Below are 105,748 nucleotides of genomic sequence, written 5' to 3'. Positions count from 1 at the left end.
TCCCGAACACAGCAGTTAAGCCCCTCTGCGCCAATGGTACTTGTCGGGTAACCGGCCGGGAGAGTAGGTCTTCGCCAGGAGCGATTTTTTCAAACGCCCTTTCGGATTTCATTCGAGAGGGCGTTTGCCTTATTTTTACTCTCAAAAAAAGATGTCAATCTGATATGTGGAGGTGACCGGATGTTTTTTACACTGGAGAGGGCAACGAAAATTCTACAAGATCTGCAAGCCGATATCTATGTGAAACGGCAGAGCGTTGATAACCTTACATACCGGGACGGCAGTTTTGCCAATCTTGCCGCAGTTGAACGGAGCGATCAGCCTTGGCAAGAGTTTCCCCCCGGCAGCCGCTGGGGCGGGCGGGATCATCATGGCTGGTTTCGGGCTTTCGTAAAAATACCGCCCGCTTTTGAAGGGAAGACCGTGGCGGTGTGGGTCAATTCTTATATCGGAACCGGATTGGTTGACGATGCGGCCAATCCGCAGTTTATGCTCTATGTGAATAAACAATTTGTTCAGGGATTGGATATCAACCATCAGGAAGTCATCATCTCCCGGGGCGCCCGGGCGGGAGCGGAATACCAACTCGACTTGCACGCCTATAGCGGCATGTTTGACAAAAAAACCGATATCCATGTGGAATTAGTGGTGATCGACGAATTCATTCGGCAGTTCTGTTATGACCTCATGGTTGCGGTCGGAGTAGCCCGCGAATTACCCGATCACAATCAGCGACGGCAGGAATCTTTTCAAAGTTATCAATACCACCGTCAACCTCCTGGACCTTCGTAAGCCGTTTTCCGAATGCTTTTATGCTTCCCTCCGTCAAGCCTCCGACTATCTTCAAAACGAATTTTATATCAAAATGAGCGGTCACGAGGAAACCATCGCCACTTGCATCGGGCATACCCATATCGACATCGCCTGGTTATGGACGATCGAGCAGACCCGGGAAAAGGTCGCCCGCAGTTTTTCCACTGTATTAAGGCTGATGGAGGAATATCCCGAGTACAACTTCATGTCAAGCCAGCCTCAATTGTATCAATACCTCAAGGAAGACTACCCCGAACTTTATGCCCAGGTAAAGGAGAGAATCCGCGAAGGACGCTGGGAAGCGGATGGCGCCATGTGGCTGGAAGCCGATTGCAACTTAACCTCCGGGGAATCGTTGGTGCGGCAGATTCTGTTCGGGACCCGTTTCTTTGAGCGGGAATTCGGCGTGAAAAACAAGGTCTTATGGCTTCCCGATGTCTTCGGCTACAGCGCGGCTTTACCGCAGATCCTGAAGAAATCGGGGATCGATTATTTTGTGACCACGAAAATCAGTTGGAATCAGTTCAACAAGCTGCCCTACGATACCTTTATGTGGCGGGGCCTCGACGGCACGGAGATTCTTTCTTATTTTATCTGCACCATCTATCCGGGCGAGACCCACCATCCTTTCGGAGCCTCCTATAACGGCCTGATCACTCCCAGAATCGTCAATGGAACCTGGGAACGGTATCAGCAAAAAGAGATCAACAACGACATCATGATTGCCTACGGCTATGGTGACGGAGGAGGGGGACCCACTGCCGAAATGCTGGAGAATGCCCGCCGGCTGAGCAAGGGATTGCCGGGGTGCCCCCGGGTCAAGCTGGGGAAGGTCGGCGATTACTTAGAAAAACTGAGCCGTACCGTATCCGGGGAAAATGGGCTGCCGAAATGGGTTGGCGAGCTTTATCTGGAATTTCACCGGGGCACTTATACCTCCATGAGCTGGAATAAACGCTATAACCGGAAGTGCGAATTCCTCTATCAGGACGCCGAGTTTCTGGCGGCTTTGGCAATGCTGTTGGGGGAGAATTATCCGCAAACGGAAATCAACCAGGGTTGGGAAACGATTCTGTTGAACCAGTTTCACGATATCATCCCCGGTTCGTGCATCAAGGAAGTGTACGACCATTCGCGCCAACAATACGAACAACTGTTGCAGGCCGGCAGGCAGATTGCCGGGAAGGCCATGGCGGCTGTTGCGGCGCGGATCGACTTGCCCGAGCCGGCGGTGGTCGTGTATAACACGCTTTCTTTCCGGCGGAATGATTTAGTAACCATGGCATTGCCTGAATCCCTTTCCCTTCCGTCATTGCTGAATCAGGACGGTTCGCCGCTGCCGGTTCAGATCGTCGAGGAAGATGGATGCAAAAAGGCGCTTTTTTATGCGCCGGAGGTTCCAGCCAAAGGGTATCAAGCCTTCACCATCGGCGCGCAATCCGCCGCGGTCCCGACCGCTCTGGCGATCAGCCCGGAGAAATTGGAGAACCGCTTTTTCAGCATTTCCATCGATTCCAAAGGGACCATCAGTTCCTTTTATGACAAGCGGAACCGGCGGGAAGTTCTGCAATCGGGCGAGCGCGGGAACAAGCTGCAGGCCTTCGAAGATAAGCCGATGAACTGGGACAACTGGGATATCGACATTTACTATCAGGAGCAGGAATGGGAGATCGATCAGGTCGAAGCGGTGGAAGTACTCGAAACAGGGCCGGTCCGCGGCGGCGTCTTGATCAAGAAGCGTTTCCAAGACTCGGTCATCATCCAGAAGATTTACATCTATCAAGATATTCCCCGGGTGGATTTCGATACGTTGATCGACTGGAAAGAAGATCAGATTCTATTGAAAGCCGCCTTTCCGGTGGATGTCCATGCCGATAAAGCGACCTATGACATCCAATTCGGCAACGTCGAACGGCCGACCCATTGGAACACCTCCTGGGATTGGGCCCGGTTCGAGGTCTGCGCTCATAAATGGGCTGACCTGTCCGAAAACGGTTTTGGCGTCAGTCTGTTAAACGACTGCAAATACGGCTATGACATTAAAGACGGGAATATGAGGCTGACCTTGCTGAAGTCGGGGAATTACCCGAATCCCGAGGCCGACCGGGAGGAGCACCGTTTCCTGTATTCGCTCTATCCTCACGCCGGGGACTGGCGCGAGGGGAAGACGGTCCCGATGGCCTACAGCTTGAATGTACCTCTCTATGCCAAATTGGAGGGGTCGCATCCGGCCAGTCTGCCGCAGCGGTTCTCCTTCTTGGAGTTGGATCGGGAGAACGTGGTCCTGGAAACGGTCAAAAAAGCGGAAGACGGAAATGAACTGATTATCCGGGCCTTTGAATGCCACAACCAGCGCTCGCGGGTGCGGTTGACGGGCTACGGAGCGCTGCTGGAAGCCTGGGAATGCGATCTGTTGGAGAAGCCGCTGCAACAGCTGGAGTTTTGTGACGGTGCACTGGAATTTGAAATCAAGCCGTATGAGATTAAGACATTGAAGTTACGGTATTGAGGGAGTTTTCGATCAAATGATCTAGGGGCAACCAAGCGCGACGCGGGTTGCCCTTTTTGAGCTTGGGGAGGATTTTCGGGTCGGAATGAGATGGAGTGAAGCGATGGGCTGATCGTTGAGACAGAAACACTTTTCTTTTAAAAGCCATGTGATAAAGTCTTACGAACCGGAAATTGCCTTGCAAAAAGATTTCAAACGACTTTATCACTTGCTTTTCTAAGCTTTTGTGAACACCCCGACCTTCGGACGGGATTTATCACAACGCTTTTAAACCAGGCGTAACGAAAAAGCTTTGAAAAAATGCTATACTTATATAGACTTGGGCTTTTCAGCATTTATGAAGCGACTCTCCCTATTATTCCCAAGGCAGCGAGGCATGGCAATGATACTCAAGACGCTGATCGTTGACTTCCCAGCGGAAATCGCCAATGAACTGAAAACATACCTTGAGAATCTGAAAGAACTCGATTGTAGCGGCGAAATCTGCACCATGGACAAGAGCCTGGAATGGATCACCCTTCGGCACCCGGATATCGTCTTTATTCATCTGGGCGCCAACCGCCACCGGGTCCTGGAGATCACCCGGAAGATCGCCGAGATCGCCGAGGCGGTCCGGGTGGTTTGGCTGGCGGAAAACGCCGAATCGGCCGTGGATGCTTTCGAGCTGAACGTCTACGATTATCTGCTCAAGCCGCTCCGGGCCGAGCGGCTGCTGAAAACCGTCAACCGGCTGGCCGGGGAGTTGCGACCCGCTGCCTTGGAAGCGATCACGGTCTGGGAGAACGATCGTTTCGTCGTCTTAAAGCCGGAACAGATCGTCTACTGTTATACCAGCGGGAATAAAACGCTGATTAAGAGCAAGGACGGCCAGTTTTCCAGCATGAACACGCTCTCCAGCTTCGAACAGAAGCTGGGCCGGTTCTCTTTCTTCCGGACCCACAAAAGCTTCTTGGTCAATTTGAAGGACATCAAGGAGATCATCCCCTGGTTCAACCATACCTACAATCTGGTGATGAACGGTTACGAGAGCGACGAGGTTCCGGTGAGCCGGACCCATCTGAAGGATTTCAAACAGCGGATGGGGATTCATTGACGGCGGATGCCATTCCCGTCTTCATAAAACACCCTCCGGCGGAATGCGCCGGAGGGTGTTCGTTTGCCGGTATGATGAGCCACACTGTTTTTTGTGGCGTCAGGAGACCGATTCCGCCAGGGCCAGATATTCGGCGATAGCCTTGGCCGCTTTTTTGCCCGCGCCCATCGCCGAGATGACGGTGGCCGCGCCGGTGACGGCGTCGCCGCCCGCATAAACCCCATGTTTGGAGGTGGCCATGGTCTCTTTGTTGACCACAATGCCGCCCCAGCGCTGCACGGCCAGCCCCTGGGCACTTTGGCTGATCAAGGGATTGGGGGATTGGCCGATGGCCACGATCACCGTATCGACCTTTGTCACCTGTTCCGACCCGGCTTGCGGAACGGGACTGCGGCGGCCGCTGCTGTCCGGCGGGCCGAGTTCCATCGCTACGCACTCGATCCCGGTGACCCAGCCGTTTTCGCCCAGAATCCGCAGGGGGTTCGTCAAGAGCTGAAAACGGATTCCTTCCTCCCGGGCATGATGAATCTCGGCCTTGCGGGCCGGCAGCTCCGCTTCGCCGCGGCGGTAGATGATCGATACCTCGGCCGCGCCCAGCCGCTTGGCGGTGCGCGCCGCGTCCATCGCCACGTTGCCGCCGCCCACGACGGCGACCTTTTCGCCCACAAAAATGGGAGTGGGGGAGGCGGGGTCGTAGGATTTCATCAGGTTGCTGCGAGTCAGAAACTCATTGGCCGAGTAGACGCCGTTCAGGTTCTCGCCGGGGATGCCCATGAATTTGGGCAGGCCGGCCCCGGAGCCGATGAAGACCGCTTGAAACCCCTGTTCGAACAGCTCGTCGATGGTGATGGATTTGCCGGCGATCACATTCAACTGAAAAGTCACTCCCATCAGACGCAGCTTGTCAAGCTCCTTTTGGACCAGCGCTTTCGGCAGCCGGAATTCGGGGATGCCGTACATCAGGACCCCGCCGGGCTGGTGCAAGGCCTCGAAGATGGTGACGCCATACCCCTGACGCGCCAGCTCTCCGGCGCAGGTGAGGCCGGCCGGCCCGGATCCGACCACGGCCACTTTTTGGGCTTTACGTTCGGGCGCGGGGTTGCCGGCTGGAGACCCCTCCAGGAATTGATCGGCCACAAACCGTTCCAATGCTCCGATGGCTACCGGTTCGCCTTTGAGGCCCCGGACGCAAGCGCCCTCGCACTGGCTCTCCTGGGGACAGACGCGGCCGCAGATCGCCGGCAGCGCATTCTGCTCCGCGATGATCCGGTATGCCGCGCTGAAATCTCCGGCGGCCACCTGTTCAATGAACTGCGGAATGGGGACGTTGACCGGGCAGCCGGCGACACATTTGGCGTTTTTGCAGTTGAGACAGCGTTTGGCCTCCGCCGCCGCCTGCCTTGGCGTGTAACCCAGGGCCACTTCGCTGAAATTTTTATTCCGGAGCTCCGGATCTTGCTCCGGCATCCGCTCTTTGACCAAAGCCGGATTTAGCATGATTTCGTTCCCTCCCATCCGATCCGGCAGGGGTGCTCCTGCTCGAACCGGCGTTCTTGCTGACGGTACATCAACTGCCGGCGGATGCATTCGTCAAAATTTACTTGAAAACCGTCGAAATCGGGGCCGTCGACGCAGGCGAATTTCGTCGCGCCGCCGACCGTCACCCGGCAGCCGCCGCACATTCCGGTACCGTCGATCATGATCGGGTTCAGCGAGACCATGGTGGGAATCTCCAGCCGCTTGGTATGCTCCACCACCGCCCGCATCATCGGCAGCGGGCCAATGGCAATGACCCGGTTATAGTTTTCGTCGCGCACTTTGCGCAGGAGCGCGTCGACGACCGTGCCTTTCAGGCCGAGGCTGCCGTCGTCGGTGGCGATGGTCACCTGCCGCGCGAAGGCGCGGAACTCATTGGCCAGGATGACCAGTTCGGCGCTGCGGCCGCCCAGGATCACATCGACCTGGCTGCCCAGGTCCGCCAGTTTTTTAAGTTGCGGATAGAGCGGGGCGGCGCCTACGCCGCCGCCGATCCCGAGCACTTTGGCGGTTTTGCGCAATTCCGCCGCCTGCCCCAGGGGCCCGGCCACATCCTGCAGTTCGTCCCCGACCGCTTTGGTGCTGAGACGCTTGGTGGAGTAGCCCAGTTCCTGATAGATCAGGGTAATAGTATTCCCGGCGCGGTCAAAGTCGGCGATCGTCAGGGGGATCCGTTCGCCGTCCGGATCCACCCGCACGATCACGAATTGGCCGGGCTCGCACTTGCGGGCCACATACGGCGCTTCGACCTCGATCGAGACGACCGCCGAATTCAACCGTTGCTGCTTTACAATCTTATACACCGTGAGTCCTCCCAATGGAAAAGGGCACTGAATGTGCCCTTTTCCTTAAGTTATAGCTGCTTAGAAATTGACCGGCCTGCCGTCGAAGGCGCATTCGAGAATCTTTTTCAGTTCCACTGGGGTGGCCGGCCGCGGATTGCTGCCAGTGCACGGATCGAGCGCGGCGTTTTCGGCGATGAAGTCGACCGTCGCCTGGAACTGTTCGACGGAGACACCGTGCTCTTTCAAGGTCGGCGCGATATTCAGCTTGGCGTTCAGCGCGGTAATGGCATCAATCAACGAGTTGACCAGTTGCTTGTCGGTCGCGCCGGGCAGGGCGAGCCGCTTGGCGATGGCCGCGTATTCTTTCAGGCAGCTGGCCGAGTTGTACTGGATCACATAGGGCAACAGGATCGCGTTGCAACAGCCGTGCGGGATCTCGTACTGGGCGCCGATCTTATGGGCCAGGCTATGAGTGATGCCCAGCAGCGCATTGCTGAAGGCCATGCCGGCGAGGCACTGGGCGATGTGCATTTCGCCCCGGGCTTCCTCATTGCCGTGGTAGGAGTCCAGCAAATAATCGAAGCACAGCGAGATGGCTTCCAGCGCCAGCGGATCGGAGAACCGGGAACGGGCCGACGCCACATAGGCCTCGATCGCGTGGGTCAGCGCATCCATCCCGGTATGGGCCACCAGTTTCGGCGGCATGGTCACGGGGATGCTGCTGTCCAGGATGGCGATGTCGGGGGTGATCTCGAAATCGGCCAACGGATATTTGATCTTGGTGGAATAATCGGTAATGACCGAGAAGGCGGTGACTTCCGTCGCCGTGCCGCTGGTCGAGGGGATGGCCACAAAGATCGCCTTTTTGCGCAGCTTCGGCATTGAGAAGGGCGTCTTGATATCCTCGAAGGTCAGTTCGGGATACTCGTAAAAGACCCACATCGCTTTGGCGGCGTCAATCGGCGAACCGCCGCCGATCGAGACGATCACGTCCGGCCCGAACTCCTGCATCGCCTTGGCCCCGGCCATCACCGTCTCCACCGAGGGATCGGGCTCCACGCCTTCAAAGATTTTAACCGCCAGTCCGGCCTCTTTCAGAATGTCCTCCAGCCTCTTTAAAAAACCGAATTTCTGCATGGAGGTTCCGCCGGTCACGATCATGGCTTTCTTGTAACCTTTCAGGCACTTCAATTCGGCCATGGCGTTCTTTCCAAAATAGAGGTCGCGGGGGAGTGTAAATCTGGCCATTATGAATCCACCTTTCCTGAATTAAAATTTTGGGTTGTCATCCCTTGATTTATTTTTATTGTACCTTTTGTTATTATAAATTGCAATGTTTGTTATAATAAATTGCAATTACTCCGAAACCAAATACCCTCGCTCGCGTTTAAACGGCATTTATTATACGATTTTAAAGGCTTGCTTAAAGCTTTACAACCGGCGACGGCTGTGTTATTGTATTAATAGTTATTATTTATAACAAACTTTGTTTAATAATATGGCAAATAATCGCTGAGATGGAGAGATTATGATGCTCGTTACGATCTGCATTGGCAGTGGCTGTCACATCAAAGGCTCCCGCCAGATTATCGAGGTTCTGCAAGCCAAAATTCAGAGCCACCGGCTGGAGGCCCAGATTGAATTGGAGGGCTGTTTCTGCCAAGGGCATTGCACCGAAGGGGTCGTCCTCAAGATCGATGGCGTGATGGTCACCGGCGTTTCCAAAGAGAATATCGAAGCTCTGTTCAATCAGCGGATTTTGGAGGTTTTGCGGCCGTGAACACCATTATTACCAGCAAAGCCCGCTGCCGCGATTGTTATAAATGTATCCGGCATTGTCCGGTCAAGGCCATCGGCCTCAATGACGGTCAGGCTTGGGTGGATAAGGGGAAATGCATCCTTTGCGGGCGTTGCATCGGGGACTGTCCCCCAAAGGCCAAAAGCATGGCGGCCCAGCTTCCACAGGTCGAAAGCTTCCTCGCGGCCGAAGCGCCGATCGTCTTCTCCCTGGCTCCTTCCTATTTGGCGGCGACTTCCTACGCCACGCCCTGGAAGATCGTGGCCGCGCTGAAGAAATTGCCCAATGCGCGGGTGGAAGAGACGGCGCTCGGCGCGGAACTGATCGGCCGGGAATATCACCGGATCGTTGCCGAGGAGAGGAAAAACACCGCCATTTCCAGCTGCTGCCCGGTGATCGTCAATCTCATCGAAAAATACTTTCCTAAGCTGGTCCCGGTTCTGGCCGGCCTGATCTCGCCCATGAAGGCCCATGGCCAAATGATCAAACAGGAACGAGGCGAAGCGACCAAGGTGGTATTCATCGGTCCTTGTTTGGCCAAAAAAGCCGAACCGAACTTTGAAGATCCGCACAACCCCATTGATGCCGTGCTGACCTTTGAAGAACTGGAATCCTGGCTACAAGCCAAAGAGATCTTTCCGGAAGTCCTGGCCGATCAGCGGCCGGATCGGGCCTCGGCCCGGGCGGGAGTCTTTCCGTTAAAGCAAGGCATATTGAAAGTGGCCGGGATTGCGGATGGCTTGGAGCAGGAGTTTCTGTCCGTCACCGGCGTCGAGGAATGCATCGACACCTTTCGGGATCTGGAGGACGGTCTGATCGCGCCCCGTTTTATCGAGGCCATGGCTTGCAAGGGCGGATGCATCGGCGGCCCGGCTTTGGGGAATGCGCTGGGCGTGAATGCCCGGCGGCAACGTTTGTTTCAGTTTGTGAAGACAGCGGCGGGAAGCGGTTGCCAAACCGATCTTCCCTACGCCCTGTTGCGCCGGGAACATGTACCGGTGCAGCAGACCGGTTACGTCCCCAACGAGATGGAGATTCGCGAAGTATTGCGGCTGACCGGCAAAAATAAACCGGAAGACGAGACCAACTGCGGCGGCTGCGGCTACTCCAGCTGCCGGGAGAAAGCCATCGCGGTGCTCCAGGGCATGGCCGAGCCGGAGATGTGCATTCCGTATATGAAAGAGAAAGCGGAGTCTTTCGCCAACGCCATCGTGGATACCACCCTCAATGCCATCATTGTGGTGGATAAGGACCTGATCGTCCAGGACATGAACCCCGCGGCTGAGCGCTTGTTCAATCGGAAATACATTCCGAGCAAGGGCAAGCCGCTGAGCGTGTTTATCGATCCGTCCGATTTCGCCAAGGTCTGGGAGACCCAGGACATCTTGGTGGACCATCTGCGCACTTACGAACAGTATGGCCTGGCCACGCGGCAGATCATTTATCCGTTGCCCAAATACGGGGTGATTATCGGGATCATCGCCAACATCACCGCCGAGGAGCAACGCAAGGCCAAGCACGATAACATGCGTCGTGAAGCGCTGGAACGGGCCTCCCGGGTCATCCGGGACCAGATGCGGGTGGTGCAGAATGTCGCCGGACTGCTCGGAGAGAGCACCGCCGAGACCAAAGCCACGCTGCTGGAGTTGATGGAGATTATGGATGAAAGCGAGGCGCCCTGAATGAAATTCGATGTGGGGATCTCGGGCGTCGCCAAATACCGGGAGGAAGTAACCGGAGATACTCCTGAAGTCATTCAGAGCAAAGACGCTATCACCGTCATTCTCTCCGACGGCCTGGGAAGCGGTATCAAGGCTAGCATCCTGTCGATCCTGACGGCCAAGATCGCCGCCGGGCTGCTGCGGCGGAACGTCAGCTTGGAGCAGGTCTTCGCGACCATCGCGGATACCCTGCCCACCTGCAAGGTCAGGAATCTGGCCTATGCGACCCTGACTATTCTCAAGATCATGGATAATGGCGCGGCGCATTTGATCGAATATGACAATCCGGGTCTGCTCCTGCTGAGGGATGGTGCGGTGCAACCGCTGGAGCGCCGGAGCCGCGACATCGCCGGGAAAGCGATTCGCGAAGCCTTCTTTCAGGTGGAAGTCGGCGATTTACTGCTCCTAAATAGCGACGGCGTGATTAACGCCGGAGTAGGCGGAATGTTCAAACTGGGACTGGGCGAGGCCGGACTGGTCGATAACCTGCAGCAGCGCGGCCTGCTCGCGGCGGAAGCGGAGGAACTCGCCGCCAAAATCGCCGACCTGGCGGATTGTTGCTATCTCTGCCAACCCTGCGACGATTCGACCGCCATTGTGATCCGGGCGCGCCACGCCCGAAACGCGGTGGTTTTCACGGGGCCGCCCAAGGCTCAGGAACAGGATCCCCAGGTGGTCGAGAGACTCCTGGAGTTTAAAAACGGTCAAAAGATCGTCTGTGGCGGAGCTTCCGGGAATCTGGTGGCCCGTTTGACCGGCAAAGCCATCAAAACCAGCCTGCAATACGAAGATCCCAGCGTACCGCCGGTCGCGGCGATTGAAGGAATCGATCTGGTCACCGAGGGGGTTCTTACGCTTAACAAATGCCTCGAGAAATTGGCGGAGTATCAGGCCGGAAAGGTCCTTCCCAACGGTTCCGACGGCGCCACCCTACTCTCAAGGGCGCTGCTGAAAGCCGATCATATCGCCTTCCTGGTCGGGACGGCCTTTAATCCGGCCCATGAAGAGATCATGCACTCGTTACAGCTCAAAACGCGGACCGAAGCGGTGAAACAGATCGCGGGGCTCCTGGCCGGCATGGGAAAAGAACTCTCGCTCGAAATATTCTAAAGGGAAGTCCAAAGTGGTTGGTTGGAAAGGCCGATTGTAATGTTTTGCTTCAGGGTTCGCTTTTGAACCTTTTCAATGGTGAAAAGGACTTCCCAGACTCAACATGAGGGGTGTGGAAAGATGGAGCCAAAATTAGCGGTGGAAATTTGCGTTGGCACATCCTGCTGTCTGATGGGCGGAACGCAGATCGTCGAATGTCTGGAAAACATGGCGGAATCGTTGAAAAGCCGCCTCGATATCAGCTACGTGTCCTGTTATAACCAATGTACCCAGGGGCCGCGCGTTCGAGTCGGCGCGGTCATGTTGTACCGGACCACTCCCGACATGGTGTTGAAAGCCATCGCGGAACAGCTGGAAAAGCCGGAAAGGGGTAAGGAATAATGCCCGAGAAGTTGTCGGAGATCACCAAGATCAAGCGAAAAATGTTGACGGAAGTGGCCGCCCTGGCCTTTCAAAATCAATTGCTGGCGGCCGTCGACAGCTTGCCTAAAAAACTGACCCAAGACGGTTTGACCAATTATCGTTGCTGCGAATACAAAGAACGGGCCATTCTGGCGCAACGTATCAAACTGGCACTGGGCGCCGATTTGGCGGCGCACAAGGAGCAACGTCTTTCCGAGGTGGCCCAAGCGATGTTGGCCGCGCCCGTCGAGGCAGCGGAAGCCGGACCGGCGATCGCGGTGATCGAGGAATCCTGCGATCGCTGCCCGATTGAGAAGATCGTAGTGACCAACGCTTGCCGTAATTGCGTGGCGCACCACTGCTTGAATTCCTGCCCCAAAAACGCTATTGAAATCGTGGCCAATCGGGCTTATATTAATAAAGAACGTTGCGTGGAATGCGGAATTTGCGTCAAATCGTGTCGTTTCGGGGCGATTTTGGAGTTGGAACGCCCGTGCAGCCGTTCCTGCGCAGCCGGCGCCATTGTGCCCGGTGAGAGTAGCACGGCCCGGATTAATTACGACAAATGCGTCGAATGCGGCGCTTGCACCGTGGCCTGCCCATTCGGGGCCATCGCGGCGCGTTCCGATCTCTTGAAAGTGATCCGGATGCTGCAAGGCCCGGAACCGGTGGCCGCTCTAGTGGCGCCGTCATTCATCGGCCAGTTCGGCCCGTTGGTGGAATGGGGCGCCTTCAGGGCCGGCTTGGCCAAACTGGGCTTTGCCGCAGTGGTCTCCGTCGCCTGCGGCGCCGCAAAGGTTGCGGCTGAGGAAGGCGCTGAAGTCTTTCACAAGCTGCAGACCGGTGCCGGTTATGTCATGAATTCCTGTTGCCCGTCTTTCAAAAAACTGGTGGAATTGAGATTCCCATCCCTCGACGATAAAGTATCCGGTACCGAATCGCCGATGCTGAAGACTGCCCGGATGGTCCGGGAGGAAGGCGGCTCCCCGGCAATGAAATGCGTCTTCATCGGGCCCTGTCTTGCCAAAAAAGGGGAGGCGGCCCGCGAAGGCCGGGGAGCCATCGCGGCGGTATTAACCTTTGAAGAGCTGGCGGTGATGCTGGTCGCTTCAGGAATCAATCTGGCGGAATTCAGCCGGGAATCCGCCGCGCAGGAGCGCCTTCCGGCCGACGGCGTGAATTTTTGCGCTGCCGGCGGGGTAGGGAACGCCATCAAGGCCGAGCTGTTACGCCAGGGTAAAGTGGCGGAAGGTCAGTTCCGGGTGCGCTCGGCGGCGGGGATCGCCCAATGTATTGAACTTTTGCAGCAGGCGGCCCGGAATGGCCTGGAAGCGGATTTCGTCGAGGGAATGGGTTGCGCCGGAGGCTGCCTGAGCGGACCGGGGACGCTGGTGGAGGCCAAAGCGGCGGGCCGTGCCTTATCCCGCTTTCTTGCGAAATAAGACAAAGTCATCATTTCAAAGCTTCGGGGTTACATTAATTATAGAGGTGCCGCCATGCGGTCGGCAACGAAATAAAGCGGCCGATAATGCGGCATTAGAATACGATTTACGGAAAACATAGGGGGCGGTCTTATGGATTTTAAATCAAATCATCATCACAAGAATTTTATCGATGGGGTGCCCTATGCTACCGTCAAACGGTTGCCCTTTTACCATCGTTTTTTGACGGACCTCTCCAAAAAAGAGGTGGAGCGGATCTCCTCCCGGGAATTGGCTGCCAAAATGGGGATCAATCCTTCGCAACTGCGGCAGGATCTCTGTTATTTCGGTTCATTCGGGCAGCAAGGCTACGGCTACCGCGTCAATGACCTGTTGCGGGAGGTCAACCGGATTCTGGGTCTTAACCAGGAGATAAAAATGGTGCTGGTCGGCGGAGGACATCTGGGAACGGCGCTGGCCAACTACGATAACTTCAGCCGCCGCGGCTTTATCATCAAGGCGATCTTCGACAAAAACCCCGAGGTCATCGGGGGATATATTAAGGGGATACCGGTCCTGGATATCAAGGAGCTTCAGGAATATTTGCGAGTGGAGCCGGTGGAGATCGGAGTCATCACCACACCCGCCGAGGCGGCCCAGGAAACTGCGGACCGGTTGGTCCAGGGAGGAGTCAAGGCCATTTGGAACTTTGCTCCGGTCAGCCTCAAGGTCCCCGAAGAAGTGCTCCTGGAGAATATGCATATCAGCGAGAGTCTTTTGCTCCTCTCGTTCAAATTGAAACAACGGCGCAATCAACCCGATCCGGTGTAAGGGAATCTCTCCACTCCGCCGGACGACGGATGGCCGTGACCGACGCAACGCTCTTTTGACACCGGCAAATAACAGGTCTGTCCCGACGGTAGCAACCTTTCGGGACAGACCTTTTTGTTTGAACCTGTGGAAATTCATCATTCGGAAATACCAATGCCAATAAAGCGTAACCCTCAAAGTCCTTTTCCAACACGGGACCTGATGGTAGAATATAACAAGAATCGGCAGCACTCGCCTGAGAACGGCTTCGTTACTTTCAGGCTAGAGATGGGGAATCGAAAGGTCAGGCGCCTTTTAAAAGGTCCTCCCCGCTCTCCGCACTGACATTGTGAGTACACTCCATACAGCCGAGATATTTGCCGGAGTAATCCCGCAAGGCGTAAAACTCGATTAATACTTTTTGCATTTTGCCGTGATGATCCGGCTTCAAATCGAACCAGAAATGCGCTTTGCTATATTTCCCCTCTTTCATTTCCCGGATGATCAGTTCGGCCTTGGGAAGGGCCTCGTCCGGCTGGTAGTACCGGAAATCAATATTCATCGCCGTCAGCGGCCGTTTAAACAACCGAGTCTCATGCTTATTCCAGCCAATGATCTCGTCATTGGCATCGATGATGCTGATCTCGACCGGCAGTGTTTCATACATTGCCCGAAGAATCTGCTCATCCATTCCATCAATCATTAAAAACCCTCCCATGCTAATCACTGAACTATTGTCAGTTTAAACTTTGTAAAAATTATTAACAATCTTTGTTACTTTAATTGCAAATGTTCGGGATTGAAATGCCATTTGAGGTTGGTGAAAAGCAATTTGGAGGCTCAATTGGCCTGTTTGGCGTATTGTGACAGGGTTGTTCCGGTCGGAGAAAACCGAATGGCTGGCCCAAATGTTAACAAATTCTGAAAAGACCTTGGTAAACGCTCGATTTCAGGAGGATGAATGCGGAGGAGCAATTGTAAACCTGAGTGAGTTTTGAGGTTGCCAGCGGCGAAACAAGGATTTGACGGAAGATTTATTGTAAGTTATAATGACAATGATTGTTATATTAAATAACAAACTATCTTTTGCAAGTTCCCTTCAGCGTTTTCCCATAAATAAGTATAGCTTCAAAGGAACAGTGGAAAATAATCAAGGAGGCTGAAAACGATGGAAAACAACCGACCTGATGCAGTGAAGATTGCCAAGGCAACCGTTGCCAACAAAGAAAAAGATAGCGAGAAAGCGAAAGAGAGTAGTTCGGTCCAAGCCGTCATCGACGATCTGGTAAAAAAGGCCGACCAGGCTCAGTTGAAGTTCATGGAGTTCAACCAGGCCAGGATTGACGCCATTGTCAAGGCGATGACTATGGCCGGAATCGAAAAGCATATGGAATTGGCCAGGATGGCTCATGAAGAGACGGAGATGGGCGTCTATGAAGACAAGGTGACCAAGAACCTCTTCGCCACGGAGTACGTTTACCATGATATCAAGGGCGATAAAACCGTCGGCATCATCGAGGAGAACCCCGAGGAAGGATACGTCAAGATCGCTGAACCGATCGGCATCATCGCCGGAGTGACTCCGGTGACCAACCCGACTTCCACAACCATGTTCAAATGCCTGATTGCGATGAAGACCCGCAACCCGATTATCTTCAGTTTTCATCCCAAGTCGATCCGTTCCAGCATCGCGGCTGCCCGGACTATGCGCGACGCCGCGATTGCCGCCGGGGCGCCCGAGAACTGCATCGCCTGGATCGAGGAGCCCTCGGTGGAGGCGACCAATCTTTTGATGAAACACCCCGGCATCAGCATGATTTTGGCCACCGGCGGCTCGGGAATGGTGGGCGCCGCTTATTCCAGCGGCAAGCCGGCCCTGGGCGTGGGCCCCGGCAATGTCCCTTGCTATATCGAGAAAACTGCCAATCTGCGCCGGGCCGTCTCCGACCTGATTCTCAGCAAAACCTTTGACAACGGCATGATCTGCGCCTCGGAACAGGCGGTGATCATCGACCGCGACGTCGCCGGCGAAGTCAAACAGATCATGACCGAATACGGTTGTTACTTCCTGAAGCCCGATGAGATTGCGGCCCTTTCCAAAGTGGCCATCGATGAGAAACGGGGCAGCATGAGCCCGGACGTGGTCGGCCAGCCGGCGGCCAAGATTGCGGCGATGGCCGGGATCAAGGTCGCTCCGGACACCAAGATTCTAGTGGCCGAACTGCAAGGGGTCGGACCGGAATACCCGCTTTCCCGGGAGAAACTCAGCCCGATCCTGGCCTGCTATGTGGTTGCCGATTACAAGGAAGGCATCCGGCGCTGCCAGGAGATGACCGAATTCGGCGGTCTGGGTCATTCCGCGGTGATCCACTCCACGAATCAAGCGGTGATCGATGAGTTCGCCGCCAAGGTCCGCACCGGCCGGCTCTTGGTCAACTCGCCTTCATCCCAAGGAGCGATCGGTGATTTGTACAACAGCAACACTCCTTCATTGACCCTGGGCTGCGGCTCGATGGGCGGCAATTCCACCACCGACAACGTCAGCGTCGGAAATCTGATCAACGTCAAGCGGGTGGCGCATCGCAAAGACCGGATGAAATGGTTCAAGATCCCGCAAAAGGTTTACTTCGAATACGGTTCGCTGCAATACTTGTCCAAGATGAAAGGGAAAAAAGCCTTTATCGTGACGGACCCGTTCATGGTGAAGCTGGGCTTCGTCGAGAAAGTGATTTATCAGTTGGAAAAGATCCCCATGGAATACCAGATCTTCTCCGACGTCGAGCCGGATCCGTCGGTCGAGACCGTCCATAAAGGCTGCGCCGAGATGAATAAGTTCGGACCGGACATCATCGTAGCCCTGGGCGGCGGATCGGCCATCGATGCCGCCAAGGGAATGTGGCTCTTCTACGAAAACCCGGAGATTGAATTCGAATCGCTCCGCCAGAAGTTCGCCGATATCCGGAAACGGGCCTTCAAATTCCCGCAGTTGGGCAAAAGAGCCACTTTTGTGGCGATTCCGACCACTTCGGGAACGGGTTCGGAGGTCACCGCCTTCGCCGTGATCACTGATAAAGTGAAGAACATCAAATACCCGCTGGCCGATTACGAGCTGACGCCGGACATCGCTATCATCGACCCGGAGCTGGTCCTCAGCGTGCCGCAGTCGGTGACCGCCGACACCGGGATGGATGTATTGACCCACGCCATCGAGGCTTATGTCTCGGTGATGGCTTCGGACTACACCGACGCGCTGGCGGAGAAGGCCATCAAGACCGTCTTCGAGTTCCTGCCGCGCGCTTACCGCGACGGCCAGGATAAACTGGCCCGGGAGAAGATGCACAACGCCTCGTGCATGGCGGGCATGGCCTTCACCAATGCCTTCCTCGGCGTCAATCACAGCATGGCGCATATTCTGGGCGGTAAATTCCATATCCCGCACGGCCGGGCCAATGCGATTCTCTTGCCGTATGTCATTAAGTACAATGCCCAGCGGCCGACCAAATTCCCGGCCTTCCCGCAATACGAATATCCGCAGGCCGGAGAGAGGTACGCCGAGATCGCCCGGTTGTTGGGCCTGCCGGCGGGGACCACCGAAGAGGGCGTGAACAGTCTGGTGAAGGCCATCCAGGAATTGATGGACCAGCTGAATATCCCGAAAACGCTCAGCCAAGCCGGCGTGAGCCACGAGGCTTTCGAGCGGGAGTTGCGGGAGATGTCCGATATCGCCTTCAATGACCAATGCACCGGGACCAATCCCCGGATGCCGCTGGTGAAAGAGATCGAAGCGGTCTACCGTGAAGCCTTTGACGGCGGCGAAGTCAAGCTTCCCGCCAAGAAAGTGAAAGAACCGGCCCTGGTCTAAGTAGGTTCAGCGAACCAATTGTAGCCCCCATCATCGGGGGCTTTTTATTTTAAGAAACCGGCCATTCTTCGCCGGTGATATTGCAATCTTCCCCAATCGGTTATATAATCAAATAGTTAGTAAAACTAACTATTCTTTTTGTGAAATATATTTGGCGATCGGGAGGTGTCTTCAACGAAAAATCCGCAATTATTGACTGTCGCGGAGGATCTATCCGCTTTATTCAGGCTTTTCCATAAGCATCTGATGAACCTGGCAGAACACCATCCCGAATTGCAGATGTCGCGTTCACACTTCGAGGTGCTTTGGGTTTTAAGCGATATGGGAGTATTGCCCATGTCAGTCATTGCCAAAGCGTTATCATTGTCAAAACCTTATATGACCGCGCTGGTGGATAAGTTATTGAGTGAAGGGCTGGTTTCCAGAATTCCCGATCCGCAAGATCGGCGGGTCATCAATATCACCTTGACCGACCATGGCCGGGAGTTTCTCAAGGAACACAAAGCCTTCCAGGAAACGGCGATCGCTGAAAAAATCGCCGAACTATCCGGTCAGGAACTGGAGCGGCTGGCCGGACTGGCGCGAGAGCTGAAACAGCTGATCATCAAATTGGATTCGGAGGTTAAGCAATGAAAGCTAGCGACGTCAGTGGCAAGAAAACTGTTTTAATCATGATCGGGGTGATGCTGAGCGTTTTCCTAAGCGCGCTCGATAATACCATCGCAGGCACGGCGATGCCCAGGATCATCAGCGATTTGAAGGGAATTGAGCTATACGCCTGGCCTTTCACAATTTATATGCTCTGTTCGACCATTTCCATCCCGATCTTCGGGAGAATGGCCGATCTATACGGCCATAAGCTGACGTACTTTAGCGGCATTGCCATCTTTTTGGCGGGGTCGGTTTTATGCGGGTTTTCATCGAACATGCCGCAATTGATCGTTTTTCGCGGTATTCAGGGCGTTGGCGGAGGGACGTTGATTGCCAACTCCTTCATCATTGTCGGGAGTCTTTTCCCTCCGGCCGAGCGGGCCAAATATATGGGGTTCGTGGCGGCTGTGATTGGCTTGGCCAGCATTATCGGACCGATGCTGGGTGGGGTGATTACCGACGGACTTAGCTGGCACTGGGTTTTCTTCATCAATATTCCCGTTGGTTTGGGGGCTTTATCTTTCATCCTGTTCGCCTTGCCCGGTGGGGAGGCACGATCGGTTAAAAGGAAGATCGATCTACCCGGGGCTGTTACTTTCGTCATTGCATTAGTCCCGGCGTTATTGGCATTCACCTGGGCGGGGAGGATTTACGCTTGGTCTTCCCCCCACATTGTCGGGATGTTCGCCTTTTCAGCGGTTATGTTTATCATATTTGGCTTGATTGAAAGAAAGACGGTTGAACCTTTGATTCCGCTTTCGCTCTTCAAAAATCCGATCTTTAATCTTTGTATAGTCGATGTTTTCTTCGTCAGTTGCCTGATGTTCGGGGCTGTCATGCTCGTTCCGCTGTTCGTTCAGAACGTGCTTGGCGCCAATGCCACTACTTCCGGGGCGATGATCATGCCGATGACAGTTAGCTTGGTGATTGGGGGAGCCATCACCGGAGTGCTGATTGCCAAAACCGGAAGATATAAAATATTTGGCCTTGCCGCAATGCTAATCATCGTCGCCGGGGCTTTCATGCTGCAGCAAATCGATGAACAGTCATCCAGCTCCAGGATCATCTTGACGTTGACGATTCTCGGAGCCGGGATTGGAATAACCATGCCGGTCTTTGATCTGGCTTCCCAAAATGCCTTTCCGCAGAGCCAGTTGGGTTTGGTCACGTCGATGATCCAATTTTCCAGAAACATCGGGGGTACGATCGGTTCCGCAATTCTCGGTTCGATCATGCTTTCCCATATGAATGCGGGGATCGCCAGACTATCTGAGACCAATCTCTCCCCAGTTATGAAAGGCTTGGTTGAAAACTCTCAATTTGCGGTTGAAACTCAGTTGCTTAACAGGGCCGGAGTGGGACTTAGCGATGTGCATCAGTTACTGGGACAGCTGAAGACGATCCAGGCAAACTCAATTCACCAGGCTTTTTTGGTATCGTTTTGGGTAGGTGTGGTGGGGTTGGCAGCTATTTTATTCTTGAAAGAGATCCCGTTGCGAAAGACCAATGAAAAAATGGAAGTTCACAGCCGTTCGTGAAATGAGAAATTGAAAATTTCTTAGTCGACATATCTGGGCGAATCACTGCAATTGGATTGTAAAGGACGCAAGATGAAAATTTGCATTCTATCATAAGTAAAAGCTTTGCTATTCTGCTCAGCCCTCCAAAACGGAGGGCTTTTTTATTTGGCACAAATTGCAAGCTGATTCCCGTTTCGAAAGACTTTATCACATGGCTTCCAAAGGATGTAAAACAAACCGGACGAAATCCTCCAATCTTTCTTTTGCTTTTTTTTCAAAATTTTGCTATTGTTAAAAATGGAATTTTGATCCTATCCGTCGATTCCGGGCTGGAAGCGCGAAAATCGCGGGACGAGGTGAAGCGAGTGTATAAAATTTATAGGGTTACCGACTGCCAGCGTGATGCAATGCCGGACCAGTCCGCTCCGGAAGGGGAAGCGCCTTCGCTGATCCTGCTAAAGGAACTTCCCGATCTGGATCAGGCGCTCGCGTTCATCCGGCCATTACAGCCGGACCTGCTGCTTACGGACAGGCGGATCCCTTTCCCGGATTGCCGGGAATTCGGCCGGATCGCCAAAACGAATATGCCCAGGCTGAAGATAATCCTCATTCAAGGGAGTGCGGCCGAAGAACCGTTCCGTCCAGCGGATAAAGCCCATCCGGGTCCGGAAGGGCCGGACGCGGGGGAGATGGCCATCCGGGAAAATGAAGCCGGGAAAAACCTGGAATTGCTGTTGGATAACAGCCGTCGTTTTATGAAGGAACTATGGTTCGGCCGGCAGGACGCTGAAAACGGCCGCCCCGACCGGGGCGAGGGCCCGGGAGTCCTCGATCAAGCCATCCTGCGTTTGAATGAGATGGCGCTCCTGGAAGCATTGCGCTACGGCGATAAGGCCTTCTTCCAAAAGACCGTTCTGGATTGCGTCGCCGGCCTGCGAGAACGGCGAATGGGTGTCTTTCTGCATATTTACCTCTTCATCGGCATTATCCTGGCGATGGTGAAATTCGTCGCAGAACTGGGCGGCAACGTCGCCGAAGTGCTGCCGGACCTGGATGAGCTGGAGGTGGTGCTAAATGGCCCGGCCGACCCACGCAAGCCCTTCGTGTATCTGGAGCGGCTGCTCGACCGGACGTTACAGTTTCGCGAGAGTAAGCGGTTGAGGAAGTATTACGAGGTGATCCATAAAGCCAAGGAATTCATTCAGCAGCATTACGCCGATCCCAACCTCTCCCTGAATACGGTGGCGAGCTTTGTGAATATGAGTCCCAGCCACTTCTGTACCGTCTTCGGGAAGGAGACCGGCGAGACGCTGATTCAGTATCTGACCAATATCCGGATCAAAAAGGCGATGGAGCTTTTGAAGACCACGCATCTTTCCACCGCCGAGATCGCGGCGCGGATCGGCTATAACGATTCCAACTATTTCTGCCATATCTTTAAGAAGACCACCGGCGTGAATGCGCGGGATTTCCGGAATGGCCCGTAAGAGCGGCGCGAGTCCGCCCTGAGCGGGGCGGGAACGACCCGGGTCAAGGCATGCGTTGCCCCCGACCGGGAGAACTCCGCCTTCTCCGGGGTAGTGCCTGCCTCAGTCCGGACCGGCGCTGCCTCGGGCGGGGCCGGGAGTGCCCGGCTTCAAGAAACCGGTGCCCGTGCACGGGTAACGTCCGCCCCGCGGCGGGCGAAAGCCGCCCATTGGCAAAACGGACTCGCCCTGCAGAAGGATAGTGTCAGGTTTGGGTTATCGGAGCTCCGTTTGGGGGAGATTTGAAACATGGATGTCATTTTTATTGTTAAGCTCCCGTTGTGTTGGTTGAAAATATATACAATATAACTAAAATAGTGTAATATATTAGTGAACTATCTAGAAGCGTTGTGATAAACCCTGTCCGAAGGCCAGGGTGAACACAAAAGCTCAGAGAAGCAAGTGATAAAGTCGGTGTTAACATCCTTTTGCAGGTCGAATCGAAGTGAAAGAGACTTTATCACATGGCTTCTAGAAGGGAAAATCAACTTATCCAATCCGAGAGCGCGATTCAAAACTTATAATGATTTGCAACCGAGTCCGGTTTTTGTACGTTCTAGGGCTACAACTTGCAGGAACCCTGCGGCTGTTGTTTTTGTTCCATCATCGTGCGGCAGGTTCGGAGTTGGGGATGATCCCGCTGGTTCTGGATGAAGCGAATTCCAATGACCGGTTTCAATCGGCCTATCGCCAGGATCTCAAAAAGCGATGGCTGATACGGAACCGAATCATCATGGAGGCGTCGCCAGGCCCGGGATAACCATATAAAAAGGGGGAGAAAGAACTATGAAACGAGGATTTGCTTTACTGCTGGCGATGATGATCGTGGCAACCCTTTTCGCCACTGTCGGCGTACAAGGAGCGAACGTCATCAAGATCGGCGTCTTTGAACCGATGACCGGCGCCAACGCTGCCGGCGGGCAACTCGAAGTGGAAGGAATCAAGCTTGCCAACAAACTCTATCCGACCGTGCTCGGCTCCAAGGTTCAACTGGTGATCGCCGACAACAAGTCGGACAAGGTGGAAGCCGCCACCGCCGCGGCCCGTCTGGTGGAGAAGGAGAAAGTGACCGCCATCATCGGCAGCTGGGGCAGCTCCTTGTCAATGGCCGCCGGCGACATCGTCAAGAACGGCAAAGTGCCGACCGTCGGCGCTTCCTGCACCAACCCGCTGGTCACCCAAGGCAACGAATATTACTTCCGGGTATGTTTCATCGATCCCTTCCAGGGAACGGTGATGGCCAATTATGCTTTTAACAAGTTAAAGGCCAAAAAGGCCGCGATCGTCCAGGAAGTTTCCAATGATTACGCGGTGGGACTGGCCAAATTCTTCACCGACAGCTTCAAGAAGCTGACCAAGGATTCCAACTGTATCGTCGAAGTCGCCAACTACAACACCGGCGACCAGGATTTCTCGGCCCAATTGACCAATATCAAGGCTAAGAATCCCGACGTCATCTTCGCCCCGGGGAACTTCACCGAGTCCGCCCTGGTGATCAGCCAGGCCCGCAAGCTTGGCATCAAGACGCCGATCATCGGCGGCGACACCTGGGAGACCCAGGAATTCCTGGATATCGGCAAGGCAGCCGTCGAGGGCGCCGTCTTCTCGACCTTCTTCGCCACCGAGAAGCCGATCACCAAAGAGTCCCAGAAGTTCTTGGCCGCGTACCGCAAAGATTACAAGAAAGAACCGGCCGCTGTATCCGCGCTCGGTTATGACGCTTACATCCTGATTCTGGACGCCATCAAACGGGCCAAGTCCACCAATACCGTCAAAGTCCGCGCCCAGCTCGCCAGGACCAAGAATTTCCCGGGCGCCGCCGGAATGATCACGCTGGATGAGAACCGCAACGCCGTCAAGGACGCCGTCATCAAAGTGGTGAAAGACGGCAAATTCACCTATATGGACACCATCCATCCGTTCTAAAAAGACGACTCTTTCAGGTTGCGCCTTCTTTCCGCAGGGAAGAAGGCGCAACGCCGTAGAAAATAGCTATTGGCGGTGTTATTCATGACGTTTGACATATTCTTGCAGCATCTGACCAACGGGATCTCCCTGGGAAGCCTGTATGCCCTGATCGCCATCGGTTATACCATGGTTTATGGAATTTTACGATTGATCAACTTCGCCCACGGCGATATTTTTATGATGGCGACTTATTTCGGGTTCTTCGGGGTGATGACCTTCGGCATCCCCTGGTATATTGTGTTCCCGTTGGTGCTGGTGTTGACGGCCCTCCTGGGAATGGGCGTGGAGGCCACTGCCTACCGGCCGCTGCGGGACGCGCCGAAGATCTCGATCCTGATCTCGGCCATCGGCGCCTCGTTTTTGCTGGAGAACCTGACCACCGTGCTCTTCGGCGGAGTGCCCAAACCCTTTCCCACTCCGGAAGTCTTTACTGACGTGGTCCAGGTGGGGACGGTCTCCATCCAGAAGCTGACCTTCTATATCCCGGTGGTAACCGGGATCTGCCTGGCCGGCCTGCTGTACCTGATCAACCGGACCAAGACCGGCATGGCCATGCGCGCCGTATCGCGCGATCATGAGACCGCGCGGGTGATGGGGGTCAACGTCGACCGCACCATCTCCCTGACCTTTGGAATCGGCTCGCTTCTGGCGGCGGTGGGCGGAATCATGTGGGGCATGAAGTTCCCGCAGATTGCGCCGCTGATGGGCGTAATGCCCGGCTTGAAATGTTTCATTGCGGCGGTAATCGGCGGCATCGGCAACATCGGCGGTGCGGTGGTCGGCGGTTTTATCCTGGGGATCGGCGAGATTATGCTGGTGGCTTTTCTGCCGACGCTCACCGGCTACCGGGACGCGTTCGCCTTTGTGCTGTTGATTGTGATCCTTTTATACAAGCCCACCGGCATCATGGGCGAAAAAATCGCGGAGAAGGTGTGACCGATGCTGAAGAAACGGATTTTGACCGCCGTCGCTTTGCTGGTTTTATTGCTGTTTCTGATTTACGCCGATCATTTTCTCGACATCTATGTGGTGCGCATCTTGAATGTCTGCGCCATCTACGCCATCCTGGGGCTCAGCATGAACCTGGTGAACGGCTTTACCGGGCTTTTTTCACTGGGCCACGCCGGGTTTATGGCCGTCGGCGCTTATACCACGGCGCTGTTGACCATGCCGGAGGCGACCAAGCAGCAGATCTTTTACATGGCGCCGCTGATCAAACCGCTCGATACCTTGACGCTGCCGTTTCCGCTGGCGTTGGTCCTTGGCGGGATCTTGGCGGCTTTCGCCGGCTATCTGATCGGCGCGCCGGCCCTGCGCTTAAAAGGGGATTACCTGGCTATCGCCACGCTGGGGTTCGGCGAGATTATCCGGGTCATCTTTACCAATACCCAGAGCCTCACCAACGGCGCGTTGGGACTGAAAGGCATCCCGGCCATCACCAATCTGTATTGGAGTTTCGGCACCGGCCTTGTCACCCTGGTAATCCTGCTCTCGCTGATCAATAGCAGCTACGGCCGGGCCTTAAAAGCCATTCGCGAGGATGAGATCGCCGCGGAGAGCATGGGGATCAATCTTGCCAAACACAAGAGCCTCTCCTTTGTGGTCGGCGCGTTCTTTGCCGGAATCGGCGGCGGGCTGCTGGGAAACCTGCTCGGCACCATCGACCCCAAGATGTTCACTTTCATCTTTACGTACAACATCCTGCTGATCATTGTGCTCGGCGGCATGGGCAGCTTTACCGGCACGATCATCTCGGCCTTCATTTTTACCATCGCCAATGAAGTGCTGCGCTTTCTCGACGAACGGATCGACCTGGGTTTCGTGGCCTTCGACGGCAAGGTCGGGCTGAGGGCGGTGGTCTTCTCGGCCCTCTTGATGCTGGTGGTCATCTTTTACCGGCATGGCTTGATGGGCACCAACGAATTCAGTTGGGACGGGTTTTTGAAGCACCCTTGGTGGAAGAAGTGGCTCCCGCGGCCCAAACGGCCGCTGCCCGGGGGAGGTAGCAATTCATGAGTTTACTCCAAGTCGAGCATTTGACCATGCAGTTCGGCGGCTTGACCGCTGTGAAAGATTTCAATCTGAACTTGGAAAAGGGAGAGATCGTCGCCCTGATCGGCCCGAACGGCGCCGGCAAGACCACCGCCTTCAACATGATCACCGGCGTTTACCGGCCGACCCAGGGCCGGGTGATCCTGATGGATAAAGATATCACCGGCTTGCGTCCGGATCTGATCACCGGCCGGGGCATCGCCCGGACTTTTCAGAATATCCGGCTCTTCCGGGATCTAAGCGTGCTGGAGAATGTGCTCATCGCCAACCATCTTCATCTGAAGTCCAATTTTCTGACGGCGATCCTGAAACTTCCGGCTTACCGCGGCGAGGAACGGTTGATGCACCAGAAATCGCTGGCGCTCTTGGAGCGGGTCGGATTGAGCCAATTCAAGGACGAGAAAGCCAGCTCCCTGCCGTATGGTCTGCAGCGCCGGCTGGAGATCGCCCGGGCCTTGGCCACGGGCCCCCGGATCCTGCTCCTGGATGAACCGGCCGCCGGCATGAACCCCAAGGAAGCGGCGGACTTGACGGTATTCATCAAGGAGATCCGGGCCGAATACGATCTGACAATCTTCATGATCGAACACCATATGGACGTGGTCATGGGGATCTCGGAGCGGATTTACGTATTGGATTACGGCGTCACCATCGCCAGCGGTTCCCCGCATGAGATTCAGAACGATCCGCGGGTCATCGAAGCGTATCTGGGGGTGGAAGAGGATGCTTAAAATCGAGAATCTGGTCGTCGCCTACGGGGGGATCGAAGCCTTAAAGGGAATCAACCTGGAGGTGGAAGAGGGCAAGATCGTTACGCTGGTCGGGGCCAACGGCGCCGGCAAGAGCACCACGCTCCGGGCGATCATGGGCCTGGTCAAGCCGCGCGGCGGGTCCATCACCTATCATGGAGCCGATTTATTAAAAGAGAAGACCCAGAACATGGCGAAGAACGGGATCACTCTGGTCCCCGAAGGCCGGCGGGTCTTCGCCAACCTGACGGTACTGGAGAACCTGAGGATCGGCGCCTATTACCGCAGCGATGAAGCGGGGATCAAAGATGACATCGAATGGGTCTACAGTCTCTTCCCGATCCTGAAGCAACGATCCTGGCAGCTGTCGGGAACCCTCTCCGGCGGCGAGCAGCAGATGCTGGCGGTGGGGCGGGCGCTTTTGTCCCGGCCAAAACTGTTGATGATGGATGAACCGTCCCTGGGCCTCGCGCCGATGATCGTGAAGGAGATCTTCCGCATCATCCAGGAGATCCATAAAAAACAAGGTGTCACTATTCTCCTGATCGAGCAGAACGCCAACGCCGCCCTGCACATCGCCGATGTCGGCTATGTCCTGGAGACCGGCAGAATCACCCTGAAAGGGCCGGGCCGGGAACTGCTGGCCAATGAGGAAGTAAAAAAGGCGTATCTGGGACACGGGACGGGGCAATGAAACTTTTTTAGAAAGAAATAAAACATATTAAGATATTAAGGTCAAAATGTTAAAAGGCTGTTGATCGGGAGATCAACAGCCTTTGTTTATGCTTTATCGCAATGGGATCGAATAAGTCATGGCGGCGTATGGACCCAACCCTGGCCCTTTGCGGCGGATGTTCGTCCTTGGAGGGCGTAAACTTATGAATCACGGATCGCTTTGGGTGACTGAAAGAGCTCATTCGGTCGTTCAGCGAGCTCTTTTTGTGGATGAGCAAGCTGGTTTTGTGAATAAGAGAGCTTGCTCAGTCGTTCAGCGAGCTCTTTTTGTGGATGAGCGAGCTTGTTTTGTGAATAAGAGAGCTCGCTCAGTCGTTCAGCGAGCTCTTTTTGTGGATGAGTGAGCTCGTTTTGTGAATAAGAGAGCTCGCTCAGTCGCTCGGCAAGCTCTTTTTGTGGATAAGCAAGCTTGTTTTGTGAAAGGGAGAGCTTGCTCAGTCGTTCAGCAAGCTTTTTTTGTGAATAAGTCATCTGTTTTTGTGGATAAACGGATCCGTTTAACGTGGTTCATGGTTTTGGCTGTGGATAAGTTGGGAAGTACGGCGAAAACCGAGTACAGTCAGAGAGTAAGCGGAGCTAAGTTGATACCAGAATATCCCGGACCGAAATCGGAATGGCATGGAGACAAAAATGAACAGCTTCCCATGGCAATGGTAAACGCCGCCGAAACCGGCGGCGTTGGCACGAGTGTTTGTTTATTCGAATACTTCACCCATTAGCTGATCGATTTCGGCTTCCCGCTTCCGCCGGGCCGCCGGGTCGATCCGGATCTCGATCACGTCGCCTTCTTTGGCCCCGGGCACCAATTGCCTGGAGAGGGCGGCGATCTCGCGATTCTCCAGTTCGACCAGGGCGTACTCTCCTTCAAACCGGTCGATGATAACTTTCATGATCCGCCTGACGCTCCTTTCTCCACCTGATAAAATAACCGCGTTCCATCGGTTTCAATCCGGATAGTGCCACTGCGGTCCGTGCGGTATACGCGCGTCCCTTGGTCTTTCAGGCGTTTTAGCGTGGTCCGGCTGGGATGACGGTACGAATTGCCCTTTCCCACCGAGATCACGGCGGCTTTGGGCGCCACTTGGCTCAAGAAGTGAGCCCCGGTCGAGGAGCTGCTGCCATGGTGGCCGACCTTGAGGACGTCGGCCCGGAGATCATAGCCCCGCTCCAGCATCTCTTCCTCGGAGAGGCTTTCGGCGTCCCCGGTCAGCAGGAAAGAGATTTTTTTGTAAGTGACCTTGGCCACGACGCTGTAGTTATTCAGCTCCTCATAGTGGGCGCTGTTGGGCGCCAGAAACTCCACCCGGGTATCGGCATCCAGCGCAAAGGCGATGCCGGCCTTGGCAGGGGTGACTTTTAAATTCGCCGCCTTAACGGCCAGCAAAAGGTCTTCGAAGGTCCGGGTGTTGGCGGCGGCTTTGGGAAGGCAAAGCCGGCCGATGGCGGAAGATGCGACGATCTGCGCCATGCTGCCGATATGGTCTTCGTGGGGATGGGTGCCGATCACCACATCCAGCTTTGGCCGGCCGGCGGAGTCGCTGGGGACGGACGCCGTTAAATACCGCTCGATCACTTCGAAGTCTTCGCGATTCCCGGCGTCGATCAGCATGGCGTGGCCGGTGGGCGTACGCACCAGGATGGAATCGGCCTGGCCGACATCGATGAAGGTCACGCTGAGCCTGGCGCGGGGACTTGGGCTGGGAAGCGGAGCGCCGGTCTTTTGGAGCGGCTTGACTTGGATCCCGATTATCAGCGCGATAACGGCCAATAAAACCGGCAGGACAGAAAGGGGTTTTCTACGGAACATCTCGGACTCCAATCGTTTTTTTGAAACAAATCAGTACAATTCGTGATGGTTGCGGCCATTCCTGCGCCGGACTGCAATTTGTGAGTCCCGCGCCGAAATTTTTTTAAAAAATGCCCGTCGCACATCCGGAAAAATCCAATCATACAATACGCACTGGGATGAAAAGTCCCGAATCGATGAAGGGGGAATTTTCTGTATGAAGCGGATTTTGGTATTGGTGGCGTTGTTGTGCCTGACCTTTATTCCGGCCATCAGCACCGCGGCGGCTGTCGATGTCTATGTCGACAGCATGGGGAATCAGGGCAACGCTACCGGAGAGGTTTCCGATCTGCCCGCATGGGTTGTAAATCCCAGTATCAAATCGGATGAGGACCTGTCACTCAACTTCGTCGGGGTCGAATTCAAAGGCGACCCATGGAAATTGGCGGCGGAATACGGCAAAGGCGACTATGATCTGAAAGGCAGCGGCCAATATGTCGTATGGCACCATCACCGTCCCCGGGTCCACAATTTTGATTATGCTCAATCGTGCGATTATAGCCTTTATGATGTGAAATTGGGGTACAAAGTTTTGGGGAATGACAAGTATCGAACCGATTTGACCCTCTCGTACACCCATATTGATGACAGCGACAACCCGATGACCGGCAAGACCCATGCCACCTCCATAGGAGTGGACGTTAGCTACAACTTTACTGACAAAATCTCCGCCGAGCTGGATCTGGCTTATGCCGTGGATGGCGCCAGCGACGATTCGATGCTCCCGGGCACCGGTATCGCCCGGAAAGTGGAGGATGTCGACATGAAATCCGCCAAGCTCCGGTTGAATTATATGTTTACCGACCATATCGGAGCTTATCTGGGGTACCGCTACCGTGGCCTCGAGCTGGAGGGCGGCGGCGCCAGACTCTGGAAGAGCGAGACCAGCGGAGCCGTAATTGGTGTGAATTATCGGTTCTAAAAGCGTTGTGATAAACCCTGTCCGAAGGCCAGGGTGAACACAAAAGCTCAGAGAAGCAAGTGATAAAGTCAAATTTTTATCCTTTGAAAGAGTGATTTCCGAATTTGAGGACTTTATCACATGGCTTCTAATAAAGCGGTTGTTCGAAAAATTTATCCAAGGCTTCCAATTCTCTTTGTGAAAAAGCCTGTCTCCGGCCGGAGACAGGCTTGATGATTGCTATGGTCTGAGCAGTAAATGGATGCCGCTAAATGCGCGCCACCTCCCCCCGGGGAACCCATCCCTGACGGCCGTCCCCGCGCCGGATCAGGGTCCAGCCGGATCGGGTGCTCAAGATTTCCAGCCGTGCTCCTTCGGGCAGACGGTAATAGACAGTTCCACCCGGACTGGGTTCGAAACGGGCCTCGCACTGCTCAAGTGCTATCGCCCAGGTACGGTTGCGCTCGACAAGGGTGAGGCCGCTGATGGCCGCTCCCGCCAGGACCAGCATACCGACCAGGATCGCCGCGCCCACCCAGCGGGAGCGAAACGGGCTCGTTTTGGCCCAAAATTGCTCCGGGCGCAGAATAGCCGCGCAGCTGAGTCCGGCCAACAGGAAGAAGCACCCGCTGGTGACGATCAGAAGCCAGTGAAGCGGCGCCAGATGAGTCAGCCAGTCCCGGAAACCCCGCCCCCGGTCGCCCTCGGGGATGCCGGCCGAGGCGTAGTTGAGATTGGCGCGGAGGTCCGAATCTCCCGGCAATAAATGGCGGGCTTTCTCGTAGTAAAGAATGGCCCAGCCCTTCCGGCCGGTTTTGAAGGAAGCGTTCCCCAGATTATAATAGAGATTGCCGCTCTCAAACCCCAGGCTCAAGACCCGGCGGTAAGAAGCAATCGCCTCCCGGTAGGCGCCTTTTTGATAAAATTGGTTGGCGCGATAGAAGAGCGCCGCCGGCTGGCCGGTATCGACAGGCCCGGCCGCCAGGGCCAGAATGGGCTGGAGAACCAGGGTTCCCCAGAGCAACAGGCGGAGCGCCACTCCGAATCCGCGTCGGTTACCCAAGGCCGTCTTCATCGGATCACCTTCTTCAGCGGTTGTTGATGATCGCCGCTACCGGCCCCGGCCGTCAGGTCACCCGTGATCCGCCGCGCCAGATCGAGCAATTGCCGGGCATCCTCCGTAGAAAGCGGAGCGCCGGTGAAACGGAAAAAGTCGTAACGGTCAAAGAATTCCCGAATCCGGTCCGCGGTCTCCGGAGCGACGTTCTGGGCTTGCAAGATTTGGGCCACGCTTCCGGTGATGCCGGCGGCCGGCAGATTGAATTGCGCGCCGATCCATTGGCGCAACGTAGCGCATAAAAGTTCGAGCAGTTGCTCGGTTTGGCCCGTTTCCAGCAGCTTCCCGGCCTGTTTCAGATTGCGCTCCGCCTCGCGCCGGGCCCGGAGGGTCCGGGCTTGCGGCGTGTCCGACTGCAGTCCGTCCCGGTAGCGCCGGAAGACTACCGCTCCGCTCAATCCCAATAACGGCAACAGCTGCAATCCCCAAAACCAGGGTTGCCGCTCGATACCCGTTCCTTGGCGCTGCAACTTTCCCGGAGCCGTCTTGATGTAGATTAAATCTTTGCCCAGAACGGGTTGGTTACCCGACAGGGCGGACGACTGCGGAACCGCCCGGAAATTGGGATTGTCCTTGACGCTGACCGGAATCGTCGTACTCTTCAACTGTTGGTAGCGGCCGGTGACCGGATCGAAATAACGGAAGGTGAAGGGTCCGATCTCCCGGAGCCGCGGGTCGGTCGGGATGAGCACCTGTTCGAAGAGGACGCTGTCGCCGCCGGAAGATGGGGCGGGAGCTTTTCTTTGCGGATCATAGACTTTCAAACCAGCTTTCCCGGCCAGCACCGGCGGAGCGATGGCGTCGAGATTGCCGGCGCCGCTGACCCTGAGCCTGATGGTGATCGGATCGCCCTGGAGGCATTGGGTCGGCGCCGCGTCGACCTTCAATTGGAACCGGCCAATGCCGCCGGAAAAGTCGGCCGGCTGATTGCCGGGCAGACTTTGGACGGTGAAAACGCTTTTTTTGCTTTTGATCTGGATGGCCTGCTTTTCATAGTCATCATCGAAGAAATCGTCGAAAAACGGGTCGCGGCTCCGGCTTTTTACCCGTACCACGGCATCCAAGGTTGCGGGGCCGAGGCTGAAGCTCCCGGTCTTCACCGGCGTGATGGATGAGGTGAATTCGAGCACCTGATAGGTCAGTCCGTGGCGGGTCACCTTTTTTTGAAGCGGTTTCGCGAATTTGGACACCGTCACTTCCGGCTGATTCAATACCGGATACGCGAGATCATCGACCCGGACGTCGCGAATATAGAGACGGATGGTAACGGGGATTCGTTCGCCGAGGTAAGAGCTTTTTTTGGCGGGTTCGAGCTCTAAGAACAGTTGGCCGTCGTCATCCGCTTGAGAAGCGCCGGCGTCATCGCCTTGACTTCCTGGAGCAGGGTTTGCTCCCGAAGCCGATACCTCCAGCGTGATGGCGTTAGTGGTGATCCGTTTGCCGCCGGCGCTGAGCCGGAATGGGCCGAGCGTATATTGGCCGGCCTTGACGGCGCTGAGCATATAGGCATACGTTACCGAGGCGGTGTATTTGCCGTTCACGATCTGAACTTGGGTGGAGGGCCCCAAATACTGAAGGGATAAGCCGTCCGGAGGATCAATCGACGGCCGGGTCGCGGTAGTGGCTCCATCCACGGCGATGGACATCTGGACGCTTTCGCCGACGCGGAATTGTTCGGAATCCACGGTCAGTTGGGCCGTCAGACCCAACGCCGCGCGCTGGGACAGTAACAACAGCCCGAAGGCGATCAGCCAAGAGAGATAGAAGCATTGCCGATAGAATCGTTTCATCCGTTGTCCCTTCCTTTATCACTTGCCGCGACCGGGGGATTTACCAGTCCTTATCGGTCGGCCCGTTGTCGCGCATGACCGGCCCTTGATACAGGGCGCCGTTCTCGGACATCTTCAGGAGTGCCTCCGCCTCCGCTTTGGTCATGGGCCGGGCCGGTGAAGTGGAACCTCCGCCGGTGCGGTGCTCTCCCGGGCGGCCTTGGGGATTGGCCTCGTTCCCGGACTGCCCTTTGGGGGAAGCATCATTTTGAGGCGACGATGGTTGATTAGACTTTCGGCCCTGCGAATCCTGCCGTTTGGGATCGGGCGGTTGCGATTGGCTTTGATTGGGTTTTTGCTGTTCCGCCTCTTGGACCCGGAGGCGGGTCAATTCATAATTGTATTTGGCAGCGGTATCGTTGGGAGCGGCCAGGATGGCCTTTTTAAAGTTCGCCAGCGCTTCCCGGTACAGATTGAGCGGCGCGGGACTTTTCTCGGCTGCTCTGAAGAGCGCATTGCCCAGGTTATAATAAACGTTGGGCGCGATCGCTCTATTATACCGGATGGATTCGGACCGCTCCAGCAACTTGGCTGCCTGCCGCAGGGAATTGGCTGCGCCCTCGACAGCGCCTCGCCGCTCGTCGCATAGCCCCAAGTTGTGCAAGATTCCAGGGGAATCGGGGTTGGCTGCGGCCAGCCGTTGATAATGTTTGCGGGCCTCGTCGATGGCGCCGGAATCCAATAATTGATTGGCCCGCGCCATTCGGAGCGGGTTAAGCCAAACCAACAACGCCACTATCGCCAAGCCGCCCAGGCAGCCGCAGATCCACCAGGTTTTTAGACTGTTTCGTTTCATGCCCGACACCTCAACGCTCCCCGGCATCCGTGGCGCCCTCTACAGCGCCGGGTTGCCGGGTTTTATGCATGCCCCGCCAAGGGGAGCGGTCCCAACTCCCGGAGAATACCAATTCAAGCCCCAGCAAAAGGAGGGCCAGCAACAGCGGCAACTGGTAGCGGTCCACATAACGCTTTTGCCATTTGGCACTGACCTCGCTGCGATCCAAACGGGCTAATTTCCGCGCATACAACTCTTCCAAACCCAACATCAATCCGTCGCCGCGGATGTAGTCGCCATTGCCGGCGCGGGCGATCTCCCGAAGCATCGTTTCATTTAAAGTCGTCTTCACGACATTTCCGGCTCCGTCTTTTAAGTAGGAGGGATTGCCGTTGGCGTCGCGGATCAGGATCAGCTCGCCGGATGGGCTGCCGATGCCCACGGTCTCGATGGTGATTCCTCGGCGGGCCGCCGCTTTGGCGAAGCCGACCGGATCCCCCTCGTGATTCTCGCCGTCCGAGATGATAATCAAGCTTTTACTTCCGCCGGAACCGGACTGAAAGGCCGCCAGCGCCGTTTGAATGGCGGCGCCGATGGCGGTGCCGCCCCGGGGGATGCTCTGAACATTCAATGCGTCCAAGGCAATGGCGAAGGCGTTATAATCCATGGTCAACGGGCATTGCAGAAAACTGGAACCGGAGAAAGCGACCAGGCCGATCTTATCCGATTTCAATTTGGACAGCAGATCCTTGATCGCCAGTTTAGCGCGTTCCAACCGGTTGGGCTTAATATCCGTCGCCAGCATGCTTTTGGAAGTATCCAGGGCGACGATGATCTCCAGCCCGCGGTTGGTCACTTCTTGCCATTGATAGCCCCATTCCGGTCCAACCAACGCCGTGATCAAGCATAACAGGGTCAGGATCCGCAGCAGCCATTGGGTGCGGCGGAACGAGCGTCCCGACTCGTCGCTGATCCGTGACCAGAGTTGAGGTTCGGCCAGACTCTTCAAGGCGCGATCGCTACGCCGCCGGGTCCAATGGAAAAAAACGCCGGCCAGGACGGGAATGATGAGCAACAACAGCATCAGCGGGCGAGCGAAATTCATGGCAATCTCCTGAATAAGGTATTGGCGAGAACGGTCTCCGCCAGCAACAACACCAATGCCAGGCCGGCGAGGTATGGGTAAAGCTCCAGATAGTCCTGGAATTTTGGCATTTCGATGGCAGTTTTGGCCATCCGGTCGATACGGCGGAAGATCTGGCGCAGCGAGGCGGTATCGGTCGCTCGAAAATACCGTCCGCCGGTGGTGGTGGCGATCCGCCGCAATAACGCATCATCCAAGTCCACTTGGAGATTCTGGTAGTGTTTTCGGCCCCACTGATCCCGCACCGGGTAGGGGACCAATCCTTTGGAGCCGGCCCCGATGGGATAAACGGTCACGCCGAGCGCCTTGGCGGCGGCCGCAGCGGTTTCCGGGGCGACTGCGCCGGCGTTGTTATTGCCGTCCGTCAGCAGAATCACCACTTTGCTCCGGGCCTTGGACTCCTGCAGCCGGCTGACCGCGGCGGTTAATGCCGCGCCGATCGCGGTGCCGTCCTCGATCATTCCCGCTTTAATCTCCGAGAGACGCGTTTCACTCCAGTCGTGATCCCAGGTCAGCGGGGAAAGAATATAGGGACGGCCGGAAAAAATGACGATCCCGATCCGGTCATTGGGCCGCCGTCTGATAAAATCCCGGGTGACTTCTTTGACGATGGCCAGCCGGTTGACCCGGCCGGCGGCATTCTGAAAATCCTCCGCCAGCATGCTGGTGGAGACATCCAAAGCCAGGATGATATCGACCCCCTCCTTGCGGACCAAGGAATCCTTCAAGCCGATCTGCGGCCGGGCCAGCGCCACGATGCCAAGCAGCAATGCCCCCCAAGTCAGCCAGGGCAATTGTCTGGACCACCATACCCGCCAATTGGACGTCGCGCCCCGGAAGAGCGCGGCGGTCGGGAAATAAACCGTCCCTTTGGACCGGCGCCGAATGATGGTCCAGGCCAGCGGGGGTAAGAACAATAAAAGAAGCAAAAAAAGCGGATCATGAAAAACCATGAGCATTCTCCCGAATCTTGTTCCGCGTCAACTACCAAATCTAGGTTGGAAAGCTGCCACGCTTCATTTCACGCCAATCACGCCAAATCTTCTTCTAGGCGACGCCGGGGACCGGGTCACTGGCGGCCTCCGCCGTCGGTTCCGGCACGGTCTCGCGCACCAGTTGCCGGATACGCTCCAAGTCCAGGCGGGCCTCGTCGGGCAAAGGAACGGATTGGGCGAATTTGACCAGATCCGAGGAGCGGAGAAACTCCCGGAGCAAGAACTGGTGTTGGATTTTTAGACTGTCCGTGGCCGCAATGAACATCAGAAACTCCTCGCTGGTCATTTCCATTGCTTTGATTTCAAAACGCTCTTCAATATACTGCCGGGCGATTTCACTCAATTCGCCGTAAAAGCTGCGGAATTCCTCGGCGTTGAGACATTGGGCCGCTTCCAGCGCAGCCAAACGCCGTAAAGCGATCTGATGGGCCGCTTCCCGGCGGGGCTCCGGTTGAGGAGTCTCTAGCCCGGGCGCGGCTGTACGCTTTTTAACCAGGCGAATCACGCCATAGATCAAAGCCGCCAAGGCGACCAGGACGGCTGCCCAACCGAGGAGCGCATACCGGGGCGGCAGGCCGACCGGACCCTTCATGGGCTTCAAAGGCAGCTTTAACAGGTCGGCCTTCGAACGCTTCACGGGCAGGACCGAGGTGATGGCGACGTTCAGCGAAGGAACCCGATAGCTGCGCCGTCGCCCATGGGCATCGACATAGGAAAGCTCGGGACCGGGCAGGGTAAAACGCCCGCTCTCCCAGGCGATCACTTGAAGCCGGAGCAGGCGCCGTTCGCCATGGGGCAGCCATTCCCGGCGGAGTTCAGGATGGGCTTGGACTTCGAGGGGAGCTAACCGGAGATCGTTCAGATTGGGCATGCTGTAGCGGACCTTGGGAGCGGATTCGATTTCCAGCGTCAGCAACACGGGGTCGCCGATATGATGGATTTTCGATTCGGTCCGGAGGCGGCCGCGCAATGGCTCACCGGGTTTGAGAGTCAGCGGTTTGATCAAGAGAATTCGCGCCACTCCATAGATGAGGAATAATAAGGCCGCACCGGCGCAGCACCAAAGGATGCGTTTGGCAAGGAGCGATTTTGGCAGGAAAGGGATCTTCATCATAGCCTCCACGAAAGCAAGGAAATATGTTGCACTCCCTTGGACGTTCAAAAAACCTATTGCAACCCATCGATCTTCCCGTTTGTTCAGCGGACTTGCCGTTCGCGTTTCAGGAAGAAACGCTGTAACGGTTCCAGATACGGAACCGCGGTACTCACTTCAATCGAATCCACTTTGCTGCTGCGTAAGATCCGGCTCATGGTCTGATATTGCATTTGGGCATTTTCCTGAAAGATCTGGCGCAGGCGCGGATCGGACGTATCGAATAGGACCTTCCGCCCGGATTCCCGGTCGGTAAATTCCACGAGTCCCACCGCTGGTAATTGCCCTTCCCGGGGATCGCTGATTCGGACGGCGACCAGATCGTGCCGCCGGGCGGTCTGGCGGAGCGAACGTTCGCATTGGGTATCCCAGAAATCAGAGAGGAGAAAGACGATGCTCCGGTGCTTGGTGACTTTATTGATGAAGTCCAACGCCTGTCGAATATCGGTGCCGGTGCTGTCCGGCCGGTAGGCGAGGATCTCCCGGATCACGCGCAGGACGTGGCGGCGGCCTTTTTGGGGCGGGATATACTTTTCCACCCGGTCGGTGAAGATCAGCAGCCCCACCCGGTCATTGTTTTTGATGGCCAGAAAAGCGAGCAAAGCGGAGATCTCCGCCGCCAGTTCGCTCTTGAGCGAGCCGGCGCTTCCGAAATATTGGGAGGCGCTGAGATCGACCGCCAGCATCACGGTGAGTTCCCGTTCTTCCACATAGCGCTTGATGAAGGGCCGGCCGTTCCGGGCCGTGACATTCCAATCGATGGAACGGACATCGTCACCGGGATAATACTCGCGCACCTCGGCGAATTCGATACCCGACCCCTTAAAGGCGCTGGCATAATGGCCGGAAGTGGCTTCATCGCTCAGCCGGTTGATCTTAAACTGGATCTGCTTTATTTTTTTCAGAATTTCCTTGGCGATCATCACAGGCCTCCGGAAAGAATCGCTGGCGCTACCAATGGTTTATGCTTAGGGAACGGGCACTCCGGCGAAGATGGTCTGGATGATGTGCTCCGCGGATATTTCATTGGCTTCGGCCTCATAGGTAATCATGATGCGGTGCCGGAATACATCGGGCCCGATGGTTTTGATATCATTGGGAATCACGTAAGCCCGTCCCTGCATGAAGGCGTAGGCCTTGGCGGCGATCGCCAGGCTGATGGTGGCCCGGGGCGAGGCGCCATATTCGATGTAATCGGCCAGGTCCAGCTGGAATCCTTGCGGGTTTCGCGTGGCCATCACCAGATTGACGATGTAGTCCCTGATCTTGGCGTCCAGATAAATCTGATCGATGACTTTGCGAACCGCCAGGATCTCCGGGGGGGTGATCACCGGTTGGATCGTCATCATGCGGCTGGTTTGAGCCATCCGTTCCATGATCTGGAGTTCTTCCTCCTTGGTAGGATAACCGATCTTCAATTTTAACATGAACCGGTCCAATTGCGCTTCGGGCAAGGGATACGTGCCCTGCTGCTCAATGGGGTTTTGCGTTGCCAGCACCGTGAAGGGTTCGGGCAGCGCATAGGTATGCTCCCCGATCGTAACTTGTTTTTCTTCCATGGCCTCAAGGAGGGCGCTTTGGACCTTGGCCGGAGCCCGGTTAATCTCGTCGGCCAGGATGATGTTGGCAAAGACCGGTCCCCGCTTGGTGGAGAACTGCCCGGATTGAGGGTTGTAAATCAAGGTTCCCACCAGGTCTGCGGGCAACAGGTCCGGGGTGAACTGAATCCTTTGAAAATCGGCTTGAATGGCCGCGGCCAGTGCCTTGACGGATAAGGTTTTGGCCAGTCCGGGAACGCCTTCCAGCAGCACGTGGCCGTTGGCCAGCAACCCGATCAGGAGGCCGTCGATCAGTTTTTCCTGGCCGACGAGGACCTTGCGGATTTGCTCTTTCAGCTTTGGGACGAATTCGCTCTGCGATTTGACGGCTTCGGTGACGACAGTCAGTCCTTCGAACATCTTCCAACCTCCGGCTCCTGAGCTTGACTCAAAATTGGGGATATTTTTTCAACTCCAACACGAATAAACGATCTCGTATGAAATTTGTTCCAAGTATTCTATAAGAAGCGGAAATGGCCGAATCGTAAAGGAAGACCGACAATAATTTACTGATTCTGGTACGAAGTCGGAATTGGCAAAATTTAATGTTACAAAATTGTAAAATGGATAGGAAATCGGAGGGTTTTTACGAAAGTTTTTACAATAGAGAATCGCATAATTCTGAACAAATCATCCTGCGGCCGCAATAATAAATAGACAAACCGGCTATCGTTATCCATTTCCGGACCAGAATGAGGTTCAAGATTATGCAATGCTCTGCCATGCAAAATAAAGGTTTAAGGAGGGAGAACGATGGACGGGAAGGTCATCGCCGGGCTTTTGGTTCTGTTTTTGCTGCTATTCAGCCCGGCACCTGGCATCACCACGGTTGCCCCGAATGGGGGATTGAGCAATACGACCGTAACCGTGACAGTGGAAGGGAAAAACTTCTCCAAGGACACGACCGTAAAGTTAGCCCGGGCTGGAGAGGCCGATATTGACGGCACCGCGATTCAGCTGATCTCCAAAAAACAGCTGCGCTGTCAGTTCGACTTGAAAGGGCGGAAAGCCGGCGCCTGGGACGTCGTCGTGGTGAGAAAGAAGAAATCCGCGACATTGCGCAGTGGTTTCACGATTGAGGATCCGGTGCCGCAGGTAGCGGCGATCACCCCTGGTCAAGCGGTACTGAATTCGGTGGCTGTCATCACTGACCTTGAGGGGAAGAATTTCCGGCCCGGGGCCAGAGTGTTATTGAGCGGCCAGCGGATGGATATTGGCGCGACCAATGTCAAAGTCTTATCCAACTCCCAAATCAGTTGCGAATTTGATCTCAAAAACGCCGCCCCGGGAATGTACTCCGTCAAGGTTGTGAATGAGGACGGTAAATCCGGGAGCCTGGCCGATGCCTTTTTAGTAGAGAACCTGGGACCGACGGTATTGGCCATCGCGCCTGCGCGCGGGACCGCCGGCACCGCCACCGCCTTTGAGCTGACGGGAAAAGGCTTCCGTCCGGGGGCGACGGTGAGCCTGCTCAAGTCCGGGGCGGAGATCCGCGCCACCCAGGTGAACGTGGTTTCCGATAGCCGAATGGTTGGCGAATTGGACCTGGCGGGCAAGGCCACCGGGATCTATGATGTGAAAGTTACCAATGACGATGGAAAATCGGGAACGTTAACCGAGGGCTTCACGCTGGAATACCCCGGCCCGAGGGTCGATTCCGTTCAACCGCGCGGCGGTTCCCGGGGGACAACCATCGAACAGCTTACCCTGGTCGGAAAGGGTTTCCGACCGGGAGCCACGGTCAGCTTGACCGGCAAAGATGGTACGATCCAGGCCACGGAGGTCAAGGTCTCCGGCGATGAGCAGATCCGCTGCCGGCTGGATCTGGCCGACGCGCCGGTCGGCAACTATGATCTGGTGGTCCGCAATGATGACGGCAAATCCGCCACGGTGGACGGGGGCTTCGCAGTGGAGTATCCCGGGCCGGCGCTCCAAGCGGTCCGGCCGCAGAACGGCCAGATCGGTACCACCGTTGATAAAGTCACCTTGGACGGCGCCGGATTCCGTCCGGGCGCCTCCGTCACTTTCGTCGGCAAGGACCGGAAGATCGCCGCGAATGACGTCAAAGTGATCAACGACAATCTGATCGTGTGCCGCTTGAACCTGGAGGGCGCCGCGGCCGGCGGGTATGATGTGCGAGTCGCCAACGATGACGGCAAAGCCGCTGAATTGCGCGGAGCCTTCGTCGCGGAATATCCGGCGCCGACGGTGACGTTGGTGCAGCCGGCAAACGGCGTGGCCGATACCATCGTGGTCAGCGTCGATCTGGCCGGGACCGGATTCCGGCCCGGAGCTACGGTGGTTTTCAGCAATGACCGGACGACGCTGTCGGTGCTCCGGCCGCAAGTGGTATCCCCGACCCGCATCACCGGCATCGTCGATCTCAAAGACGCTTCCGCCGGAACGTATGATGTCAAGGTGACCAATACTGACGGGAAGTCCGGCGTCTTAAAGAACGGCTTCACCGTCAAGTCGCTGGAACCGTCGGTCAAAGGAGTCACGCCGGACCGGGGCTTTAACAATGGCAAGGTTTTGCTGACCATCTCCGGGGCCAACTTTGACAGTGGCTCCACCGCCAAACTGGTGGGAAATAACGGCGGCATCAGCCTGCCCGGACTCAACCTCAAGCTGGAGGGCGCCTCCAAGCTGAGCGGTTATTTTGATATCAAGGACCAGCCGCCAGGCCAGTATGATGTGGTGGTGACCGATTCCCGGGGCCGCAGCGGAGTCCTGAAGGACGGCTTTACGGTGGAGGTCTTCGTTCCGTCCGCCTTGGAGCTGAATGAACGCCTCAAAGCGATTTACTTTGATTTCGATAAGGCGAATCTCCGCGCTGACCAGCTGGCCAGCGCCGAACAGAACCTGGCCATTCTCCAGGCCAACCCGCAGCTTTACATTTTGTTGGGCGGGCATACCGACGAGCGGGGCAGCCAGGAATATAACCTGAATCTTTCCAGACGGCGCAGCGAGGCGGTGCAGGAGTACCTGGTCCGTCAGGGGATCGACCCCAAACGGATCACCATCTACGCTTACGGTAAGGAGCATCCGCTCAAACCGGGACACGACGAGGAAGCCTGGGCGCTCAACCGCCGGGTGGACATCCTGGTCGGAGAGGCGCCGCCCACCCGGGAACAGGGCCTCCAATTCCAGGACCAATAACGTAGTGTAAAGATTGAGATCGTAAGAAGGAAAGCCGGGCCAGATCCATGGACCGGCTTTCTCTATACTTGGTCGAGTGCTTATGGGGCCGGATGGTCGCTCCGGAAGCGGTAGCCCCCTTGATCTCCGAAACTTTCTTTATGTTATGATTTCTCCGCTAGAGCATTCAATCACCTTCAGCCTACTCCTCCGCCTTTCAAGCGTATTTCAAGCTACGAGAATTTGGGGATACCCAAAACTAGCGATTGCCAAAACCCCAAATGGAGTCCGCGTTACGAATGAGCGGTGATTCCGTCAGACTTTTTGTCATTTTTGTGTAATAAATTTGCTTGTATTCAATATACAATCGTTATTATATTGATCATTTAGTAATGTTCATGTTAGAATATTAGCAATTATACTAGATAACATGACATGACGTTTCATTCTTGTTGAGAAGGGGGATGACGGGTCGCGTTAAGATGATTGGCCTGAAATAATCTGACAAATATGGAGGGTGAATATGGAAACGAAAGTGATTCTGGATACTCTTTGGGTTTTAATAACCGCAATGCTGGTGTTCTTCATGAATCTGGGCTTTGCGATGGTCGAATCGGGGTTTAACCGCGCGAAGAACTGCGTGAACATCCTTTCGAAAAACTTTATTGTTTTTGCCGTATCCTCATTGGGCTTTTTAGTTCTGGGGTGGGGACTGATGTTCGGCGATGGCAGTCCGTTCATCGGCCTCAAGGGCCTCTTCTTCCTGAACGGGGCCGACAACTCTCCTGCGGTCGGCGATGCCTATAAAGGGGTTTACTCGGCCATCTCCTGGACCGGAGTGCCGTTGTTGGCCAAATTCTTCTTTCAGCTAGTTTTTTGCGGCACTGCCGCCACGATTGTTTCCGGAGCGGTTGCCGAGCGGATCAAATATAAGTCTTTTATCTTCTTCTCATTTATCTTAGCGGTGTTTATCTACCCGATCGTGGGACACTGGATCTGGGGCGGCGGCTGGTTGTCACAATTGGGCATGTTCGACTTCGCCGGTTCCACCGTAGTGCATTCGGTGGGCGGCTGGGCGGCTTTGGCTGGCATCATAGTGCTGGGTCCCCGTTTTGGCAAGTACACGAAAGACGGCAAGATCAATCCAATCGTCGGTCACAATATGAGTATTGCCACTATCGGCGTCTTCGTCCTATGGCTCGGCTGGTTCGGGTTTAATCCCGGCTCGACCATGGCCGCCGACCCGATGGCAATCTCCCACGTATTGATGACGACCAATACGGCGGCAATTGCAGCCACGTTGAGCTCAACGATTATTTCCTGGATCATCTTGGGTAAACCGGACCTGGGGATGACTTTGAATGGTTGTTTGGCCGGTTTGGTTGCGGTTACCGCGCCGTGCGCCTTTGTCAGCGTAGGCAGTTCATTGATAATTGGGGCAATTGGCGGAATCTTGGTGGTGTTGGCCGTGATAGGCTTTGACCGCATTAAAATTGATGACCCGGTGGGGGCGCTTTCGGTCCATTTGGTCAATGGAGTTTTCGGTACGTTGGCGGTTGGACTCTTCGCCCAGGATAAAATTACCGGTGTAGCCACCGGCAACGGGCTCTTTTTTGGCGGCGGGGTGAAGCTGTTGAGCGCTCAAGTCATCGGGATATTGGTGCCGGGGGTGTTCGTGTTTGGGCTTTCTTTCCTGGTCTGGTCATTGATTAAGGCAACTGTCGGAATTCGGGTTTCGCTCCAGGAAGAGATCGAAGGACTGGACATTGGCGAGCATGGCAATTCGGCGTATCCGGAATTCCTGACTCGCAAGCCCATCTATTCGTTGGGCGTTGTTGCGGAAGCCGCGACACCGGTGAAGGTCCAACAATCATTGACTCAGGAGGCGAGATAGATTATGAAACATATTGTTGCAATCATTCGGCCCGAAAAATTGGATGAGGTTCGGCACGCTTTGGAAAAGGTGGGTTATTCCGGCCTGATGATCTCCGAAATCGAAGGGCACGGCAAGCAAAAAGGGATCGTCCAGCAATGGCGCGGTGAACGCTATAAAGTCGATCTCATCTCCAAAATTAAGTTGGAAGTGGTGGTCAAGGACGAGGAAGCCGAGACCATCAAAAAGACGATTATTGAAAACGCTCGCACCGGCGAGATTGGCGACGGCAAAATCTTCATCTCTCATATAGATGAAGTCGTCAGGATCCGAACCGGAGAAACGGGAGAGATCGCGCTGTAACGGCCGGTTTGGGACGGTTCAGACATACTGAAGGACAGATGACGAGGTAACCCAATGGAGGGAATTTGGGTTATCTCGTTCTATTGTTTCGAGACGGTTCATGTGCCGAATCTCCGGTTGTTACTCCGGCGACGGGACGCCCTCCGGAGGCTCCGGCGTGTCAGCGATCGGCTCCGGAATGTCAGCGATTGCTTTTGGAAATCCTGCCCAAGGCTTCGGAAGGACGCCGAACGCTTCGGAAAGATTGCCGGAGCCTTCGGCATGTCAGCTTTGGGCTCCGGCAGCTCCGCCGGGCTGTCCGGAACGCCTGCCCGGGACTCCCGCGGTTCCGCCGCGGCTTCCGGAAGGTTTGCCACGGCCTTGGGAAGGCCCGCCCGGACTCCGGTCCAACCGGGATCTATCATTTTGTGTTATGTATTTGTCATTTTGTTGCCGGATTGTCATTGATTTTCACCGATAGATAACATATAATTACCACAACAGTGCGTGCATGATGGCTGCAACTGCCGGTTCTTTACCGCGCATGAAGGAGGAATGACATGGAACGGATTCAAAGCCGTTATGGCTGGATGGAAGGGATTGTCAACGCCGCGCTTTATCCGGAGGGCGGCGCCATCCGGGAGTGTCTGCTGAACCGGGCCAATCCATTGGAAACTCCATATGGCATCCTGACGCCGCAGTATGAGGATGACGGTGTCCGGCGCAAATACGCTAAATCGCTCTCGTTTTGGCCCAATGGCAATCTCCGCAGCATCTCCCTGCAGGAACAGACCCCCATCGTCACCCCGCTCGGCGTCCTCCCCGCCGAACTGGTGACCTTTTATGAGAGCGGAGCCTTGAAACGGCTCTTCCCGCTGAACGGCAAATTATCGGGATATTGGACCGAGGCCAATGAGTACGGCCTGGCGGAGGAGCTGGAGCTGGCGTTGCCCAGCGGCCGGTTGCGCCGGAAGATTATCGGGCTTCATTTTTACGAATCCGGGGCGGTCCATAGCGTTACGCTCTGGCCCCGGGATCAGGTGACACTGGAGACGCCGCTGGGTCCCGCCGCGGTGCGGCTGGGCTTTTCCTTTTATGAGAACGGGCGGCTGCGCGGCTTGGAGCCATTCCTGCCGTGGCGGGTGCCGACGGCCATCGGCTGGCTCATGGCCTACCATCCGCATGCCATCGGAGTTCACGCCGACGCCCCCTCCTTGACGCTGGACCCTGCGGGCAAGGTGCAATCACTGATCACCGCCGCCGACCGGATCACGGTCACTGCGCCGGACGGGCGGCAAGCGGTCCATCAACCGGGCCGCCGGTCGAGCCTGCTCCATGAAGGGGCGCAGGAGATCGTGCCCTTAGCGGTCCGGTTCACGGAGGGCAAAGTCCGTTTCGGCGAGGCTCCCGCCGCGGAGTACGACCTGGCGCGGCATTCTTTTGCCGTGACCAGCCTGCCGCCGGCGCCGGAACTCTACGCCGGGGGTTGCCCGGGCTGCGACGCCGACGGAGGATGAAAGCTTCCCGAGTGGCGGGAGAACGAGGAGTATGGGATAACCGAGGCCATGGAGCGACAGTTCCATGGCCTGATTTTCTTAACGGTCCATTGTAGGAAAATTAGCAGGATGGGCGAATATGTCATTATCTGAATCGTAAGGGAAAGGTGCTTAAATCGATGATGGTTACTCGAATCGCGACCGGACGCCTGATACTCATCCCATTCACCCGCCGGCTCGCCAGTTCCTTGTTGGACGGGAATTCCGAAGAATTGCTCAAGCTCGCTCTGAATGTCCATGACGCTTGGCCGGATACCGAAACCCTGGAAACTTTGCCGAAGATTATCAAGAATTTAGAAGCCGTCCCGGAGCCGACCGGGTTCGAATCTTGGATCATTGTCAAACGGGAAGGCATGATCGGGATCGGTGACGCCGGATTCAAGGGCTTGCCGAATGCCGCCGGGGAAGTGGATATCGGTTATTCGATTATTGCGCCGGAATGGCGGAAAGGCTACGGGTATGAGGCCGCTCGGGCCTTGCTGGACTGGGCTTTCACTCAGCCGGGCGTCCGGGCGGTGACCGCCGAGTGTCTGACCGATAACCGGGGCTCAGCGCGGATCCTGGAGAAACTGGGGATGAGCCAGTTGGGCCGGGAGGACGGCATGATTCACTGGCGGGTGGGGAAACCCGGTTATTAATTGAGGATGTGCCTTTTATGGATGGAGTCCTGCCAAACGATTGTTTTGAATCCGCGGGTTTGAAATTCGATCTTCTCAAGCAGGAGAACATATGTTATTCTTGATCCAGAACAAACGTTCGGAGAATTTCATTTCGGAGGATTCCATGAACCAGAACCAGCAATTTCAAGAACCGGAATTATTAGCGATGGCCCGCAGGGCTTACGAGAGCAATCCTTTATGGGATGTTTCCAAAGAGGATTGCGCCCTGCTGGTCATCGACATGCAGGACGAGTTCGTCAAACCCCATTGGACGCCTTACTGGGTTCCCGAGGCGACCCGGCAGGTGGCCCGGATCAAGAGCGTGATCGAGCATTTTCGCGCCAACAAGTTGCCCGTTATTTATACGGTCTTCTCCAAGACTCATCAATACCTGGACCGCCCGAAGACCGGCCCATTCATGTCCAACCGCTACCCGCATTTAACGGTCGATCAATCGGATTACTTTGTCAAAGGGGAGGTTTATGAAGAACTGCGGCCGTTGCCCGAAGAGATCGTGATTCATAAGCCCTCCTACGGCGCATTTTTTGATACGCCGCTGGAGACCATCCTAAAAAATCTCGGTGTGACGACGGTGGTAATCTGCGGCACCCTCACCAATTACTGCTGCGGAACCACGGCCCGGCAGGCTTATGAACGGAGTTACCGGGTGATCTTCGGCAGCGACATCACCGCTACTGACGATCCGGAACTGCAGGAGGCTGAGCTGAAGGTGCTGCGGAAAGGTTTCGCCATGGTCTTGTCAGCCGCGGAGATCCTCCATCGTTTGAGGTAAGGACCACTTGGCGGAGAACTCGGCTAAAACAGGGATTCAGAGGAACCGCGAGGATAATTGACCGGCGGCGTTATACTTTAGTATATTTGAAAGACCGGATCGAAGCGGGGCGGGGTCCCTTGCGACGGGTTTCCGGGTCCCATCAACTATCGATGTTTGAAGGAGCATTCGTATGCCTAACTCCGAACCCCCTTTGTTACCGGGCGAGCGCATCGACCGCCTGGGGCACCGGGGACTTTCGATCATTCAAAACCCGGTGAAATTCAAGTTTACGATGGACGCCTTTCTGCTGACGGCTTTCGTCCGCCCCCGGCCCGGCGACCGGCTGCTCGATCTGGGCACCGGCGGCGGAGTATTGCCCCTTTTGCTGGCGGAAGAAGCGGGCCCCGCCAGCATCGTCGGTCTGGAGATCCAGGAAGAACTGGCGGACATGGCCCGCCGGAGCGTGGCCTTGAACGGGCTGGAGGCCCGGATCACCATCGTCCCGGGCGACTTGCGCCAGCCTCCGGCGCTGCTGGCGCCGAACTCCTTTGATTACCTGATCGCCAATCCGCCCTATTTCCCGGTGCAACGCGGCGTTCTTTCGGAGAACCGGGCGCTGGCCCAAGCGAAATTTGAGCTGACTTGCACGTTGGAGGATCTCCTGCAAGCCGCCGTCCGGCTGATCAAGGGCAATGGGCGCCTGGCCTTGATTTACCCCAGTGAGCGCCTGGCCGAACTGTTGGTTGGCCTTGAGCGCGTCCATCTGACTCCCAAAAGGCTCTGCCTGATTCACAGCCGGGCCGAGGCGCCGAGCAACCTGGCGCTGATCGAGGCCCGGCCGGGCGCCAAGACCGGTTTGGCCGTTCTGCCGCCGATCGTTATCTACGATCAGACGGGCGCTTACACCGAATCGATGAATCAAATCTTCCTCGGCAAGAAAATCTAATAGCGAGTTGAAGAAAGTTATTTGCGTGATCACTCCTCCTTTCAAAACCCGGAATAGGACAGGGAGAGGAGCGCGGACCTTTCTTCATCCTGCTTTCGTAAAAGCTTGACGAGGCAATTTGACGAAGGATTCGAGGTGGCGCGATGCCGACCTGGCAACAGCTTTACAACTCCCGGCTGCAGCGGGCCTGCGCCGCGGTTTCGGGAGCATACTTCCGTGAGGAACGTTGGTTCGCGGACCGGGGCATCCAGCAACAGCTCCTATTGGAGGACAGCATTCAATTCGGCCAAGCGGCCAGCCAGTCTTTTTTATCGTTCAACCTCTTCCGACCCGCCGCCGCGCCGGGTTATTTTTATTTCATCCCCTTGCTGGCGCTGGAAAAGACGCCTGCTTTCGACCGGGAGCATCTCTTTGAGGCGGAAGGGTTCTTCTTTTACGATGGAGTGGCCACTCCGCAGTATATTGAGCTGATCGAGCAATTATTGGAGCGCGGAGGAGTCTTTGAGACCGGCCGGGGCCAATTCCGTTTCGAGGCGTTCAGCGAGTTCCGGGAGCCCGGCTTCTCTGTCCAAGGCCACTCCAGCAATTCGCTGCTCTTTGTCACGCACCGCTACCTGATCAAGAATTACCGGCGGATTTACCCGGGAGTCAACCCGGAGCTGGCCATCAATACCGCCCTGACCCGGCTGCACGCGGAGGAGGTCCCGGCCGTTTTGGGAGCCGTCAGTTACCGGGCGACGGCTGAGTATACCTTGGGAATTATTCAGCAATTCATCCCCAACCGGGGCAGCGGCTGGGAGGTTTGGGGCGAATTGCTCGGCGCCGAAGGGCCGGAAACCGAAGAAGAACTGGTACGGGAGAGTTACAGTCTGGGAGCGACCCTGGCCGGAATGCACCAGAAAATGGCGCTCATCGCCCGGAGTGAGAACCGTTTTCAGCCGTTTACCGCCGCCGACCTCCGCTCCCGTATCGCGAAGCTGACGGCTTTATTGGAACATTCCGGCTCCGGCTGGCTGGGGGAGGGGAATGCCGCGGTAAGCGTCGCCTTGAACCAGCTGGAAAAGGATTTGCGCCAGGATGCTTTGGGCTTTCAATATCGGATTCATGGCGATCTGCACCTGGAACAAGTGCTCAAGACCGAACCGGGCTGGAAGGTGATCGACTTTGAGGGAGAGCCGCTTAAAAGCATCGCGGAACGGGAAAACTACGATTCACCCTTAAAGGATCTGGCCTCGATGCTCCGTTCCATCAGCTACCGCGTCCATACGGCCGGAGGGGGCGCCGACTGGCTGGCGACCCGGGAGCAATTACTGGTCAGCGGACTCATCAACGGCTACCGTGAGGCCGGGCGGGAACTGGCGCTGGATTTTCTGCCCGACGGAGCCCCTTTTGACAAGCTGCTCCTGCTCTTTCAGTTGGAGCGCGCCCTTTACGAGTGCGAGTACGAACAACGTTACCGTCCCGAGTGGCTACCGATACCCCTCCACGGCTTGCTGAAACTGGTCGAAACTATCACCAGTCCCAGTAGCTGTCTGAATTAATGATTCTAAGGTAATTTCATTCTTTACCGGCTGTGCCGGATGGAGAAAGAAGGGTCTTCCGAAATGAGAGCGGCGCTTTTCACCAATGAGTATCCACCTTATATTTACGGCGGGGCCGGAGTGCATGTCGATTATCTGTCCCGGGCCTTAGCCGAACTGATTGAGGTAGAGGTCCGGGCCTTCGGCGATCAAGATGCTTCCGATCCCAACTTGAGAATCGTAGGCTTTCCCGGCTGGGACCGGCTGGCGCATTCGGATCAACCCTTTGCCAAGACCCTCCAGGCGTTGGCGGTCAATCTCGCTTTTAACGGTCAGCCACTCGGGGCCGACCTGGTCCACTGCCATACCTGGTATACGTTTTTCGCGGGCTTTCTGGCCAAACTGCTCTATGGTATTCCCCTGATTGTCACCATGCATAGCCTGGAACCTCTTCGCCCGTGGAAGGAGGAGCAACTCGGCAGCGGTTACGCCTTGAGTTCCTGGATTGAACGGAACGGAGTAGGGGCGGCCGACCGGGTGATTGCGGTCTCGGCGGAGATGAAAGAGGATATTCTGCGCTTTTACGAGGTTTCCCCCGAGAAAGTGGTCGTGATTCATAATGGAGTCGATCTCCGGCAATACCAGCCCACACTGGAGCGGGATTTCCTGCTCGAACGGGGGGTCCGCCCGCCGTATCTGTTGTTTGTCGGCAGGATCAGCCGCCAGAAAGGAATCCTGCAACTGGTCGCGGCAATGGACAGCCTGAATGACCTCGATCTCCAACTCGTTTTATGCGCCAGCGCACCCGACACGCCGGGACTCGAAGCGGAATTGCGCGAGAAAATTGCCGGCAATCCCCGGATTTTGTGGCTTAATGAGATGGTTCCCAAGCCGCAAGTCATCCAGCTCTATTCGCATGCGGCCGCTTTTGTCTGTCCGTCGGTTTACGAGCCTTTCGGCATCATTAACTTGGAAGCGATGGCCTGCCGGACGCCGGTGGTGGCGTCGCGGGTCGGAGGAATTAAAGAAGTGGTGGTTCATGGCGAAACCGGACTGCTGGTGCCGCCGGATGATCCGGCGGAATTGGCCGCGGCGATTCGAAAGCTGATGGCTGACCCGGGGTTGCGGGAACGGTTCCGGACTGCGGGCCGGAAGCGGGTCGAGCAATTCTTTGGGTGGGATGTGATTGCCCGGCGTACCGTAGAACTCTATCAAAAGGTGCTCACCGAAGCCTCGCCCGTTTGATATGAGACTCAATCGGAGCGAAATAGGACTATAGTCCCATAAAACTTCGCAAATCCCGAATGAAAATAGGTCCTTAGTCTTATTAAGTTTTCCGAAAGACCGTTCGATGATAATATCAAAAGCAAGGATGCTGTTTGACCGCCAGGGATGGCGGATTATATCCAAGTTAGTCAAGCGGATTAAGCCGCTTTTTTTATTTGTCAGAAACTGTTTTATAAAAAATCGTCCAGCATGCGGAATAACCGATGCAGGGGTGATTCGGTCCAGGTCAATAGACCATTGGGCGATGGTGTTAGCTTGTGAATTCCGGAAGGGGAAGCTCGGCCACCTCTTAAAAAAGAGACCCATCGAAACTGGGACTATAGTACCATTCATGCAGGTTGCGGCATAAGATGGTTCGGGGGTGGAAGCGATGGAGGAAGAAACGGCTCCAGAAGAAACGGCTTCAGAAGAAACGGCTTCAATTGAAAACACTCATTTTCCGATCGATTGGGTTACCGGGATGATCGCTTCGTTGAGCGGCAGCTGCCGGCAATTAAGCCTTTGCGCGCTCGACTTGCAGTCCTTGGGACTCAGTAAAAAGCATGATATTGAAGCGGCAATTGACCGAGTGAACGATATCGGCGACATTATCTGCCAGATGATTAAGTTACTAGAAAAACTAATCTACTGTTGGATACGGAAAAACATTTCTGTGCTCGAATGCGACTGTTTAAAAATCGATGAAAATCGAACTAAAAACCAATGCTAACCAGTCTTTTATCTGATCGGCAACGGAGTCGCCGCTGCACCGCCGAATGCTGAGGTTTCCACTATTCAGCCAACAACACAAACTGCCTTCTCCGGACTTCCGCCGTTAGCACAAGCTATTCTAGAAGCCGTGTGATAAAGTCCTTTGATTCGAAAGTCATCCTTTCAGTGGACTAAAAATCGACTTAATCACTTGCTTCTCTGAGCTTTTGTGTTCACCCTGACCTTCGGACGGGGTTTATCACAACGCTTCTGGACGCTCATGCCGAATAGTCTTCACCATCTGCTTGCTGGTCTGCACAACGAATATATAAGATTCACGACCTTGCCGGTTTTGAGATCACGATTTTTAGGGTAGAATTGCGGCGTTTTTAAGGAATATTATATATATTCGTAGGATGAAGATATTCGCGACCTTATAGAGCGAGAGGGGTAGCCATGGGATGGGAAAACGAGTTTTAGTGGTCGATGACGCCTTGATCAGCCGTAAATTCTTAGGCCGGATCCTCGCGGAAGGTGGTCATGAAGTTGTGGGGGAAGCTTCCAATGGAAGAGAAGCGGTACGAATTTACCCGGAGCTTTTGCCGGATATTGTGACGATGGACATCACAATGCCCGATATGAACGGCATTCAAGCATTGAAAGAGATTCGCAAAATCGATCCCAAGGCTAAAGTGGTGATGTGCACCGCCATGGGACAGAAGTATTTAATATTGGAAGCGATACAGGCCGGAGCCGTCGATTTTTTAGTGAAACCGTTTGAAAAAGAGGTCGTCCTGGAAGCGTTCCGCAAATTGAGCTAATCCAATCATGGATGGAGTTCCCATGAAGTAAAGTGCTTATCCCAAGTTTTCATACTGAAAAAGAACCTATTCGATGTAGGTTCTTTTTTCGCGGTTTGAACCATTTCTATAACGATAAAGCTACGGCTTAGTTCAGTAGCAATTTGGAGCCAACTACAATTAAAATAATTCCTCCTAACTTTAACATGGTAAAAGGGATGTGCTCCATCCCGAACAGACCGAAATGGTCAATCAGATATGCCGTTAATAACTGGGCCGCGATAATCGAGGTCGTGGCTACCCCCACGCCCAACTTGGGGATACTGACGGCCACGCCGAAGATGATTGCCACGCCGATGGGTCCCCCCAACCAGGCAAACCAGGGGACTGAACCCATTTTGGCGAAACTGCCGTTACCCAGAAAAAATAACAGAATCCCGGCGGTAATCGTTCCGATCAAGTGTACACTGAATGTCCCTTCCAGAAGGCCGATCACCTTACCCAAGACGCTGTTAAAAGTTCCCTGAATCGCCATCAAAGCTCCTGAAGCCGCTGCAAATAATAACGGGATCAGTTTTCCTTTAAAATCCATGACTTCTCCTCCTGCAAAATAGTCTTTACCCAGAGAAAGATCATATCCGAGTTAAATTCCGGCATAAGATCTGCTGATGAATGGCAAAGATGCCTCGGCGGTTTGGAACCTAAATTTACTAGACGCTAGGACGAGGCAGTAGAAAGGCTGAAGCGGGTGAGACTATGGAATTAATCAAGGCAACGGTTCTTGGGCTATTCGCCGGGGTCAGCGGGACACTGCTTGGCGGAGTCTATATCATGCTCCGCTCGAAGGCGAGTATGGCGAAACAAAGCTGGTTACTGGGGTTTTCAGGTGGAATCATGGTGGCGGTGGTTCTTTTTGATCTCTGGCCCGAGGCCTTGCACTTCGGTGGAGTCTTTCCGATGCTGACCGGCACGGCGATTGGGATGATTCTGGTCCAGTATTTCGACAAGATATTAAACCGTCTGCCATGGTACGAACGGCGTCATTTTTCCCGCTTTACAAAAGTCGGCATCCTGCTGGGAGTAGGAATCGGAGTTCATAATTTTCCGGAAGGGGTGGCCCTGGGCACGACCTATATCGCCAATCCGGAGCTTTCCGGTTGGCTTGGGTTGGCTTTTTTGATGGCGATTCATAATATTCCCGAGGGGATGGTCATGGCGGCGGCGTTTCAGATCGGGCGGGTAGCGTCGGCAAAAATCTTCTTGGCGTTGGTCCTGGTGGAATTGCCAATGGCCTTTGGCAGCACGGTCGGGGCTTTTTTGGGAACCCTATCGCCTTTGATGGCGGGGGTCGCTTTGAGTTTCGCCGGAGGAGCCATGTTTCTGCTGGTTGGCAAGGAATTATTGCCGATGGCCAAAAAATTAGCCGGAGCCTTTTGGGTGGGCACCGGCTTTGCGGTTGGGTTAACGGCCGGACTGGTTTTGGTCCGATTTATTTAGCGAAAGCTGGAGTTCTGGTATCAGTTTTCATTGGAAGACCGCTTGGGCTTGGCGGAATGATTGTCACGTTGGGCTTTTTTGAGCAGAATGCCGTATTCGATACTATCCACCAGAGCTTCCCAAGAGGCTTCGATGATATTCTCGGAAACGCCGACGGTTCCCCAGGAATTGGTCCCGTCGGAACTTTCGATCAGGACTCGGACTTTCGAAGCGGTTCCCCGGTCTTCATCCAACACCCGGACTTTATAGTCGACCAGTCCGACATCGGCGATCTCCGGATAAAAGCGAAGCAAGGCTTTGCGGATGGCCGAGTCCAATGCGTTGACCGGGCCGTCGCCTTCGGCGGCGGTGATCTCTTGTTCATCTCCGACCCCCACCTTGATGGTCGCTTCCGCTAAAACGGGTTGATCGCCGCGTTTTTCGACGATCAGCCGGAACCCTTCAAGCGTAAAAGCCTTTTCAAATAAGCCGAACGCCTTTTTAATCAATAGATCAAACGAGGCGTCGGCCGCTTCAAATTGATAGCCGGAATTTTCCAATTGTTTTAAATGATTGGTCAACGCCAGCACATGCGGATCATCTTTTTTGGTGTTCGGAACGATCTCCCGAACTTTACTTAGAATGGTACTCCGTCCCGCCTGATCGGACAAGAGAAAACGGCGTTTATTGCCAACTTGTTCGGAACGGATATGCTCCAGGGAGAGCGGGTTTTTGAGGATAGCGTCCACGTGAGTGCCGGCTTTATGGGCAAAGGCCGAACCTCCGACATATGGCTGACGTTCATCGTGATGGAGATTAGCCAGTTCTGAGATATAGCGCGAGACTTCGGTGAGTTGAGTGAGGTTTTCTTTGACCCCGGCATCATAACCTAGTTTCAGGATGAGCGTGGGGATGATGCTGGAAAGGTTGGCATTGCCGCAACGTTCGCCATAACCGTTGAACGTCCCTTGGACGTGGACGGCCCCGGTTTGTACGGCCATGATCGAGCTGGCCACTGCGGTGCCGGAATCATTGTGAAAGTGAACGCCGAGTTGCACTGGGACCTGCGTCTGAACGGTTTTGAGAATCTCGACCACCTCCAGCGGCATGGTGCCGCCATTGGTATCGCATAACACGACGGTACTGGCGCCGCCACGGATGGCGGCCCGCAAAGTCTCCAAGGCATAGTCGGGATTGGACTTATAGCCGTCGAAGAAATGTTCGGCGTCGTAAACGACTTCCCGCTGGTTGCTATGGAGGTACCGTACCGAATCTTCGATAATCTGAAGATTCTCGGCCAGGCTGACCCGGAGCACTTCCTGAGCGTGGAGGTCCCAACTCTTGCCGAAGATAGTTACCACCGGAGTTTTGGTGGCCAGCAGATCATTCAGGGTTTTGTCGTCCTCGGGCCGGTGATTGGCCCGGCGAGTGCTGCCGAAAGCGGCCAGTTTCGCATGGTTCAACCGGAGTTTGGCGGCTTCTTGGTAGAACTCCCAATCCTTGGGGTTGGCTCCGGGCCAGCCGCCTTCGATATAATCAATCCCCAGGAGGTCGAGTTTTCGAACGATTCGCAGTTTATCCTGAACCGAAAAATAAACGCCTTCACCCTGCGTACCGTCGCGGAGGGTGGTATCATAAAAGAGTACCCTCATCGGACAACCCCCTTGTTTATTGTAAGACATTTCTGGATAATATTGAATCAATTTTAATCCGTGGAACGGTGGTTGTCAATGCTGTTTTTGGCGGTGTGCACCAGAAGCCGGTTTGATTCATACAGTAATCATCGGGGGTATGGGATGATGGCATGGCAATGGCTGAAGGCGACGGAACTCCCCTTGGGAAAAAGAATTTTGCGTATAGCCGACCAGGGGAATGATGTCCGGATACTCCAAGAAATGCTGAAGCAGACCGGATTTTACTTTGGAAACAGCGATGGAGTGTTCGGCGTGCTGACCGAAGAGGCGGTGGTGTTGTTCCAAAAGACCTTCCATTTGCGGGTCGACGGGCGGGTGGGGCGCGAGGTCGTCAAAGCGCTGACGGAGTCGACCAAACGGGTCGGCCGCCTCATTTATACTGTGAAAAATGGGGAGAATCTGAGTACCATCTCGCAAAAATTCGGGGTGCGCAACAGCGCTTGGGAGAGCATCGCCGGCCAGGGAAGGCCCGAACACCGGATTTACCCCGGAATGAAGCTAATCCTGAATGAGAAGGCAGTTTTCCTCTGGGAACCGGGTGGGGTTCCTAGGGACGCTGTTTCGGACGTAGCGGCCACCGGGATGATCCGGGCCGATCTCCATTTTGCTACCGACTTGGAATTAGCGTTTCCGGAGAATTGGGACCCACAGCTTTATCACTTGGTGGAAGCGGATACGGACAGCTGGAGCCTGCTGTTGGCTTCGCCCAAACAATGGCGGCGCTGGTGCGCACCGCTCCAGTTACGTGCCGGACTGAAATGGGGTCTCGATCTCCGGTCGGCGCCCATGGATGCAATCTTTCAATGGGTGGAATTCGTAAAGTATCTTCGGATCCATGCCAGACCCATTGATTTGGCAGTTTTGCCACTGAGGATGCCAAGCGGGAGCACCGTTTATGACCAGTTACTATGGCTGAATCTGCCCCTGCTGGCCAAAAACAGCAAATGGATCATCTGGGAGCCAGTCTTGAATCAGGACTCGCCACAGCTTTTTTATGAAACCGCAGCCCAAACTCGGAAGGCCATGAAGAGCCTCTTACAATTGGGCCTGGCGGGACGGTCGCTATGGCTCGGAGAAGTTTGTGCCTGGGATTGGAATCTGGATCAGTCTACCGTGACGAAGATCGCTTACCGGGAAGCGCGCATGATCAGGGCGATGAATCACCGGGCCAGTCAATCGTGGTCCGATGTTGGCTTTACCCGGGTGAATTATCAGCGCCGCCGCGAACCCCACTGTCTGATTTACCGCGATGAAACGGATTGGGCTAGTTTTTTGAAGCTGGTCTTGCAATACCAGCTTTTCGGAGTCGTGCTCCGTAACTTTGCCCAATTGGGTCAGGTCGGAGAAGAACGAATCGCCGCCACCTTCGCGGTCTTACCTTCCGCCAAGCTATCATGAGTGCTCGCGTTCACCCTGCTCCAGTTTTTGGCCGGAAATCAACCACTGTTCGCCAAGGCATAGATAATAGCATTTTGATAAAGCGTAAATGGCTTTGTTCGCGAAAAGCGCGGTGAGGCGTTCGCGCTTTTCACTCCAAACCCGTTAACGCTTTGACAAAATGCTGTAGTGGTTTTTCGATCTGAGCTGCCGGATCATTATCGGCGGCTCTAGAAGCATTGTGATAAATCCCGTCTGAATGCCAGGGTGAACACAAAAGCTCAGAGAAGCAAGTGATCAAGGCGTTTTACCATCCTTTTGCGGATTTGAAGGAGACTTTATCACATGGCTTCTAGAAGTTCAAAAGAAGTGCAAAAAAGCAATAACATCTTTCCCTCGGAAAAGTATCGCCGCCTTTTTTGAACCATTTCATCAAAAAAGGCGGCGGATATTTTTTGTCCGGCGACCGCATATAAATAAGTTAGAAAATCATATCAATGATTGGGATCAATCCACAATCCCTTCCGACACGGAGGCACGGGAGGTGGTGAGTTTTGCCGGGCAAGACGGAGTTTCCGATGGTTTGCAATACCATATGAAAGGAGGAAGAAAATGAGTCTGAATTGTCAATACGATGTGTTGAGCTATCCCTTTTATCTTCGCGACCAGTCGCGACGGATCAGCCTGGAAACGGTTTTGCCGCTTCCTGAGAATGTGCCGCGCATTCAAGGAGTGGTCGGCGGTGATCTCCTAGCCGAACCGCCGCGCTTTGTGGTTGGAGAGGATCAGATCACGGTCTCGGGAAAGCTCCATCCATACCTGGTTTACATCGGCAAAACCGATGAGGAAATGTACCGGGGCGCCGGCGATGAAGAGCTGTCTGACGAGGAGCGTGGCAATCTGCGTGCTCCTCGGGAATTCGGCATTGGCTGGCGGGATGAAGAAGAACCGATTTTTGAGGAGACGATCCAGTTTCCGGGTTTGCGGCCGGAGATGATGGTGGATGTCGATACGGTGGCGGCCGGTTGCGTCTTTGAGAAAGAGGGGGAGGACCGGGTGGTCGCGCGCAGCCAGATTGAGATCCGGATTCATGTGGCCAGCCAGAAAAACGCGGGCATTCTTACCGGGGTGACCTGCGTTCCGGCGGACCGTTTTCAGGCCGGGAAGGAACAGTTACTGGTGGAAGAGATTGTCGGAATGCGGCGGGAGCGCCTCAATGTGCAGGCTCCGCTGTTACTGCCGAATCTAAAGCCGGGGCTTGCCAGGATCGTCCGGCATAGCGTCCGACCGACCGGTCTCGCCTGGGAGGTAAACCGGGGCAAGATTATGGTCAAGGGATTTTTGGATACTTCGCTAATCTATGTCGGCAGCGATGATGACGGGAGGCCGACCGAGATCTTTACGAACGAGTGGGCGCGCAACGCCGGCAATGGCTTGGCATTTGAGACAGCCCTCGATCTCGAGGGGGCCGAGGAAGGGATGACGGTCATCCCCCGGGTCCAAGTGGTCCGGGCGGAGCTCGAACGCTCCTCCCAGCGGGAACTGCGGGCCAATGTGCGACTTGAGGTAGAAGTCAAAGTCAGCCGGACCCTGACCCGGGAGATGGTGGTGGAGGTCACTTCGCCAGCCAACGAAGTGCTCGATTTCCAAAAATACTTGCTGGAGATGGAAGAGCCGCTTGGCGAATCCAGCGGCGAGGTCGACCTGGATCTGATGGTGAACTTGCCCTTCGGCCAGCCGGGAATGGACCGGTTGCTGGGATGGCGGGGTTCGCCGGGTGCTGTGACGGTTGAAGCCGGCGAAGGTAAGGTCATGCTGGAGGGCATGTTGAATCTGCAACTTTTCTACGTCGCCGAGACCGCGGATGAGACGCGACTGGTGATGGCGGAATGGGGCTCCGCTAGCGGGAACGAGCTGCCGCTCGCCGGGATGATAGACTTTGCGGGGCTGAAACCCGGCGCCCTGCTCCGCTCTTACCTGTCCCTGGAAAATTTGAATCTCGAGATGACCAGCGAACGGACGCTCCGCCTTACCGGGGCGCTTCGGGTCAGGGCTCTCGGCAGGACTCCGCGGGCCATCATGGTGCTGCGGGATTGCGCGTTGGTGCCTCCGGTGGATCCGGCAACCCGGCCGAGCATGCTCTTTTACGTAGTCCAGCCGGGTGATACGCTCTGGAAGATCGCCCGCCGTTACCAGACCACCGTGGAGGCGCTCTCCCGGAGCAACCAGGTGATGAATCCGGAAAGCCTGGAATCCGGACAGAAACTCCTCATTCCCAAGCATCCGATGGCGGCCGCCCAGTAAGCGTGCCGAAACGCCCGAATTGTAATGGTTGGCAAAAATAGCGCCTTTGGCGCTATTTTTGCCGTTCCAGCTCGTTCAGAAGCCATGTGATAAAGTCTCTTTCAAATGAATCCGTTTGCCAAAGAATTTTAAACGACTTTATCCCTTGCTTCTCTGAGCTTTTGTGTTCACCCCGACCTTCGTCGGGTTTATCACAACGCTTTTAGAAAGCGGATGATCGCCGCGGCGGTGGGCGGACAACCGGGCAGATGGGTCTGGAGTGACCGGGTGCAGGAGCCGATGCCCGGTCCGGGTCCGGAGACCCCGCGAAAGCCTTGGCCGATCCGGACGGGTCCGGGTAGTTTCCGTAGAACACCTCGTTCTTTCAGCCGGTAGAGGGCGTGGATCAGACTTCCGTAGCAGGCTGAGCAAGCTTGGCGTTCCTCGATCCATTGCGCCAGATTTCGGGCTTGGCCGGTGAGACGGAACGGTTTTGATGGCTTTTCGTCCGGATTGATCTCGATGACGGCCGCCCGGCCGAGTTCGGCGGAACCGACTCCGAGCCCTGCGGCGAACCCGATGTATGGAATATCGCCGGACTCCAACCCGATCAGGGTGGCGGCGTAAGCGTCCAGCAACACCGGGTCGGTCCCGGCGATGATCCGGTCCATTGGCACCGGATTGCCGCCCTCCTCAAAGCTGAGATCGCCGGACAGGGCGTCAACAATCGTCAGACCGGGCCTGAGTACCGAGGACAATGCGGCGATGGGACGGTGCAGCCCCAGGTTGTGATAACGCCGCTTCTCCGCGTCGGGGATGCAGCCTTTCAGGTTTTTCAGCGCGCAGGTCAGTTCGGTCTGACAATGGGCTTTCAGGACCGGCAGATTGATCAGATAATCGCTCTCCAAGGCCGGCCGGCAGACCGCCAGATCAAGCTCGCCGCCGCGCCGCCGGACCGTCGGGGCTTGCTTGAGGTCGATCAAGGGGACCCGGTATTTCCGGGCCAACTCTGTATAGCCGCAGATCTGAAAGGCGTGCTCGGTCGTTTCACCCAGCCATGAACCTTCCATAATTGAAATCTCTTTGAAACCGTGGGCTTGCAGGTAGACGATGATCGCCTCGGCGATGGCCGGGTGGGTGGTGGCTCCGGAATCGGCCGGCTTGGCCACCACCAGATTGGGCTTCAGAGCGATCCGCGCGCCGGCGGGAATGAGGTCGGCCAGGGCGATTCGCTCCAGCAGCCGTTCGGTCATGGAATAGGGGTCGGTCCCATAGATAACTGTGATTTGTTCGGGTTTCATGATAGCCTCCGGATATATGACAGCGCTGTTTTAACGATCTCGGATAAAGAATAATTCAGTTCGGCAACGAAATTTCCTTTCTCCTGCCCCAAATCGGAGAAGAATTTCCGGGCGCATGCCGATTGGGTGGATCCGATTGATTTCAAAGAGTTTCTGGTGATCATCCCTGAGCCGGAGGTGGCGGTGATGATCGAGGCCAAAATGAAAGATCTGGCAGTTTTCAAGCTGCGGAAAGCGTTGGACTGTGACTGTTGGAGTCAATCCGGCGGCCGGGAGCCCATTTTGAGGCTTGTTTTATCTTGCCGGAATATTCCAGCGGGGTTTCAGAATATCTAATAATGAAGAAATGGTCCAAGTCGGGTAAAGGGGATGTGGAAATGTTGGCGATCGAAAACATCATTCAGTATTTGAAAGAGACGGTTTTTAGCGGCGACAAGCACTCGGCAACGGTTTCGCCGCCGGCCAACCCCGAGGTGCAGCGGGCCTTGGAAAACTACCAGGCGGCGGTGAATCGTTATAATTTTTCCGATCTATCCGATCCAAACATGGAGAATCTTTGTTTCCTGGAGCGGCAATTGGCCTACGCCGCCCTGCAAGTGGCGCTGGCCAAGGCCAGGCTGCTGGCGGGGAGTGATCCGGCCTTGGACTATAGTTGTTTCGCCGAGCTGAGTCGCAGGATGGTAGGATAGTTCCATTGCCCTTAGCGAAATTTACGCGAGACCTCGGAGAGGCCTCGTTTTTTATTCCTTTGGAGCGGATTTTCTGCGGATGCTCTATCCGAGAAAGCGCGGGATCCGTGAACGACCGGGGCACGGGATGATGATCTTAGGCAGGTTGGAATAAGCCGGAACAGAGCAGAAATTTTTGGATTCTTGAAGGGAATCAAGGAATGGCGGTGAAGATTATGACATTTCATGGAGCGGGAAGTTAAGTTAGGGAATAAGTTTACCAATCCAACCCGATGGCGACGTGCGGGATAATAAAAAAAAGAAAAGGTGGCATTTTCATGGTATTGAGATTGAGGCCCCATCATATTTTGGATATTGTCAGAAATATCGGGCACGATCGCCCCAATCTGCCCCACCCGTATGGGCACGGCGTGCATCTCATCACAGAGATGATGCTGGCCGATTGTTCGCGCCAGGTCGAACTGGTGGTCGAATCGGATGATATCTGCCAGCCCTGTGTGCATCTTGCTTCCGATGGACGGTGCGATGATGTCCTCCCTCAATGTGAAGCGGTGGTTGCCAAGCAAGATTATAACGACCGGCTGGACTCCGGTCTGTTGGAGTATTTACAGCTACGGCGCGGCGCGGTTATGAGCATCCGCGAGTATCTGATCATCGTTAAGCGGAACCTCGATGGCGTCACCAAGCGATGTACCCATCCGAAAGAAGACGAAGCCTACCGGCTCGCCGGACTCCGGCAAGGGCTTGAGAAGCTCGGGATTGAATGAAAAAACACGATCCGCCGGAAAAAGAAAACCGTGAAGTTCACTTTTGCGCTTCACGGTTTCTCCGGTTCTCCTTTTCGGCGTTCCGCACCAGCAAGAATGCCAGCAGTTCGAAGTTGTTCATCCTTTTTCACCCCACTTTCGATATCCTTATGATAACTCCCGGAGATTTCCGGCCGGTGACGCCGGGGTAACAGTCTGGTGAAATGGCTTCTCAGGCCATCCCCGCTTCAAAATGACGGGCGAATCGCGATACCGTGGTTGAGGTCGGCGAAGGATAGTTTCCGAATTCTACCCATAAATGTTTCAGCACTGCAATCATTGCTTGATGGAATGAATTCCAAATATTTCATTTGTTGTTGACTTGTGGGATTTTGAGACCGTATAATTGAATCAACTGACTGACCGGTCAGTTTTGAAATATCCGTTGCAATCATCCGAAAGCATTTTATATCTGGTGAATGGCTTCGCGACAGCCGGTCATTTGTTGAACAATTGAGGTACTGCCATGGAAAAGTCGAACGTCGCCAAACATTCGGGAATTCTGAAAGCCGCTCTGACACTTTTTTCGGAAAAAGGCTTTGACCGCACCACGGTGGATGAGATCGCCTCAAGAGCTGGAGTGGGTAAGGGAACGATCTATCTTTATTTCGAAACCAAGGAGAATATTTTATGGACGGCGATCGAAGAAGGATTATCCCGGCTGGGCCAGGCCTTTGAGCAAATTGCCCAGGAAAAGCTCTATGCCCAACAGCTTAAGCAAATGATTTGGGCCCACTTTTATTTCGTCCAAAACAATCAGGAATTATTTGAGATTCTCTATAAAGAGCAGCTTCGTTTTCCAAAGAAAGAAGGTATCGAGGACCGTCTGCTCCAAATCCACCTGAAGATTCACCGACAATTTACTCAGCTGATCCAAGACGGCATGAGACAAAATTATCTGCGGCCCGGGGACCCTACGTATTTCAGCGCGGCCCTGGCCGGCATCCTGTCCCACTTGGCTTTTCACTGGCTGTTCAATGGGAAAACCGAAACTCTCGCCACAATGGTTGATACCGCGTTGTCGCTCTTTTTGGCCGGGGCCGAAAATAAGCGTTCTTAGATTATCCGGGACAAAGAACCGGTTTTCGTTTACCGGCCGCGCCGGCCGGTCCGAACGGTTCTCCGGCCAGCCATAAACACCAATCGAAATGGAGGGATTGCTGTGATGAAAAAAACGCTGCTCATTTTGGGCCTGGCCTGGATTATGCTCATGGGCGTAACCGGTTGCGGCCGCAAAGAACCTGCCGCCACCCAAAAAGATGAGGCTATCCCCGTGCAAGTCGTCACCGTGGAGCAAGGGGGAATTCAAGAAGTCTTCACCACAGTCGGCACGGTGGAGGCGGACGGCAAGGCCGTTATCTCTTCGAAACTTTCCGGCCGGATCGCTCAAGTCGCCGTGGAATTAGGCGATCCGGTGAAAAAAGGCCAGGTTTTGGCCACGTTGGAAAAAACCGATTTCACCAATGAACGGGCTCAGGCCAAAGCCTCTTTGCTGCAAGCCGAGGCCTCTCTGGCGGAGAATCAGGCGAACTTTAACCGGATGCAAAAATTATGGCAGGAAGAAGCCATTTCGCAACAAGAGTATGAGAGAGCCAAAACCCAGTTCGCGATCGCTCAAACCAGCGTCCAACAATCCCGGGCCGGAGTGGCGCTCCGTGAAGAGCAGCTGCAAAACACCGATATTCTGGCGCCCATCGCCGGTTCCATCGGCAGTCGTCAGGTGAATCCGGGGGAGATGGTCAGTCCCGGGGTCAAGCTGATGGAAGTGGTCGATCTCTCCAAAGTCTATATCACCGTCCAGTTAAGCGATAGCTATATTGCCCAGACCAAACGGGGGCAAAAGGCCCAAGTCAGCCTGGCCTCCCTTCCGGAAACAGTTTACGCCGGTACGGTGGAGCAGATCTCGCCCAGCGCCGACGCGGCTCAAAAGACCTTCCCCGTCCGAATCCGGTTGGAAAATTCCGGCGGCATCTTCAGAGAGGGCATGCTGGCCGAGGTCAAGCTCAATTTCAACCAGCGCCAGGATGCGCTGATGGTGCCGATGGAAGCGATCATCGACGAAGTCGGAACCAAAGCGGTCTTTGTCATCCGGGGCAGGCAAGCGGAGCGAAAAATTGTCGAACCGGGCATTTCCGACGGAAAAAGGGTGGAGATCGTCTCCGGTTTGGCTCCCGGCGACCGGGTGGTGGTGCTCGGCCAGAACAATCTGGAAGACGGATCGAAAGTAGTGGTGAAGTAAATGCAGAAACTGATCGAACTCTGCGTCCGCCGCCCAGTGGGCGTGCTGATCTTCGTCTTGTTTGCCGTGACCATCGGAGCGGTGTCCTTATCCCTCGTCAAAATGGATCTCTATCCGGATATCGACTTTCCCGCCATCATGGTGATGACCACTTACGAAGGCGTGGGGCCGGAAGAGATCGAAAACTCGATCACCCGGCCCTTGGAAGAAGCGATTAGCGCGGTTCCCAATGTCAAAAAGGTCACCTCCACCTCATCCCAGGGAAACTCGGTGATTACGGCGGAGTGCAATTACGGAACGGATATGGATTTTACCAATCTGAAGATGCGGGAACGGATCGACCTGGTCAAACGCTATCTCCCGGAAGACGCCGAAGATCCGCTGATCTTTAAGATGGATCCGGCGATGATCCCCATTGTTTTCTGGGGAATGTCCAGCCCCAAGGGGCTGGCGGAGGCCACCCGCTTGGCGGAAGACAAGATCAAGCCGCGTTTGGAGCGAGTCCCCGGCGTCGCTTCGGTCTCGCTCAGCGGCGGCCTGACCCGGGAGATTCAAATCCTTTTATCAGCCAATAAACTGGCTTTTTACAAGATCGATCCCACCTATGTCAAGCAAGCCATTGCCCAGGAGAATCTGAACCTGCCCGGCGGGGTGGTCCGGGAGGGCCGAAACGAGCTGACAGTCCGGACGCTGGGTGAATTTAAAACCGTCGCGGAATTGCAGAATATCAAGCTCACCTTGCCCAGCGGCGCCCAGGTTCCGCTGCAAGAGTTGGCCGAGGTCAAGGACGCCTATCACGAACGGAAGCAACTCTCCCGAATCAACGGCGACGAGAGCCTGATGATCATTCTGATGAAAGAGAGCGATGCCAACACCGTGCTGGTCACCAGGGAGGTCCGGAAGGCCCTGTCTGAACTGCAAGGCCAGCTTGGAAAGCAAGTCTCCATTCATAAAGTTTTTGAACAGGCGGAATTCATCGAAAGTTCACTGAAGAATGTAGCCCAGAACGCAATCATGGGCGGCCTCTTGGCCGTGATCATCCTCTTTTTCTTTTTACGTAGTTTCCGGAGCACTTTGGTGATTTCGGCGGCCATTCCCATCTCGATCATTATCACCTTCGCCATGATTTATTTCTCCAAGCTCACCCTGAACCTGGTGTCCATGGGGGGATTGGCCCTGGGCGTGGGAATGCTGGTGGATAACGCCATCGTGGTTTTGGAAAGCATCCATCGCTACCGGGAAGAAGGCCACAATGCGCTGGAATCGGCCATCAAGGGCACCTCGGAGGTGGGATTGGCGATTACCGCCTCCACCTTGACGACGATCATCGTCTTTGCGCCAGTCTTGTTCGTCGAGGATATTTCGGCCCAGATCTTCCGCGAGATGGCCTATGTGGTGTCCTTTTCATTGACCGCGTCCCTGGTGGTGGCGTTGACGGTCATTCCCACCTTGTCGGCGAAAGTGATGAATTTCATCCGGACCCCGAAGGCGGCTTCCGCTAAACTCGCGGAGGAAGGGGAGCTCCGGCTGGGCAAGGTGGAATGGATCTACCGGACCATGCTCCATTGGGCGGTTCAACACCGCGGCAAAACGGTTTTGCTGGCGCTGCTCTGCTTCATCCTGGGCATCGTTCCCTTCTTTTTGGGCATCAAGACCGAATTCATGCCGTCCATCGGCCAAAAAGAGTTTTCGGTGGAGTTCGAGCTGCCGCTGGGAACCAATCTCACGGTCACCGACGGAATGGCCCGCAAGATTGAAACGTCGTTGCGCAAGATGGCCGACGTGGAGATGGTCTATTCCATCATCGGCTCCTCGGGTTTCGGCTTTGGCGGCAGCAGCGAAGAGAGCGAGAAGGGAACCGTTTACGTGACGATGCGCAAGGACACCAAGACCCCCATGGAAGAACTGCTGGATCAAGCCAGGCAAAGGGTGAAGGGACTGCCCGGCGTGAAACTGAAAGTTCAGGAATCGGATAACGGCCCGAGCGGCGGCGGCGCGCCGTTGGTGGTCAATATCGAAGGGCCCGAGCTGGCGGTCCTGGAGCGTCTGTCCGAATCCATCCGGCAGATTGTCGCGAAGATCCCGGGAACCCGGGACGTGGATACCAACTGGCAGACCGGCCGCCCGGAACTCCGGATCACCATCAACCGGGAGCGGGCCAATGCCTACGGGCTGAGCGCCGCGGCGATCGGCAACGCCATACAAACCGCGTTTAGCGGGTCGGTGGCCAGTCAAATCCGGCTGGCCGGCGAGGAATACGATATTTTCCTGCAGTTTCAACCCCATGATCGCCAAGTCCTGGCCGACCTGGAAAAACTCCATCTGCGCTCCGGCACCGGCGCGGCGGTTCCGCTAAAAGAAGTGGTGAACCTGATCCCCGCCAAAGGGCCGACCCAGATCACCCGGGAGAACCAAACCCGTCAGGTCCAGGTCAGCGCGAAGTTTGTCGGGAGAGACCTGGGTAAAATGGCCAACCTCATTGAGCAAAGGATCCGGAGCGAAGTGATCTTCCCCAACAATTACAGTTTTTCCATGGGGGGACAGGTCAAAGACATGCAGGATTCCAATAGCGCCTTGCTCATCGCGTTTGTCCTGGCGGTGCTCTTTGTCTATATGGTCATTGCCGTTCAATACGAAAATCTCATTCATCCGTTGGCGATTATGGGAACCTTGCCGTTATCCCTGTTCGGCGTCTCCTGGAGCCTCTTCCTCACCGGCCAGAGTCTGAATGTGACCTCGATGATCGGCGTCATCATGCTGGCCGGTATTGTGGTCAATAACGCCATTGTGCTGGTGGACTATATTGAAACCCTGCGCAGCCGCGGGCTCTCCCGCCGGGAAGCGATCCTCAAAGCCGGACCCACCCGGCTGCGGCCGGTTTTGATGACCGCCCTCACCACCATCCTGGGTTTGGTGCCGTTGGCCGTGGGCCAAGGGGACGGCGGCATGCTCAATGCCTCCCTGGCGGTGGTGGTCATCGGCGGCTTGTCATTTTGTACCCTCCTGACATTGGTGGCGATTCCCGTCATCTACAGTCTGTTGGATGACTTGGCCGCCTGGACCCGCAGGGCAGTCTTTCGCCGGACCGGCGCGGCGGAATACCACCGCTAACCGCTATCGTAAAGAAGCCCCCGCTGCCGGGGGCTTCTTCGTTTATGCGATAAAAAATTTGAGATTCAACCGAAGATCGATCTTCAGTCATTCCAGATCGATCGTTTGTGACTCAAGATCGATCTTCGGTCATTCCGGATCGATCGTTTGTGACTCAAGATCGATCTTCGGTCATTCCGGATCGATCTTTTGTGACTCAAGATCGATCTTCAGTCATTCCGGATCGATCGTTTGTGACTCAAGATCGATCTTCAGCCGTTCCGGATCGATCTTTTGTAGCGGAAGATCGATCTCCGGCAGCCCGAGGACGGTCGATCTCAGATGGTAATGCCTATGCTCCGGAAAGATTCATTTCTTGTAAATGACCCAATGTTATAAATTTTGATATAATGGAGTCAGCGGCTGAAGCCCGGGCGGCGAAGGTCCTCCGGGGACAAGATGCTGCCTTAGAAATTGCATTCAACCGAATATATCGTGAGCAACGCATCCGCGCTGGAATCTGTAGCGCGAGGCCAAACCGAACGAGGGGAATCTTTCAATATCTATCCTAAGGAGGAATTTGCGATGTCCATCAAAGGAAAAACCGTATTCATCTCCGGAGCCAGCAGCGGCATTGGCGAGGCTTGCGCCCGGGCGTTCGCGGCCAACGGCGCCCGCCTGATCCTCGCCGCCCGCAATCTTGAGCAATTGCAGCGGTTGGCCGAGGAATTGCAGCAGCGTTACACGACCGAGACCTTGCTCCGCGCTTTGGATGTGCGGGACCGGGCCGCGGTGGAGCGGACTGTGAGCGATCTGCCCGAAGCATGGCGACGGATCGACATCCTGATCAACAATGCCGGCCTGGCACTGGGGTTGGAAAAGCTCTATCAAGGCGCGATCGAGGATTGGGAGACGATGATCGATACCAATGTCAAAGGCCTGCTCTATCTGACCCGGTTGATCGTGCCGCTGATGGTCGAGAACCATCTGGACGGCCACGTTATCAATATCGGTTCCATCGCCGGAGTTCAGGCCTATCCCAACGGCGCGGTCTATTGCGCCACCAAGGCGGCGGTGAAATTCATCAGCGACGGCTTGCGGATGGACGTGGCCGACCAGCCGATCCGGGTCACCAACATCCAGCCCGGACTGGTGGAGACCAACTTCAGCGTGGTTCGGTTCAAAGGGGACGAGGAGCGGGCCGGCGGCGTCTATCAGGGGATTAAGCCGTTGAAAGGCGAGGATATCGCGGATATCGCCCTCTATTGCGCGATGGCGCCGGCTCACGTCCAGATCTGCGAAGTGACGGTGACCGCGACCCATCAGGCCAGCGCGACGGTAGTCCATCGCGAGAAGTCCCGCGGTTAAAGGAAAGCTCCGGGGCAGGACCCGGCCTTGGCATGGGCGAGTGGCCTTATTCCGGGGAAATATGCTTCCGTCTCAGCTTCTCGTCCCCGCACGGCCCATATGATATAACAAAATCATTGGGAAGAAGGGATAAGAATGGCAGTACTGGCGGAAACGACCGCTCAAGTTTTAGTCAGCGATACGGTTACCCTTCCCGTGGCGGCTGAGAAGATCAGTGAGATCGTGGCCAGCGTCCGCGATACCCAGTGTTTTGTGATTGAGAATAAAGTAATTTTCCTGGGTACATTGCATAAACAGATCTTCTTTGTCGATCAGGATGGCTTCGTCCGTCACGTGGGCGTCGATATTCCATTCAGCGGTTTCGCCGATACACCGGGAGTCCCGGCCGGATCCAGCTGCCAACTCACGCCGGCGGTCGTATTCCTCAACTTTAGCCTGGTTTCCCCGACCGAGCTTCAAGAGAACGTGGTCATCGATATAAATATCGTGGTAACCGACGATGATCCGTCCGGCAATACCGTTACGTTTTCGAATACCTTGCCTGTGCAGCCGCTGCGGTTCGGAGCGCAGGGCACGGTCCGGGTGAGCGAAGCGGGTTTCCATATGTCATAACTTGGCGCGGTTGCCGAATGGTAGCATTTTGATAAAGCGTAAACGGCTTTGTTCGCAAAAAGCGCGGTGAGGCGTTCGCGCTTTTCACTTCAAACCCGTCAACGCTTGGGCAAAATGCTGTAGCAACGGTTCAAAACGAGAGATACCGGTGGAGTTCACCGGTATCTCCCGTTTTCCGGAGTTTTGCGGCGGGAGCGGATTGCATGGGCCAAGCAGGCCGCTTCTTGACATTATTTCCAAATATTTATGCTGCTAAAATGGGATATTTACTGGCGCTGGCGACGTTAATTATGTTATAATCGGTGCTGACGATGGAGGTACGTTATGTTAACTTTTTTGCGTCGGGACACCTTCATAAAAGATATCCTCGTAATGTTGCTCATCGGCACCTTGGCTTCGGCGTTGTTTGCGGGCGGTTTTGCGATGGTGACGGATCAGTATTTCGCCAAGACGGTCGCCGGGATCATGGGCGACTCGGGCGAATATGATCTCCTCTTTCAAGTGCGCGAAGAGCTAAAAGGCTCCTTGCGTCGCCAGCTCCAGCAGGTGGCCAATGATAAATTTCCCGGCGCTACCCTGAAAGCAGGGATCAGTGTCGCGGGCAAAGCTACCTTTTTTCTGACGCTGCCATCGGAGTACCGGAACCGGGAAGTCTTTAACAACCTGGGCTCCGTGTTCGCCGATCTGCCGGGGGACGCCGGTTTTTCGATCATGACCGAACCGCGGATTAACATCTCCAATGTGCCGCGGGGTGTCTTTGACATGGTATCGCGGCAGGTAGGCCAGATTCCGGGAGTCCGTTTCACTTACAAGGACGGGAGCAGCATCGGTGTAATTCTTAAGAACACACAGCTCCATGAGACGGTTGCTAAACAGATCAAAAAGCTGTTGGCGCGCTACCAGATCATCGAGGTGCGCCTGGATTCCAACCATTCCCAGGAAGAGTTATTGACCCTCGGTAAGAAGGCGTCCCAGGCTATCGTGGGAATCAAAGACCTGGATCTGGCCAAGGATGTCAGCACCGACGGCGGCGGCGACAACCAATACCTGGTGAACACCATGTCAGAGATAAAGAACTTCATGACGGCCTATGCCGCCGAGGTTCTCATTAAGCCCAACCCCGGACAGGACCTGGCTGTCGGCGATCTGCTGGCGCTGAACGGACAGAACGCTAAGGATATTCAGCCCGGCAAGCTGCTAGAGCCACTGGAAGTGGTGGTCAAGATCACCGCCATCGACACCGCCGGAATTCACGGCATGATCATTCAAGGCGATTCGTCGTTATTGCGGGATCGGACCGCATACCGGGTATCGGCCGGGGATAAGATCGGCCAAGCCGTTGGAACAGTGGAGGTCTCCAGCAGGAAAGCCCAGCTCGTTTACGCGATGGATCAGGGGATCCAGCTGTTGACCAATGTGAATTCGGCGATCGCCGATTATAACAATAACAGCAGCAGCGGCGCAGGGTTGACTGTCAGCGGCGTCGAAAAGGTTTACCATCAGCTCACCCAGGTGCAGTCGGCGTTGAACGGGATGGCGGCGGGGATCACCGGCCTGAGCGGCAAAGCCAATCAGTCCGGCTTGAACCGGACCGTCCGCTTGATCAGCAGCGTCGGCGATGATCTGGATTTCTTGGCCCGTAATTTTGCCCGGGTTCAAGTCGTGGAAAACCGTTTCAGCACGGCATTGAACGGCTTGCAGGGCGCTCGCTTGCTGATGGGCAGCCCGTTGCTCCAGAATTCGCTCGGCGGAGACGGGGGCATCGGCGAGAAGATGGAGCTTTTGAATTCGCAATTGCGCACGGTCGAAAGAGCGATCCGCGACCGCATCGGCGCGCTGGATGATTTTATCAACCGTTTCAACCCGGTGATGTCGGTCCTGCTTTCCTGGCGCAACAAGGCCAAGGATCTAGCGCAGCAGATCGACAATGTGGGAACCGTCTTCACGCCGGGCAGCGCAAACCAGCAGAAATTGCAGGAGCTGCTCGGGTCCACCAACGAAGTGCTGTCGAAGATCACCGGGGTCAATCCGGCCGACCTGAAGGCGGGACTGAATGCCGTGAGCGATCACGTATTCGGCTCGGACAAGATCGACCTCGGCGCCTTAATCGCGGAGATGCAACGCTTGAGGGATTCGCTGCCGAAGATGATGGATGAGGAGATCGGCCGCACAGTGACGTTGATCGACAAGTATATCGGCGGTCAGACGGCCACCGGCAGCCGGCTGCAGATCTTCACGAAAACCGGCATCGACCGGCAGTTGGTTGACGCCGCGATCCGGGACGCCTTGGGCAATAATCAAGTGAATATCTTCTCCTTGCCGTCGGGTACCATTCAATTCGACATCCGGAGCGAGCTTTTTAAGATTTTGGCGGAGGTCCGCTCGACCATTGCGGCATTGGTGGTCCTGATTCTGTGGGTCCTGTCGTTCATTCTGGATCAATCGCTGGTGGTTTCGATGTTACGAATGATGGGTTACTCGTTCTTCGCCAAAAAGAAGCTCAAGCCGGACAATGTCTGGCTCGACCGCGGCTACCGGCTGCTGCAGTGGCTGGTCAATCCGGCCAACCTCTATGCCGGAGCCATGGGTTGCGTTTGGCTGGTAGCGACCTTCGCGATGTCGGGGGCCAGGATCCCTTATGTCAATCTGTTCTATGTCGGAATCGGCGGCGTTGTACTGGGAATTCTCATTTCGTCGCTGGCGGAAAAGATCAATCCTGTCAGCAAGGACGAGGTGATGGCCGGGCTCTCATTGGGATTACCATTCAAGACCATCATGCGGGAGATCGTGATTCCGGCCGGACGCCCCGGATTGTTGCAGGTCTTGAACCGCTGGAAGATGATTATGAAATAATGACCGTTACCGAGCGTTGAATCATATACTTGAGTGAGGAATCCACCAAGGCCCGAAGTCCCGTCCGTGCCGGGCTTCCCGGCGCGGACGGACCGGGGAATTCTCTAAATAGGCTGGTGCTAAAGCATGTTGGAAGTCTCTGATCTAATGAAAAATTACGGCCGGAAGCAAGCCCTCGACGGAGTCGATCTCCGCGTTGAAAAAGGCGAGACGGTCGTCATCATGGGACCGAGCGGTTGCGGCAAGTCAACGCTGATCCGCTGCATCAACCGGCTGACCGAACCGGATTCCGGAGCGATCCGCTTGGCGGGCCAGCCGATCACCGATCTCAATCTCCATGAGTTGCTAGCGGTCCGGCGGAAGATCGGATTTGTCTTTCAACACTTCAACTTGATCCGTCGCTTGACGGCTCTTGATAATGTGGCGATGCCGCTCCGTCTGCAAGGAGTGAGCGTCGAGGAAGCCAATCGCCGGGCGGAGTGCGCCCTGGGCAAGGTCGGGCTCGGTACAAAATTGCAGGACCGACCGGATGAGCTCAGCGGCGGGGAGCAGCAACGGGTGGGCATCGCCCGGGCGTTGGCGCTGGAGCCGGAGATCATGTTATGGGACGAACCCACGGCCTCGCTCGACCCGATTCTGATCGGCGAGGTTTTGGAGGTCATGGAGGAACTGGTCCAAGAGGGCAACACCACGATGCTGATTGTAACGCACGAGCTGTCGTTTGCCCGGCGGGCCGCCGACCGCATCGTCTTTATGGATAAAGGCCGGGTCGTGGAAGAGGGACCGCCGCAGCAAGTTTTCGAACATCCGACTTCGGAGATTGGCAAGAAGTATCATCAGCTGTTGCGGCATTGATTTTACTTGACAGGGTTCCCGGGCTGACATATAATTCATGAAGATGTTTTTATATGATGGCAGTTATTTAGCTTTTTACCGGGATGGAAGCGCGATAGCTAGGATGAAATAAATTTCTTATTCCCAAGGCCGAATGCAAAACAATCAAGCCGGGGAAACAGGCAATGAAAATGCGACGGAGGTACAAAATTGGCATTTCAACAGACGATTGCTGATGAGATTGTCATCGAGGGGCGGGCGCTGCACTGCGGGGCCGAGGTTCGGATGCGTTTGACGCCCTTGCCGGCTGACTCCGGAGTATGGTTCGGCCGGACCGATCTGCCAGGACAGCCTCGTGTGAAAGCGGATATCCATGCGCTGGTGGATACCACCAAAAATACCACCATCGGCAAGGATGGCTGGAAGATCGGGACGATCGAACACTTAATGGCCGTCTTTCATGGCTTGGGCATCGATAATGTGCTGGTGGAAGTCGACGGTGAAGAGATTCCGGCGGGAGACAACAGTGGCTTATTCTTTGTCGAAAAAATACTGAAGGCCGGTTTAACCGCGCAAGCGGCACTTCGCCGTTACACGCGCATTAAGGAGCCGGTATGGGTGGAAGGAACCGTCATGCGTCAGGGTGAGCCTTCCAAAGCGATGCTGATCGGATTGCCGGCCGCGCCGGAGCAAGAGCAGTTAGCCATCAGCTTTACCTTCACCTCCGACCATCCGGTAACCGGCAACCAATACTTGCAATATGTGCTGAATCCGGAGAGCTTTGTCACGGAGATCGCTCCGGCCCGGACCATCGCCTTTATGAAGGAGATCGAATATCTCCGGAGCCGGGGTCTGGCTTTGGGCGGCGATTTCAACAGCGCGGTAATCGTGGGCGAGGACGGTTATGTCAATGAACTGCGTTTTCCCGATGAGATCGTGCGCCATAAAATTCTGGATATCTTGGGGGATCTGTACCTTTTAGGTCCGCTCGCCGGACAATTGGTCGCAATCCGTTCCGGTCACGCACTGGATTCGGAGTTGGCGAAGAAGATCGCCGCCATTTCGGCCCCGACCCCGGTCGCGGCCAGATAAAGAGGAGGAATTTTCGAGATGGATATCAATGAGATCAAAAAAATGTTGCCGCACCGCTATCCTTTTTTATTGGTCGACCGGGTCCTGGAGATTGAACCCAAGCAACGGATCGTGGCCCTCAAAAATGTCACGGCCAATGAGGAGTTTTTTAACGGCCATTTTCCGGCCAAACCGGTCATGCCCGGGGTGCTGATCATCGAAGCTCTGGCGCAGTCTGCGGGAATACTGATGCTGTCCCAAGAGGAACACAAGGGCAAGATCCCTTATTTCACCGGGATAGACAATGCGCGGTTCCGCAAGACGATCGTCCCCGGCGACCAAATTATTATGGAAATTGAAGTCATCCGCCTTAAAGGCAGTGTCGGCAAAGTGCATGCCGTGGCCAGGGTGGACAATCAGGTGGCGACCGAAGCCGATCTGATGTTTGTGGTCGGCGAATAAATTTATAGATTCATGGCATATTGGAGAGAATAAGAAAGATTTTATGGGAATAATCACGTTATTTGCTTAAAAAACGTCGTAAATGCCTGTCCAATCTTGATACATATCTCCAGATTATATTAATAATTTTACTTCTTAGTTCTGGGGGCAATTATGATAGGGGGCTCATTCATGACAATGAAACTCGTCGAATCGAAAGTGGTGGCAATCCGCGAAATCCACGAAACCGCCATTGTCCATCCGGGTGCGGTTATCGGACGCAATGTAGTTATCGGCCCCTATGCCATTATTGGAGAAAATGTTGTGATTGGCGATAATTGTATTATCGGACCCAATGTGGTCATTGAAGGCTGGACGACAATTGGCGAGGGAAACCGATTTTATCACGGCGGCAGCATCGGCTGCGAACCACAGGATTTAAAATTCAAAGGTGAAAAAAGTTTTCTGGTCATCGGCGATAACAATATTTTCCGGGAAAATGTCACGATCAGCCGCGGTACCGAGGGCGGGGGACTGGAAACCCGCATCGGCAGCAATAGTTTGTTCATGGCCTATTCCCATGTCGCTCACGACTGTCAGGTCGGCAACCACGTAATCATCGGTAACTGTTCGGCTTTGGCCGGGCATGTTGTGGTGGAAGATCGGGCGATTATCAGCGGCTTGACCGGAGTCCATCAATTCACCAAAGTCGGCAAGATGGCCATGATCGGCGCTTGTTCGAAGATCGTGAAGGACATTCCTCCGTTTGTGCTGGTGGATGGAAATCCCGCCAAAGTATCCGGCATTAATGTAGTCGGTTTGCGTCGGAATGGGATCGTTTCCGAAGTGCGGGATGAGATCAAAAAAGCCTATCGGATCCTCTACCGGTCCAGCTTGACGATTAGCCGGGCCATTGAACAGATGGAGCAAGAACTCCAGGGCAGCCAGGAGATCGATCATTTCATCCGTTTCCTGCGCAATGCCGAACGGGGTATTTTAAGGTAAGTTCTCGGGAAACTAAGGTTGATAAAAGACTAGACGATCGTCTAGTCTTTTTGCCATTTCTACTACCCTTTTCATTTGAAATAAAATTTTCGTTTTTTATGTAGATAGAAAATTTTTTCGTTGGATACTGAGAGACGGGAGTGTTGATGATGAATCGACAAGCTGGAGTAGGACTCGTCGCGGGGCGCGGCCGGCTGCCATTTGATGCTTTGCAAGAGATTAAGAGCCGCGGCTATCGCGCGGTGGTAGTGGGCCTGGCGGGAGAGGTCGACCCGGAAATCGCTCAAAAAGCCGATGATTTCCAACTGCTTCCCGCCGGAAAGTTGGGCTCAATTATCGAGACTTTCCATCGCCAAGCGGTGAAGGAAGTGGTTTTTGCCGGAAAGGTCGGAAAAGAAGCGTTGTTTCAAGGGGGATTTGATCCGTTATGCCAAGCGCTGCTGGCGTCGCTTCCTCAAAAAAACGATGACGCGGTTCTGCTTGCCATTGTGGAGGCTTTTGAAAAGCAGGGAATTCATGTTGCCAAGCAAACCGATTATCTTCGCCATTTGCTGGCTCCGGCGGGGATGCGGCTCGGCGAGATTTCTGCCGTGGAAAACGGCGATTTGCAACTGGGATTTCGAATGGCAAAGGTCAGTGGGGAACTGGACATTGGACAAAGCGTTATAGTAAAGAACGGGGTTGTATTGGCCGTGGAGGCCATTGAAGGAACCGATCAGGCGATATTGCGCGGTGGTACACTGGGCGGGCCTGGCGCGGTTGTGGTAAAGGTAAGCAAACCCAAACAGGATGAACGTTTTGATGTGCCGACGGTTGGCCTTTCGACCCTTCAATCCATGATAACAGCTCGGGCTGGGGTTTTGGGGATTGAAGCCGCCAAGACGTTGATTGTAGCGAAAGAGGAGTTTTTGGACCTCGCTGCCCGGCATGGGCTCAAAATCGTGGCGTTATAATTAGATGATAGCCGGCGCAATCACGGTTTCAGCGATTTCCAGCATTGTCAGCTTCTATGCTGTTTTCCATTGAAAATACGGCGGCTTTCCTTGATCTTACGGCTTTTGGAGCAGGATTTATTGGTCCGTTTCGCGAAGAATATTTGAAGAATATTTTGAGGATATGTTTCCCGGTCAGAAAGGGAGAAAACGGTGGAGCTAAGGAAACGATGGTTGACGATTCTTATGGTTGTGGTATTTGGCATCGCCCTGATCATCTCCGGAGTTGCTATGTTTCAAGCGTCCCACCAAAATCAGAGCAAGCCCGGGGAACGAGAGAAACCGGCCGAGGTTCTCGATGAATTGACCGGTATCAATGTTAAAGTTCCCGGTTCCGAAAAAGACAGTTACTGGGATTTGACTGTCTCCAAAATGGCCAAGGATCAGACCACCGCCCGATTGGAAGGCATTCGCGGCGATTATGTCCTCAATAAGCAAGCGAGTTATCATCTTACTGCGCAGACCGGTATGATCGATTGGCGGACCCGGACCATGGAATTAAGTGGTGAAGTTCGGTTTTGGACCGCTGACGGCAAAGAGTTGACGGCGGAGCGGATCCGCTGGGATCAGGCCCAGGGCCGGATCATTGCCGAACACCGGGTGCGTCTGAAAGGTCCGGGCCTATCGCTTGATGCGTCAAAACTTGACGCAAGTCTTGACCTCGATCAAGTGCGTTTTTCGGGAACGACCAAGGTAACATACCGGAGGTAATCAGATGCGACATTGGCGAAAACTACTATGGGTGCTTGTTTTGATTCCGAGTCTGGCTTGGGCGGCCGCGCCGATGGAACTGGTGGCGCCAGCCGGCGGTGAAATGGACTTGAAACGCAACACCATGCAGTATTACGGAACCGAAACCCAGCCGGTGACGGTTCGTTGGAATAATTCGGTGTTGGAAGCGAAGTATCTGGAATACGACCGCAATCAGGAGGTTGTCACCGGAAAACAGTCGGTTCAGCTGATACAGACCAATCCGAATCGGACCATGCACTGCGAGGTCATTGTGGTCGAGATGAAAAAGGACCGTCTGGTGGCAATGAATCATGTTGCTTTGAAATACGATGAGAACACCTCATTCACCGGTGAACGTCTCGAATGGGATCGAGCCAACGATGTTGTCGTGATGACTGGAAAACCGGAGCTGGATTACAAAGAATGGCAGCTCACCGGGGAGCGCATGGAGGGACAAGTTGTCCGGGGCACATTGACCATTACGGGTTCCGCTCAGATTCAGGGGAATGAAACGATCGCCCGAGCCGGAAAAATACTTTTTAACCGGGATGAGAACAAAGTGGTTTTGCAGCAAAATCCGGTAGTGGTGCGCGGCAATAGTGAATTAACCGCCACGGAGATCATTTACGACTTAACCACCAAAAAGATAACGGCGAACGGCGGTGTACAGTCCCGTATCAACAAAGAGAGCCGCTGAGGTTGGAATAGGTCTGGTACATAGCCGCAAACAGTTTGAAATCAAAAACCGGATTGCGGCATCAAAATACAATGCATAAGTTCTTTTTAACTGCGCAACACCTTGGTTGCCTTTTTCCGACTGCGGTTGGGGACTGGTACAATATCGATGTCCAACAAGTTTTCGAACGGGGAGAATAGGATGCCGATTATCGTTGAAGGATTAGTAAAGCAATATCAGCGCCGGCAAGTGGTCAGCGGTGTATCGTTGGAAGTGAACGCCGGTGAAGTCGTTGGACTCTTGGGACCCAACGGTGCGGGAAAGACGACCACTTTTTATATGATAGTCGGATTGGAACGTTGTAATGCCGGGAGCATCCGGATCGATGATCATGACGTCACGACGTTACCGATGCATAGCCGTGCCAGATATGGCGTGAGTTATCTGGCGCAAGAGGCTTCGATTTTTCGAAAACTCACCGTTCAGGATAATATCATGGCCATTTTGGAATTGACGAATCTGACTAAATCGGAACGCCAGGAACGATGTGAGCAACTAATGTCTGAATTTGGTCTTACGGGCTTGCGGAAGAGTTTCGGCTATATGCTCTCGGGAGGAGAACGCCGGCGGGCGGAGATCGCCAGGGCGTTAGCCATGAACCCGGACTATATCTTGTTGGATGAGCCATTTACTGGCGTGGATCCAATTGCGGTCGCCGATATCCAGGATATCATCAATCGGCTTCGCAATAGAGGAATGGGGATTTTAATCACCGATCACAGTGTTCGGGAAACTTTGGCCATCACCGACCGCGCCTACATTATGTATGCCGGCCAGATCTTAACTTCAGGAAGTTCCGAACAGATCGCCAACGACGAGAACGCCCGCAAGTTTTACTTGGGTGATCGTTTTAATATGTAACGCAGCGCATTGCAGATGACGAAACGTTTTCGACTGTCCACACGGGGAGGCAGCGTATGAAGATCCTTACCAAATACGTGATGAAAGAGATTTTGGGTCCGATGTTATTTGGCTTTTTTGCCTTTACAAGCATCTTTGGCGGGGTTATCTTTTTAGGCTTGTTGCGGGACGCCGAACGATATCATTTGACCGTCTTCTACATCATTAAGCTTCTGGCTTTACGGATGCCGGAGTATATGATGCAAGCGGCGCCAATCGCGGTGTTGTTGGGAGCGCTGCTCGGACTGGGCAATCTGACCAGTCACAGCGAAACCATCGCTATGCGGGCTGGCGGCTTGACCTATGGAAAATTGGCTTATCCGGTGATTTTAATCGGATTGGCGGTTAGTATCGGCGGCGTTTTGTTGAACGAGTATGTCGTTCCGAATGCCTTGCGCACGTACGATCAGCTCAAGAATAACGCGTCCAAGGAAGTAACCAAAACCATTCGCCATTTCTACAAAGATTTCTACGATGGCGATAGTTTAAAAAAGTTAATCTATGCCGACCGTTATGAACCGAAAACCAAGGAGCTCTTCGGCGTCGCCATCCAAGAGTTTCATCAGGGTTCTCTGACCCGGACCATCGAAGCCAGTAAACTTTATTGGAAGGATCAGAACTGGTTTTTTAATAATGGCCGGATTTATGAGTACTTGCCGGACAATTTTTATCCCATCGTTGTGAAGGAAGGCCGGGTAAAATACGATCTCAGCCTGACTCCATCGGAGATCGAACAATTGAAAGAAGATCCCGAAAACAAGAGTATTTCCGAGTTGAGTCGGTATATTAAACGTTTTGCCCCTCAACAGGGTAGCGAAAAACGCGGCTTATTGGTTGACCTGCATATGAAGTTTTCGATTCCCTTGGCCAGTCTAATCCTGGCGCTATTGGGAACACCACTGGCATTACGGCCGCAACGCCGTTCCAATGCAGCTGGCTTTGGACTTTGCATTATTTTTATATTAGTTTGGTATATTTTCATGGGAATCGGCACTTTTATGGCGCGTAGCGGCGCGATTCCACCCTTTTTGGGAGCTTGGCTGCCGAATCTGGTTTTAGCCGGCTATGGATTGGTAATTACTCGTACCGTGAAGAGTTGAACGGGAGTGAAATCATGTTCGGTCTGGAGATTATCGCGGCAGTGGTCATATTTGGCGGCCTCCTGGCTTTATTAGGAGACCGGGTCGGCATGAAGGTCGGCAAAAAAAGGCTCAGTATGTTTGGGTTGCGTCCCAAATATACTTCGATGATTATCACGGTTTTAACGGGTTTTTTCATCGCCGGTTTGACGTTGCTAATTCTGACGCTGATGTCTGATTATGTCCGCAAGGCGCTTTTTGAGTTGAAGACGATCGAACAGAATCTTCAGGTAACGACGAAAAAAGTACAAACCTTAACTGACCAGATTCAATTGAAAGAGCAAGAATACCGGGATTTGACATTAAGAAATGATGAGTTGCATCGTAATTTGCAGATTGTTGTTAAGCAGCGCAAACAAGTAGAACGACAATTGGAGAGCACTCAGGAGCAGTATCAGCATGCCGCGGTGACGCTGCAAGAGGTAAAATCCAATCTCTCCAGCACCAAGGAAGAACTGGAGTTGGCCCAAAATCGCATGGCCAACCTGACGAAAATTAATAACGACTTGAAGGACCAAATGTCCAATTTGACACTTCAAGAAGCACGCTTAAATCAGCAGATTCAGAACCTGGAAGGTTGGCTGAAGAGTTTGGAAGACCAAAACCGGAACTATTTGGATAAACCGATCATTTTTTATGTAGGCGAAATCCTAGTGGCCAAAGTCGTAAATCCGGGTATCCATGCCGATCGAATCTATGCGGAAGCGATTGAGCCTTTACTCAAGGAGGCCAACGAAGTCGCCTTGAAACGGGGAGCCCAAATCCCCGGCAAATCAAATTACGCTTTGCGGGTTGCTCCGAAAAGACTAGCGGAGGTAACTACCCAAGTGGCTGGACTGAGTGTAAAGTCCATCGTACGGGTAGTCGTTGAGAAAAATTCGGTTTCCAGTGAGCCAGTGACGGTAACGCTAGAAGTCTACCCCGATCAAGTCGTCTTCGCGGCAGGTGAAGCAATCGCGAATGCGACGTTATCCAGCAATTCGAATGAATCGGAATTACGGGATCAGTTATTAAGCTTGTTAATTTTGGCAAATAATAAAGCTATCGAAAAAGGAATTATTACCGAAGGGCAGAATTTAAGAAATGTAGTCTCGATTTCGGAGATTGCCGCCACCATAAAAGCCATTCGAGAACAGAAGTCAACGAATGTTAACGTTTCGGTTGCGGCAACCCAGGATATTAGGCGGATCGACCAGTTTAAGATCAAGTTCGAGATCCGAAAATAAGGTAAACGTGCCCAGGTTTTAGCGTTAAAGAGTAGATGAGATAGTGGAGATAAAGGAGTGTCGGTTATCAAATCCGTCATTTTAGCCATTGACCCCGGTCGTCAAAAATGCGGTTTGGCTGTGGTGGATGATGAGGCGAGGGTTTTGTATAAAACTATCATTCAATCCGCTACATTAGCAGATGAAATTCATAAAATCTTAAATCAGTATCCGGTATCGGTAATTGTTTTGGGGGATCGAACGACGAGTCGGCAAGCTTTTCAATTATTAAAACCATTTGGCCTGGAAATTCAGTGGGTGGATGAAGATCGCTCAAGTATCGAAGGGCGCCAGCGTTATTTGCGGGAAAATACCAAAGGCTTAGCCCGTTTACTGCCCATTGGATTGCGGGTCCCGGACCGGCCATTCGATGATTATGTCGCAGTCATTCTAGCCGAGAGATTCTTATCCAGATATGGCAAATGAGATAACAGGATTCATGGATAGAGCCCCAATCAATGGGAAGAGGGAGCAAGTGTGGCTTGTCTGGTTCCATTATTCTTTAATGGAGATGGAGTTATCATGATTCATTCGCGATTTATGAATTTGATCTGGGCCGTCATTCTGTTTATCGTTCTTTCGGGAACGGGAAGTGCTGATAGCGCGGTGGTACTGATACCACCGGGCAGTTGGATTTATGCGGAGATGTCGACTTTAGTCAAGGCCGGTTATATCGACAATTATCCGGAGGCTTGGGTGAAATCCGGCAATACTTTATCCCGTTTCGAAATGGCCTACTACATAAAACGACTCTTAACCAAACAGTTAGAAAACATATCGGCCGAGAATCTTTCAAAATTACCCGGCCCGGCCGCCGAATCATTACAGCGACTAATCGCTGAATTTGAGAGGGAATTGGTTGATTTGGGTTTGAAAATTACGGATATCGACAATATCAGCCCTCAATTGGCAAAACCGAAGGCGGAATCCGAAGGCTATATGGACTTGGACCTTTTACTGACCGACGCCCCTACGACTTCGCCTAACGAATCTTATTATTATTACGGACAGTATTATTGGGAGCTGGAACAAAAATCATTTTTATTTATTCCGAATGCTTATTTACAGGCAGAAGATCTTGGATTATTGGAAAGTGAGCTGGATGGGGTGAATGTGGTTTATCAACCGTCATTCACTACTGAACGATCTTTTTTAGTCGTAAAGGGAAGCCTTCCTGCTATGGAAGACGGATCGGTCTCCGGATATTACCTGTTTCCGTTAAAAATGAAAAACGTCTCCGGAATCGTAGATCGCGCGTCCAACACGGCGTTTAATAATCAAGTATTGGTTATGCTCGATGAGGTAAACCAGATTCATCAAATTGAACGGTTATGGCGCTTTCCCGGTCCATTGTCCCTTACCGGGTACCGGCGCTTGGATACCAATTTTAACGCCAAGCCGTTCCTCGGGAACTTAAATCAAGGTTTAAAGGTCGGCGGTCTTTTGATATATACCAGCAATCCGTCAGGGAAAACCAATATTAATCCCAATCATTTCGGATTCCCATTTTACAATCCTCACACCGTCGATCTGGACAATATCAATCGCAATGAATTACAGGCGTTGCAGATTAAGATTGACGGATCATTTCCCATATCGTCGCAGGCTTCGGTCTATGGCGGACTCGATTTCTTGTACCGGGACGTCAATTTGGGATTTGAGAGTTTCCGGCCATCCGACGCCAAAGCCAGCGCCGGAGTGCAGTATCAATTCAATGACTATTTAACGGTTTTGGCTTACCAATCGTTCGTCAATTCGCAACCGAAGAACGAAATGTTAAGTACAACTTCCATTGGTGTCGAGTACAACAAATGGATGACGTTGTGGCTGGCTTATCAATATTTGAATTTTGATGAAGATCCTACGATTACCGGTGCGTTATCTATCCGGTTTTAGAGAAGCTATATGATAAAGCCTTTTTAGCGGTTTATCATAGTCCTTTCAGGAGGTACTCCGTGCGCCGAGCAATATGGAACTTATTGGGAATTGTGTTATTGATCGTTTTTTTGGTTCCGGTGGTTCAGGCGGAAGAAGCGACTCAGAATATTCAAAATCCAATGGGTTGGATGAATCAGCTGGAAGAGATGACTTTAGGTACTGTTCAACCTGGGAGTTTGTTGGAACGTTTAGACCAGTTTGAGATGCTGGTGACCGGTAAAAGACGGGATGCCAGCTTGGTGGAGCGTTTGACTCGCTTGGATACGGTCATCCTGACCAATCAGCCTCAGGACATTTCATTGTTATACAAGACACAAGCCTTGGAATGGGCTTTATTCAAAGAAGTTAAATCGGGTCCGCTGAAAAGCCGTCTCGAACAAATGGAACAGCTTTTGTTTGGTCGAATCTATGCCGGTCCGCTGACTAAACGTTTGGAAAAGTTGGTCAATCAGATTTATCCGGGCGGAGTAGTCCGGGGAAGGTGGGTCAGTATTCCGGAGGGTCTTTTGATTCGAGTGCGGATGTTGAATGAACTCAATTCCAAGCAGAATCATTCGGGGGATTCTTTCCAATATGAAGCGGCTGAGACGGTTATGTATAACCAGGCTATCGTTTTCCCGAAAGGTATGCGAAGCGTAGGGCTGCTGCGAGAGATCAAACGTCCGGGCAACTTGGGGCGAGATGCCGTATTAAAAGTCGATTTTCAAAAACTCCGCGCTTTGGACGGCACTCCGGTGGCAGCAGATTATGGTGCCAAGGCCTCGGAGATGAACAGTTCCCACACCCGGGCGGTTGGCATCAGCACCGCCGGAATGATGGCATTTGGACCAGGTGGCATTCTTTTCGGTATGGTGATCAAGGGCAAGGAGAAAGTTATTCCGGAGGGTTCCGAGTTTTATATTCAAGTCGCTGAGCCCGCTCGAATTTATACACTCATTGATGACCGGAGGTAGAAGAAAATACAACGTATAAAACTTATTTGGGGATTATTTGGTTTCCTCTGTGGGATATTGCTCGGATGGACGGCTACGCCGGTGTGGGCAGCCTCCGATGAAATTCAGATTGAAGCTGTTGGACAATTGGATTATGACTTTGATTCCAACATCACCACAGCTACCAACAAAGTACGAATGGTAAGTGGCAATATGTCGGTTGAAGCCGACTCTTTGGTTTATAATGGCAACACTGGAGTTGCCAATGCTACCGGCCATGTTCGCTTAACCAACGGGGAAACAGTGATCACTGCAAACCGACTGGTCTATAACAATATGGACGGGCAGGCGGAAGCCTCCGGAACGGTAACTTTGCATACTAAACAGGGAGATTTTCAAACTGAAACCATCGTCTACAATTCCCGGACTTCCGCCGGTCGAATTGCCCAATTTACCGGAAGAGTGCCCGGAGAGGAGCGGGATTACCTAATTACTGGGCAATCGGCTACTACTGATCAAGTTGCTACTGAAGTTTCGGGCGCAACTTTGACCCGTTGCCCATTACCTCATCCGGAGTACCAATTATCGGCGAAGCGAATTCGGGTGGATGACCAGAAAGTGCGTTTGGAAAAGGTAGTGTTGAAGGTTAAAGGGATCCCGGTATTTTATTTTCCGAGTCTCACCTTGAACCGGAATGAAAAGAATTTACCTCGTTTTGGCTTGAATTATGATAAGGATGACGGGATGAAACTGAATTACGAGTATTCCAACCCCCGTTCTGAAAATTGGGAATGGCGCTTTCGGGGTGAGTTGACCACTCAAGGGGACTCCAAGTTGGATGCCGGTTTTCAGAATTTTTGGGGTCCTTTCACCCATCAAATGGATTTGGAATACAACACTGCCGGTTATTTTACGTTAATGGACCAGATGAAGTACGAGACCCAAACTTATATATTCACGATCGACGGAGCCCGGGATTTTTCCGGTCAAGGGACGCAGAAGTGGGGTCTGTCGGCAACTCGAAAGTATTGGCAGACGGAATTTGGCCGGTGGCAGGTGGGTTTGCTGGCGCGGAGCATCAGGACGTCCGAGACGGGTCAGACGATCGAAGGAACCTACGGCGGATACCGGGTGGATTTTAATCCGGCGCCGAATATGACCTTTAGTCTGCTTCATTTGGCGGATTTGAATTCTACTTCCCAGAATCAGTGGGTATATCTAGAAGATAATTATTTGCGCCAGGACTACGATTATCAGTTAGGTGATAATTTCATCTATGATCTGAGCTTTCCGCTGAATAGCCGGTACCGGTTCGGAATGGATGGAGTATATAATTTCAATCATTTCGGAACTGAAAAAGAAGGCTGGATCCGGCAAGTATATAGTATTTCTCACGAGACTTGCTGTTTATCTACCTCCTTGGGCTGGAACGTCGCTGACCATTCTCTGGAAATGCGGTGGCGTATGAGATTCTAATCGGGTCAATTAGAGTTTAATGAAGGAATGACAAGTTTTCCCGGTATTTTATTGATAGAACCTTTCATCATTTTGATGAAAGGTTTTTTATTGGGTTGGGGATGCTATAAAGGCAATAATTTTACAGGCGGGAGCAACAAGCGTGGAAAACCGGCTCAACGATTTGAATGGCTCACAATGGTTGTATTGGACCAATTCGATTTACGAAACCAATTTTCCGCCGGACCAAACCTTTCCCCGACGAAAAGCGCACGGCGCCATGAAACCGCCGGAATTAATGGCCGAGATCATCACCTTCTTTACCAAGGCCGGAGAGGTTATCCTTGATCCCTTTGCCGGGGTCGGTGGTACGTTACTCGGGGCTGAGTTGACCGGAAGGCGGGCGGTGGGCATCGAACTCAATCCGGAATGGGTCAGAGTTTACCAAGAATTACGCCAGGATTTCAGAGCGTTCGGAGGCGCTTTCGTGCCGGCTGCCAATCCGGAAGGAGGGCGACTCCTGGGAGCGGAGTTAATTTTAGGAGATTGTCTGGCGGTGATGCGCCGGTTCCCCGATGAATCGTTTGCGGCCATTATTACCGATCCGCCCTACGGATGCCACCATCGGATTAATGGTTTTAAAGAAGAGACCAACTTTAGCATGTTCTCCATAAATGCCGCTGATTTTGGAAATTCCGAATCTTATCAAGACTATCTGGAGAAGATCCGGGTTTTTGGCAATGAGGCCCTTCGTATCCTGCAGCCCAAACGGTATTTGGTATTATTGATCGGGGATCGGTTTCATCGTGGCGAATATCTACCGCTTGGAACCATGGTCGCCGAAACGTTACGGAACATCGGGTTTCGTTGGAAAGGCATACGAATTTGGTGGAATAAAGCCACTCAACGCCCGCTGAAGCCCTATGCAGTAAAAAGTTGTTTTGTACCTAATATTACCCATCAAAACATTATCATTTTGCGGAAGGAGAGTTGATAATAATTTTTCCATAGATTACCCTTGGCAATTGTATTGGAACATGTTATAATAGTTAAGCAACTGAGACCTGCCTCTTCGACAAATTTTGTTCTGAGGTGGTTATCATGGTCTATAAGCTTTCTTTATCAGAAGTTCAACAAGTTTGTAACTCCTGTGAACAGTATGTAAAGGACAGCGAGAGTTGCCGGGATAACAATGGCGGAGTGAAGACTTTAAAGACTTTACGCCGTTGCCCCAAGTGGGACGCGCATTATGGCAGTCCCTGCATCCTTCAGATGTAGTCATGGGCCCGTGGCTCAGTTGGGAGAGCGCTGCGTTCGCATCGCAGAGGTCGAGGGTTCGAATCCCTTCGGGTCCACCAATTTTCTTTTGCGGAGGGCATGTTATGAAACTGATTAAACCTTTGGTTCAAGGAAAACTTGCCACGACAATCCAGACCGGCGGCTGTGGCGAATGCAAAAATTCTTGTCAATCCGCTTGCAAAACTTCGTGTACGGTTGGAAACCAAGTCTGTCAGAAATAAAGTTTTTTAACTATACTTATGATTTTATTCAGATAAGCCATGGATTCATGGCTTTTTGATTTATTAAAAGGAGAAACGTTATGGCCAATTGGCACGCTTTTAAGGCATTAGGCCGTTATTTTTTGTTTGACGTTCGATCGAATTCCCTATTTACGATTACCGAAACGGTTCACAATTACCTTCATGATCTCCCGGTTCCGGAAGCGGAACGACCTCAAATCGCGGCTGATTTGGCGGAGTTAAAGGCCGCCGGATACTTGAGCGATCTGCCGGATGAAGTTCCCGTTCTGAAGCGCGACAGTTCCATCAAGGCGCTTTGTCTTCATGTTTCACATGACTGTAATTTACGTTGTAAATATTGTTTTGCCGGAACCGGACCCTTTGGCGGTAATCGGGAACAGATGAGTTTTGAGGTAGGACGGCAGGCTATCGATTTGTTGTTACGGGAGTCTGGGAACAGAAGACAATTGGAAGTGGATTTCTTTGGCGGTGAACCCCTGCTCAATCTGGAAGTTGTCCGCCAGATTATGGATTATGCTCGCGATGCCCAAACTAAAAAAGAAAAAGACATTCATTTTACACTCACCACCAATGGGATAGCCCTCACTCAACCGGTCCGGGATTTTTTGAACCAGTATCAATTGGCGTTGGTTTTATCGATAGACGGTCGGAGGGAAGTCAACGACCGGATGCGCGGAGCCGGAGTTTATGATCGAATCGTGCCACAGTATCTGGATTTGATACGAAGCCGCGGCAATCAGAACTACTATGTCCGCGGTACTTATACTGCTAACAATCTAGACTTCAGCGAAGATGTCCGGCACCTCTACGAGCTGGGTTTCCGGGAACTTTCATTGGAGCCGGTGGTCGAAACGGGTGGCCCTTACCGTTTATCAGAGGAGCACTTGGAACAAATTGAAGCTGAATATGAAAAGCTGGCTCAGTTTTATCTGGAGAAAAAACAAGCGGGAGCCGGATTTACCTTTTTTCATTTTGAAGTCAGCCTGGAGCATGGCCCCTGTTTGCCAAAACGATTGACCGGTTGTGGAGCTGGTTTTGACTACTTTGCGGTAACTCCTGCGGGCGAGCTTTATCCTTGCCATCAATTCGTTGGCCGGAAAGATTACCAAATGGGCGATGTCATTCAAGGAGTAATCCGGACCGATTTGCGTGAAAAGTTTGGAGCGGCTACTCTTTATACCAAACGCGGCTGTTCCGAATGCTGGAGCCGGTTTTACTGTAGCGGAGGCTGTCACGCCAATGCCCAATTATTGAACGGATCAATCGATAAACCGGATGAAATGAGCTGCAAGATGCAGCGGAAGCGCCTGGAGTGTGCGCTCGCGCTGAAAGGAATTGAGTTGGAAGCGCAAGCGGCCGTGGCTGGATAAGTTCCTGGCCTTTTCCCATTCGGCTCACCAAACCCAACATAAACTTTAAAAGACCGTGAGAGCACGGTCTTTTTGTTATAGAGAAGGAGATTTCATGAACCCCTTTTTCTTGTGGAGCCGGAAGATGGCTAAAGAGGTTGCAATCAGGCCAAGATAAAATAGGAATTCCGCTAATTCTTCCAATACTTGATGGTGTTGACCCAGCAAACCGAAGAAAAACCGTTGATGCTCCGCCGCATCTGAAAGAAGCGCGGCCAGGAAGGTTAGCGCACTTTCGAATATAGGGAAACAATGGTCCAGGACCAGCTGTAATGGCATTCTGTAGAGGCGGTATTTTACTACGGCAATCAACCAGGCGAGCAAGACGACACCCAAGAGGGGATAGACCATCGCTCCATACCACAGATCGGAGCGGGACAGTAAAACCGGCTCGCCCTCCGACAATTTGACGGGTGGATAAAATGCGGCACCCCAATTCAGTTCGCGTCCGGCCATGACGAGCCAGATTGGAATGGTCCAGAGCCAAAATCTACGCAAAAAATCGTCCTTGAATTGGCGGGACAGATAATAGGCTAAGATTGCTCCGGCGATTAAAATCACGGCTTGTACTTGTTCAAAAGGACCGTTTTCCCAACCCCAGGAGAGTGGTAAGATTTTGCTGAGCGGATAGGCCGCGATCAGGCCGATGGAGAGAAACGGCCTCAGGATGCGGTGCAGTCGTAGCGAGACCTGGGAGGGGAGGGAATGAGCCGGCAAACTCAATGAATTTTTTTGAATGCTCATAAGCAATCAATCCTTTTGAATTCTTTTATTTATTATTCATTATTTAATTGTTCAAATTATACCACGGTATCATCATAATATCCAGAGTGAAGAGGAGTCGGGATGAAATTGAGAGAGTGCTAATTTTTTGATGTTACCGATTTTTTGATTCAACATGGACAGTTTTATGTTATATTGGAGATACCGTATCGAAGGATTGCTGAAACCTCACGCCTCAAGTTTTATCCAGCGCCGGGATAGGTCCGGCAATTTTAAAAAATCGGGAACTTATGAATGGGAGAGAATTATGACTGGCGTACCGGTGAAAGTGGGTCAGCTCATTGAGCTTGAGATCGATAATTACGGCCACGAGGGCGAAGGAGTGGGCCGGTTTCAGAATTTCACGGTGTTTGTTCCCGGGATGCTGCGCGGGGAACGGGTAAAGACCAGGATCGTTGAAGTCCGTAAAAATTTCGCCCGGGGTCAAGCCGTCGCTGTTTTACAGGCCGCTCCCGAGCGGCGGACGCCGGAATGCCCGATCTATGCCGAATGCGGCGGCTGCCAGTTGCAACACCTGGACTATCCGGCTCAACTCCAGCTGAAGCGGGAACAAGTCGTTAATGCGGTGGAACGGATCGGCGGTTTAACGGGGATTACCATCCATCCGACCCTGGGCATGGAGCGGCCGCGCCAATACCGCAATAAGCTCCAGTATCCTTTCGGCATAAGCGATGGGGCGGTGGTGGTCGGCTGTTTCCGCCAGGGAACCCACCAGATCGTCCCGGTTCAGGAATGCCTGATCCAGCATCCGCTGCATAACCGGGTACTGGACTCTCTGCGTGAGCTGGTCGTCAAGCACCGGATTCCCATCTATGACGAACGGAGCGGGAAAGGCTTGCTGCGGCACGTGTTGCTAAAAAACGGTTTCGCAACCGGAGAGGCGATGGTGGTTTTGGTCACCCACGGCGAACGGTTTCCGGAGGGCCAGGCGATTGCCGCCCAATTGGCAGCCGCTCACCCGGAGATCAAGAGCGTGGTGCAGAATATCAACCGGACCCGGGGCAATGTAATCCTGGGAAGGGAAAACCGGACGCTATGGGGCAATGACGGGATCATTGAAGAACTGGATGGGTTGAGGTTCCGGATCTCCGCCAATGCGTTCTTTCAGGTGAATCCCTTGCAGACGGTGAAGTTATATCAGAAAGCCGTGGAATATGCGGCGCTGGCCGGCAGTGAGCGGGTGGTGGACGCTTACTGCGGGGTGGGGAGCCTGACGCTCTTTCTGGCCCGGCGCGCCGCCGAGGTGTTCGGGATCGAGGTGGTGCCGGAGGCGATCCGGGACGCCAAGGAGAATGCGGCGTTGAACGGCCTCGGCAATGTGCGGTTTCTGGTGGGCGAGACCGAGACGGTGTTGCCGCGGCTGGTGCGGGAAGGCCGACAATTCGAAGTGGCGGTCGTCGATCCGCCCCGGGCCGGTTGCGCGGAAAGCGTCCTCGAGACCCTCGCCGCGGTCAAGGTGAAGCGGATCGTCTATGTGAGTTGCAATCCCAGTACGCTGGCCCGGGATCTGAAACGGCTGGCCGAATTGGGATATGAGACTAAGGAGATTCAGCCGGTGGATATGTTTCCGCAGACCTATCACGTTGAGAGTATCGTCTTAATGTCGCGTCTGTAAGCCTTGATTTTTCTGGGTTTGCTGTATTTCATCCAAGTTGTCTAATCAACCTAAAGGGCCCAAATACGTATACGGAAACATATCGACGAGGTATTTTTGGGTAAATTTTGAACTCAAAAATTGATAGGGTTGAGTTGACAGATTAGATAACGGGCTTTTTCGTGGGGTTGAGGAGACAGGATGGATGTGCATTTAATACAGGTATACTCATTTTCTGAAAAGACTTTATTTATTATGTATAAAGTTGTAATATGTTGAAATTGTTCGTTTCTTCGCATATAATAAAAATTGGAATTTTGTGTTCTGCGAGGTATTCATAATGGATTACTTAACGACAAAACAAGCTGCTGAAAAATGGAATATATCCCTGCGCAGAGTTCAAGTTTTATGCGAACAAGGGCGAATTAAGGGCGTTGTACGCCTGGGATGGGCATGGGCGATACCTAAGGATGCTGAGAAACCTGACGATTTGCGTGTGAAAAAAGATAAAAAAATAGAGGAGTAGAGTAGAATGGCAAAAATTAAAAATTCAAAAAATGAAGTAAAAGAGCAGCCTATTGAACAGGTACTTTGGGCAGCTGCGGACAAGCTCCGCAAAAATATGGATGCTGCGGAATATAAGCACGTTGTTCTCGGGCTTATTTTTTTAAAATACATATCAGACAGTTTTTATGATTTATATTATAAACTTAAAGAAGGCAAGGGCGAGTACGAAGGAGCGGACCCTGACGATCCCTATGAGTATCGTGCGGAAAATGTATTCTATGTGCCACCGCAGGCACGTTGGGATTATCTTCAAAGTCGAGCCAAGCTGCCCACGATCGGCAAAGATATAGACGAAGCTATGGAGGCCGTAGAAAAGGATAACCCATCCCTCAAAGGCGTTTTGCCGAAAGAATACGCAAAAGAAAAGCTGGACAAGCAGTCTCTCGGTGGTCTGATTGATTTGATTGGTACGATTGCGCTTGGTGACAGCGTTTCTAAATCAAGTGATATACTGGGGCAGGTATATGAGTATTTTCTTGGACAGTTTGCCCTTGCAGAAGGTAAAAAGGGTGGACAGTTCTATACGCCGCGTTCCGTAGTACGATTGTTGGTTGAAATGCTTGAACCTTACGAGGGCAGAGTTTTTGACCCCTGCTGCGGTAGCGGCGGTATGTTTGTTCAAAGCGAGAAATTCGTTGAAGCTCACAGAGACCATTATAACGGAAAATCAAGAGAAATTGACAAGCTTTTCGAACGTGTTGTTTCTATCTATGGTCAGGAAAGCAACCAAACAACATGGCGGCTTTGCAAAATGAACCTTGCCATACGAGGTATTGACAGCACCAATGTTTTGTGGAACAGCGAAGGTTCATTTTTAAACGATGCTCACCCCGACCTCAAGGCTGACTTTGTAATTGCTAATCCGCCTTTCAATGACAGCGACTGGAGCGGAGAACTGCTGCGGAATGACGGTCGCTGGAAGTATGGTGTGCCGCCGGTATCCAATGCAAACTATGCGTGGATTCAACACTTTTTATATCATCTTTCGCCGAGAGGTACAGCCGGTTTTGTTATGGCAAAAGGTTCCCTTTCATCAAAAACAAACGGTGAGGGAGAAATTCGTAAAAACCTTATTGAGGCGCCACTTGTAGATTGTATTGTCAATTTGCCGACGAAGCTCTTTTTAAATACACAGATTCCCGCATGCTTATGGTTCTTATCAAGGGAAAAGGAAACAAATCCGAACCACCCGCGCCGGAACAAGATTTTGTTCATTGATGCACGGAATATGGGAACTTTGATAAACCGCAGAACCCGCCAGCTCACCGATGATGACATCCGTAAAATAGCTGATACTTACCACAGTTGGAAAAAGGATGAAGGCTCCTATGAGGATGTCCCCGGCTTTTGCAAGTCCGCAACGCTTGATGAGGTGCGGGAGCTGGATTATGTACTGACTCCGGGTAGGTATGTGGGGTTGCCAGAAGAAGAGGATGATTTCGATTTTGAAGAACGTGTCAAAAAGCTGACTGCTGAGCTTAAAGAGCAGATGGAAGAGAGTAAAAAGCTGGATGAGCGGATAAAGGAAAACCTTGCAAAAGTGGGGATTAAGTTATGACGGAGTGGAGAGAGTACAGATTATCAGACATAATGGATATAATTAGCGGTGGTACGCCAAAGACATCCGTGCCTGAGTATTGGAGTGGCAATATTCCTTGGTTGTCAGTAGCAGATTTTAATAATGTAAACAGATATGTCTATGACACAGAAAAACATATATCAGAACTCGGTCTCAAAAATAGCTCGACAAAAATATTGAAGAAAGGGCAATTAATTATATCAGCACGCGGTACAGTTGGAGCATTAGCGCAGTTAAAACGCGATATGGCGTTTAATCAATCATGTTATGGACTCAATGCGAATTCATTGACAACAAATGATTTTTTGTTTTATTTATTAAAGTATTGTATAGCAGAATTAAAACAACAATCCAGTGGAGGAGTGTTTGATACTATAATCAGAGAAACATTTGATAACATTAGTGTATTTCTCCCCCCCCTCCCCGAACAAAAAGCAATTGCTGATGTTTTATCCTCCCTTGACGATAAAATCGACCTTCTGACAAGGCAGAATAAAACGCTGGAAGACTTGGCGCAGGCATACTTCCGTAAATGGTTTATTGAGGATGCAAACGATGAGTGGGAAGAAAAGAGTCTTTATGAAGTAGTTGATATTTTGAGTGGAGGTACACCTAGCACAAAAGTTGCAGAGTATTGGGGTGGAAATATACCTTGGTTCACGCCGAAAGACGCTTCAAATCTTATTTGCATGGATACTGAAAAACATATTACACAGGAAGGTCTAGAAAATTGCAACAGTAGATTATATTCTGCGGGGACAGTATTTATTTCTGCGCGTGGTACTGTTGGAAAACTTGCAATATGCGGAGTACCTATGGCAATAAATCAGTCCTGTTACGCTCTTGTCGGAAAAGGTAAAATGTCAAATTTTATCGTGTATTTAATATTGTCATATGTACTTGATGAATTACTGTTGAATGCTACTGGAGCTGTATTCGATGCTATAACAACAGACACATTTAAAGTTATTAAACTTCCCTTACCACCATTAAATGATGAATTTTATTATAGAGTAAAAGATATATTATCAACTTATTACGAGAAAATAGTTTTAAACACTAGACAAATTATCCTTTTACAAAAACTTCGTGACATCTTGCTTCCAAAGCTTATAAACGGCGAAATTCGAATAAGAATGTAGGAGGCACATAATATGGCAAAGCGAAAAATGATTCAGTATAACTTAATACAGAATTCTATCGCTGCCTATTTTGCTGCCATTGAAATCCACAATAAACCTAATATACTTTATCGTTATGAAACGACTACATTATTGCTCTTTAATGCATGGGAGCTAATTCTAAAAGCGTTTATTAGAAAATATATAAAGAACAGAACTATTTTTGAAAACGATGGACATACTATATCATTTAGTAAAGCAGTTACGTATGTAAATGAATATTTAAACAGACAAAAAGAAAACAGTTTTACTGCTATAAAAGAGAATCTATCCTTAATAGAAGAATACAGAAATAACATAGCACACTTCTATCGTGAATCTCTTGATCCTCAAATTTTTATGCTACTTGCTCGTTGTGCACTAAACTATGTTGAATTTGTTAAAGAATATTTTGGGAAAGATATAACTGATAAAGAGGGATTATTCATAATGCCTCTTGGGTTCAAGTTGCCGTTCAAACCGCAAGACTTTTTATCGAAAAAAGCAGTCAGCAGTGTCTATTCTGAGGAGGCAAAGAAATTTGTTGAAAAGATAATAAGAGTAATTCAGGACTTAAGAGATCAAAATATTGAAGAGTCAGTAGTTTTAGGATTTAATGTCTATATGGAGAGCGTAAAAAAGATATCCAACAGTGATTTGCTTGTTGCAATAACATCACAAGATGAAGCAGATGCTAATTTTGTAAAAGTTAGCAAAGTTCAATTGGTGAAAGACCCCAATGCACAGAAAGTATATTTGTCTGATGAGGAAGTTCTTAAAAATTACCCTCTAACCTATAGTGATGTATTCTGTAAATGCAAGGAACAAATTCCAGGCTTTAAAAAAAATAAAGATTTTGACGACATTATAAGAAAGTTAAAAGAAAACCCGACTTTAAGTCATCATAGAAAACTCAATCCTAAGAGCAAGAAAACATCAACGACATTTCTATATTCAGATAAGATTATAGATGAGATAAAAAAAGAGTATAACCAAAGAGGTGCAGAAGATGCCTAAGCTTTGTGAATCTGAAATTGAAAAAATGGCAATAGAAGAACTGGTGAAATTGGGCTATGAATACTTTTCTGGCCCGGATATAGCACCGGATGCACCTTTTGCAGAGCGTAAAGGTTATGGGGATGTTCTGCTTAAGAAAAGGCTGATTGACGCGGTAATACGGCTTAATCCCGGACTTCCTTATGATGTGGTTATAGAGGCGGTAAATAAAGTTTCCCGTATCAGTTCATCAAATCTGATTGGCGACAATGAAACTTTCCATAAAATGCTGGTTGACGGTGTGCCTGTCGAATACCGTAAAAACGGAGAAATTGTCGGGGATTATGTAAGACTTGTGGATTTTTCGGAAAATGGGACCGACAACAACGAATTTCTTGTAGTCAACCAGTTTACCGTTATTGAAAACAATAACAATAAGCGGCCGGATATTCTTCTTTTTATCAACGGTATCCCTATGGTGCTGTTCGAACTGAAAAATCCGGCTGATGAAAATGCCACCATTCTCAAAGCTTATGACCAGATCTGCACATATAAGGCAACCATCCCAAGCCTTTTCACATATAACGAGATATGCGTCGTTTCGGACGGTTATGAGGCAAAAGCGGGTTCATTAACCGCTCCATTCTCACGTTTTTCCACATGGAAAACAAAAGACGGGCTGAATGAAGCCTCACGATTTGAAGATCAGCTTACCACCCTTATTCACGGGCTATGCAACAAGAAAACCCTGCTCGACTATATACGCAGTTTTATAACCTTTGAAAAGAGCAAAACTGAGGATAAAAAGACCAAAATAACAAAAGTGGAAACTGTCAAGAAAATTGCCGCCTATCATCAGTATTACGCTGTGAATAAAGCTGTTAAAAGTACGATTGAGGCGGCAAGGGCGGGTGGAAGCAAAAAAGCCGGTGTTATATGGCATACTCAAGGTTCCGGCAAATCCCTTTCCATGGTTTTTTATGCAGGGAAACTGGTGCAAAGCCTTAACAATCCAACTATTGTTGTGATTACCGACAGAAATGATTTGGACGATCAACTCTTTGATACTTTTGCTGGAAACAGCGACCTTCTTCGCCAGCCGCCGAAGCAGGCGGAAAGCTGCGAACATTTAAAAGAATTATTAAAGGTAGCATCCGGAGGCATAGTTTTTACCACTATTCAAAAATTCATACCTGATAATGACAGCTCGGTTTATGAGCTTTTGTCGGAAAGAGACAACATAGTTGTCATAGCCGATGAAGCGCACCGCACGCAGTACGGCTTTAACGCGAAACTCAGAGATATAAAGGACGAAAACAATCAGGTTGTAGGGCAGCGCATAGCCTACGGCTTTGCCAAATATATGCGAGACGCCCTGCCAAACGCTACTTTTATAGGTTTTACCGGTACACCGGTAGAGAAGCAGGATGCCAACACGCCGGCAGTATTTGGCAATTATATAGATATTTACGATATTGCACAAGCGGTTGAAGATAAGGTGACAGTTAAAATATATTACGAAAGCCGCCTTGCCAAAGTAAACCTTACCGAAGAAGGCAAAAAACTGATTGAGGAATTCGACAGAGAACTTGAAGAAGTGGACGAAAAAGACGAAGCAAAAGCCGCAAAAATGAAATGGGCAAAACTTGAGGCTATTGTCGGCAATAAAGAACGACTCGCCACTCTCGCAAAAGACATTGTTACGCATTTTGAAGACCGGCAGAAAGTATTTGAGGGTAAAGCGATGATTGTTGCCATGAGCCGCAGAATCGCCGTTGATTTGTATAATGAAATCATAAAGCTTCGTCCCGAGTGGCATAGTGACGATTTGGATAAAGGTGTTATCAAAGTTGTTATGACATCTTCCAGTTCTGATGGCCCGGAAATGCAGAAACACCATACTACTAAAGAGCAGCGAAAAATGCTTGCACAGCGTATGAAAGATGAAAATGATCCACTGAAAATTGTCTTCGTGCGCGATATGTGGCTGACTGGCTTTGACGTTCCATGCCTCAACACCATGTATATCGATAAGCCGATGAAGGACCACAACCTTATGCAGGCAATAGCGCGCGTAAACCGTGTATTCAAAGATAAACCTGGCGGGCTGATTGTCGATTATATCGGGATTGCCCCAAACCTAAAAAAAGCTTTAAGTTTCTATGCAGAGAGCGGTGGCAAGGGAGTACCTGCTGAAACTCAAGCAAGGGCTGTTGAAATCATGCTTGAAAAGCTTGAAGTTGTCCGGCAGATACTACACGGGTTTGATTATACGAGCTTTTTCAAAGCAGAAGTAAAGGACAAGCTTTCTATTATCCTTCGCGCTGAAGATTTTATTTTATCTACAGATGATAAAAAAGCGCGTTTTATTAAGGAAATAACCCTCCTAAGCCAGGCTTATGCACTTGCCAAACCTGATAAGGCAACGGTTACACATGCAGAGGAAATAGCGTTTTTCCAAGCAGTTAAGGCAAGACTCACTAAATTTGAAACAAGCGGCGAAAGTGGTAAAAATTACGATTCTGTTATAAAAAACATTGTTGATTCGGCTATTGTATCAGATGAAGTTGTAGATATTTTTGATGCTGCCGGTATTGAAAAGCCGGAATTGTCCATTCTCTCAGATGAATTCCTTATGGAAATTAAAGGGATGAAACATAAGAATCTGGCTATTGAGCTACTAAAAAAGATTTTGTCCGATGAAATCAAAGTGCGTTCAAAATACAACTTGACTAAATCAAAATCGCTTATGGAAATGCTCACTTCAGCACTAAAACGATATCAGAATAACCTACTTACAACCACTGAAATCATAGAAGAGCTTATCCGCATTGCTAAAGAAATTAAAAATGCGGACAGACGAGGAGAGGAACTCGGTCTGTCAGAAGATGAACTTGCTTTTTATGATGCCCTTGAAACCAATGACAGCGCAGTTAAGGTGTTGGGCGACGAAACGTTAAGAACAATCGCCCGCGAACTTGCGGATAAAGTGCGGAAAAACGCCACAATCGACTGGACGCTGAAGGAAAGCGTCCGCGCAAAACTGATGGTATTGGTTCGCCGGACATTAAATAAATACGGTTATCCGCCTGACAAACAGCAGCGCGCTGTGGAAACGGTCATGAAACAGGCAGAAAACTTAGCGGATGTATGGGCTTCACAAGGAGTGACCTATAATACGAGACCTTTGTCAGATCTTCCAAAAGTAGCGGAAGAAATGAGTAATTAGAATTTGGGTGTTAGAAAGGTGTTGAGACAAAGATGTTGAGTGGTTATCTTGAGAACTGTTACGGGATAAAGCAGTTCACTTTACCTAATATAAATTTTAAAAAATGCAATAAAGCAATAATTTATGCGCCTAATGGTGTAATGAAGACTTCTTTGGCAAAAGTTTTTGAAGATATTTCTAAAGGAACAGCAACATCCGATCGTATTTTTAAGGATGCTGTGAGCCGTTATTCTATTACATATTATGCTTCGCACTATGAATATTCGTCATCAGGCGGTAACGCTATTCCACAGTCGGATAACATCTATGTGATAAATTCATTCGCAGATAAGTTTGAATTTAGTAAAGAGACAGTCGGCACACTTCTTGCCGATGAAGGAACTAGAAATCAATATAATGTTCTTATGGGAAAGTTGAATGACATTATTACTGAGATTTTAAATAAGCTAAGAGAAATAACTGGTCTAACTAAACCTCAAATTAAAATAAAACTGATTGAAGATCTTGGTTTACAAGCCACAGCCGATTGGCCAGATATTATGGAAGCAATTAGGCAGATAGAGAATAAGAATTATGAATTCCTGGATGAAATTCTCTATTCAGAACTATTTAATGACAAAACTATGGCTGTTTATGAAAACCCTGATTTTAAACGCCATATTACAGAATATATTGATAATCTTGAAAACCTACTTCGAAATAGCTCATTATTAAATACGCATTTTACAGAACGAAGTGCAGAAGAATTAAGTAAAAGTTTTACAAATCACAATCTGTTTGAGGCTCAACATAAGATTCTTCTTAGAAATGGGAGGCAAGTTAATAATCTTGCCGAGTGGAAGGAACTTGTACAACAAGAGCTTGACCAATTATACCAAACGCCTACACTAGCAAAAACGTTTGAAAAATTGAAAAAATTATTCTCCAAAAATGCGGAATCTGCAAAAGTTCGTGAAATTATCGTTGCGCATAGGGAAATTATTCCTTTACTCAGAGATATAGCAACATTAAAGAAACAAACATGGTGTAACTGTTTTGAACGCCTTGAAAGACCATTTATGGAATATTATAAGATAATCGCTGATTTTAAAGAAGAAATTCATAATCTATATGAAAAGGCATCAGCACAATCTGAACGTTGGGTAGAGGTAGTGAGTGAATTTAACCGAAGATTCCGCGTACCATTTACTGTAAAAATCACAAATAAGTCAAATTTTGTTTTAAAAGATGAGGCTCCAAATATTGAGTTTGAATACACTCGCGGTACTGGTGACAGCAAAGAGTCTACAGTTTTACATAAAGAAGACTTGATGGTTTCTTTAAGTATGGGTGAGCGTAGAGCACTGTATCTACTTTATATATTGTTTGATTTAGAGAGAATTAGAAAACAAGCTAGGGAAGGTGGTGGACAATACCTTATTATTGCGGATGATATTTCCGATTCCTTCGATTATAAAAACAAATATGCAATTATCGAGTACTTATGTGATCTTGCTGAAACAAAGGGAATCGATTTACTTATGCTTACACATAACTTTGATTTCTTTAGAACCGTTAAGTACAGGTGTGGTGTTAGCCGGGAAAACTGTTACATAGCTCAAAGAAATGACGATGGTATTATTAGTATAGCAGAATTTAAGTATCAAAAGGATTTCTTTAAAAATGTTATTCGTTCGTCTATTCAAAATGGTAATTTAGACAGTGACTTTAAGAAAAAATGTCTGATTGCTAGCATTCCATTTTATCGTAATTTAGCTGAATATAGCGGAAGTACTGACGATTATGAAAAACTGACATGCTGTCTCCATTATAAAACGGCACCCCTTGATACTTCACGATTGATGGTGTCGGATATATGGGGAGTTATAAGTCAATTTCTCGAAAACGAGACCCTTAAGTCTGACGATGAGCCTTATCTACAATTACTTCAAAATCTTGCAATAAATATACTTAAAGACAACGATGAAGTTTCTTTGGAGAACAAACTTGTCCTTTCAATAGCAGCAAGAATTGAGATTGAGAAATTTATGAAAGCCAAAATCATTGAGCACGAAGGGACTTGTCCTGATGCAAAAGATAATCAGACAAGAGAATGGTTTAATAAGTCGAAGCAGTATTTGACAGATGACGAAAAAGAGATCATTGAAGAAATTAACTTGATTACACCTGAGAGCATTCATCTTAATTCTTTCATGTATGAACCTTTGATCGACATTTCCTCATGGAATTTAATAGAAGTATATAGAAAAGCTCTTGCATTACAGGCAAGTAGTCAAGACAGTTAACGGGAAATTAATAAATTTATTAAATAATTAACATTGCTATGAATAGCATAATCGCAGGATTAAAAACAATAATAACCTACTATTATCCCAAAACACCCTCAACGGGTGTTTTTTATATATGTGAAATTTGATTTATCAATCCAGACAAGGAGGTGATGCCTATGCTTGTACTGATAAAGATATTCTGGCTTTAATAACAACCAAAGGAGGAAATCAAAAATGATTGGAATCGAGCAATACCGAAAAATCCAGGAGTACAAAGCACTTGGACTTGCTCAGACAAAAACCGCAAAAGCACTGGGGATAACCTATTCTTCTGTCAGCAAATACTGGAATATGAGCAAAGAAGATTATGTAAGGGAAGCTGAAAAGGAAAGGTACCACATGGATAACTACCGTCAGTACATACTGGAACATTTGAAAATTTGTCCACAAATGAGGGATACAAACATCTATCTCAAATTGGTGGAGGCCTTCCCTGATCTACAAGTTAAACGAGCTACATTCTACCGCTATATGAAAGCCTTAAGGGAACAGCACGGGTATCCGCATGCCAGTAAACGTAAAACCTCACCCCGTGAAATTTCTCCACCGGGATATGAAGCGCAGGCGGATTTTGGTCAATACAAACTTAAGGATATGTACGGGCGAATTGTATGAATATATTTCTTTTCCATGGTTCTGAGTTATAGCAGAATGAAATTTGTTTATTTTTCACCGGATCCCTTTACAACCAAAACAGCCATTAAAGCTCATAACTATGCATTCCAATATTTTGGAGGAAGTACACAGACTATTCTTTATGACCTTGACCGTGTCTATGTAGTCAGTGAAAATCTGGGAAATATCATATTCGTACCCGCCTTTGAGGAATATGTTAAGCGTATAGGTTACAATGTTTTGCTATGTAGACCAAGAGATCCTCAAAGTAAAGGCAAGGTTGAAGAGGTGATTGGATACATAAAGCAAAGTTTTTTTGAGGGCAGGATATACACCGGAATTGATTGCCTTAACAGTGCTGCCCTTGCATGGTTAGATAGGGAAGGCAACGGGCGAATACATACTGTGACCAGAAAAGTACCGCGTGAAATGTTCATGGAAGAGCAAAAATACCTGTTCCATGTCAAACCTTATTCCGAAGTATCAAGCACTGTTGCCTCCTTTGATAAGGATGGAGTGGTAAGTTATAAAGGCAACCGTTATCAGATTAATACAGGTATGATGGATGCTCATAAACGCATTCGCATCGAAGATGATGGTGAAATGCTTTTGTTCTATGATGCTGAAACAAATGATTTATTGGCTAAATATCCAGTCACAAAAGATACCGGGCAGTTGTTCAAACCAGAAGAAAATTACAGGAGAGACAGGGTTTCTTTAACCATCATAAAACAATATTTTGCAGAATACGAAATAGCTCAGGAATTCATTCGCCGGATGGAGCAGCAACAGCCGAAATATTTTAATACACATTGCATTCGATTATACCGGATGACAAAGTTTTATACAATTGGACAATTGCTTGATGGAATAGAATACTGCATTGATACTGAACGCTGCAGTGCCTATGAGCTTTTGGCTTATCTCATGTATCAGTACGGAGAGCATATAGCTAAGAAGTTTTTGCCGAATCAGCAGTATTTTAATCATTTGGCGAGGAGTAAAGAAATAAGGAGGGAAATCGATGGCTGATATAACAGAAATCCGTGAATTGGCCCAAAAGCTCAACCTTTGGAATATCGCAAGGGGATATATTGATTTGAATGATGAGAAACTATCAAACCTTGACTATCTTAAGATGGTGTTAGAAAAAGAATTGGAGATTAGGGTCAGGCAAAAATACACCAAGCTGAGGAAGGCAAGTAAGCTTCCAAACAAAGCATTTGACGCATCGAATTCAAACAAGGGCTTAAAATGGCAGATTAAACAGTTATCCAACCTGACATGGCTTAAGGAAGAGCAAAACTTAATCCTGCTGGGAAAATGCGGGACGGGTAAGACCGGTCTTGCAGCGCAACTTGGAGAAACTGCAATCAGCAATGGACATAAAACCTATTATGCGCCTTTTGATAATTTTATCGCAGTGGCAGAAAAGAAAGCCACAAATACAAAAGCAGAAGCGATCTTTTCTTATATGCAGGAATGTGACTTAATTATTATTGATGATGTCTTTTATGTGGAACCAACCAGGGCAGAACTGCAGGTTTTCTATCGGGCAGTTACCTTTCTTAATGAAACCAGAAGCATTATTTTTATAACCAATCGTGAACTGTCAGCATGGATAGATGCAGCCGAAGACAAGCACCTTTGCCAGACTTTATTGGACAGAATGATGGTCAATTGTCAAATTGTTCGTTTGACTGACAAGTAAATAAAAACACTCACTTCTTTTTTAATAGGGGCAAATACCTCGTTTGAAAACAATGCCGAAAAACGGCTTAAAATAGATGCAAAAAATCTCACGAAATTCAAAGAACTGCTTAACTTTTGAGATTTTCTGCAGTTTATAGGGTAGGGGGGTCTAAATCTCTACCGCTTTTTACCCCGGAAACGGGCGGGGGGTCACGCGCGAAAAATCGCAGTTTCAAACGGTGTCATGAAATATTCCGCAGGGTTCATTGGAATAACCGAGGAAAGAAATCAATCGTATGGAGATGCATTAGTAGATTGGAAAACACCGGTTTGTTTTGTACCGCTTCCACTATACTTGAAGATACGCTTAAAGAGAAAATTGTAGATGCCATCAATGTAGCGGTCAGCGGAAAAAACTCTTTTCTGGCCATACTGAAGAAGAATATTGAAACCGTATTAAGCGAGGATTTGGATGAGACTACAGCAGACATTGATAAAAGGCTGGAAGAACTCCAAACCGAGTTAATCCAAAAGGCAAATTCAAAGGAAGCATATGATAATATTGTCAATGAGATTTACCGCTTACGGGACTTAAGGCAAGAAACCCTTTCAAGAAACGCTCTCCGTCAAGATAAGCGGGATCGGATCGCTGAGATGACGGACTTTCTTAATATGCAAACCGGTGGTATTACGGAATTTGATGATAAACTGGTTAGAAAACTAGTTGAAAAAGCAATTGTATATGATGACAGGTTAGTGGTAGAGTTTAAGTCGGGGTTAGAAATAGAAGTAAACCTATAAGCTCGTATTAAGATAGCCGCCAGTAGGGGAAGAGTACTTATACTATTATAAATAACTACAGGAGACATAATTGGATTACCGATTGCGGGAGCAGAAGCAAAATGCGCTGGTTAAAAATGCAGAGCGTGAAGGAAGAAGCAGCGAATAGCTGAAATGACAGACTTCTTGAATGAACAGTCCTATGAGCTGGAGGAATATGATGAGCAACTGGTAAGGCGGCTTATTGAAAAAGTTACGGTATTTGATAATAAGCTGACCGTTGAGTTTAAGTTTGGAGTAGAGATTGATGTATTAATTTAAAATGAACTTGACCGCCGATTGAGGAGAAATACTTCTTGATGGGCGGTTCTTTTCTATTTATACTTGGGGATAATCTAATAAGTGAACTCGTTTCAGCAAGCTGAAACATCGGGGAATCAGATGGAGAGTCTACTCCACCTGATTAAAACCCACCTACGCTGCGCTTAGAGGTGGCGGTCTTGACCGTAAAGCTAAAAGATAAACACACTTGAACAATTACTCATATGTTTTTATTGACAAACGGAGAATTGAGGTTTATAATACATATGAAAGCTTATTCAAGTGTTCAATTGAATGATAAGGAGGTGATATAAATATGGCAAAAAAAATTCAACCAATTGAAAGATGCGACTCTGATGTAATACATGAGGAAATTGTAAATAAAGTGCGAGAAAAAATGCCTCAAGAAGAAACTCTATATGATCTAGCAGAACTATTTAAAGTTTTTGGAGATTCAACAAGAATTAAGATACTCTGGGCATTAGATGAATCAGAGATGTGCGTTTGCGATATTGCATTCTTATTAAATATGACCCAATCAGCAATTTCACATCAGCTAAGAGTCTTAAAGCAGGCTGGACTAGTAAAGAGCAGAAGAGAAGGAAAGATTGTATTCTACTCTCTTGAAGATGAACATGTAAAGCAAATATTTGACCAGGGATTAATTCATATTTCAGAAGAAAGTAAGTAAAGGAGGGTCAGTAATGTTAAAGAAGGAAGTAATTTTAGAAGGTTTAGATTGCGCAAATTGTGCAGCTAAAATTGAAGATGAGGTTAATAAATTAAATGGAGTCAAAGCCTATATGAACTTCATGAACAAGACATTGACTTTAGAAATTGAATCAGAGCAAGAGTATAAGAATATATTACAGCAAGTTAAAACCATAGTGCACAAGCACGAACCGGATGTGGTAGTGAAAGAAAAATCCGTTAACAAGAGCAATAAAAAAGTATTAATACTTGAAGGACTTGGCTGCGCGAATTGTGCAGCTAAAATGGAAAAAGAAATAAGCGGTCTAGAAGGAGTTGAATTTGCTGCAGTAGATTTTGTTTCGAAGAAACTAACACTGGAAATAAGTCCGAAAGTCAACCGCTCTGAGTTAAATGAGAAGATTGAAGGCATAGTAAAGAAAATAGAGCCAGATGTAAAGGTCATTTTTGAGGAGAATAACTCCAAGACCAAAATAAACGAAAATAACGATGAGGAAGAAGAAGGTGTCAACAAAAAAGAAATCATAAGACTTGTGGTCGGTGGAGCAATATTTGCCGTGGGAATCATCTTTAATTTCCAAAATTGGCTTGAGCTTACCTTGTTTATTATTAGTTATATCATAGTTGGTGGAGAGGTTGTCTTAAGAGCAATAAAAGGTATTGCCCGCGGTCAGGTATTCAGTGAGCATTTTTTGATGAGTATTGCTACCATTGGTGCTTTCTTCGTTGGAGAGTATCCAGAAGGTGTAGCAGTTATGCTGTTCTATCTGGTAGGTGAATTGTTTCAGGATATAGCTGTAGGTCACTCCAGAAAATCAATACGTGCTTTGATGGATATTCGTCCTGACTATGCAAATCTTAAAGTTGGCGATGAGATCAGGAAAGTATCTCCTGAAGAGGTAAACATAGGTGACATCATTATTGTTAAACCAGGAGAAAAAGTTCCCCTCGATGGCAAGGTTATAGAAGGAAACTCAATGGTTGACACTGCAGCGTTAACAGGGGAATCTGTTCCTCGTGAACTCGGGCCAGGAGACGATGCATTGAGCGGATTCATTAATAAAAATGGCGTTTTGACAATAGAGGTAACAAAGGATTTTGGTGATTCAACTGTATCTAAAATTTTGGATCTGGTTCAGAATGCCAGCAGTAAGAAGGCTCCTACAGAAAAATTTATAACAAAATTTGCCCGTTTCTATACTCCGATT

90 protein-coding genes, 1 tRNA gene, 1 rRNA gene and 2 pseudogenes (1 of these 94 running past the window's edge) are annotated in these 105,748 nt (G+C 51.8%); 75 read left to right on the top strand and 19 right to left on the bottom strand.

Annotation, left to right across the window (positions count from 1 at the left end):
- The 4 genes from rrf to EDC14_RS16035 all read left to right on the top strand — a co-directional run.
- Positions 1-80 (top strand): 5S ribosomal RNA (gene rrf / locus EDC14_RS16045); the annotation flags it as partial.
- Positions 81-180: 100 nt separating this feature from the next.
- Complete coding sequence (locus EDC14_RS27355; RefSeq protein WP_243662956.1) at positions 181-792, top strand: hypothetical protein; 612 nt, start codon at positions 181-183, stop codon at positions 790-792.
- A gap of 73 nt (positions 793-865) precedes the next feature.
- Positions 866-3,322, top strand: coding sequence for an alpha-mannosidase (locus EDC14_RS16040; protein ID WP_243662955.1), 2,457 nt, complete (start codon positions 866-868; stop codon positions 3,320-3,322).
- Between the two features lie 382 nt (positions 3,323-3,704).
- Complete coding sequence (locus EDC14_RS16035) at positions 3,705-4,415, top strand: LytR/AlgR family response regulator transcription factor (protein ID WP_165908064.1); 711 nt, start codon at positions 3,705-3,707, stop codon at positions 4,413-4,415.
- Positions 4,416-4,514: 99 nt separating this feature from the next.
- On the opposite strand, the gene gltA is transcribed toward EDC14_RS16035, so the two are convergent.
- From gltA to EDC14_RS16020, 3 genes are read right to left on the bottom strand one after another with little or no spacing between them, the layout of a single operon-like run.
- Positions 4,515-5,912 (bottom strand): NADPH-dependent glutamate synthase, encoded by a 1,398-nt coding sequence (gltA, locus tag EDC14_RS16030; protein ID WP_132015326.1) that lies wholly within the window; start codon positions 5,910-5,912, stop codon positions 4,515-4,517.
- Positions 5,906-6,754: a sulfide/dihydroorotate dehydrogenase-like FAD/NAD-binding protein gene (locus EDC14_RS16025; protein ID WP_132015325.1), complete on the bottom strand. Its 849-nt coding sequence runs from the start codon at positions 6,752-6,754 to the stop codon at positions 5,906-5,908. The genes gltA and EDC14_RS16025 overlap by 7 nt, the downstream gene beginning before the upstream one ends.
- A 60-nt stretch (positions 6,755-6,814) precedes the next feature.
- The gene (locus EDC14_RS16020) at positions 6,815-7,984 is read right to left on the bottom strand and encodes an iron-containing alcohol dehydrogenase (protein WP_132015324.1); all 1,170 of its coding nucleotides are present in this window, start codon (positions 7,982-7,984) and stop codon (positions 6,815-6,817) included.
- 283 nt (positions 7,985-8,267) lie between these two features.
- Between EDC14_RS16020 and EDC14_RS16015 the strand changes: the two genes are divergently transcribed.
- The 6 genes from EDC14_RS16015 (at position 8,268) to EDC14_RS15990 (ending at position 14,019) form a co-directional block, all read left to right on the top strand.
- Positions 8,268-8,516, top strand: a complete 249-nt coding sequence (locus EDC14_RS16015) for a (2Fe-2S) ferredoxin domain-containing protein (RefSeq protein WP_207930752.1) — start codon at positions 8,268-8,270, stop codon at positions 8,514-8,516.
- Entirely contained in the window at positions 8,513-10,216 is a 1,704-nt protein-coding gene (locus tag EDC14_RS16010; RefSeq protein WP_132015322.1) for a [Fe-Fe] hydrogenase large subunit C-terminal domain-containing protein, read from the top strand. The genes EDC14_RS16015 and EDC14_RS16010 overlap by 4 nt, the downstream gene beginning before the upstream one ends.
- Positions 10,217-11,365 carry a SpoIIE family protein phosphatase gene (locus tag EDC14_RS16005; protein ID WP_132015321.1) on the top strand — a complete coding sequence of 383 codons (1,149 nt, stop codon included), beginning with the start codon at positions 10,217-10,219 and terminating at the stop codon, positions 11,363-11,365.
- A gap of 120 nt (positions 11,366-11,485) precedes the next feature.
- Positions 11,486-11,746 carry an NAD(P)H-dependent oxidoreductase subunit E gene (locus tag EDC14_RS16000; protein WP_165908063.1) on the top strand — a complete coding sequence of 87 codons (261 nt, stop codon included), beginning with the start codon at positions 11,486-11,488 and terminating at the stop codon, positions 11,744-11,746.
- Positions 11,746-13,209, top strand: a complete 1,464-nt coding sequence (locus EDC14_RS15995) for a monomeric [FeFe] hydrogenase (RefSeq protein WP_132015319.1) — start codon at positions 11,746-11,748, stop codon at positions 13,207-13,209. Before EDC14_RS16000 ends, EDC14_RS15995 begins: the two co-directional genes overlap by 1 nt.
- 132 nt (positions 13,210-13,341) lie before the next feature.
- Positions 13,342-14,019, top strand: a complete 678-nt coding sequence (locus EDC14_RS15990) for a redox-sensing transcriptional repressor Rex (protein ID WP_132015318.1) — start codon at positions 13,342-13,344, stop codon at positions 14,017-14,019.
- A 283-nt stretch (positions 14,020-14,302) separates the two neighbouring features.
- Here the strand turns inward: EDC14_RS15990 and EDC14_RS15985 are convergent, their stop codons facing one another.
- Positions 14,303-14,701, bottom strand: coding sequence for a PAS domain-containing protein (locus tag EDC14_RS15985; protein ID WP_165908062.1), 399 nt, complete (start codon positions 14,699-14,701; stop codon positions 14,303-14,305).
- Between the two features lie 465 nt (positions 14,702-15,166).
- Here EDC14_RS15985 and adhE point away from each other — a divergent pair, with 465 nt between their 5' ends.
- The 9 genes from adhE to EDC14_RS15940 all read left to right on the top strand — a co-directional run bounded on the left by adhE (position 15,167) and on the right by EDC14_RS15940 (position 27,020).
- Complete coding sequence (gene adhE / locus EDC14_RS15980; protein WP_132015316.1) at positions 15,167-17,860, top strand: bifunctional acetaldehyde-CoA/alcohol dehydrogenase; 2,694 nt, start codon at positions 15,167-15,169, stop codon at positions 17,858-17,860.
- Positions 17,861-18,025: 165 nt separating this feature from the next.
- Entirely contained in the window at positions 18,026-18,493 is a 468-nt protein-coding gene (locus EDC14_RS15975; protein ID WP_132015315.1) for a MarR family winged helix-turn-helix transcriptional regulator, read from the top strand.
- On the top strand, positions 18,490-20,049 hold the full coding sequence (locus EDC14_RS15970) for an MDR family MFS transporter (protein WP_132015314.1): 1,560 nt from the start codon (positions 18,490-18,492) through the stop codon (positions 20,047-20,049). Before EDC14_RS15975 ends, EDC14_RS15970 begins: the two co-directional genes overlap by 4 nt.
- 347 nt (positions 20,050-20,396) lie before the next feature.
- Positions 20,397-21,518, top strand: a complete 1,122-nt coding sequence (locus tag EDC14_RS15965; RefSeq protein WP_132015313.1) for a response regulator transcription factor — start codon at positions 20,397-20,399, stop codon at positions 21,516-21,518.
- Positions 21,519-22,343: 825 nt separating this feature from the next.
- A complete protein-coding gene (locus tag EDC14_RS15960) occupies positions 22,344-23,483 on the top strand; it encodes an ABC transporter substrate-binding protein (RefSeq protein ID WP_132015312.1) in 1,140 nt (379 codons plus the stop codon).
- A gap of 84 nt (positions 23,484-23,567) precedes the next feature.
- A complete protein-coding gene (locus EDC14_RS15955; RefSeq protein WP_132015311.1) occupies positions 23,568-24,461 on the top strand; it encodes a branched-chain amino acid ABC transporter permease in 894 nt (297 codons plus the stop codon).
- Between the two features lie 3 nt (positions 24,462-24,464).
- A complete protein-coding gene (locus tag EDC14_RS15950; RefSeq protein ID WP_132015310.1) occupies positions 24,465-25,541 on the top strand; it encodes a branched-chain amino acid ABC transporter permease in 1,077 nt (358 codons plus the stop codon).
- On the top strand, positions 25,538-26,308 hold the full coding sequence (locus EDC14_RS15945) for an ABC transporter ATP-binding protein (protein WP_132015309.1): 771 nt from the start codon (positions 25,538-25,540) through the stop codon (positions 26,306-26,308). The genes EDC14_RS15950 and EDC14_RS15945 overlap by 4 nt, the downstream gene beginning before the upstream one ends.
- Positions 26,301-27,020 (top strand): ABC transporter ATP-binding protein, encoded by a 720-nt coding sequence (locus tag EDC14_RS15940; protein ID WP_132015308.1) that lies wholly within the window; start codon positions 26,301-26,303, stop codon positions 27,018-27,020. Before EDC14_RS15945 ends, EDC14_RS15940 begins: the two co-directional genes overlap by 8 nt.
- 182 nt (positions 27,021-27,202) lie before the next feature.
- Here the strand turns inward: EDC14_RS15940 and EDC14_RS15935 are convergent, their stop codons facing one another.
- The 3 genes from EDC14_RS15935 to EDC14_RS15925 all read right to left on the bottom strand — a co-directional run bounded on the left by EDC14_RS15935 (position 27,203) and on the right by EDC14_RS15925 (position 28,868).
- Complete coding sequence (locus EDC14_RS15935) at positions 27,203-27,532, bottom strand: hypothetical protein (RefSeq protein WP_132015307.1); 330 nt, start codon at positions 27,530-27,532, stop codon at positions 27,203-27,205.
- Positions 27,533-27,756: 224 nt separating this feature from the next.
- On the bottom strand, positions 27,757-27,951 hold the full coding sequence (locus EDC14_RS15930) for a DUF3006 domain-containing protein (RefSeq protein WP_132015306.1): 195 nt from the start codon (positions 27,949-27,951) through the stop codon (positions 27,757-27,759).
- Positions 27,948-28,868, bottom strand: a complete 921-nt coding sequence (locus EDC14_RS15925; protein ID WP_132015305.1) for a ComEC/Rec2 family competence protein — start codon at positions 28,866-28,868, stop codon at positions 27,948-27,950. The genes EDC14_RS15930 and EDC14_RS15925 overlap by 4 nt, the downstream gene beginning before the upstream one ends.
- Before the next feature lie 196 nt (positions 28,869-29,064).
- Between EDC14_RS15925 and EDC14_RS15920 the strand changes: the two genes are divergently transcribed.
- Complete coding sequence (locus EDC14_RS15920; protein ID WP_132015304.1) at positions 29,065-29,829, top strand: outer membrane protein; 765 nt, start codon at positions 29,065-29,067, stop codon at positions 29,827-29,829.
- A 247-nt stretch (positions 29,830-30,076) separates the two neighbouring features.
- Here EDC14_RS15920 and EDC14_RS15915 read toward each other — a convergent pair whose 3' ends face one another.
- The 8 genes from EDC14_RS15915 to EDC14_RS15880 all read right to left on the bottom strand — a co-directional run bounded on the left by EDC14_RS15915 (position 30,077) and on the right by EDC14_RS15880 (position 38,779).
- Positions 30,077-30,883, bottom strand: coding sequence for a tetratricopeptide repeat protein (locus EDC14_RS15915; RefSeq protein WP_132015303.1), 807 nt, complete (start codon positions 30,881-30,883; stop codon positions 30,077-30,079).
- Positions 30,880-32,715, bottom strand: coding sequence for a BatD family protein (locus EDC14_RS15910; protein WP_132015302.1), 1,836 nt, complete (start codon positions 32,713-32,715; stop codon positions 30,880-30,882). Before EDC14_RS15910 ends, EDC14_RS15915 begins: the two co-directional genes overlap by 4 nt.
- A 40-nt stretch (positions 32,716-32,755) precedes the next feature.
- On the bottom strand, positions 32,756-33,550 hold the full coding sequence (locus EDC14_RS15905) for a tetratricopeptide repeat protein (RefSeq protein ID WP_132015301.1): 795 nt from the start codon (positions 33,548-33,550) through the stop codon (positions 32,756-32,758).
- A 10-nt stretch (positions 33,551-33,560) separates the two neighbouring features.
- Positions 33,561-34,634, bottom strand: coding sequence for a VWA domain-containing protein (locus EDC14_RS15900; protein WP_132015300.1), 1,074 nt, complete (start codon positions 34,632-34,634; stop codon positions 33,561-33,563).
- Positions 34,631-35,626 carry a vWA domain-containing protein gene (locus EDC14_RS15895; RefSeq protein ID WP_165908061.1) on the bottom strand — a complete coding sequence of 332 codons (996 nt, stop codon included), beginning with the start codon at positions 35,624-35,626 and terminating at the stop codon, positions 34,631-34,633. The genes EDC14_RS15900 and EDC14_RS15895 overlap by 4 nt, the downstream gene beginning before the upstream one ends.
- Positions 35,627-35,720: 94 nt before the next feature.
- Positions 35,721-36,779 (bottom strand): hypothetical protein, encoded by a 1,059-nt coding sequence (locus EDC14_RS15890; RefSeq protein ID WP_132015298.1) that lies wholly within the window; start codon positions 36,777-36,779, stop codon positions 35,721-35,723.
- 86 nt (positions 36,780-36,865) lie between these two features.
- Positions 36,866-37,744, bottom strand: a complete 879-nt coding sequence (locus tag EDC14_RS15885) for a DUF58 domain-containing protein (protein WP_132015297.1) — start codon at positions 37,742-37,744, stop codon at positions 36,866-36,868.
- A gap of 45 nt (positions 37,745-37,789) precedes the next feature.
- Entirely contained in the window at positions 37,790-38,779 is a 990-nt protein-coding gene (locus tag EDC14_RS15880) for an AAA family ATPase (protein WP_132015296.1), read from the bottom strand.
- 393 nt (positions 38,780-39,172) lie between these two features.
- Here EDC14_RS15880 and EDC14_RS15875 point away from each other — a divergent pair, with 393 nt between their 5' ends.
- The 11 genes from EDC14_RS15875 to EDC14_RS15830 all read left to right on the top strand — a co-directional run bounded on the left by EDC14_RS15875 (position 39,173) and on the right by EDC14_RS15830 (position 52,026).
- Positions 39,173-41,578, top strand: a complete 2,406-nt coding sequence (locus EDC14_RS15875) for an OmpA family protein (protein ID WP_132015295.1) — start codon at positions 39,173-39,175, stop codon at positions 41,576-41,578.
- A gap of 502 nt (positions 41,579-42,080) precedes the next feature.
- Positions 42,081-43,451 (top strand): ammonium transporter, encoded by a 1,371-nt coding sequence (locus EDC14_RS15870; RefSeq protein ID WP_243662954.1) that lies wholly within the window; start codon positions 42,081-42,083, stop codon positions 43,449-43,451.
- A 3-nt stretch (positions 43,452-43,454) separates the two neighbouring features.
- A complete protein-coding gene (locus EDC14_RS27350) occupies positions 43,455-43,793 on the top strand; it encodes a P-II family nitrogen regulator (protein WP_243662953.1) in 339 nt (112 codons plus the stop codon).
- 539 nt (positions 43,794-44,332) lie between these two features.
- Entirely contained in the window at positions 44,333-45,289 is a 957-nt protein-coding gene (locus EDC14_RS15865) for a hypothetical protein (protein WP_132015294.1), read from the top strand.
- A gap of 158 nt (positions 45,290-45,447) precedes the next feature.
- Complete coding sequence (locus EDC14_RS15860; RefSeq protein ID WP_132015293.1) at positions 45,448-45,966, top strand: GNAT family N-acetyltransferase; 519 nt, start codon at positions 45,448-45,450, stop codon at positions 45,964-45,966.
- Between the two features lie 145 nt (positions 45,967-46,111).
- Positions 46,112-46,780 (top strand): cysteine hydrolase family protein, encoded by a 669-nt coding sequence (locus tag EDC14_RS15855; protein ID WP_132015292.1) that lies wholly within the window; start codon positions 46,112-46,114, stop codon positions 46,778-46,780.
- A 172-nt stretch (positions 46,781-46,952) separates the two neighbouring features.
- Positions 46,953-47,708, top strand: a complete 756-nt coding sequence (locus tag EDC14_RS15850) for a tRNA1(Val) (adenine(37)-N6)-methyltransferase (protein ID WP_132015291.1) — start codon at positions 46,953-46,955, stop codon at positions 47,706-47,708.
- A 143-nt stretch (positions 47,709-47,851) separates the two neighbouring features.
- Positions 47,852-49,249 (top strand): hypothetical protein, encoded by a 1,398-nt coding sequence (locus EDC14_RS15845; RefSeq protein ID WP_132015290.1) that lies wholly within the window; start codon positions 47,852-47,854, stop codon positions 49,247-49,249.
- Positions 49,250-49,312: 63 nt separating this feature from the next.
- Entirely contained in the window at positions 49,313-50,473 is a 1,161-nt protein-coding gene (gene glgA / locus EDC14_RS15840) for a glycogen synthase (protein WP_132015289.1), read from the top strand.
- Between the two features lie 412 nt (positions 50,474-50,885).
- The gene (locus EDC14_RS15835) at positions 50,886-51,224 is read left to right on the top strand and encodes a hypothetical protein (RefSeq protein ID WP_132015288.1); all 339 of its coding nucleotides are present in this window, start codon (positions 50,886-50,888) and stop codon (positions 51,222-51,224) included.
- 442 nt (positions 51,225-51,666) lie between these two features.
- Positions 51,667-52,026, top strand: a complete 360-nt coding sequence (locus EDC14_RS15830; protein WP_132015287.1) for a response regulator — start codon at positions 51,667-51,669, stop codon at positions 52,024-52,026.
- Positions 52,027-52,153: 127 nt separating this feature from the next.
- On the opposite strand, the gene EDC14_RS15825 is transcribed toward EDC14_RS15830, so the two are convergent.
- Positions 52,154-52,597, bottom strand: a complete 444-nt coding sequence (locus EDC14_RS15825; RefSeq protein WP_132015286.1) for a DMT family transporter — start codon at positions 52,595-52,597, stop codon at positions 52,154-52,156.
- A gap of 164 nt (positions 52,598-52,761) precedes the next feature.
- Here EDC14_RS15825 and EDC14_RS15820 point away from each other — a divergent pair, with 164 nt between their 5' ends.
- Entirely contained in the window at positions 52,762-53,502 is a 741-nt protein-coding gene (locus EDC14_RS15820) for a ZIP family metal transporter (RefSeq protein ID WP_132015285.1), read from the top strand.
- Positions 53,503-53,522: 20 nt separating this feature from the next.
- Here the strand turns inward: EDC14_RS15820 and cimA are convergent, their stop codons facing one another.
- Entirely contained in the window at positions 53,523-55,133 is a 1,611-nt protein-coding gene (gene cimA, locus EDC14_RS15815) for a citramalate synthase (protein ID WP_132015284.1), read from the bottom strand.
- Between the two features lie 144 nt (positions 55,134-55,277).
- On the opposite strand from cimA, the gene EDC14_RS15810 reads away from it, so the two are divergent.
- The gene (locus tag EDC14_RS15810) at positions 55,278-56,573 is read left to right on the top strand and encodes a peptidoglycan-binding protein (RefSeq protein WP_243662952.1); all 1,296 of its coding nucleotides are present in this window, start codon (positions 55,278-55,280) and stop codon (positions 56,571-56,573) included.
- Positions 56,574-57,164: 591 nt separating this feature from the next.
- The gene (locus tag EDC14_RS15805) at positions 57,165-58,856 is read left to right on the top strand and encodes a DUF3794 and LysM peptidoglycan-binding domain-containing protein (RefSeq protein WP_132015282.1); all 1,692 of its coding nucleotides are present in this window, start codon (positions 57,165-57,167) and stop codon (positions 58,854-58,856) included.
- Positions 58,857-59,047: 191 nt separating this feature from the next.
- On the opposite strand, the gene EDC14_RS15800 is transcribed toward EDC14_RS15805, so the two are convergent.
- Positions 59,048-60,136 carry a DUF362 domain-containing protein gene (locus EDC14_RS15800; protein ID WP_132015281.1) on the bottom strand — a complete coding sequence of 363 codons (1,089 nt, stop codon included), beginning with the start codon at positions 60,134-60,136 and terminating at the stop codon, positions 59,048-59,050.
- Positions 60,137-60,262: 126 nt separating this feature from the next.
- On the opposite strand from EDC14_RS15800, the gene EDC14_RS15795 reads away from it, so the two are divergent.
- The 27 genes from EDC14_RS15795 to scfB all read left to right on the top strand — a co-directional run bounded on the left by EDC14_RS15795 (position 60,263) and on the right by scfB (position 88,144).
- A complete protein-coding gene (locus tag EDC14_RS15795; protein ID WP_132015280.1) occupies positions 60,263-60,472 on the top strand; it encodes a hypothetical protein in 210 nt (69 codons plus the stop codon).
- Positions 60,473-60,513: 41 nt separating this feature from the next.
- The gene (locus tag EDC14_RS15790; RefSeq protein WP_132015279.1) at positions 60,514-60,825 is read left to right on the top strand and encodes a hypothetical protein; all 312 of its coding nucleotides are present in this window, start codon (positions 60,514-60,516) and stop codon (positions 60,823-60,825) included.
- A 317-nt stretch (positions 60,826-61,142) separates the two neighbouring features.
- Positions 61,143-61,592 (top strand): DUF1284 domain-containing protein, encoded by a 450-nt coding sequence (locus EDC14_RS15785; protein ID WP_165908060.1) that lies wholly within the window; start codon positions 61,143-61,145, stop codon positions 61,590-61,592.
- Positions 61,593-62,097: 505 nt separating this feature from the next.
- Positions 62,098-62,691: a TetR/AcrR family transcriptional regulator gene (locus EDC14_RS15780; protein WP_132015277.1), complete on the top strand. Its 594-nt coding sequence runs from the start codon at positions 62,098-62,100 to the stop codon at positions 62,689-62,691.
- A 105-nt stretch (positions 62,692-62,796) separates the two neighbouring features.
- The gene (locus tag EDC14_RS15775; RefSeq protein ID WP_243662958.1) at positions 62,797-63,870 is read left to right on the top strand and encodes an efflux RND transporter periplasmic adaptor subunit; all 1,074 of its coding nucleotides are present in this window, start codon (positions 62,797-62,799) and stop codon (positions 63,868-63,870) included.
- Positions 63,871-66,981, top strand: coding sequence for an efflux RND transporter permease subunit (locus EDC14_RS15770; protein ID WP_132015275.1), 3,111 nt, complete (start codon positions 63,871-63,873; stop codon positions 66,979-66,981). It begins immediately after the preceding gene.
- A 564-nt stretch (positions 66,982-67,545) separates the two neighbouring features.
- Positions 67,546-68,328 carry an SDR family NAD(P)-dependent oxidoreductase gene (locus EDC14_RS15765; protein ID WP_132015274.1) on the top strand — a complete coding sequence of 261 codons (783 nt, stop codon included), beginning with the start codon at positions 67,546-67,548 and terminating at the stop codon, positions 68,326-68,328.
- A 135-nt stretch (positions 68,329-68,463) separates the two neighbouring features.
- Positions 68,464-68,940: a DUF3794 domain-containing protein gene (locus EDC14_RS15760; protein WP_132015273.1), complete on the top strand. Its 477-nt coding sequence runs from the start codon at positions 68,464-68,466 to the stop codon at positions 68,938-68,940.
- A gap of 324 nt (positions 68,941-69,264) precedes the next feature.
- Positions 69,265-71,793 (top strand): hypothetical protein, encoded by a 2,529-nt coding sequence (locus tag EDC14_RS15755; RefSeq protein WP_132015272.1) that lies wholly within the window; start codon positions 69,265-69,267, stop codon positions 71,791-71,793.
- 126 nt (positions 71,794-71,919) lie between these two features.
- The gene (locus tag EDC14_RS15750; protein WP_132015271.1) at positions 71,920-72,648 is read left to right on the top strand and encodes an amino acid ABC transporter ATP-binding protein; all 729 of its coding nucleotides are present in this window, start codon (positions 71,920-71,922) and stop codon (positions 72,646-72,648) included.
- A gap of 189 nt (positions 72,649-72,837) precedes the next feature.
- Complete coding sequence (gene lpxC / locus EDC14_RS15745) at positions 72,838-73,719, top strand: UDP-3-O-acyl-N-acetylglucosamine deacetylase (RefSeq protein WP_132015270.1); 882 nt, start codon at positions 72,838-72,840, stop codon at positions 73,717-73,719.
- A gap of 18 nt (positions 73,720-73,737) precedes the next feature.
- The gene (gene fabZ, locus EDC14_RS15740) at positions 73,738-74,160 is read left to right on the top strand and encodes a 3-hydroxyacyl-ACP dehydratase FabZ (RefSeq protein WP_132015269.1); all 423 of its coding nucleotides are present in this window, start codon (positions 73,738-73,740) and stop codon (positions 74,158-74,160) included.
- Positions 74,161-74,331: 171 nt separating this feature from the next.
- Entirely contained in the window at positions 74,332-75,144 is an 813-nt protein-coding gene (gene lpxA / locus EDC14_RS15735) for an acyl-ACP--UDP-N-acetylglucosamine O-acyltransferase (protein ID WP_243662951.1), read from the top strand.
- A gap of 146 nt (positions 75,145-75,290) precedes the next feature.
- Complete coding sequence (locus tag EDC14_RS15730; protein ID WP_243662957.1) at positions 75,291-76,097, top strand: LpxI family protein; 807 nt, start codon at positions 75,291-75,293, stop codon at positions 76,095-76,097.
- 213 nt (positions 76,098-76,310) lie between these two features.
- On the top strand, positions 76,311-76,847 hold the full coding sequence (gene lptC, locus EDC14_RS15725) for an LPS export ABC transporter periplasmic protein LptC (RefSeq protein ID WP_165908059.1): 537 nt from the start codon (positions 76,311-76,313) through the stop codon (positions 76,845-76,847).
- A 4-nt stretch (positions 76,848-76,851) separates the two neighbouring features.
- A complete protein-coding gene (locus EDC14_RS15720) occupies positions 76,852-77,565 on the top strand; it encodes an LptA/OstA family protein (protein WP_132015266.1) in 714 nt (237 codons plus the stop codon).
- Positions 77,566-77,745: 180 nt separating this feature from the next.
- Entirely contained in the window at positions 77,746-78,465 is a 720-nt protein-coding gene (gene lptB, locus EDC14_RS15715) for an LPS export ABC transporter ATP-binding protein (RefSeq protein WP_132015265.1), read from the top strand.
- A gap of 56 nt (positions 78,466-78,521) precedes the next feature.
- Positions 78,522-79,604 (top strand): LptF/LptG family permease, encoded by a 1,083-nt coding sequence (locus tag EDC14_RS15710; protein ID WP_132015264.1) that lies wholly within the window; start codon positions 78,522-78,524, stop codon positions 79,602-79,604.
- 14 nt (positions 79,605-79,618) lie between these two features.
- Positions 79,619-80,869: a DUF3084 domain-containing protein gene (locus tag EDC14_RS15705; protein WP_132015263.1), complete on the top strand. Its 1,251-nt coding sequence runs from the start codon at positions 79,619-79,621 to the stop codon at positions 80,867-80,869.
- Between the two features lie 57 nt (positions 80,870-80,926).
- Complete coding sequence (gene ruvX / locus EDC14_RS15700; RefSeq protein ID WP_132015262.1) at positions 80,927-81,334, top strand: Holliday junction resolvase RuvX; 408 nt, start codon at positions 80,927-80,929, stop codon at positions 81,332-81,334.
- A 51-nt stretch (positions 81,335-81,385) separates the two neighbouring features.
- Entirely contained in the window at positions 81,386-82,804 is a 1,419-nt protein-coding gene (locus tag EDC14_RS15695; protein WP_132015261.1) for a hypothetical protein, read from the top strand.
- A 59-nt stretch (positions 82,805-82,863) separates the two neighbouring features.
- Positions 82,864-83,799, top strand: coding sequence for a hypothetical protein (locus EDC14_RS15690; RefSeq protein WP_132015260.1), 936 nt, complete (start codon positions 82,864-82,866; stop codon positions 83,797-83,799).
- Positions 83,800-83,880: 81 nt separating this feature from the next.
- Complete coding sequence (locus tag EDC14_RS15685) at positions 83,881-85,254, top strand: OstA-like protein (protein WP_132015259.1); 1,374 nt, start codon at positions 83,881-83,883, stop codon at positions 85,252-85,254.
- 142 nt (positions 85,255-85,396) lie between these two features.
- Positions 85,397-86,227 carry a TRM11 family SAM-dependent methyltransferase gene (locus EDC14_RS15680; RefSeq protein WP_132015258.1) on the top strand — a complete coding sequence of 277 codons (831 nt, stop codon included), beginning with the start codon at positions 85,397-85,399 and terminating at the stop codon, positions 86,225-86,227.
- Positions 86,228-86,515: 288 nt separating this feature from the next.
- Positions 86,516-86,591 (top strand) — tRNA-Ala (locus EDC14_RS15675).
- A 24-nt stretch (positions 86,592-86,615) separates the two neighbouring features.
- A complete protein-coding gene (scfA, locus tag EDC14_RS15670; RefSeq protein WP_132015257.1) occupies positions 86,616-86,753 on the top strand; it encodes a six-cysteine ranthipeptide SCIFF in 138 nt (45 codons plus the stop codon).
- 80 nt (positions 86,754-86,833) lie between these two features.
- Positions 86,834-88,144: a thioether cross-link-forming SCIFF peptide maturase gene (gene scfB, locus EDC14_RS15665; RefSeq protein ID WP_132015256.1), complete on the top strand. Its 1,311-nt coding sequence runs from the start codon at positions 86,834-86,836 to the stop codon at positions 88,142-88,144.
- Positions 88,145-88,219: 75 nt separating this feature from the next.
- Here scfB and EDC14_RS15660 read toward each other — a convergent pair whose 3' ends face one another.
- On the bottom strand, positions 88,220-88,927 hold the full coding sequence (locus tag EDC14_RS15660) for a hypothetical protein (protein WP_132015255.1): 708 nt from the start codon (positions 88,925-88,927) through the stop codon (positions 88,220-88,222).
- Positions 88,928-89,213: 286 nt separating this feature from the next.
- Here EDC14_RS15660 and rlmD point away from each other — a divergent pair, with 286 nt between their 5' ends.
- The 14 genes and pseudogenes from rlmD to EDC14_RS15595 form a co-directional block, all read left to right on the top strand.
- Positions 89,214-90,581 carry a 23S rRNA (uracil(1939)-C(5))-methyltransferase RlmD gene (rlmD, locus tag EDC14_RS15655; RefSeq protein WP_132015254.1) on the top strand — a complete coding sequence of 456 codons (1,368 nt, stop codon included), beginning with the start codon at positions 89,214-89,216 and terminating at the stop codon, positions 90,579-90,581.
- A gap of 319 nt (positions 90,582-90,900) precedes the next feature.
- Positions 90,901-91,086, top strand: a complete 186-nt coding sequence (locus EDC14_RS15650) for a helix-turn-helix domain-containing protein (protein ID WP_132015253.1) — start codon at positions 90,901-90,903, stop codon at positions 91,084-91,086.
- Between the two features lie 6 nt (positions 91,087-91,092).
- Positions 91,093-92,685 (top strand): class I SAM-dependent DNA methyltransferase, encoded by a 1,593-nt coding sequence (locus EDC14_RS15645; protein WP_132015252.1) that lies wholly within the window; start codon positions 91,093-91,095, stop codon positions 92,683-92,685.
- On the top strand, positions 92,682-93,848 hold the full coding sequence (locus tag EDC14_RS15640) for a restriction endonuclease subunit S (RefSeq protein ID WP_132015251.1): 1,167 nt from the start codon (positions 92,682-92,684) through the stop codon (positions 93,846-93,848). The genes EDC14_RS15645 and EDC14_RS15640 overlap by 4 nt, the downstream gene beginning before the upstream one ends.
- Before the next feature lie 12 nt (positions 93,849-93,860).
- A complete protein-coding gene (locus EDC14_RS15635; protein WP_132015250.1) occupies positions 93,861-94,883 on the top strand; it encodes a DUF3644 domain-containing protein in 1,023 nt (340 codons plus the stop codon).
- A complete protein-coding gene (locus EDC14_RS15630) occupies positions 94,876-98,091 on the top strand; it encodes a type I restriction endonuclease subunit R (protein ID WP_132015249.1) in 3,216 nt (1,071 codons plus the stop codon). The genes EDC14_RS15635 and EDC14_RS15630 overlap by 8 nt, the downstream gene beginning before the upstream one ends.
- Before the next feature lie 32 nt (positions 98,092-98,123).
- Positions 98,124-100,376, top strand: coding sequence for an ATP-binding protein (locus EDC14_RS15625; RefSeq protein WP_132015248.1), 2,253 nt, complete (start codon positions 98,124-98,126; stop codon positions 100,374-100,376).
- 219 nt (positions 100,377-100,595) lie between these two features.
- On the top strand, positions 100,596-101,036 hold the full coding sequence (locus tag EDC14_RS27345) for a hypothetical protein (RefSeq protein ID WP_243662949.1): 441 nt from the start codon (positions 100,596-100,598) through the stop codon (positions 101,034-101,036).
- A gap of 36 nt (positions 101,037-101,072) precedes the next feature.
- Complete coding sequence (locus EDC14_RS15620; RefSeq protein ID WP_243662948.1) at positions 101,073-102,068, top strand: hypothetical protein; 996 nt, start codon at positions 101,073-101,075, stop codon at positions 102,066-102,068.
- Complete coding sequence (locus tag EDC14_RS15615) at positions 102,061-102,747, top strand: ATP-binding protein (RefSeq protein ID WP_132015247.1); 687 nt, start codon at positions 102,061-102,063, stop codon at positions 102,745-102,747. Before EDC14_RS15620 ends, EDC14_RS15615 begins: the two co-directional genes overlap by 8 nt.
- Before the next feature lie 218 nt (positions 102,748-102,965).
- Positions 102,966-103,529, top strand: a pseudogene (locus tag EDC14_RS15610) (recombinase family protein); the annotation flags it as partial.
- Between the two features lie 76 nt (positions 103,530-103,605).
- Positions 103,606-103,829 (top strand): annotated as a pseudogene (locus EDC14_RS27340) (recombinase family protein); the annotation flags it as partial.
- Positions 103,830-104,145: 316 nt separating this feature from the next.
- Complete coding sequence (locus tag EDC14_RS15600; RefSeq protein WP_003868545.1) at positions 104,146-104,520, top strand: ArsR/SmtB family transcription factor; 375 nt, start codon at positions 104,146-104,148, stop codon at positions 104,518-104,520.
- Positions 104,521-104,533: 13 nt separating this feature from the next.
- Positions 104,534-105,748, top strand: partial view of a heavy metal translocating P-type ATPase gene (locus EDC14_RS15595; RefSeq protein WP_132015245.1) — the 5' portion only. 1,146 nt of this gene lie beyond the right edge of the window; 1,215 of the gene's 2,361 nt are visible here — the first part of the coding sequence; it begins with the start codon at positions 104,534-104,536; the stop codon falls past the right edge of the window.

Source organism: Hydrogenispora ethanolica (assembly GCF_004340685.1).
GTDB lineage: Bacteria > Bacillota > UBA4882 > UBA8346 > UBA8346 > Hydrogenispora > Hydrogenispora ethanolica.
Note: the sequence above shows the minus strand (reverse complement) of the source record. Positions and strands in the feature narration are given on the sequence as shown.

Bases quoted from the DNA above. Each gene is read 5' to 3' on its own strand.
- EDC14_RS27355 (WP_243662956.1), top strand. From the start codon at position 181: ATGTTTTTTACACTGGAGAGGGCAACGAAAATTCTACAAGATCTGCAA.
- EDC14_RS16040 (WP_243662955.1), top strand. From the start codon at position 866: ATGAGCGGTCACGAGGAAACCATCGCCACTTGCATCGGGCATACCCAT.
- EDC14_RS16035 (WP_165908064.1), top strand. From the start codon at position 3,705: ATGATACTCAAGACGCTGATCGTTGACTTCCCAGCGGAAATCGCCAAT.
- gltA (WP_132015326.1), bottom strand. From the start codon at position 5,912: ATGCTAAATCCGGCTTTGGTCAAAGAGCGGATGCCGGAGCAAGATCCG.
- EDC14_RS16020 (WP_132015324.1), bottom strand. From the start codon at position 7,984: ATGGCCAGATTTACACTCCCCCGCGACCTCTATTTTGGAAAGAACGCC.
- EDC14_RS16015 (WP_207930752.1), top strand. From the start codon at position 8,268: ATGCTCGTTACGATCTGCATTGGCAGTGGCTGTCACATCAAAGGCTCC.
- EDC14_RS16005 (WP_132015321.1), top strand. From the start codon at position 10,217: ATGAAATTCGATGTGGGGATCTCGGGCGTCGCCAAATACCGGGAGGAA.
- EDC14_RS16000 (WP_165908063.1), top strand. From the start codon at position 11,486: ATGGAGCCAAAATTAGCGGTGGAAATTTGCGTTGGCACATCCTGCTGT.
- EDC14_RS15995 (WP_132015319.1), top strand. From the start codon at position 11,746: ATGCCCGAGAAGTTGTCGGAGATCACCAAGATCAAGCGAAAAATGTTG.
- EDC14_RS15990 (WP_132015318.1), top strand. From the start codon at position 13,342: ATGGATTTTAAATCAAATCATCATCACAAGAATTTTATCGATGGGGTG.
- EDC14_RS15985 (WP_165908062.1), bottom strand. From the start codon at position 14,701: ATGATTGATGGAATGGATGAGCAGATTCTTCGGGCAATGTATGAAACA.
- adhE (WP_132015316.1), top strand. From the start codon at position 15,167: ATGGAAAACAACCGACCTGATGCAGTGAAGATTGCCAAGGCAACCGTT.
- EDC14_RS15970 (WP_132015314.1), top strand. From the start codon at position 18,490: ATGAAAGCTAGCGACGTCAGTGGCAAGAAAACTGTTTTAATCATGATC.
- EDC14_RS15960 (WP_132015312.1), top strand. From the start codon at position 22,344: ATGAAACGAGGATTTGCTTTACTGCTGGCGATGATGATCGTGGCAACC.
- EDC14_RS15955 (WP_132015311.1), top strand. From the start codon at position 23,568: ATGACGTTTGACATATTCTTGCAGCATCTGACCAACGGGATCTCCCTG.
- EDC14_RS15950 (WP_132015310.1), top strand. From the start codon at position 24,465: ATGCTGAAGAAACGGATTTTGACCGCCGTCGCTTTGCTGGTTTTATTG.
- EDC14_RS15945 (WP_132015309.1), top strand. From the start codon at position 25,538: ATGAGTTTACTCCAAGTCGAGCATTTGACCATGCAGTTCGGCGGCTTG.
- EDC14_RS15940 (WP_132015308.1), top strand. From the start codon at position 26,301: ATGCTTAAAATCGAGAATCTGGTCGTCGCCTACGGGGGGATCGAAGCC.
- EDC14_RS15935 (WP_132015307.1), bottom strand. From the start codon at position 27,532: ATGACTTATTCACAAAAAAAGCTTGCTGAACGACTGAGCAAGCTCTCC.
- EDC14_RS15930 (WP_132015306.1), bottom strand. From the start codon at position 27,951: ATGAAAGTTATCATCGACCGGTTTGAAGGAGAGTACGCCCTGGTCGAA.
- EDC14_RS15925 (WP_132015305.1), bottom strand. From the start codon at position 28,868: ATGTTCCGTAGAAAACCCCTTTCTGTCCTGCCGGTTTTATTGGCCGTT.
- EDC14_RS15920 (WP_132015304.1), top strand. From the start codon at position 29,065: ATGAAGCGGATTTTGGTATTGGTGGCGTTGTTGTGCCTGACCTTTATT.
- EDC14_RS15915 (WP_132015303.1), bottom strand. From the start codon at position 30,883: ATGAAGACGGCCTTGGGTAACCGACGCGGATTCGGAGTGGCGCTCCGC.
- EDC14_RS15910 (WP_132015302.1), bottom strand. From the start codon at position 32,715: ATGAAACGATTCTATCGGCAATGCTTCTATCTCTCTTGGCTGATCGCC.
- EDC14_RS15905 (WP_132015301.1), bottom strand. From the start codon at position 33,550: ATGAAACGAAACAGTCTAAAAACCTGGTGGATCTGCGGCTGCCTGGGC.
- EDC14_RS15900 (WP_132015300.1), bottom strand. From the start codon at position 34,634: ATGAATTTCGCTCGCCCGCTGATGCTGTTGTTGCTCATCATTCCCGTC.
- EDC14_RS15895 (WP_165908061.1), bottom strand. From the start codon at position 35,626: ATGGTTTTTCATGATCCGCTTTTTTTGCTTCTTTTATTGTTCTTACCC.
- EDC14_RS15890 (WP_132015298.1), bottom strand. From the start codon at position 36,779: ATGAAGATCCCTTTCCTGCCAAAATCGCTCCTTGCCAAACGCATCCTT.
- EDC14_RS15885 (WP_132015297.1), bottom strand. From the start codon at position 37,744: ATGATCGCCAAGGAAATTCTGAAAAAAATAAAGCAGATCCAGTTTAAG.
- EDC14_RS15880 (WP_132015296.1), bottom strand. From the start codon at position 38,779: ATGTTCGAAGGACTGACTGTCGTCACCGAAGCCGTCAAATCGCAGAGC.
- EDC14_RS15875 (WP_132015295.1), top strand. From the start codon at position 39,173: ATGGACGGGAAGGTCATCGCCGGGCTTTTGGTTCTGTTTTTGCTGCTA.
- EDC14_RS15870 (WP_243662954.1), top strand. From the start codon at position 42,081: ATGGAAACGAAAGTGATTCTGGATACTCTTTGGGTTTTAATAACCGCA.
- EDC14_RS27350 (WP_243662953.1), top strand. From the start codon at position 43,455: ATGAAACATATTGTTGCAATCATTCGGCCCGAAAAATTGGATGAGGTT.
- EDC14_RS15865 (WP_132015294.1), top strand. From the start codon at position 44,333: ATGGAACGGATTCAAAGCCGTTATGGCTGGATGGAAGGGATTGTCAAC.
- EDC14_RS15860 (WP_132015293.1), top strand. From the start codon at position 45,448: ATGATGGTTACTCGAATCGCGACCGGACGCCTGATACTCATCCCATTC.
- EDC14_RS15855 (WP_132015292.1), top strand. From the start codon at position 46,112: ATGAACCAGAACCAGCAATTTCAAGAACCGGAATTATTAGCGATGGCC.
- EDC14_RS15850 (WP_132015291.1), top strand. From the start codon at position 46,953: ATGCCTAACTCCGAACCCCCTTTGTTACCGGGCGAGCGCATCGACCGC.
- EDC14_RS15845 (WP_132015290.1), top strand. From the start codon at position 47,852: ATGCCGACCTGGCAACAGCTTTACAACTCCCGGCTGCAGCGGGCCTGC.
- glgA (WP_132015289.1), top strand. From the start codon at position 49,313: ATGAGAGCGGCGCTTTTCACCAATGAGTATCCACCTTATATTTACGGC.
- EDC14_RS15835 (WP_132015288.1), top strand. From the start codon at position 50,886: ATGGAGGAAGAAACGGCTCCAGAAGAAACGGCTTCAGAAGAAACGGCT.
- EDC14_RS15830 (WP_132015287.1), top strand. From the start codon at position 51,667: ATGGGAAAACGAGTTTTAGTGGTCGATGACGCCTTGATCAGCCGTAAA.
- EDC14_RS15825 (WP_132015286.1), bottom strand. From the start codon at position 52,597: ATGGATTTTAAAGGAAAACTGATCCCGTTATTATTTGCAGCGGCTTCA.
- EDC14_RS15820 (WP_132015285.1), top strand. From the start codon at position 52,762: ATGGAATTAATCAAGGCAACGGTTCTTGGGCTATTCGCCGGGGTCAGC.
- cimA (WP_132015284.1), bottom strand. From the start codon at position 55,133: ATGAGGGTACTCTTTTATGATACCACCCTCCGCGACGGTACGCAGGGT.
- EDC14_RS15810 (WP_243662952.1), top strand. From the start codon at position 55,278: ATGATGGCATGGCAATGGCTGAAGGCGACGGAACTCCCCTTGGGAAAA.
- EDC14_RS15805 (WP_132015282.1), top strand. From the start codon at position 57,165: ATGAGTCTGAATTGTCAATACGATGTGTTGAGCTATCCCTTTTATCTT.
- EDC14_RS15800 (WP_132015281.1), bottom strand. From the start codon at position 60,136: ATGAAACCCGAACAAATCACAGTTATCTATGGGACCGACCCCTATTCC.
- EDC14_RS15790 (WP_132015279.1), top strand. From the start codon at position 60,514: ATGTTGGCGATCGAAAACATCATTCAGTATTTGAAAGAGACGGTTTTT.
- EDC14_RS15785 (WP_165908060.1), top strand. From the start codon at position 61,143: ATGGTATTGAGATTGAGGCCCCATCATATTTTGGATATTGTCAGAAAT.
- EDC14_RS15780 (WP_132015277.1), top strand. From the start codon at position 62,098: ATGGAAAAGTCGAACGTCGCCAAACATTCGGGAATTCTGAAAGCCGCT.
- EDC14_RS15775 (WP_243662958.1), top strand. From the start codon at position 62,797: ATGAAAAAAACGCTGCTCATTTTGGGCCTGGCCTGGATTATGCTCATG.
- EDC14_RS15770 (WP_132015275.1), top strand. From the start codon at position 63,871: ATGCAGAAACTGATCGAACTCTGCGTCCGCCGCCCAGTGGGCGTGCTG.
- EDC14_RS15765 (WP_132015274.1), top strand. From the start codon at position 67,546: ATGTCCATCAAAGGAAAAACCGTATTCATCTCCGGAGCCAGCAGCGGC.
- EDC14_RS15760 (WP_132015273.1), top strand. From the start codon at position 68,464: ATGGCAGTACTGGCGGAAACGACCGCTCAAGTTTTAGTCAGCGATACG.
- EDC14_RS15755 (WP_132015272.1), top strand. From the start codon at position 69,265: ATGTTAACTTTTTTGCGTCGGGACACCTTCATAAAAGATATCCTCGTA.
- EDC14_RS15750 (WP_132015271.1), top strand. From the start codon at position 71,920: ATGTTGGAAGTCTCTGATCTAATGAAAAATTACGGCCGGAAGCAAGCC.
- fabZ (WP_132015269.1), top strand. From the start codon at position 73,738: ATGGATATCAATGAGATCAAAAAAATGTTGCCGCACCGCTATCCTTTT.
- lpxA (WP_243662951.1), top strand. From the start codon at position 74,332: ATGACAATGAAACTCGTCGAATCGAAAGTGGTGGCAATCCGCGAAATC.
- EDC14_RS15730 (WP_243662957.1), top strand. From the start codon at position 75,291: ATGATGAATCGACAAGCTGGAGTAGGACTCGTCGCGGGGCGCGGCCGG.
- EDC14_RS15720 (WP_132015266.1), top strand. From the start codon at position 76,852: ATGCGACATTGGCGAAAACTACTATGGGTGCTTGTTTTGATTCCGAGT.
- lptB (WP_132015265.1), top strand. From the start codon at position 77,746: ATGCCGATTATCGTTGAAGGATTAGTAAAGCAATATCAGCGCCGGCAA.
- EDC14_RS15710 (WP_132015264.1), top strand. From the start codon at position 78,522: ATGAAGATCCTTACCAAATACGTGATGAAAGAGATTTTGGGTCCGATG.
- EDC14_RS15705 (WP_132015263.1), top strand. From the start codon at position 79,619: ATGTTCGGTCTGGAGATTATCGCGGCAGTGGTCATATTTGGCGGCCTC.
- scfA (WP_132015257.1), top strand. From the start codon at position 86,616: ATGAAACTGATTAAACCTTTGGTTCAAGGAAAACTTGCCACGACAATC.
- scfB (WP_132015256.1), top strand. From the start codon at position 86,834: ATGGCCAATTGGCACGCTTTTAAGGCATTAGGCCGTTATTTTTTGTTT.
- EDC14_RS15660 (WP_132015255.1), bottom strand. From the start codon at position 88,927: ATGAGCATTCAAAAAAATTCATTGAGTTTGCCGGCTCATTCCCTCCCC.
- rlmD (WP_132015254.1), top strand. From the start codon at position 89,214: ATGACTGGCGTACCGGTGAAAGTGGGTCAGCTCATTGAGCTTGAGATC.
- EDC14_RS15650 (WP_132015253.1), top strand. From the start codon at position 90,901: ATGGATTACTTAACGACAAAACAAGCTGCTGAAAAATGGAATATATCC.
- EDC14_RS15645 (WP_132015252.1), top strand. From the start codon at position 91,093: ATGGCAAAAATTAAAAATTCAAAAAATGAAGTAAAAGAGCAGCCTATT.
- EDC14_RS15640 (WP_132015251.1), top strand. From the start codon at position 92,682: ATGACGGAGTGGAGAGAGTACAGATTATCAGACATAATGGATATAATT.
- EDC14_RS15635 (WP_132015250.1), top strand. From the start codon at position 93,861: ATGGCAAAGCGAAAAATGATTCAGTATAACTTAATACAGAATTCTATC.
- EDC14_RS15630 (WP_132015249.1), top strand. From the start codon at position 94,876: ATGCCTAAGCTTTGTGAATCTGAAATTGAAAAAATGGCAATAGAAGAA.
- EDC14_RS15625 (WP_132015248.1), top strand. From the start codon at position 98,124: ATGTTGAGTGGTTATCTTGAGAACTGTTACGGGATAAAGCAGTTCACT.
- EDC14_RS27345 (WP_243662949.1), top strand. From the start codon at position 100,596: ATGATTGGAATCGAGCAATACCGAAAAATCCAGGAGTACAAAGCACTT.
- EDC14_RS15620 (WP_243662948.1), top strand. From the start codon at position 101,073: ATGAAATTTGTTTATTTTTCACCGGATCCCTTTACAACCAAAACAGCC.
- EDC14_RS15615 (WP_132015247.1), top strand. From the start codon at position 102,061: ATGGCTGATATAACAGAAATCCGTGAATTGGCCCAAAAGCTCAACCTT.
- EDC14_RS15600 (WP_003868545.1), top strand. From the start codon at position 104,146: ATGGCAAAAAAAATTCAACCAATTGAAAGATGCGACTCTGATGTAATA.